A 90388-nucleotide genomic window follows, 5' to 3' on the forward strand; every position below is an offset into this window, starting at 1 on the left:
GGCAATATCGCGGCTGGACTGGAACGGTATTAACCCGGTTACAAGAACGACACCAACCCGTGAAGCGAAGCTTCGCAAACAATTTCATAAACATAAAGGAAAATGGAATCCAAGCCGCTATAGCGAGGATTCCATTTTTATTGATTTTATAGCATTTATAAGTGCCATCGATAAATTCTATAAAACTTCAACGGAAGAAACTTGCCTCGCGCCAAGGTCGGCGTCAGCCGTATCTTCTTGGTTACACGCCTGAATGCTCCGTCACCTGACCGGCAGCCTGCTGCTGTCTTGCCACCAGCATGCGCCCCAGCAAATAAGCGGCGAGGAACAGCACCATCACTCCTGCAGAATACAGATACATCGTAGCATAGGAGGTCGCCGAAGAGATTGCCCCTAAAATAATCGCTCCCGCAGCTACGCCAAGATCGGTCGAATTGTAATACATACCGTTCGCAGTCCCATGCTGCTCAGTCGAGCATGAGCGCAGCATCCACGCTTGCAGAGTCGGCTGTATAGCGCCAAAGCCAAGTCCATACAGCAGCGCGGACAAAATAAGCGTCGGCATCGTTGTCGTAAACGACAGAATCGTCATACTCGCGACAATACTGATAGCTGCCGGAATCAAAACCGCGCCATGTCCCCTGCTATCAAATATCCGGCCGGATATTGGCCGAATAATGACAATCGTAATCACATTAAACAGGAAAAACAGACCAACCTGCTCGAGATGCACACTTTTGCCAAACAGCACGATAAAACTGAGCAAGCCGCTGTAAGTGATCGCCACGATCATATTAAGCAACGCCGGCAAAATAAGTTGTGAATAGATAACAGCGCGCTTTGCCGCTGGCTCGGCTGGAGCGGCTGGAGTCCCTGTATGCTGTACCTTCGCCGGCGGCTTTTTCTCCGGAGGAATCGACTTGGTGGCAAATAAAAGCGGCACGGCCAACAGCACAACGATCGCTCCTGTTATCGTCAAGGGGCCAAATCCGAATTCATTCATAATATTCATCCCGATTACCGGGCCGATTGACATCGCCAGACTGGTAGAAAGTCCAAAATAGCCGATTCCTTCTCCCATGCGGTTGCCGGGAATAATTTGCGAGACGAGCGTCGGAATGATCGTACTGGCCATGCCGAAGCCGATGCCATAAAGGACACGCATAACGAGCAGTGAGCCCATCGAGTCTGCCAGCAAATAAACGGAAGTCACAGCGCCGGCAATGATTAGACCGGCATACAGCAGCGTCCCTCTGCTCATTCTCCGCATTAAGGCTGCCGTCAGAAATCTTGTCACTATAGCAGATAATGCAAATAAGCTCGTCACAAGACTGACCATTAAGTCGCCAGCCTGAAATTCCTCCTTCACATATGCAGGGAAAGATGAGAGCAGCATTTGCAAATTCAAAAATAACAATAAGGAACATAAAGTCAACGAAATAAAGGAAGTCGTCCAAAGCTTGGCCGACTGGTTCTGCTCAAACATATTCACATTTCTCCCCTACAAACTGTCGATATGCCGGTCAATCCGGCTGAGCAATGCTAACAATAGCTCGTATTCCTCCTCCGTCATGCAGCGGGTCAGCTCCCGCACCATCTGCTGCTCCACCGGCACCGTCAACGCTATCAGCTCCTTGCCCTTCTCGGTCGCATATACAAAAAAAGAACGCCGGTCATGCTCCCCTGTACGCTTGTAAATCAGTTCTTTCGCTTCCAAATGGTCCAAAATACGGGTCGTCGTCGGCCGGTCCTTGCCGGTACGCTCGGCAATCGTCTTCTGCATCAGCCCGTCGCCCCGTTCCACCTGATAGAGCGCCGACCACTGCTCGGGCGTAATGCCAAATTCCTTCAACCGCTGCTGAAACAAGGAAGTAAGCTTACGATAAGTGACTCCCATATTAAATCCTATAGATCTTTCAAGCTCGGCAAGCTTGCTGCCGCCCGCTTGATTCACATCATCACTCACTATGTCCACCGCCGCTCAAATAGTTGTCTATGCAATTATATTCCGGACAACTAGTTCTGTCAAACTTCTTTTCAACTACTCTTATGAATTGCCGCCCGTAAGGCCATACTATCCTTAATAAGCCAATCTCTTCCTTGGAAAGGAGTTCCACGATGGCAAATATTACCAATGACCGAATACAGGAAGATGGATCTTCTTCCATTATAAAAAGAAAATTGAGCGGCAGTGTCGAGCTGCACATCGATCGCACCTGGCATCATGAGCTGCAGCAGCGGCTTGACCGCAATGGCCCCTGGGACGACTGGACGATGTATCAGCTCGCGATTGAAGCAGAGCAGTCGAAGCTGATCGCCAGCTTCGATGATTTGCAATGCATGCGCAGCCTGCCGGAGCTAGAGCCGATGCCCCATCAGCTCAGCACAGCCCGCAAGGTGCTGCATGAAATGAGCGGTCGGGCCATTTTAGCTGACGAGGTCGGCCTTGGCAAAACGATCGAAGCAGGGCTCGTTTTGAAAGAATATTTGGTACGCGGTTTAGTAAAGCGGGCGCTTATTCTCGTTCCGGCTTCACTTGTGCTGCAATGGGTACGCGAATTGAATCAAAAGTTCGGCATTGCCGCCGTGGCGCAAAAAAAAGAGCATACATGGCAGTACGATATCGTCGTCGCTTCCATCGATACAGCCAAGCGCGATCCGCACCGCGATATTTTGCTGGCGCAGGATTACGACATGCTGATCATTGACGAAGCCCATAAGCTAAAAAATAAAAAAACGACCAATTATCAATTTGTCGGCCAGCTCCGTAAAAAATATTGCTTGCTGCTTACTGCGACGCCTGTGCAAAATGATCTGGACGAGCTGTATAACTTGATTACTTTGCTCAAGCCCGGGCAGCTTGGCGGACAGAGCGAATTTGCCGCCAATTTCGTCGTCGACAAACGATTGCCGAAAAACGAGGATCAGCTGCAGGAGGCGCTGTCCGGCGTCATGATTCGCAATCGCCGCGGCGACGGCGGCATCCACTTTACGAAGCGCATCGTCAAAAATATACCGCTCGAGCTGTCTGAGCAGGAACAGGCGCTCTATCATGCAGTGACAGCCTTTGTCCGCCAGCGCTACAATGAAAGCGAGCAGGGCGGCGCCGACCTGGCCAGTATGCTGTCGCTGGTAACGCTGCAGCGGGAAGTTTGCTCGAGCCGCGATGCCGTATTTCTGACACTCGTTAATTTATTCAAAAAAACAGCGGAGGATTCGCCAAAACGCGCCAAAATATGGGAGCTTGTCGAATTTATCCGCAACATTCAAGCAAACACAAAAGCGAAAAAAACGATCGAGCTTATTCGAGAAATGAATGACAAAGTCATTGTCTTCACCGAGTATCGGGCAACCCAAGAATATTTGCTGCAATATTTACGCACGAACAATATTGTCGCCGTCCCTTACCGCGGCGGCATGAACCGCGGCAAAAAAGACTGGATGATGGATCTGTTCCGCGGGCGGGCGCAGGTGCTGATAGCAACAGAGGCCGGCGGTGAAGGTATCAATCTGCAGTTTTGCCATAACATCATTAACTTTGACCTTCCGTGGAATCCAATGCGCGTCGAGCAGCGAATCGGCCGCATTCACCGGCTTGGACAAAAAAATGATGTGAAAATTTTCAATTTATGTACACTCGGCACCATCGAAGAACATATCGTTCATTTGCTGCACGAAAAAATCAACTTGTTCGAACTTGTCATTGGCGAGCTGGATCATATTCTCGAGCGGTTCGAGAAAAATGAGCAATCGCTGGAGCAGCGACTGGCCAAAGCAATGCTGGAATCGGGCAATTCCTCTGATCTGCGAAAAAAAATGGATGAACTGGGCAACTCATTAACGAAAATTCGCGATGAAGTAGAGGCTGAGGCGGGAAGCGGAAACAGCTTTGCTGCTCTTATGGATGCCACAGGACAGACTGTGGAGGTGCGGCCATGAATGAACGGCAGGTGCATAAATTCGTACAGCGTTATTTAGAGACGACCAATTGTCAAATTTTAGAAAAGTCACCGTGTCACTTTCATGTTAAGCTGTCTCCTCAGGCGGATCGGGATTTAACGAACCGGCCATTTTACTGGAGCTTTGTCGACCGTACTGGCGCTGACCCGGAAACAATGTCAATGCTGCTTGTAACCGATAAGCGAAAATATGAGGAAACAGCGGCCAAAACGCAGCCTGTTCCAGATCAGGCCAGCCAAATGAATGCCGCGGCCAATGCCGCTCTCGGCCGCTCGCTGGGATATGTTCATGGGGCATTGAACCATTCGGTGCGCATTCCGCGCGAAGATGTCTATTACGGTTCCAAAAAGCTTGAGCAGCTTTTCCAATCCGCCAAAGCGGCTGGCAGCTATGTTTGCCTCTTTCAGGAGCCTGACCAAAAAAAGGCGCATCCGCTGCACTCTACTGCATATACGGCCTGGCTAGGCATTACCTTTAAGGTGGAGTTTGCATGTGACATGAAGCGTGAGGAAATACATTCCATCGGGGTCTCGCTTGCCACGGGACAATGTTTAGAGCGGTTCAACGATACTTTATTGGCATTAAAAATGACGCCTCGCCTGCCGCCCAATGTGCATACCGCCAAAAACGGGCTGTCCTTTACGAAAGCTACATCCATTGCGGAGCAAGCAATTGAACGGAAGCTGAAAACTTATGATTACGGCTGGGCGGATGAAGCTGCCGCCCGGCTGCAGCAGGAGCTGCAAACGATCGCTCATTATTATGAGCCGATGATCCAGGCAGCCGAACCGGAGCGCGTCCAAGAAATAACCGATCAATTTGGCCGCCGACAAGAAGAAATTCGCTGGCAATACGAGCCGCGGGTGACGTTATCCGCCATTAATTGCGGCATTTTCTATTTGCAGGGCATCGGATAACGACAGACAGACCGTTTATTAGCGGTCTTTCGCAGCATTACGGCAAAATTAGAAGGGAGCTTGTCCGCATGCGCGCGACAGGTTCCAACACCCTTCTTACCTTCAAAGCGATACAATGACGTTACGCCAAAATTCGTTAGAAAGCACAGGTGAATCGAGATGCGCAAACGAATACCGCTCAGCATTGCATTATTGCTTTTCGCTGTTATTTTCGCTGCTGTCCTGCAGCCTGCCGCACATTTTACCGTTACAGCCGCAGCGCCTTCTCCTCCTGCCCCCGCCACCGCATTGGAAGCGCAAGTTGACAAGTGGATCAAAGCCATTTCCAATCAGCCTGATTTTCACAGCTGGCAGGAGGCGGAGGCCGTCATTACGCCGCTTGGCCCGGGCCAGCATGGATGGCTTGTGAGTCTGCGCCACAACAAGCAGGATGTCGGCTATATGATCGTCCATGCGAAAGAAGACGGCGGTTTTTCGCTGGGCGAATACGGAACGGGCAGCCAACCGATCTTTAATGCGAATACGCTGTACCAGTCCTTGGTACAGCAGGATCTTATTCCTTCCTATGAATATGCAATAAAAAAGCCGCTTCAGCTTGAACGCTTATACGTTCATCCGCTGTTGGCCGCTTGGAAATGGCTTGCCCCTGACGGGCAAATCTATTATATGGATGCCTGGACAGGCGATGTGCTTCCTGTCAGCGACGAGGACTGGCAGGCTGCAGTAAAGCAGCAAAGCGCGACTTCGACACTCAGCATCAAGGCCGGGCAAATTGTAAAAGCCAAATTAAACGATTCGTTTGATTTATTTGCCAGCCTTCCTTGGCTAACCAAAACACCGCTGGCAGCCCAAGCGCAACTGGAAAACCAGCTTGATCGGAAACAGCAAATCCGTTTTGCCGCCGAAATGTTCGACAGCCGCATCTTATTCATCTGGCTTGTCATCGGATATCACCGTTGGGATACATCAGATTTATTTATCGCTTTCTCTCAGGATGACAGTACGTATGGCATTCGTTATATTCCGTTGCATGCTTTAACCAAGCAAGGAAAATTTTTTAATTAGAACTGCTGCTTCCGCTTTACTTTTTTCTTCTCCTTCCTTCCCCGCCACCAAATCGCGATGCCAAGCGGCGCGATTCCGAACCAATGTGTCAGCCAAGGCTGCCTTGCCGCTTTGGCTGCTTGCCGTTGCCGCTTCCGTTCCTGACGTGGCGTCTCCATGTACACAACAAGCTGCTTTGTTACATACTTGATCAATTCGTCGCGACTAGCCATATTCAACATCCCTTCCGTTTATTTATACTCTATTGTCCCCTCCCCAGCGCTTGTTCAAACCTTGATGGCATCATATTATTGACAGCATTGGGATGAATGAGTTGCTCAGCGATGAGTCACGATAAAGATGAAAGGATGTGATATCATGAAACGACTACAACAGATTATAATGCTTGGCTTAGTAAGCATTCTCAGCTTTATGTCATGCGCTCCGGATGCCGCTGCATTCGAAGATGACCCGCGGTACGAACGGGCTTTGCCAAGTGCGGACATCATTATTGATGCCGGTCATGGCGGGATTGACGGCGGAAGCTTTGAAGGCAATGTGCTCGAAAAGGATATTAATTTGGCGGTTGCCAAAAAACTGTATGTCTTGCTTAACAAAAGCGGATTTCGGGCTGTACTTAACCGCAGCGGCGATTACGCCTTAAGTGACGATAATCGCTGGCTGCCCACCCGCTCCAGGCATCATCGCGATCTTTCCCAGCGGTCCCAATTAACAAAAGAAATCGAGACGGCGCTCGTGATTAGCCTGCATGTCAATTCGGGAAAAAATAAGGCTACGCGCGGTCCGCTTGTACTTCACCAAAAAAATGGCCAAAGCGCGTTGCTCGCCAATTGCATACAAGATACATTAAACAAGCAGCAAAATGCCAACCGCCGCCCTAAACTTGGCAAACCCTTTTACTTATTGAATGTTGTAAAGGCACCTGCCGTTATCGTGGAGATGGGATTCATCAGCAATCCCGAAGAACGCAGATTATTAACTGACCCTGACTACCAAATGCAAACAGCAGATGCCATTGCCTCAGGAGTGCGGAACTATCTCCTTCTCCAGTGATGCAGTTTTCAGCATTTGCGATAAACGGACAAAATCTGCTTTTTCTTTGATTCGCGGGATGGCGCTGCTTAATGCTGCTGCCGTCTTTTTCCCTGGCGGTCCAACATGGCCAATAACGACGCAGGTTGTATTGGCTTCCAAATGTTTGTTCATTTTGCCGACCTGCTTAACAATATGCTGCATCGTATACTGATCGTCGAGAAACACATCGTTGCGCAGCACCGGAACATCCAATTCACGTGCTATTTTCGGCACGACGGATTTGGGTGTTGTTCGGCTGTCCAAAAAGAACATGCCGCGTTCCCTAATGACCGTCAGCAAAATTCTCATAATCCGCTCATCGGCTGTAATTTTCGAGCCCATATGGTTGTTCATGCCGATGGCATGAGGTACATTATCGATCGCCGCCTCCACCCGCTGCCGAACCTCTGCATCACTCATCGTGCTTAGCAGCGCGCCTGGCCCCAGCCATTCTTTTTTGCCGCGGACGGGCTCCATCGGCATATGGACGATGACATCATGCCCTTTTTGGTGGGCAAGCTCGGCATCCTGCTTCGTTGACGGCAGAAATGGCATTACAGCCGCCGTTATTTTAATGGGTAAATTAAACATTTCCTCCGTGCCGTTCATATTGTTGCCAAAATCGTCGATTACGACAGCAACCCGCCTGCTTTCTTCACTGCCATTGGCGGCCGTCCATGCTGACGGGCTGCTGGCCCCGGCAATAATGGCAATGACTGCAAGCAGCATAAGCTTTTTCATTTTCTGTCACTCCCCAGGTTTAAATTTAACAAGCTACCTTCAGTGTTTGTGACTGGAAAATAAAATATGCGCCCCATAAGGAGCGCATCAGCATTCATTTATTGAGCTGCGAGCAAAATTACGATCGAAAACAGCCCGAAGCATACATTGAGCAAATATAAAAAGGATACAACCTGCACAGGCTTGAGGCCGGTAGCCAGCAATCGGTAATGCATTTGCGAAGCATCCGCGCGATAGACAGGCACTCCCTTGAGCATCCGGCTAATAACGACGCGAATATTGTCAAAAATCGGCACGCCGAGTGCCAGAATCGGGATAAACAAGGACAGGATTGTCGCTTGCTTGAAGGCGCCGTCCAGTGCAACAACCCCCAAAATGAATCCGAGGAAGGTTGCACCTGCATCTCCCATAAATACTTTGGCAGGCGGACGATTAAAGAATAAGTATCCAATCGATACCCCAACGGCAATAACAGCCATCATAGCCGACCCTTGCTGGCCGACTACAAGCGCGACAACAAGCAGCGTTATGCCTGAGATCGCCGATAAGCCGCCCGCGAGGCCATCCATGCCATCCGAAAAATTGATGACCGTCGTTACTCCGAAAATCCACATCACAGTAAAAAAGAAAGACAACCAGGCCGGCAAGACAATGTATATGCCATTAAACGGATTCTCAAAGCCCGCAAAAACAATGCCCGAAGCATACACAAGTATCGCTGCCGTTATTTGAACAAGAAACTTCGGCAGGGCCGGAAATTCCTTGCCGTGTGTTTTGAACCAGTCATCGATGATGCCGATAGATAAGATTAAAAATCCGCCGCCCAATATAGCGGCCATCTGATACCATTCATCCTTTACAAACAGAAGATAAGCGATAGCAAAAGCAACAAATATGGCGATACCCGCTGTCAGCGGTATTGGTTCTCTATGTATTTTGCGCGCACTGTCTGCTCGCGGCTTGTCCACAAAGTCAATGCGGAGCGCTAATTTGCGAAGTGGAGGAATGAGTGCAATTACGATAACAAATGACAATAAAAATGCAATTAAATAACTCATGCCGTCTCCTTTCCAAATTTTATAGTTCATCTTAATTCCGATTGTAGTCATAACCGCTATCTCATGTCAACGGTTTAACGCAATAAACGACAAAAAAGGATAAGCCTTTAACCCTGCTTATCCCCAATTTCGGCCGACTATGAGCCGTTTCTGTAAAGCCGCGGCACTCGCTTGCCGATCAAGCAGACGACTTCATAATTGATCGTATTCATGGCGATTGCCAGCTCATCCACCGAAATAAACCGCTCTCCATCGGCGCCGAATATCGTTGCTTCATCGCCGGTCTTCACATCTGCGATCCCCGTTACGTCCAGCATCGTCTGATCCATGCATACATTGCCGGCAACCGGTGCCCGCTGCCCATGGACAAGCACGCTTCCCCGGTTGGATAATGACCGGGAAAGCCCATCGGCGTAGCCTGCAGCAATCGTTGCAATCATTCGTCCGCCTTCGCCCGCTGCAGTATAATTGCGGCCATAGCCGACCGTTACTCCTGCTTCTACAGCCTTGACCATCGTAATACATGATTTAAAATGCATCGCCTGGCGCAAAAAAGGAACCGACATCGCCCGTGAAGGCAATAAACCGTAAAGTGAGATCCCTACCCTAACCATATCGAGATGCATGTCCGGGAAATGAATCGCCGCCGCACTGTTGCAGCAATGCTTGAGCGGAATCTCAATGCCATGCGCGCGCAATGTTTCGACTGCGGCCATGAAACGTCTGAATTGCTCTGTTGTGAACGGTGAATCCCCCGCATCCGCCTCAGCAAAATGTGTAAATATCCCTTCCAGCTGTATACGGGGACAGTCGCCAATACGCTCGGCAAGCGCAAGCAGCTGCTTGATGTTTGTCGTGCCGATCCGGCTCATCCCCGTATCTACCTTCAGATGAACTTTCGCTTCCCGCTGCTGTGCCGCACTACAACGGATAAGCTCGTCCAGCACATCTTCCGAATAAACTGTGAGCGTAATTTGGTGCTCAACAGCAATCGCTGCCGCTCGCGGGGGTGTGTAGCCGAGCGCGAGAATCGGCGCCGCGATGCCGGCCCGTCTAAGCTCCAGCGCTTCGTCGATCAGCGCAACGCCCAAATAATCGGCGCCTGCGTCCAAAGCCGCCTTCGCCGCCTCAACAGCTCCGTGCCCGTAGCCATCCGCTTTGACTACAGCCATGAAACGGCAGCTAGCCGCCATTCTGCAGCGAAATTCATGTACATTATGACGAATAGCCGCCAGATCGATTTCCGCCCATGTATCGCGATATCCTTTATGCACTGATCGTTTCCATCCAATTGTCAACGGATACATACTTGTAGCCGAGATCGCGGGCAACCGGCTCGCATGTTATATGGCCGCCTGCCGTGTTTACCCCTGCCCGCAGAGCCGGATTGTCAGCGAGCGCTCTTGCAATGCCCAGCCTGCTGATTTGCAGCGCATAAGGGAGCGTCACATTCGTCAGTGCAATCGTCGAGGTGCGCGGAACAATGCCAGGCATATTCGAAACCGCATAATGGATAATGCCGAATTTTTCGTAGGTCGGCTCATCGTGCGTCGTGACGCGGTCTACCGTCTCGAAAATACCACCCTGGTCTACAGCGACGTCGATGATGACCGAACCCGGCGACATTGCCCGCACCATTTGCTCTGTAACGAGCTTCGGCGCCCGCGAGCCTGGAATAAGCACCGCGCCGATGATTAGATCGGCTTCTGCCACAGCCTCGGCAATATTATATGGGTTGGACATTAGCGTATTAATCCCTTTGCCGAAAATATCGTCCAGCTCGCGCAGTCTGGCCGCGCTTACATCCAGCACAGTGACGTCAGCCCCCAAACCGACCGCAATTTTGGCCGCATTGGTGCCGACAACTCCGCCGCCAATAATCGTCACCTTGCTGCGGCGCACGCCCGGTACCCCGGACAGCAGCACACCTTTGCCATGATGGAGCTTCTCAAGGCATTGCGCCCCAATCTGCACAGCCATCCGCCCTGCAACCTCGCTCATCGGAGTCAGGAGCGGCAACTGGCCGCCGCTTTGCACCGTTTCATATGCGATCGCAATGACACCATGCTCCTTCAGCTGACGCGCCAATTCAGGAACGGCCGATAAATGCAGATAAGTAAATAAAATAAGTCCTTGCCGAAAATAACGATATTCCTCCGGCAGCGGCTCCTTCACCTTCATAATCATGTCTGCCCGCGCCCACAGCTGTGCAGCATTGCTTTCCATGAAGGCGCCGGAGGCGAGGTACTGCTCATCCGTAAACCCGCTGCCTTCGCCGGCTCCGGTCTCCACAACAACCTGATTGCCTGCTCTCGTCAAGGCATCTACACCGGCAGGTGAAATAGCCACGCGATTTTCATTATTTTTCAATTCCTTCGGGATGCCGATCAACACTATAATCTCCTCCTGTTTGTGCTGTTTAATCAGCTTTTCTCGGTTGTGTCATTGCCCAAATTGAGATCGACGGCTCCGCTCCTTCATTGATAAAGCGATGCGGCACAGAGGATTGGAACGAAATGCTGTCGCCCTCCTTAAGCACATAGCGCTTCTCCCCCAGCAACACTGTGAGCTCTCCGGACTGAACAAAGCCGCATTCCTCGCCTGCATGCGACACCTGCTGCTCCTTTCCATGCTCCTCGCCAGGCTGAATTTCAATAAGCAGAAAATCCAGCTCACCTTTGTTATGGGGCGTCAGCGAATGATAGACGACATTAGAATTCGGAAAAAAGATTTGTTTGCGCTGGTCTTTTCGCACGACGATCTGCTCATCCACTTGAACATCATCACCTTCAAAAAATACATGCAGCGGAACATCCAATACTTTGCATAATTTCCAAAACAAAACCAATGTTGGAATCACTTGACCACGCTCAATTTGGCTTATCTGTCCTGTGCTCACATTAGCTGTCTCTGCCAATTGCTGCATCGTTAATCCGCGCTGCTTGCGAATCGTACGCAGCTTTTGTCCGTTAAACGCCTCTGACATGATGAATCCACTCCCCCCATTTGGAAACATTGCCCACTTCTTATGTCTAGTCTACTATTATTACTTCATGCGAAGCAATGAGATCCAAGGGGTAGATCGGGCGCTTAATATGCTCATATGGAAAAATCGAAAAATCGAACGTAGAAATCCCTGGACTGTCTACAGTAATAATTTCCGGTACCCGATCTTGAAAGAAGCCGCGAAAATGCTGACTTGATTTGATCCCGACAACTCGGCAGCTCCGATAGTCGATCTGATGGAGTTTTAGCAGCTCGTCATCCAGCAATTGCGATTTGATCGTCGTCACAATGACATCTACATTGCCGATCAACAACCGTGCCGAGCGCCCCAAGTCCACGCGCTTGCCGCTCCACATCGGTGAGGTTTGCACAAATACACCGTCTGTTAGTGCAGCTACCTGCGCCCTTATTTGCAGCGGAGTACCGTGCAGCTGATCGGTTTTGCCGCCGAGCTCCGTATCGATCCAGCCGTTTACCCCCGCCTGGAATGCCTGCTCGACAACCTCGGGATCGCAAATATGGCAAAAGCATGTGCCCGGCTCGTTCGCAGCCAGCATTACCCGCAGCAAATAAGTTCCGTCACCCGGCGCCCCCGCTCCCGGATTATCCGATGTCTCATTGATGATGACCGGATGCTCTGCAGCGGCAAGCGCTGCCCGCATCCCCTCTGCCGGCGACAAATAGCGAATGTCAAATGCTGCGCGCTTGTCCCATATCGCTTGGGCAGCGCTTGTCGCCGCCTCCTGCGCTAATGCCGGATTGTTATTGGCAATTGCCACGACTGTGACAGCTGTATTCGCCCGGTCGGAATAAGGAAAGCCGTGAAAAAAGGTGCAGTCAAGCATATGCGGGCGGGATTCCCACTCCCAGCACACTTCATTCACCTGCGCAGCCGGCCCGAACAAGGTCGTGCAAGTAGGCATAATCATCGGCAGACGCTCCAGATGCATGCATGGTTTGATTTTGCCCAAAAACATATGATGCAGCATTGCAATGGCTTCGCGCCCGCGATCGTATTCATCAGAATGAGGATAATAATTGACCCCCAGCAGCACGTCGGCATTGTTTACCATTAGCGCTGTCACATTTGCATGCAGATCCAGCGTGGCAACGATCGGCATGCTTGGACCGAACATCGCTCTTATGTCATGCAGCAGCTCGCCCTCGATATCGTCGCAGTTTTCGGCTATGCCCGCACCGTGCAAAGCCAGACAAATGCCGTCAATGCCATCGATTTTGCTTAAGCTGGCAAGTAGCGCTTCCTTGATACGGCGCCACGCTGCCGCTGTAATGATCCCGGATGGCTCGGCCGACACAGCCAGTGTCGGCACGAGCGTAATTCCGCCAATGGCGCGCGCTTCATCGATCATACCGCCAACGTAATCGCGCACGCCGTCATGCTCTGGGACGATCTCTGCTTCTTCGCACCATTCCTGACGGCGAAATGCCGCTTCATCAGTCCGCTCACTGGAGAAGGTATTCGTCTCATGCAATACTTGCCCTATGGCGATACGCAATGCTCATTCACTCCGAAGCGCAGCGGCCCGGCCGCTTTTACTTTAATACGTACGACATTGCCCGGCAGATAGGTGAGCGGCACCAGTTCCATGTCTACGATTTCTGTTGATTCAGGATCAGCCCCCATCTCAATCGCTTTTTGGATCGCTTGCTCTCTCGCCTGCTTCATCGCTTCCTCGCGCGTCATGCTCTCCAGGCCCCACAAGGCGTCTATTTCGCCACTGGCGTCCGCTGTTGCCGAGCCGATCGCATTGGCACAGCCAAAATTGTTCGGGCGGATAATTTCTCCGAGACCTTCTACCCGCTGCGGCATCAAAATGCTGCCGCCGCCAACCAGCACAACCGGCAGTGGATCTGTCGACGTTTTGATCCGGTCGCAGGCGCCCGCAACCATTTGCACAATTTCGTCCATTGCCCTCCGGACAAATTCCGGATCCAGATGCGACAGGCGCGCTGCATCGCAATGCGGCGAATCAATTGTCGCTATTCCTGCCGCGATTGCAATATCTGTAGCTGTCAGCGTATCTCCGCCAAAGCTGAGCGCCCGCTTCGTAATTTCATAGCCGACACTGTCCGGCCCGATTTGAATGGTACCGTCCTCGCGGGCGGTAACGATACTGCCGCCGCCAAGACCAATCGAGATTAAATCCGGCATGCGGAAGTTGGTCAGCACACCGCCAACTTCAACCGCAACCGCCGATTGCCTCGGGAAACCGTTGACCATAATGCCGACATCTGTCGATGTACCGCCAATATCGGCTACAATACAATCCTTCAAGCCCGACAAATAAGCGGCACCGCGCAAGCTGTTGGTCGGCCCTGAGCCGATCGTCAGAATCGGATAGCGGATCGCGTAGTCCAGCGCCATCAGTGTTCCGTCATTTTGCGCAAAGAACACCTTGCAATGAATGCCGAACCGGGCAAGCGCTTCGGTCAAACCGTTGGCTGCCCGCAGCGCCACACCGACGACCGAGGCATTCAATATCGTTGAGTTTTCTCGCTCAATGAGACTAAGGCTGCCAATCTCGGCCGATACAGTAACGGCAATTTGCTCGCCGAACACTTCACGCGCATATTCTGCAAATTGCTGCTCATGTTTGCCGTTGACCGGTGAAAAAATCGAGCATACTGCAATCGATTCAATGCCGGACGCTTTCATCTTTTCTAGTACAGCCATGCACTCATCGCGGTCAAGCTCTTTGCCGGCAAGCGGACGCCCGTCATATTCGAAACCGCCGTGAATCATGTACGGCTCGGCGCCCATCGCTTCGACCAAGTCCGCCTGCCAGTTCATAAGCGGCGGCACCCCTTTGCCTGCCGGCAAGCAAATGCGGACGACAGCTACCTTAGACAACAATTTGCGGCGGATAATCGCATTCGTAGCATGCGTCGTGCCAAGCGATACATAAGCGATTTGCGACCGGTCAACCCTTGATTGCTCCAGCACTGTCTGAATCCCGTTAAAGATGCCTTCCTGCACATCAGAGGTCGTCGCCGATTTCGTCGAAGCCAGCACTTTATTATTTTCATCCAAAATGACAACATCTGTATTTGTTCCGCCAACGTCAATGCCGATTTTATATTGTTTTGCCGTCATCGATTCCTCACCCTTTCTGCACTTTCGCTGCAAGCTGTTCCACTGGAATAAACGGAAGGTCAAAGCCAAAATATCGCGGCCCCCAAATTTCCAGCGCCTCTGCCGTCCGCATGATCGGCGGTGTCGGTATGCCAATACAGACAACCCGGTAGCCGAAACGCAGCGTCTCTGTCGTAATCGGTTTATAGGTCTCCATATCAAGGAATGTGATGAGATCCGGAACCGTTGCGACGACTTCATTGTTGCGGTATGCGATCAGGTTTTCATTTTGAAATTCAACCTGGAAACTGCTGCCGAGGTCATTGCCGACCCCATCCAGCTTCACAGTTCCGCGCGTAAAGCCTTCCGCCGTCATGCGATCGACGTCCACAATTTTACCTTCAAATAATACGACCGGTGCACCATAAATCGATTCGGTTAACGCCCGAGACATCGCTGTCAACGGATTTTCATGATTCTCGCGGGCATGAATAATGGCTTTGCCAATTTCGATAAGAAGTGTCGTCGTACCGTGAATCGAGGAAGCTTTCATTTGCTCGCCGGTCATTGGGTATTCGGCAATATGGCCGACGCCGCCCATTCTGACCGTAATTCCGCGGGCTATATGCTCCATCATCGCATTATCTACCGTGTTGACCAGGCACCAGTTGCCCCGCTCATCCGTAATGACCATTGGCGTTCCAGACACGCCGTAGACGTTGAACGTCTCCATCTGCAGCTCCGGGAAGGCCCGCCCCATTCCGTCGGCATCGACCAGCGGCAGTCCGGCGCGTGCTGCGACGACAAAAGGAACCGTCGAGTTCAAGCCGCCACACTCCATCGGCATCACTGCAAAAGCCTTCTTCCCCAGATGATCCTCAAGACGTCTCAATGAATGCAGCGCCTCATCACCATTTGGGATCTTCTCAAAAAAGACTGTCGGCGCTCCCATCATCGCTACCGGAACGACCAGCGCATCCTCCGGCACCTCATCCGGTGAGAGCAGCGTTACCGGGCCGCATTCCTCGATGGCCTTTTGAGCCATCAGCTTGCCGATGAAAGGATCCCCGCCTCCGCCTGTACCAAGAACTGCAGCGCCTAGCGCCAAATATTCCATCTCTTCGACTCCGATTGTACGTGCCATAATCAGTCTCCTTAAAAGTTTTGTGAAGGATATACTTCTTTGAATTTACTTCGTAACAAAACTTGCTTCGGAAGCAAACGCTTAAAGTTTTGTGGAGCTGCGCTCCTTGATTAACTTCGCAACAAAACTTACTTCGAATGCATACGCTTAAGTTTTGTAATAGCCTCGCTCATCTGTAAGCGGTTACCGAGCGCCGTTTAAAATCCGTCTGCTTTTTCTTCGACGCTGCCGCTTGTCACCGGAATGTTGAAGCGTTTGCCAATCGCATAAAGCCCCCAGTGAACCAGCAGCGCAACGATTAGCGAATTTAATGAAGCAATTCCCCAGTCGATAAACACGCCAGCGACAATGCCAATCGCCCAGGCGACAAAGGCCGGCCATACAACAGAAGCATATTTCGTCCCTTTGCCAAATTGATAACGCTGCTTATGCACTAAAAAGTAATCAGCAATCAGAACGCCAGCAACTGGCGGAACTGCAATCCCAATAGCGAGCAAAAAGTTTACAAAATGATCAGCCATCCCCGCTGCGCCGATAATCGTTGCAATAATGCCGACAACGAGGACCAGCTTGCTTTTGGCAATCCGGAAAATATTCGATAAAGCCAGCGATGCCGAGTATAGATTGCTGTCATTGCTCGTCCATTGTGCGGCAATTAGAATAAGTAGCGCCGGAATGCCAAGCCCCAGCTGCAGCATGACCGCCGGCAGATCGCCAGTGCCCATCGCTATGGCCGTGATTGCGCCGGCAAACACAATAAAGCCGTTGGCAATAACCATTCCTACTATAATAGCAGTCCACGATTGCTTGGGCGATTTGGCATAGCGGGCTATATCCGGCTGAATAACGGCACCTACCGCAAAAGTTCCGATAACAAGTACGATGCCTTCCATAAGCGAGATCGGCTTGGTAATCGTCGCTTGCAGATTGCTAAAACCTCCAACCTGATTCAAGCTCATTACTACACCAACAATACAAAGCAAAATAAGCAACGGAATCGCTATACTGCTCAGTAAGCGTATTCCTTTAAAACCGATGTAAGCGGTAAAAATCATCAAGACGCCGCCCCAGGCAGCCGCTACTGGAACATCTGTAATTCCTCCGGCATTCGGGTACATCGAATGGACGGTTTGCCCGAAAAAGCCCGCCTGCACCGAAAACCAGCCAATTAACGTAATGGCCCAGACAATACTGATGACCAGCGAGCCGTGCCGTCCGAAAGCATGCCTGGACAGCATCGTCGTCGATACGCCCGTCTTCGCCCCGATCGCTCCGGTAAATCCGCCATACAATGCCAGAACAAGGTTGCCGACAAGGATAGCAATCATAATATTTTGTAAAGAAAGCCCTGCCGTTAATGCTGCTCCGGCAAACATCCCCGACACCGCCATGCAAAAACCGGAAGTAACAAAAGTGATTTCCCACCATGAACGCCGATTTTGCTGCGGCACCGGCTCCATCGCAAAGTCATTGACCTGCTGATTTGCAGCCTGCTGTGGTGCACGATCAATCTCATGAAGCTCTCTTTGACGTTGTAAGGCTTGTCCTTCATTTGTTTCTCTTTTCAATTGACTCACGGTTAGTTCCTCCTCAGGAAGCATGGGCTGAAAAGCAGAATGCGAAAGGAAAGCGGTTTCATTCAACATGTTAAAAAAATCGAACCCGTTGCGGAATTCGTTTTACATGACTCCTCTCTAGTACTGACCTCCCCTTATACGACCAACTCCTTCTAAAATGCCAATTAGAAATTTAATATATTGAATTATTCTTGGTGTAATTATAATAAACTAAAATTATCACTGTCAATCATTTTTTTAATATCTTGAAAAAAAGTCGCATCCCCGCCATTTTGGCACGTTTGTTTACAGAGTAACGGAACCGCGATCCGCTTAGGGCCGCTGTGTCCACACTGCAAAAAACAAACCCCGCCGGCTCTGCAGGGCAACCGCCCTCTCCCGAGCCTGCAGGGTCTGCAGGAAATTTATTCCGTTTTGGGGACTCTTGCCGTTGATTCGCGTATGGTCAACTTAAAATCGACCGTACAATCAGGCAATTCATGCTCCGCATCGATATGCTGCACCAGCAGATCGATCGCCGTAAAACCCGCCTCCCGCCGCGGAAAGTGCAATGTTGTCAACGTTGGTGTCGTATGCGAGGCCATCAAGATGTCTTCGCAGGCAGCGACAGACAACTGCCGCGGAACAGCAAGGCCGCCATCTTTGCAGGCTGATAAGACGCCGATTCCCATCAAATCGTTCGCACAGACGATCGCCGTAAACGGCAGCTGTCCCGCACATTCGCGAAGCTGCTTGGACATGGCTATATAGGCGACTTCAAGCTTGCCGTCCCCTTCAAGCAGCATCGATGCCGGGTCAAAGCCCAGCCCAAGCTTATGGAGCGCTTGTAAAAATTGCTCGTAGCGGATACGGTGATGGTGATCGGGCATGGAATGTCCCATAAAACCGATCCGGACATGCCCCAGATCATGCAAATGCCCTACAAGCCGCAGCATCGCATCCAGCCAGTCGATATCGATCGCCTTCACTGTCGGTGCGGCGTGCGCCGGGGTCGTTACGGAATAGACGGGAACACCCATTTTGGCAAAGTGCGTTAATGTCTCCGGCTGCAGGCTTTGTCCCATCAGGAGCAGACCGTCGGCACGTCCCATGAACACAGTTTTCAGCTTTTCCTCTTCGGAACGGATATAAGTCTGAAAAATAAGCGATCGTCCCAGCTGACGCGCCCGCTCCTCCAATCCTAAAGAAACCCCGGTCTCGAACGGGTTGCCCAAATTGTGAAAAAGAACGCCGAACTGTCCGGTCTTCTTCGTCTTCAGGCTTCTGGCTGTAAGGTTAGGGTTATAGCCCAGCTCAGCGATCGCTTGCAGCACCTTCTGCCTGGTCGCTTCCTTGACATTGCTCTTATTGTTGACCACATAGGAGACTACCGCTACGGATACTCCGGCATGCTTTGCCACATCGTCTCTTGTAACCATCTCTTTATCTCCTTGCTCCATCTGCTATTTTTCACCATAACGCCCGCGGGCGGCAATGTCAACTTTGTCCATCTTCAGCGCCAGCAGCCGAATCGGCCGGGGCCACAGATCGCGTCTTAAGCTAGCGGCGCTTCCTTGCCATTCACCGCTTCCCCGAATGTCTATATGGTTGCCGTCTCCCATAAAGCAAAAAAAGAAATGGCCAGCTGCAGCAGTAGAGCAGCCGAACCGTTTCTTTTTTCCCGCATTTTATGATTCAGTCGCTGGAAGCTCTGACCATTTGTTCACTTTTTGCGGCCGGACGAACGACTCCATGCGAACAATCAGCTCGGCTGGCTGTTGGTCCAGCAGCAGCAAACCGGCATGCGCTTCATGAATAAAGCCTGCTTTGACCGCTTGTTCGACAAAAGCAACGAGCGGCGCATAGAATCCTTCTACATCTAGCAGCCCAATCGGCTTCTCATGAATGCCAAGCTGCGACCAGCTTACTGCCTCAAATAGTTCCTCGAATGTGCCAAAGCCGCCAGGAAGGGCGATAAAGCCATCGGATAACTCCATCATTTTCGCTTTCCGCGCATGCATAGACTCCACTTCATACAGCTCAGTCAGCCCTTGATGCACCATTTCGCCTTTAAACAGCCCGCGCGGCATTACACCGATCACTTGACCACCATGCTCCAGCACCGTATTGGCCAATCGTCCCATCAGTCCGATACGCGATCCGCCATATACAAGCGTACGTCCTTGCTCTGCAATCGTCTTTGCCAGATGAATCGCTTCTTGCTCATAAGCTGGATGAACGCCTGCGTTCGAACCTGCATAGACACATATTGATTTCATTGTTTTCATTTCTGCTCCACCTCTCATCCACCTTATAAAACACTAAATATAGTATAACATTTCCAAAATAAACGCAACATATTGACCGAATTAAGATGTTACGTGAAATGGCAAAAAAAGAGCGCCCCCCCTGAAAAGGAAAGGGACGCCCTCATAAACGTTACTTCTTCACTTTAACCGTTAACTTATTACTCGCAGTACCCCCGCCTCATTCTCCAATTCCGCCCGTATTCATATGTGCCGGCTGCAAATAATGAGTAATATCAGCTTGAAATGGCGTATGCCCGCCTTCATGAACGGCTGCAAGCTGCCCATTCACCCAAACTTTGGCCAAATAATCGACTGCGCCGAAATGAAGGATGACGCGTTGACCCTCCCAGGCTTGCGGAACCTCAAAGGTACGGCGATACCAGATGACATCATGGAAGCCTGATTCTCCGATGCCGCTTAGTTTGCTTTGAAAGGCAAAAGGAACTTTAATCCTTCGCGGATAAGCCTTGTCAGACTTTTGCCATTGTTCCCTCTCGCCTTCCCTGCTGTCATCAAACGCAAACTCCCACTCCCCATTCAGGCAAAGCCAATCCTTGCGCACGAATTGGGGTCTCGGATATTCCGCGCGCGGCAGCGTCCCTTGCTCCTCCAGTTCTCGCACTTCCGTTTGTTTCACAACCTCTCGCTCCTTTTGATCACTTCAAGTAAAAAGTGGCGTCTTGCCGATCCAATGTTGTTGAGACTGGAGAAATTTCCAGCAAGCCGTCTCTGTGTCTCATGTAGGCGCCCGCTATATTGTACGATTCGAAGGATGCCGCCCATGAGGTGGCCCAGCCGGTACGGATATGCCAGGTGGCGTCATTTTTGAATAAAGCTGAATTATTGTTTGCTTCCAGCCAGATTTTCCCGTCACGGTGGCGGAGATAGTAGCCTGGCATCGTGGCGGATTCGATCGAAACGGCAGACGGATTCGCCAACCCGCTGACAATCTTCCATTGGGATTCCGGACTGTATTGACCGCCATCGATCTTCCCGCGACCGTTGTGATAGCGAATAAAGCTGTTCCCGATATTGAAACTCTCCAGCTGGTTGACTGGAATCTCGGAATCGACTCTCACCGGCTTCCAGTTCTGCGTATCGAGACCGTTGGCGGTCCCTTGAATCACCTTGGTGCCGGCAGGAGAGCCGCCTCCCGCGTTATCCAGCAGCAATCCGCTATGCTGATTCAAGACCGTATAGTAGCCGTTCCCCTTATAAGCAAATTTCCAGCGCTGCGTATCCAGCTCATTGTTCGTCCATAGAATCACGTTCGTGCCTGGCGTCATCATACCGTCAGGATCATCCAGCACAAGGCCGTTGTTTAGATTCGTGCCGCGGAAAAAGCCGCCAGCCCTGTAATCCAGCCGCCACCACTGCGTATCGAGACCAAGATCATTCCATTGGATCACTTTCGTACCGGGAGGAGAACCGCCGCCCGCATTGTCCAGCAGCAAATTGTTATTTTCATTGATCAGCTTGTAGATCCCGCCGGAAACAAGTGAAGAATTCCCATCAATCTGAGCAACATTGGCGCGGATTTCATTGCGGCTGCCAACCTTTACGGTGTTCACCTCCAGCAATAGCGAATCGTCAAGCGGCAGCAGCGTTCCACTCCAGGCAGCAGGTGTATTCTGATTCGTCCCCTTGACAGTGAGCGGTGCATCCACCTGCGTCCAGGTAACGCCGTAATCGCCGCTCGTAAACATTTTATTGGCGGAAGATACGACATCCGTCATGCCGCGCACATAAAATCTGCCGTTTGCGGTTCCGTCATCAACGTAGGCGACCTCCGGGGTCTGAGAAGCGCGATATATTCCTGTACCGACCACAGTCCCCAAATCGGTAGGACTGCCCCAATTGATACCGTCTGGAGACGTTTTAAAGCGCACAGCAAAATTAGGAGCGGCGCCCAGCATCTCGAAAAACATGAAATACGTTCCGTTCTTCGCTTTCTGCACCCTCGGCATGCCTGGACGCCAGTTCCAGTCTGCTGCATTGCCGATAATAATGCTGTAGTTCCCCCACGTGATTCCTCCATCGTCCGATATTTCCTGAGCAATGGCCTGATTGTAGCCCGGCTGCCGCTCATCGGAATAGTAGCAAATCAGCTTACCGTCGCTCGTGACCGCAAATTCCGGTTCCCATGTACGTTTGGTTCCGGCTGTTCCCCGCGCGGCTACATTGCTGTGAAACTGCCAGGTAGCGCCATTATCCGTACTCCTCCAGATATGAATCGTGTACGGAGCGGAATTATCCCAATCTGTCGACGCAAACAGCAGCGTCCCAGCCGGTAAAGCACCCGCCTGCTGCGGCAGTACATACAGCGTCGTCATACCTTGCTGATCCCGATTCAACCCAAAGTCGCCGGGATCAATCTCGCTAAGCAGCGACCAGGTTGCACCGTTGTCCGTACTCCGGTAGAACGGAAAAGGCTTCATGCCGACCCAGCCGGTATTCCCGGGAAATTTTCTTGTAAAGGTAGAGAGAATATCGCCATTATCCAGTTTGACAGCACGTGCATAATAAGGTTCCGGTTCCGCCGCGCTGCTGTAAATGACTGAACCCGTCGTTGCTGCCCGCATGGGCGAAGCATCGATTATCGTTGCAAGCAATACTGTCGTCAAGACGATCAGAAAAAAATGTTTCCATCGTTTTCTCATCCTTATTCCTCCCCTAATTTCTTATTCCCCGGACGGTACAGGAATAGCTTCATTGTCACTCAAAGGAATCCCGAAATCCGGTGTTCCATCCAGCCTCCAAGTAAATTTCTGAATGCGGGTCGATCTGAGGTCCGTATCGGCAGCCGGCGCAGGCAGCGCATGAAAGACGATCCAATCCTCTTTCCCATCCGGGGAGCGAGTAAAGCTGTTATGCCCCGTCGCATATACGCCGTTCTGTACGCTTTTGCGGAACACAGGTTCAACCGATTTTTTCCACGAGGCAGGATCGAGCGGGTCGGCTGTCTCATTCATCGTCAGCATGCCAAGCGCGTAGTCTTCCGACCAGGTCGTGCTGGCAGAATAAACGAGAAATACATAACCGTTGCGCTGCAGCATCACCGGCCCCTCATTGATCGCCATGCCGCCTTGTTTCTCCCATTCCATAGTCGGTGCTGTCAGCAAAATATGCTCGCCTTCCAATGTCCAGGGATTCACCATACGCGAAATATAAATGGCTGATCCATAATCGGGGAAATAGCCGTAGCCTGCATAGAGAAAGTACAACTCGTCCCGCAGCATAAATACCGTTCCGTCCAGTCCGGGAACAGGGGTTGGAAGCGCGCCTTTCCATGTCCACTCGCCCTCAAGCGGATCCGTCTCCGCATTCTCCAGCACGCAGATGCGCCGGGACTCGTCGCCGCCGCCGTCGTTGGCGGTATAGTAGACATACCACTTTCCAGCCAGCCGATGAATTTCCGGCGCCCATAGGTTATGGCTGTAGCGGCCGCCCGGCGGAGGGGCCCATATCGTTTTTTTGCGTCCTGCGGCAAGTCCGCTCAAGCTTGCAGATTGTGTCAGCTCCAAACGCCCGAACTGTGTAGACATAAAGTAGTAGTTTCCATCCGTATGCTTCAGCACCCAGGGATCGGCGGCGTTTGCCACGATCGGATTGCGAAATGTCAAGTCGTTTGTCATGATTATCTCCTCTATCCCTTCATCCCGGTCAAGGTGATGCCCTCGACGAAATATTTCTGTGCAAGGAAGAATAGCAGCAAGGTGGGAATTAAAGCCAGCACAGAACCAGCCATAATATACGTCCATTGCGATGTGTAGAAACCTTGAAATGAGGCAAGCACGAGCTGCAGTGTGTATTTCTCTGGCGTGTTAATATAAATGAGCGGCGCAAGATAATCGTTATACCCCGCCAAAAATCCGAGCAGCCCTTGCGTAATGAGCGCCGGTTTGGATAGCGGCAGCAAAATGCGGATGAAAATATGAAACGGGTTCATTCCGTCAACCTTGGCGGCGTCCTCCAGTTCTTTCGGTATCGTCATGAAAAACTGCCGCAGCAAAAACACCGCTGCAGCCGCGCCAAACATGCCCGGCACAATTAACGGCAGCCAGCGGTCCACCCAGCCGATGCTTTTGAACAAAATAAAGGTCGGAATCATCGTGACGACACCTGGAATCATCATCGTAGCCAGCAGCAAGGTGAATAATATATTTTTCGCAGGAAATTCCATTCTCGCAAATGCGCTTGCTGCCAGCGCGCTGGTGAACAAGCCTACGAGACATGGTAAAGCAATGACTAGCATCGTGTTGAAAAATCCTTGTAAAATGTCGGATTCAAACAGCACAAATCGATAATTTCCCCATTCGAACCGCTCCGGTATCCACTTGGGAGGCATTTCAAATTCCAATCCCTGCTGCTTGAGCGAAGTGGACAGCATCCACAGAAAAGGGGTGACCATCACCAGCCCGCCAGCCGTAAGAAACAGATAGGCCAGTCCTTTGCGAATCCTTTCTCCCGCTCTCTTTTTTCGCTGCCACCCGCTGCTGTTCACGGTCTTTGTCATATGCATTCCCCCCTTTACTCGTAGTGCACCCATCGCCGGGATAAATAAAAATTCAAAAGCGTAATAATAAGAATAATCATGCCGAGTATCCATGCCATCGCCGAAGCGTAGCTCATGTTCATATACCGGAAAGCATTCTGGAAAAGATAATAAACGATCGTCGTCGTCGAGTAATTCGGCCCGCCTTCCGTCATAATCTGAAAACGCGGATAGTCCTGCAGCGCGGCAATGGTAGCCGTAATGAGAATGTAGAGCGTCGTCGGTGAAATACATGGAACCGTAATATGGCGAAACTGCTGCCAGCGATTGGCGCCGTCTATTTCCGACGCTTCATAAAAGCTCTTGGGCACGCCTTGCAGCGCAGCCAGGTAAAGGACGATATTGATGCCAAGTCCGACCCACACCCCTTGAATGATCATGGCCGGCATAGCCCACTGTTCACTGCTCAGCCAGGCAGGACCGATAATTCCGACTTGCTCCAGCAAATTGTTGAGCAGTCCGTACGTATCATTAAAAATCCACTTCCACAGCAGCGTTAGCGCGATGACTGAGCTGATCGCCGGCAGAAAAAACAAAGTCCGAAAAAAGCCGATACCGCGAATTTTCTGGTTAAGCGCTGTCGCAATGCCCAAGGCAACCACGACCCCGATCGGAATGCTCAGCGCAGAGTAAAAGGTATTGAACAACGTCTTCCAGAACAGTTCGTCTTTTACCAGCTTGACATAATTATCTCCGCCGCTGAATACGGGCGCTTTGTACCCGCTATATTCGGTAAAGCTTACGTATACGGAATAACTGAGCGGGATAAAGGCAAACAGCATAAATCCCAAGATCGGTGCGGCGATAAACAGATAAGCCCAAAGATATTCCTTGCGTTTCATGTTCCCCCTCCATCGCTTGAGACAAAGGAAGCCGCCTATCGGCGCTCGATGACAGGCGCTTCCTTCATCCGTCTATAAGCGGCTTATTTGAACAAAGCGGGATTCCCTTCCTTGATCGCTGCGTCAATTTTCGGCTTCAGCTCATTGAGCAGTTCGGCAGCAGGTTTTTTGCCCTCCCACATCGGAGCTAGCCCTTGGGCCAGCATGTCATACCATTTGGCGTTAGGCAGATTGGTCCACGGGCCTGCAACCTGAACCTCTGCCGCCTTAATGAAAGCCCGCGCGTTCTGCGGCTTCTGGCCAGGCTGCAGAAATACGTCCGTCTCTGCCATCGACTTGAAGCTCGGGATGGAAAAGCCCATCTGGGACTGCTCCTTTTGTCCCTCCGGTCCGCCCAAGTATTCGACCAGCTTGTAAGCCGCTTCCACATGCTTCGTCTTGCTGTAGATCGAAAGACCGACAGAGCCGCTTGTTCCTCCCCACTCCTTGGTTGGCAGCGGAGCGACATCCCAATCAAAGCTAAGCTTGCGGAATTCCGGCACCATCCAGCGTCCGGTTATCATCATGGCCAGTTTGCCTGTTTTGAACATTTCACTATCGTTCAAGTCCTTAAGCGCGGCTGAGCTTGGCACGACGCCGTGTTTGTTGGTGAGATCTGCCGCAAATTGCAGCGCTTCGCTCGTTTCCTGACTGTTGCCAACAAACTCCCGTTTATCATCGCTCAGAAATTTGCCGCCATTGCCATAGACGAAGCCCTCCCACCAGATCGGCCCCATTCCGTACTGCGTTGTCTTGCCATTGCTTTTCACCGTCAGCTTCTGCGCGGTATCGAGCAGCTTTTCTAGCCCCATCGGCGTCTCCGCGTCCGGAAAAGGCACATTCATTTTGGTAAAAATATCTTTATTATAGTAGAGTACAGTAGGCCCGATATCTTTCGGAAGCGCATATAGTTTTCCTACTCCATTCGCCGCTCCGTCATAGCGGTAGCGAGCCAGCCCCGATTCCCACATATCTGCGAGATCGATATCGCTGTTTTTTACGTATTCCTCGATCGGCAATAACAAATCCTGGCTAACCCATCTGCCGAAATCGCCGTCCGGCACATAGAATACGTCAGGGGCATTTCCTCCTGCAAGAATCGTATTCATTTTACCTACATAATCGCCTGACGGAATGTGCAAGTAATCCACCTTAATCCCGGGATTTCGATCTTCGAATGCTTTCACCAGCTTCGTAAATACTTCTTTCTCAGACGGATCTCCCCATCCCGCAAACTGAATTGTAACGCTTTCATTTGTTTGCGGCTTGCCGCCGCCAGCAGGCTTCTCATTATCCTTGCCGCATCCGGCCAATGCGCCTGCAACCAGGATCAACGAGATGATCGCCAACAAACCTTTACCCGATTTGTTTTTCCAAAGCCTCATCCTTTTACACCCCTTTATGTTATTCTTCCCTGCACTTCTTATTATTGCGGAGAAGGATGACAGGAACAATTGTGAATTCGCTTCTTCTAATCTGCAAAAAAAATCAATTCCGGATCGTTTTCGACCGACGAAAAAACCCCGCTGCCGGGGGCTGCCGGGGTACCCTTCACTCCTCTTATTGATTTTGCTTGCGCCATTCAAGCGGCGTAACGCCCACCGACTTGACAAAGTAATCATAAAACCGGCTCGAAGAAGTAAAACCTACCTCAGAAGAGATCCATTCAATCGCTTTGTTTGTTTGCTGGAGCAACCGCTTCGCTTCCTGCACGCGAAGGTTGATCATGTACTGCTTCGGAGAAACGCCCGTCAGCTCGGAAAATTTCTTGCGCAAGTTGCTCGCGGAAAGAAAATGCCGCGCCGCCAGTTCGCTAACTGTTATTTGCGTGTAATAGCTCGCATGAATTTCCTTCAGCACCTCTTCGACTACCGCTTGATCCGCCGTTCTCTCCACTGCAGGAAGAATTGTCCGATTCCGCTGAAATAGCAGCAATGCCGTTTCAAAAGCCACACGCATGAAGCTGCTGGAATCTACGCTGCTTCTGCCCTGCTTCCACTCCTTCTCCAATTGAAAAAAGCTGATCTCGGCCCAGCGCAAATCATCTTCGGCGAGACGAGCGCTGCGAATCCGGTCAGACTCCCGCTCAGTATTGTGAAAGATATGTTGACAATAGGCAGGGAGCATGTCGTGATAAAAATGAACGGATATTCCTTGCCAAGGCTCCGTGCAGACAAAGCCGTGATGGAGGTGTGGCGGAATTAAAATCAGATCTCCCGCGATCACTTTCATATTTTGCTGCTGCGAGCTGTAGTAGCCCTCCCCATCCAAAATAAGCGTCATCTCATCATATTCATGAGAATGCGACATAAAGAGGCCTTCGCCCTGCTCCGCCTGAAAAGTATGAGGCTTAAAACGTTCCAAACTGATCACAAACTTTTTATTAGTCTTCATAGAGCCCCTCTTCCTATTAACACGCTATTGAATTAGCCTAATTTTTACATCTATTTTATCATGTACGAATTAAAAACAAAGAGGGCTTCCCGCAGGTTCTATTAGAACCATTTGGTCGCCCATAATATTCATATAATACTTGCTTCTTGAGCAACATGCGTGTAAAATTCAGCATGCGCCTTCACAACTTTTGCTTAGCACAATATTTAGGAGAAAAAAGAATATGGTTTCTAAAACAAAAGTAACTACCCGCCTTCGGCTTGTTTTATTATTGGGTGCTTTTTCAGCACTGGGTCCTCTTACAATCGATATGTACTTGCCATCCTTCCCCCAAATTGCAGCTGATTTCGGCTCTAAAGCTTCTATGGTTCAACTGAGTTTGACCGCCTGCCTGATCGGATTAGGACTGGGGCAAATTATTATCGGGCCTTTGAGTGATGTTCATGGAAGGCGTAAGCCGCTCATTTACTCGATGCTTCTTTATCTGGTCGCCTCGTTTCTTTGTGCGGTCGCGCCTAATATTATCTTGTTCATCATCGCCCGTTTTGTACAAGGCTTCGCGGCTTCTGCCGGAATTGTTATCTCGCGCGCGATCGTTCGCGATTTATACAGCGGCTCGGAATTAACGAAGTTCTTTTCGCTGTTGATGCTAGTAAACAACCTATTCCCCTTAATCGCGCCAATGGCGGGAAGCGGTGTTATTTCCTTTACTACATGGATCGGGATATTTATCGCCTTAAGCCTTGTCGGGCTGGTGCTGGTCATCCTTGCTACCTTGAATTTAAAGGAAACCTTGCCTGTCCAGAATCGAATCCAGGGCAACTTCGGCGAGTTGTTCCGAGGCATTCAAACCTTACTCAAGGACCGCCAATTTGTCGGCTACGCACTTGCACAAGGAATTATGGTTGGCGGCGTATTCGCTTATGTATCGGGCACTCCCTTTATCTATCAAAATATTTATGGAGCGTCCCCGCAGCTCTTCGCGCTCTTGTTCGCATCCAATGGCATAAGCTTGATTATCGGCTCGCAGGTTGTCGGGCGATTCAACCATCTTATCTCCGAACGCCGGTTTCTTGTTATCGGACTGCTGCTTTCCGGGCTGTCCAGTCTGATAGCCTTAATTGTTATTTTGACGCGCGGCCCACTGTTCGGGCTAGTAACGCCCCTGTTCTTTTTCGTGATGTCTATCGGTATGACTTCAACCGCTTCATTCTCGTTGGCGATGCAATCGCAAAGTAAAATGGCGGGGAGCGCATCAGCCTTTCTAGGGCTTCTGCCGTTTGTGCTGGGCTCGCTCACCTCGCCTCTTGTCGGTATTGCAGGCGAGTATTCAGCAGTTCCTATGGGGGTTACCATCCTCATGACCAGCATACTTGCACTGCTCGCTTACTTGGGCCTTGTGCAAAGAGAACGACCGGATCTTGGAAAAGAGTCATCCGTCACGTAACTGCTTTTATTGCAATTCATTTGAAATCAAAAGGATGGCAAGCTAGCCATCCTTTCGTCTTCTTTATTTGTGTTCTACTTCTCGCCTGCAGCTCCACCCGCCACAAACGAAACAGGCTCAGATTCAAATTTTTGCGTGCTCCATTTTCCATTTCGTCCCACCTGCAGCTCAGCTGTTCCTACAACCATGTAGCTTCCTGCCTTTTGCAGCGTACGTTTGTTCAGCGGCGGCGAAACATGATCCCCTTCATTAAAACTGTAGCTCTTCCGCGGGAGCAGAGAGACATGATACCCGATGTCAGCAACTGCGCGCATGCCCGGTTCCTCCGTAACCGGCTCGCCGTCTTCATCATAAATCGTATACGTAATCATCGCCGCGCCATGGTTAAGCTCCAGCGTATCGTCGCTGTCATTCCACAGCTGGCCAGAGAGCTTAAACACCTGACCTGCCTGAACCCGATCAGGCACGCTCACCACAACTCGCAGCGGCAGCGCTGCCTCTTCAGAAACAGAGTTCTCGGGCGCAGGCAGCGTACGGTCAGTTCCTTTTCCGGAAAAGGAACAGCCTGTCAGCAGCAGTATTGCCGACGCAACAAGAATCATGATCTGCCAAGAATGCCACTTTCGTCTCCTCACGCATCATCACCTGCAATCCATTTTTGTCCGTCGCTCTTTCTTATTCGACGTACAAAAATACCAAAATGTTGCAGGCAGAGAACCATTGCGCATCAGCTCCAAAAATAACAAGAGAAGCAGTACGTATTAAACGCGCTGCTTCTCTCCATTTACTTCTGAATAATATTGATATACGTAACAGCACCATTTTTGCTCGGACCCATGAAGAAAATGTAGATGTCATCGTACTGGTAGTGGTACAAATAACCGCCGTCCACATCATCGTCTCCCGCAAAATCCGGCGTGCCCAGCATCGCCTTAACGGACGCAAAGGTCATCTTCGGCAGATGGTTCTTATTGATCGTCACAGCGAACAGCGGTTCATCCAGCTCCCCGTCCACGCCGAAGCAAAAGCCTACACCAGGCGTCTTGGCAAAATTCCAATACTTCCCGCCGCTTTCATAGAAAGAGGTTGTCCGTTCGCCCAATACTTGACTGACCTGCTTATAGGACATCCCCAGCTTCACGTTGAATCCTGGGATTTTGCCCTTCTTCAAGTTAGCTTTCGTATTTTTATCGAGCACAAATTTCAGTGTTTTTCCGGCTGCCGCGGACGTCGCTGTATCCGTAACGCCGAATGTAGGCTCTTTGCTGAATCTGGCAATCAGCTTCTGGCCCTCTTCGTAGCTTCCTTTTTTCACGCCTTTATATGGCTGTTCATAACCGTAGAACAGGATGCTGCTGCCGGTCATCGTATAGTTTTCCATGCTGAACTTGTAGGTGTCAAAATACCAGCCTGCCGCCTCGCTATTATCATATCTGGCCAGCTGAAAATAATTCGAGCTGAAATTTTTGAATTTGCTGCTGGCATACATTTCATATTCGATTTTTTTGGAACCGTATGGCTTAAAGCCAATTTTTTGGGCTGTGCCGCTTGGCGTAACCGCAAAAGCTTCGAAGGAATAATAGTTCGATGATTCCCGCTGGCCAACGATAATGAGGTCCGGCGTCCCCTTCGCCACGCTGGTCAGCTTGTAAATATCATTTTGGTTCGTGTTGATGCGCAGTACTTCATTGTTGCGGACCTTCACAGACTGTTTCTTGCCATCGACTGTCAAGTAGTACGCGCCATTATAGATGATATCTCCTTCTTGTCCAAACGCCGAAGGAAGCGTCTCGACAAACCGTTTTTCCTTGTCCGATGCCAATGTGACCGTATGCGCTTTGCCATTCACATCCTTGATTGAGAATTTGTACCTGGCACTTGCCTTTGCCGCGGCTGCATCCCCTTGATGGACAGCCAGCCCGGCCAGCAAAATAGCGGCCACTGCGATTACTGCTATACTTTTTTTGAAAAACGCCATCGCCATCGTCCCCATCCTATTCTCCTATTTTAGCTTTAACCCCAACGATTACTTCAAAATATGTTTGGAGATTTTACTCTCTTTCCAATAAACGAACACGCTATTGTTGCGATAATCGAGCACATATCCGCTTGTTTTTAAATCGAACTCGTGAATGGCAGTAAGTGTTTTAGGATCGAAAACATATTGCCGGCTGACAAGATCGACAAACAGTTTGCCATCCGCAGTTGTATGGGCCCGCGGCAGCACATCCCCCTCAGGAATTGTAAAATTGGATAAGACGCGCGCCTTGACCAAGCCTTTTTGATTATAGTAGCTTAACTTTTTGGCTGAGTAGTCCAATAGCAGGTAGCCTGACCCTGACGGAAAAGCCAGTTCCTGCTGTCCAGTTTTCCTTTCCCAGACTGTTTTGCCGTTCGGGGATATGGCTAAAAGCATATTTGTTTTTTGTTTGGAGCTAACCGGGAAGACAATCGTCCCATCCGCCAAAGCGAATGTAGTATGAAAATTAACATACACGTCTTTTGGGAATGCATGTTGAAAAACGCGCTGCAACGAGGCATTATAGACATCTGCTTGCATGTTGGCTTTTGCAGGCGCTTCAACAATAAGCTGGCCATTCGTCACCGTAACGAGCTTGCCCGCGACAACTTTATTGAACTTCTGTTTCCCGTTTTTATCAAAGCCGATGAATTGCACTGCTTCTTTACCGCTTACTGCAGATTTCTCGGCCGCTATAATTAAAGTGCCATCTGCCATTCGGTACAGCTTCCCATTCAAGGGAATATCAGTCGATAATTGTTTACTCCAATTCTCTTTCCCTGAAGGACTTACCGAATATAGCAATTTTTCAAAAGAAAAGTATGCATACACTGTCCCATCCGGCGCATACACAAAAGGATCCTTTGTGCTCGGCCAGCCGTAGCCTGCTTTGGCAAAAGAAAATGCCCATTTTACTTTTCCCGTCTCAGGATCAATTGCGCGCAGCGAATCGGGCGACCACGCCTTGGTCGCTGAAAACTTCTCTTCTTGCAGATGTATGTACAGCGTATTTTTTTCCGGTACATAAAAAATGTCTTCATTTACCGCCAAATAATCGGCATTCGGCTTTTGTGACCATACAGCTTGCGGCAGCGTGGTGTAGCTTTTGGCCTCAACCAGCCCGTAAGACACACTGCCGAATAGAATCATGCTCATAATCAGAACCGCTGCAGCTTTTCTCATCATTTTCCCCATCTCCATTTTCCCTCAATCTGCCAACAGAAACATCGTTCATTATATCATAATATCTGATAGTTTTGTCACAAAAAATAGGCCTAGAGATGATTCTCGAGACCTACAACATGCATTTGAGCGTATTTTTTAGCGATGATCAAACAAAAAGTTTATGTTTTAGACATAAGCCTCTCTGTTAACGTATTTTGCATACACATCAGGATCGTGTGAAGGAAGCAAGAGCAATTCGCTGTTTGCCTGCTCAAGGGCGCGCAAAAAAGGAAAATGACTTTCATACTGCTTGCTGTCATAATGAGCAATTTTGCTTAACCAGGCGCCGCACTTATTTTCTCGATAGTTTCCTTGCACATAAACGGCATCCGCAATTAAAAAGTACCTTTCTGCTGCCGAGCAATTCAAGATAAGCCCCATCTGGCCAATGGCATGTCCAGGAAGGGGAACGAGGATCATCGTGCCATCCTGGAACAGATCAAACGCTTTTGCAAAAGGGCCGTAACGCTCAGCGCGGTCAAAATCTACAAGCTGTACGAGATTGGGATTGATTTTGTCAAACAGAGACTTCAGGTACGAATTACGCAGCAACTTAAAAGCAGAATGGCGTGTAAATGCCCACTCCACTTTGCTGACAATAATGCGCGAGTTCGGAAAATCATGAATCCCGCCAACATGATCCACATGCATATGGGACAAAATTACAGTTACGTCATCAGGAGCTATACCCATGGCCTGCAATTGATTGACCGCATTCTCTTCCTCAGAGATCCGAACCGGCAGAGTTAAGCGCATCAAACTGTATGGAAATGAGCGCGCAGCGTCAAAAAAGCGCGTCGAGTATCCGGTATCAAACAAAATATAGCCATGCTTGGGGTGTTTAATTAAATAAAACAAAGCAGGGCCCCATATTTTTTGCTTCTCGTTTCCCTTTTTCATCAAATGCAATGAAGCATAATAGTGACCGGCGTTTAGAACAGTCAATTCACATTGCGGCAGGTCTGCCGGCAGCTTTGGCAGCTTCATAAGAAAAATCTCCTCCTCCTTTCTCTATCATATTACATGTTGCATATCCATGAAAATACTCGCTTGCATTAAAAAAGACGCAGCTGCAGCCGCGCTCCATACGGAGCGGACCAAGCATGCGTCTCGATTGTCGGCGGCTATCTGAACCGGTAATTGCCCGACATCGCAAAGGATAACGTCAGCACACCGCCATTTTCCAGCAAATCCGCACCCTGCTCTTTCGCATTGCAAATCACATTATAGATGGAACTTACTCCGATATATTGGTTATACACTTCGTTATCAAACTGCTCCTCGCGGAAGCCCGCAAACAAGGCGTCATAAATCAAATAATAGCTGGCCAATTGAGTCCGGTATATACTGAAGGATTCCTCGCCCTTATAGATCGACATTTCCTCAGTATAGGTAAGCTCCTCAAAGGCATTCTCTGCACAAATTTCCGGCAAAAAAGAATAAAGCTCCTGCGCCAGACTGTTATCCTGCAAACGTTCCGCCAATCGCACCGGAAAATCATCATACAGCTCCTGTGTTTCGCATGCCTTAAACAGTTCAACAGCCGTCCGCGTGGCCGCCGCAATTTGCTCCGGTTGATAAGGGTACGGCGTATATGTCCCTTCCGATTGCTGCAGGAAAATAAACTGCTTTTGCGAAGCGAAGCCATCGACCTGCCAGCTGCTGGCCAGCTCTGCTACGATGCTGCCAAGCTCCGGGCTAGGAATATCATTTATGCGGCACTCACCGGTAATATCGTCGCCGTTTTTGGCAGCATAAATTTTAATATAACAGAGCTTCTGATTGCCCACCCGCTTGGCGATTTCATCCTTCAGCGCTTCCCAAAACTGGATTTCGCTCTTTTCGGCTATGGATTCCCCCAGACCAACGATGTTGCTTCTATACACCTTCCAATGATGGACAGTGTCTCCGTATTTCGTCTCCAACAACTCAGGCTCCCGTTCATTCTCCATCGAGGCAATACCTTGCATTAGCGAAAGCGTAAAGCCGCCTACGGCCATGCCGAGCGCATTTTTCGCGCTGCTGCCTATGCCTGCAGAAGTTTCAACGATTGCCCGATCCCATTTCGGCGAGCTCAGATGGAATTTTAAAAGTACAGACTGCTCCGACCATCTTGCAACATACGGGCGAATGGCGAGCTGCCATTCAGGAATGTAGATATGGTCCTCCCGCACAATTTCCTCCGCCTCGAACAGCCCTCTCATTGCATGGTGCAGCACGTAATGCGCAGGATCTTCAATTGTTTCCTCTTCCCAATCCATCCGTTCTTCTCTCTCTTTACTCATCATTTACAGCTCCTGTCATTCTAGTGTCTATGTTTCAACCGCGGAGCTATATTCAGCATCCCTTACACTATACGTTTAACACGGTTTTCCCGTTTCATCGAGCAATTTGTGAAGTCCGGTAATCATATCGCTTTCGACGGACGGCCGAAACGGAGACGGCAAGCCGAAATGGTAAGCCGATTCAACCGATTCGTAGCCGCCCTCGGCAAGCTGCTCCGTTGTCGGGACATAGCCGACCATGCCATTGCTGTATGCGAGCGGCAGCACGTTGCCGCCGTAGCGCTTCTTAATGTATGTTCCGTAAGCGACGACTATTTCCCCGCTCATGGCGGCAAGGGTCAGGCCAGCGGCGATGTGCAGCGCGGTCATATCGAGTGGGGCAGCGGCTTTCCGCCGCTCGGGAGCAGCCAGCAAATAGCGGCTCCATTCGCCCATTACCCCTGCGTCCTCCTGGCGCTCCTTCAGCTCGGAAATGTCCGGCATCCGCTCAAAATATAGCGGTACGACATGCCTTTCGCCACGCAGCTCGCATAGGGAAATCGGCTCGAGCGGAGAAGCGAGCACGCGCAGCACCTCGTCGCGCAATGCGCATCCCAACCGGACGACATCATCGTCGCTGCCGGCACGAAACTCGCCTCCATCAACGATGTTCGGCCGTATATCGCCGCAGCATCCCTGAAGGAAAGAAGCGATCGACCCGCCGCCAAGCGCCTCTTCCACCGCCTCCATGGCAACGCCTGGAAACTCTGATGTCACCTGGTTGTCTCCGGTCGTTGTTGGATGGCACGTGTAATGAAACCATACGCCTTTCGTCCCCCCGGATTTCGTTGCAAACCGGATAACGGTCACCTCCGGATCAACGGGGCCGTCCGGATTCGGCGCCCACTCAATCCCGGCGCCCGAACGCTTGCGCCGGTTTATCCCGATCCGGCATAACCCGTGTCCCCGCTCCACGCGAACCGGCTCGCCCGCCATGCACGCCTCCTCCGCCGCCTGCTCCAGCTTCTCCGCCAACGCCGCAACGTACCGTTCATCGGCCTCGCCTAATCCGCGCGGAAACATTCCGCTCGTTTGCGGCCCGCCATGCGTATGGCTTGCATGCAAAATAATAGCTTCTTCCGGGAGCCCGAACCGTTCAGCTAGCCTTCTCCTTACCCGAGCCGCCAAATCGGTGCCCCACCAGATTAAATCGGCCTGAGCCAGCAGCGCCTGCCGCTCGCGTCCGTCGCGATCCGTCTGGCGAAAAAACCAAATCCGCACATGCAGCGGACGGGACACGCCCTCATAAAAGCCTTGCCGGCTGCTAAAGCCGGCAAGCGGGACGGGGCGATCCGGCGTAATATCCCGTTTGGATGTACCTAGAATCAAGTCCATTCGCTTCGTCCCCTATCGTCTCCGTTTACAATAACACCGTCTCTCCCGTCAGCCTGCTTTCGTTGGCCGCCTCGAGAAAACGGACGATTTCGATCATTTCATCGGCGTCGATCGGCTGCCGGCCCGTGCGGAACATCTGCATCGCTGCCTCAAGCAGCCCCGCTGAAGAAGGCTTTGGACTTGCATACGTATCGACGAAATGCGTTGCCTTCTCGCGATGGATCATTCCGCCGAACGCCCTGCTGCCCTTACGGTTGCCGCGCGCCGTACCGATCCGGCCGTCACGCCAGACGCCAACGATCACTTCATGGTCTTCGTTCATGCGCACAGTGACGCTAACGCAGCCTTTGCCCATAATGACATAAAGCGTTTCTACCGTATGGATGCCATACCAAAACAAAGGCGGCTGCGTCGGCACGACAGGCATCGGGCCGTAGCAGTCCGCGCCGATAATGGCGCCGCTCTCCGTCTCCCGCAAAATGTTGACCAGCGGCTCCGCATAACGCAGCGACGAACAGCTGAACATCGGCACTTGCCACTCGGCGGCGATGTCCACGATGGCTCTTGCCTCCTTTGTGCTGACAGCAAACGGCTTATCGACGAATACCGGCTTGCGGTAAGGCGCGATGCGCGCGAATTGTTCCAGATGGACCCGGCCGTCGACAGAGGTAAGGAGGAGGGCATCGGCCTCCTCCGCCACCCTCTCCATGCTGTCAACAATCTGTACGGCAAATTCGTCGCGCAATTGGTTCGTATACATGCCGACGCGGGAATAACTTAATTCAAAATCATCCGAGCCGCCCGGGTAAGCAATCGTAACGCGCCCGCCGGGCACATGAAACGGATGGTCCGGTTTGTTCAGCAGCTCGGCGAACAGCTCGCAATGCGAAGTGTCGAGGCCGATCATGCCGATTTTCAGCAACTGTGACATGCTTTCGTCACCCTCCTTGTACTTTCAATTGCAATATTGCAATATTATTTGCGCTCCATATTATCGATGCGGAACGTATGGCCGCCCGACCAGGAAGTAAACGGGAAAAATTTCATGCCGCTCGACCCGTCGGCGGAGATCGTAAAGCCGGGGTCCATCTCGCCGGTTAACAGCTCACTTTTGCCGCCGCTTTGAACTACTCCGGTTATCGGGTAGCCATGGGTGCTGCCGTCGGGGTGGGTGACGACCGCGTATTGTCCGATTGCCGTTTGCGGCACTGCCGCAGCAGTGACAAGCGCATTGTACGCGGCTCCTTCGGCAACGCGGCGAACTGCATCGACGGCGCCCGTTACCGGACCGCTTCCGTTCACTTGTTCATCCCCCTTCTGCAGCCGGGTTCCGCCGATCAGCGTCATTTGCGTCACCTTGCCGTCGACGAGCCGGATAAAGCCCATCTCGCCGTCAAGCACAATGTCCCCGACGACAAGCGGCTGTCCGTCCTCATTGGACGAACTGAGCACAATGTCCGTCGTATTGCCGTAGGCAACCGATACGGCAACGTCGCCCGGAGACGAGAGGTCCGGCTTGAGCTGCTCGACTTTGGCGATGCGCGGTGCGGATCCTGCCGCATACGGCTCAAGCGCCGTGACGAACGTGCTGCGCAAATTTGCGCCTTCCCGGCGCAGCACCATTTTCGGCATCGTATATTTGTCGGCCTGCTCGTTGGTATCGATGTCATTGACACGCGTCGCCCGCAGCGAAGGAGAACGGCCGAGGAACATTTCGCTTGAACCGCCTTCTGCAACGAAACCGCTTATTTTCATCCCCGCCGCTTCGGCCCCGCCCGCCTGCGTTGTCAATGTTGCTTCATAACTGCCGTCTGTCAGTTCGGCCTTCTTCACGTCGCGTACATAGAGATAACCCGGGTATTCGCCGCCTGCGCTGCCCTGATCCAATTCCGTCTGCGGCTCGACCACCGGCGTGCCTTCCGGCAGCAAATAAGGGCCGTATTCCTCCACTGGCAAATTCGTACGCATCTCGGCGTCGCGGTTCGCGTCCCCTCCTAGCGTGTATTCGTGCCTGCTGCCGCCAGAAACGCGGAACAGATCAAGCATGTAAACCGCGTTATCGGGAGCGCCTTCAAATTGTATCACCCACGGTTCCCTGCGGTACTCGCTTACACCCGGGTATGCGTTGTCCTGCCGCGCCCGCATCACCTGGAACGGATTGCCTTGCGGCTCAAACAGCTCAATGCTGCCGCCGTGCTTCGACTTGTTGTCGACGGTCATATCTTTCCCGTCCACTACCACCGTGTTGTGCGCCAGCGTCATCGTTGTCCAGGCACGGTACTTCGTATGCGTGTATCCGAGATCCGGCAGCAGCTCCTGGCTGTTCGCATACAGTGCGATGTTCAACGGATCGTAATGCGCATGCCCGTATTTCGGCTCAAACATCATGTACAGCTGTGCCTGGCCAGTGCTTTCTCCCGCCGACAGACGGGCGATGCCGGAAGCCGGCATGAGCAGCGAGCCTGCGGTCAAATTCGGCGATTTGTCCGAGGTAGACGCCCATGTATCCTGAATCGGCAAATATTTTCCGTCCGGATAAGTAAGCATGGAAGGCAGTTTTTGCGACTTGTCGAGTGCCGGAAACCATTTGGCCATGTCCAGATTGTCCGCACGTTTACCGAACCGCGATGAGATGTACCCGGCCGGATCAGTGTATCCGTTTAGCAGCTTAATATTTGCGAGCGTCCCGTTCGTGCTTTGGTTATGGTAGGACAGCGTAACTTCGTTCCAAAAACCGTCGAACAGGAAAAATGACTGCGTATATTTCTCCATCCGTTCGATCGCATCGTGCACGTAGTCAGGGTAGCCGATCGCCTTGCCGAGACGGATAAGCCCTTCGCGCGCCGTGTAATCCATATTTGTATGCCAGATCGGAAACGACAGCAGATATTCCGCGGAAGGCTTGAACACATCGTCAATCAGCTTGCGCTCGACATCTTCGTGCAGCTCGGCGGACAGCACCGCCAACGCATCGGTTTGCTTCACTTTCTCATACGCTTCGATCAGCGGTCCCATCCCGCGTCCTGACAATTCTAAGTAAAACCAGAATGACCATGTGCCTCCATAGTACGGGTACGGCGGTCCGGCTTCGCTGTCCGCCGGGAAGCTTAACCAGGGATAATCGTAGACGGGCACGTAGCCTTGATAGACATCAGCGAATTTGTTCAGCAGACGGGCTGCACCGAGCGGATCCGAATTTGCCAGCTTAAGCGTCTCTTTCATGACGTATTCCCGCTGCTTATACCATAAATGTGCAGTAATATAATAACGCCGGCCTCTGTCGTCTTCATAATAAGGAAACTCGACTGTTTCTCTCTTGGCGTTGATCGATTTGTACGTCTTGTTTTCCGGATATTGCGCATTCGGATAGATAAGCTGGCCGTTTTTGCTTGTAAGCTGATTCGGCTTTTCCGGGTCCCAGTCCCACAAATTATAAGGATCGAGCTCCGGCTTTTCCGGCAAAGCGGCGTAATAGACGCCCGGCTGCTGCGGAATCATGTCGAGCAGCCGCTTCACCTTATCCGATACCGGAGCCGGCTCGATCTTCGTTCTGGCCCCTTGTCCGGGATCGGGATGCCACGCCGACTCTCCAGCGGCAATGACCTGCTCGCGGTCAAAGGCGATAAACGCAACGTCGGCGTTCGGGTTATTTTTCTTGGCAAGCGTCAGTTTCAACTGGTAAGCGCCGTATTCGTCCAATGGAGGGTGCGTGAATGTCACTGTATGGCTCTTTTTGTCGCCTGCCAGCACCGCATCGTCGATTGGCGTCCACTTTCCGGACGGCGATTTGAGCAGCAAATTGACGGTCATTTGCTCCGGCTTAAACGAATTGCCGCTTTCAAACGCCAGCTCTTTTTGCGAAAAGCCTTTGTACGACAGCTTCACAGCGGGCGGCACCCACCCCGTGAAATGGCGCGGCTTCTTCTCGCCATTCTCGCTGGGCAGCGATTGAAAAAATACCGATCCCAGCCGCCCTTCCGTGATTCCTGTCGCCGCCAGCGTATAATCGCCGTTCCCCTCATACCAGTAGGCGGAATGACGCAGCGGAAACCAGGAGCTGACGGGATCTGCGCCGGGACGAACGCGAACAACGTTCATCCGCCATTCATCCCCGGCCTTGACACCCTGGACGCCAAGCGAAGCGAACGGGACGGCAAGCTCAGCCGTCCATTTGCCGGCATCGCCCGCCAGCACGGTCGTAACGCCCGGCACCTCTTTGACAGCAATCTCGGGAGGGGTATCGAAATTCATATTTCCTTGCTTCACACCGTCCTGGGCGATGACGACAGGAATATGATAATAATCGTCGCCTGCACCCGCAGGGCTAAGCACAATTTCTACCCATTCGGCTTTCAATGCCTCATTCGCCGCGGCACGCTGCCCGGATATGCCGATATACAGATGGGTTGCATCGTAGGCAAGCTTCACACCGGTTGCAGGTTTGGCTGGCTGATTGAAATACATCGTGACAAATGGGCTTAAACTGGCGGCTTTATTCCATGCCTGTTCTTCCAGCTTGCCGTCCATAACCGGCTTTTTATGGGCCTCATTGACGACCGCCCAGCGATCGGCAAATTGCGGGATTGCAGGGGCGGCGGCAAATGCCGCAGCCCCTGCCTCTATCTCTGCCGGGGATAACAGTGCGGTTTCAGCAACGGCCGGCCATGCGGCCAAAGCGGACAGCATCATTGCGCAGGCCATTGCGGCCGCAAACGTCCGTATCGCTTTACGTTTCATGCTGTTCATGTTTCCTCTTCCTTTCGCTATGAATTGGGATTGAGGTTGAACGAGCAACGAACAGGAGGACTCACCCGAGTCCGATCTGTAAACCCCGATAGACTTTCACGATGCCGGCGACGATTTGCTCCACGTCGATATCGGCAAGGACCGGACTGATCGGGATAAATACGACCCGCGGGATTAAATCCTCCGCTTTGGGACACATTCCCGCCGTATAGCGGACCGGCCGTTTGAACGGATAATTGAACGGAAATCCGTCCCGGTCAGCTGTACGCTGATGAATGATCTGCGGAAAATTGTACACAGGATTTCCGCCATACAAGATATAATTCGATATGTTCTCAGCCTCAAGCGCATCGCTGAACTGTTTCGCTTCATCCGCAGAAGACAGGACGATGCCCAAGTTCGACCCGAGTTCGCCGTCTTCGTCCGGACTTGGTCGAAAGCGGATTCCGGGCAATTCCGCCAGCAGGGCGCTGCGAGCTGCATTCCAGCAACGCTTCATATGCGCAATGATGCCTTCCAGCTTGTTCCATTGCTCCAGCACCACAGCGCCGGATAGCTCGCTCATCCGGTAATTTTGCCCGGCGAACGCATACAGGTCGTCAGGCGAATCGATGCCGTACAGGTCTTTCTCGCGAATATTGCCCTGATCGTGGTAGCGAAGCGCCCGCTCGAAATAAGACCGTTCTCTCGTCATGACGGCGCCGCCTTCGCCGGCCGTCAAAATTTTGTTAATTTGAAAGCTGAAGGCGCCAATATCGCCGATTGTCCCCTGATACTTCCCTTTGTATTTCACCCCGCATGATTGGGCTACATCTTCGATCACGGCAATATTATGCTTGCGCGCAAATTCCATTATCGGATCCATATCGCATGGCGTACCTATGATCGGTACGGCGATAATTGCCTTCACCTCATCATCCATCACCCGTTCCAGATCGTTCGGATCGATATTCATCGTATCGTCGATGTCGGCAAAGACGGGTACCGCGTTGCAGCATATGACGGAACCCGGCGTGGCGACGAACGTATTCGCCGGCACGATTACTTTGTCACCGTATCCTACGCCGACAGCCCGCAAAGCGACAATTAGCGCGGCCGTGCCGGACGTGACGCCAAGCGAGTACGGAACGCCAAAATCGGAGCACATCCGCTCCTCCAGCCGGCGCACCGCATGCTGCATGTCGGGCCCATAGTAGCGAAACGGGGAGCGGGCTTTGATCACATCGGCTGACGCGATCGCTTCCGCTTCGCCCATCAGCATCGCGCCGGGGTAATTGGGAGGCAGCGGCCCCTTGCGCAGCGGCTCTCCTCCATGTATGGCCAATTTTTCCATCCGACTCTTCCTTCCTCTCATTAAATTCATCCCTTCACCGCGCCCAGCGTCGTTCCTTCCATGATCATTCTCTGAAACAGGACGAATATGAGCACCGACGGTACCATCACGACGGTTACACCGGCGAACAGCATCACCCAATCAGCCTTGTATTTCATCATATTGTAGGCTTGGTACATATTAACGCCGATCGTATATTTGTTCTGATCGCTCAAATAAATGAACGGACTTAGGAAATTGTTGTACAGACCTAGAAATTTAAAAATAGCGACGGTTACAATGCCCGGCAGCGATAAAGGCGCCATGATTTTGAAAAAAGTTTGAAACAGTGTTGCACCGTCCATATGTGCGCTTTCTTCCAATTCCTTCGGCAGCGACATCATGAAACCGCCAAGAAGCATAAGGTAAAAAACGCTTTCTCCCAAACACTCCAGAAGGATCAGACCCGTCAGGCTGTTCGTCAGGTGCAGATCGCGCATTAAGATGTACTGCGGAACAAGGGCGTTAATACCAGGCAAAAACAACGACAGCATAATGATGCCCCATAGCAGCTTCCTGCCTTTGAATTCGATTCGGGTAAGCGCATAAGCGTTGAGAGCGGTTAAAAAAGTGCCTACGATCAGGCTGACGCCGACATAATAAAGCGTATTCAATAGCGCTCCGCCAATGTTATACTTTGTCCACGACGTTCCATAGTTGCCCCACTGCCAAATGTCGGGCAGCTTCCATATATTCTGAAAAAATTCGCGGTTCGTTTTGAAGGATTGATAGACGATCCAGATCAGCGGAAACAAGATCGCCAGTGCCCACAAGAGCAGTAAGACGCGCCACAGCCAATCGACCGGCGAGCGTTTCTCTTCCAAGGCCCTCCTCCTTTCCAGGCGGCCTTACGCGCCTTTAATATTCATAAGATTTATTTCCCATCCATTTGTCCATCATCAGTTTGACGACGACCAGAATCAGGAACAAAAACATGCCTATCGCCGCTGCATAGCCGTAGTTGTGATATTTATCGCCAAAAGCAATATTGAACATGTACAATCCAATCACATTGGTTGACCCGGCCGGCCCCCCGTTCGTAAGGACAAGGATACTTTCAAGACTTTGGAATGCGCCAAGAACTAGAAACAAAGCGCTGACGCGGATGACCGGCATAACGAGCGGAATCGTAATTTTGTACAGCCGCGTCATGTGAGATGCCCCTTCCAATACGGCCGCCTCATAGAGCGGCTTGGGAATGGAGATGATCGCATTCATCAGAATGATGTTGTAAAAACCGACCGTCGCCCATAAATAAGGCGGAAGAAGCGACCAGATCGCCGTCTTCGTGTCGCCCAACCAGTAAAAATTGCCGACCGGAATCCCGAACAGCCGGAGCATCGCATTCAGCAAGCCGTAATCCCCGTTGTAAACAAATGCCCACAGCAGCGAAACGACAACGGTAGAAAGCACGTTCGGAAAAAAGTACAGCACTTTATAGAAGCCCGATTCCTTATATTTCTTGACGGCCAACAGGTAAGCGAGCAAGAGCGATATCGCAAGCGTCAGCGGCGGTACGGTAACGACAAAAAACAGGTTGTGGGATAATGCCCGCCATACGTTTTCATCTTTCAGCAAAGCGGTGTAATTTTTCAGTCCCACGAACTCCGCTGGTGACAATCCATCCCAATAAAGGAGAGAATAATACGCCGACATCAGGTTAGGGTACAAATTAAACAGCAGATAACCACCGAATGTGGGAGCGAGCGCGAGCAGCAAAAATATTAGCTTCTGCGTTCCCGCCTTTCGCATCCTTCTTTCGTTGCGCCGGGTAACTTTCGCGTATGCGGTCGATTCCGGAAAGTTCAATGATGATCATTCCTCTCGCCGTTTATTGGCCGCCTTGAGCCGCAACAGCCTTCTTCATCAGCTCCTCGGCTTCCTGCAGCTTAGGAATCGGATCGAGCTTCCCGCTCGTAACCTCGGTAATCATGTTGTAATAAATGTCCACCGCGTTGGAATAAGCCGGATCCGTCAGTGTGACGTTACGGAAGGAGCTTTCTCCCATCACCTTGTTATTTTTCATATACTCGAGCATCGCCTTCGAAACATCCTGCAGTTTTTCGGCCCGAACCGGATCGTCCGCAAAATCTTTGCGCAGCGGAAGTTGTCCGCCCTTTTCGGCGATCAGCTGCTGAATGTCCATATTCCACATCCATAAACTGAATTGCTTCGCCCATTTCTTGTTCAGCTCCGGTTTTGCCGCCCAGATGTAGCTGCCGCTTCTGGACGAACTGCGCGTCCAGATTGTGCTGCCTGCCGTGTCGCCCATGGGCACCGCCATAAATCCCCACTTGAAGCCCTCCGGCGTCGAATCCTTCATCTCGTTCTCCACCCAGCTTCCGGTAGACACCATTGCAGCTTGGTGCTGCAATACTTGCATCTGCGACTGCGTATGGTCGAGCGCCGCCACGCCTTCAGGGAAATAGCCTTTTTGGCCCAACTCATAGATCCTCTTCCACAATTCCTGCATCTCCGGCGACATATATTCCGGCAGCTTGAAATTGCGGTAATTGTCTTCGAATTGCTGCAAGTTCCCGTTGTTTTCCGCCAGTTCGAACAGCTTCCACGGTCCGAAAGCATTTTCCAGATAGTTAGGGTAAACGCCCGGATACGTGATCGGAATCAAACCTTTCGTTTTAATATCCTCAAGCAGCTGGACGAACTCGTTCCACGTTTTCGGATTTTGGTTCCAGCCGTTTTGCTCGAACAAGGTTTTGTCGAAAAATAATCCCGCACCGGTGCCGGCAATCGGAAAATCATACGTTTTGCCCAGTATGCGGGGGGCCGATTTCTCTATGCCGTCAGCCGAGAGTTCCCTCACCGTTTTGCCGTTCGCGTCATATACTTTGCTGTCCCACAAATCTTCGGTCGGCTCCAGCTTGTTTGCCTTCACAAGTGGCGCCATCGCCTTGGTACCGCCCGGAATCGTGCTGTTGAACATATCGAACATGTCCTCATCGTCGCCGGCGGCGATTTTCGTCTGTATAATTTGATCGATGGTCGGCGAATACGTAATGGCGAAGTCCACATTCGGAAACTTCTGCTTAAACGTATCGACAGCGTAATCGAACCATTCTCGCCCCATTCCGGCATCAAAGAAGCCGAATTTCAGCGTCACCTTCTCGTTTTTGGGCAGGCCATTTTCCGGATATACGTCCTCTTCCGCCTCTTTGACCGGCTCCTTCTTCTGCCCCGCTCCGCCATCTGTTACTTGTCCGCCGCCCTCCTCCGATTTCGAACACCCCTGGATCGACAGCCCTGCCAATACGCATACAAGCATAATTGAAATCGCTCTCATTTGTATTTTCATGCAAGCTCTCCCTTCGTAATTATTTGTTCCTCACTATCCCCATCTTCGCTACCCATGCAACCGTTTGCATCACTCCTTGTTTTTTATCCGAATGTGCCGAAGCCCGCATCGGAGGATGAAGCTTCTTTACATTTTCAAGCTACCATTCCCGCTGGCGTGGCGTAAATCTCTCGTTTTTTACCGATCTCCAAAAACGCCAAAACCGGCAGCGGCGGTCTTTTTTCAGCATAAAGCTTATTTTTTTACTCATCTCTATTTTATAAAATGCCTAAACTGAAAGCGGGCTGCCCCGTCTTTGGCCGCCCGCTTCATTCCAGCGATTTTCGGTATGAGCCCGGAGTAGTGCCGGTTATTTTCTTGAAGACGTGAATAAACGTCATCGTACGCACATAACCGACGGACTCGGCGATTTCCTGCACCGTTTTTTGCGTTTCCTTAAGCATCGTAATCGCTTGTTCGACCCGCACCTGCGTAACATAATCGATAAATTTTACCCCGAACTCCTCTTTAAACAACCGGCTCATATAACTTCCGCCAAGACCGAATTCCTTGCTCAGACGGGCAAGAGACAGGTCGGGGTCGACGTAATGGTCATGAATATATTGCTTCACACGGCGTATAAGCTGCTTGTTCGACTTGCTTTCGCGCTTTTCGCGCATTCGTTCAAACGCAGAAGCCAGTGCGCTGCGGAAACTTTCGAACATATCATCGGCCAGTTCCTGATGGGCAACGATCCGGTACAGTTCCACCTGCGTTCCATCCCACAAAGCTTGCATCTTCTCAGGCAGCTCTGTCATCTCCTTATGCAGATGATCAATCAAATGATGAAACAGGCTGCTTATTTCATTGCGGGAGAACAACCGCAATTGCGCCAGGCGGCGCATCTCGGCGAATTCTTCCTCCCATGCCGCATCGTTCGAACGGTATGCCTGACAGATGGCGCGAATACGCGGCAATTGGCGGAACGGCTCGCCGCGCGGGCGGGAAGCAAGGTCGGTGCGGGCCAGGATGCGATTGCAGCCGAGTGAAGCTTTGTAAGTCAACAATTCCGCCGCATTACGATAGGAGTCGGCGGCTTTGCCGAAATCGGCGGCGTACGTGCCGATACCCGCTGTAATCGTAAAAGGCAGCTGCTGTTCTACCCATACTCGCAGCTTCTCCGCTTTGGCTCGGGCAACCTCTTCGTCCTGGGCCGGCTCCTTCAGCAAATATAACGAAACCAGCTGGCGTTCATTCATCCATTCCGACCAAACGCGGTATGACTCGTTTTCGTTCATTTCGCTGTTGACCGATAGCAGCACGTGCTTGTACAAATACTGGTCCCGGCGATTGAATGCACTGCAAAAATCGCTATATTTGTCAATTTCCACAATTACGGCGATCAGGCCGCTACAGCGGGGGTCGATGCCGATCCGTTCCAGTTCCTTTTTCCAAGTCTCCGCGTCGTGCGCGAAGCTGTGCCCTTCGTCCAACAGTCGGAGAAACACATGACTGCGCCGGAAAACGAGGTTTTCCTTATTCTGCTCCTGCAGCAGGCTGGACCTGTTCAACAACCCTTCCACCGCAGTTTCAATAAATTGCAGCTCGTCCACCTTGTTTCCTTCCGTCAAATCGTCCTGGCTGCCGCCATTGGAAGAAATTCGCTGGACGATGGCTTGAATCGGCTTATAGTTCCGCCTCGTCACATAAAACAGCCAGACGATTCCGGCGGCAATAACCGCAAAGCCGAACAATATCCAAACGTAAAACAGCGAAGATACCCATGCAAGCGCATTCGAATCGTAGATACCGCTGCGAATCGACCACCCCGTGTAGGCGGAATGTACTGAGGAAAGCTGCTTGCCTTCGTTGGGCTTGCTCAACCTTTCGTTTCCGGCACCGGCCGCCGGGTTGTCCGCGTCCTTGGAAGCGATGACCTGCCCTGTCTCATCCAGCAACTCCACGTATTGCAAACCTGACCCTGACATGGCGCGGATAAGTTTAGACACAATCTCTACGTTCACATTAACGACCATCAGACTGCCGCTCGCCAAGTTCCCGTACTTCACCAGGGAAAACACGTGGGACGCTTGCATGTCCTGTTCCGGATAAGGGCGGTAAGGCCGGCTCGTTTCCCAACGGAAAGGCAAGGAGCTGTTGACATGGGACCCGATAAACTTTTTGTCGCCGAAATTTTCAATGCGTGTATAGGAGGTCGGTGTGAGGACCATATAGTCGCTTGTCCGGTATAAATAAACAGAGGAAATCAGTTTGTTGGAACGCGTCAATTCGGTTAGCGCCTCGGCGGCTTCAAAATCCGCTTTCATTCGTTCGGCTGGCGCCGTCGGACTAAAAAACTTGCGTATTTTTTCGTTGTGCAAAAGCTGCTGCAGCATCAGCTCGTCGATGATTTTCAATTGATTGTCGATGCGCTGCATAATATTTTGCGACAGCATTTCGTTCGCTTGCACCGCCGATTTTTTTGACATCTCGCTCAGCGTTAAATAGGTAATCAGCAGAAGACTTAAACTGATGGCAAAAAAAACGGGCAAGTAAGAAAACAACAGCCTGCTAAACCAGGTTTTCCGCATATGCCCTAAGCCCCTTCCTTCACGACAACATTTAGGAGATGACATTCATTTTAAACTGCTTTAGATGAAATTGTAAACGCACCCATTTTCTTTTCCCCGATTTCGTGCTATAAATGCTAGTAAAGATAGTGAAATGACAACAGTGTGAAAGGTTGGTACCTGTTTATGAAACGTGCGTATCATTTCGCCCTCGCGTCGGCCGCCGCCGTCCTCATTGCCCTCGCCTGGCTGTTTCAGGGCGGGTGGCTTAACACTTACCTCAGTACGGCTGCCCCGGATCCATCATTATCAGAGGATAAGGACAAGCTGGCCCTCCATCTGTTTGTCAGCCTGCCGGCCGGCGCAAATTTGCCCGGAGAAGCCGACGATTTTGTCAGACGCGCGATCGAAGCGAAGTTTAATGTCCAGCTTACCCTTTCCGCTGTTAAAGCCGGGGACGAATATGATACGCAGCTCGCGTCGCTGCTGGCCGCCAACGATCCGCCCGATATGTGGCTGGGTCTCGGCACTGATGGCGGGGCGTCCTATGCGCTCGACAATGCGCTGGCCGACATGACCTTGTTCGTTTCCCCCGCGACAATGCCGAATTATTTCAAATATTGGATCAGCGGGCAGGAGCTTAGGCAGTACCAGTTCCACAACAAGTTTATGCGTGCGCCTGTCCCGTATGATAAAAAGACGTACCGCGCCTATTATATTCGCAAAGACTGGCTCGACCGACTCGGGCTTGATGTTCCGACGACATATGAACAATATTACCGGGTACTGCATGCCTTTACATACGGCGATCCGGATGGCAACGGGCTTAACGATACATATGGCTTCACCACCGCCGGGAATGGCACGGGGCTTTCGACAGACTGGCCGGAATATGTTAACAACGGGCTTCTGTATCCCGCCTATTACAAGGACAACAAGCTGATCGACATGCAGATGGATTTGCGGATCAAAGATGTCGTAACCGACATATTGCGCGTCATCGACGACGGGCTGGTCGATCCGGACTGGTTTTTGAACAAAAGCGACGATGCCTTTAACAAAGCCGTCTGGGGCAAAGCAGGCATCGTGCTCGGCGACACGAAAAATTTCGCCTACGATTCCAATCCGGACAGCTTGCAGGCCAGAAGCAAGCAAATCAACCCGATGGCCGAGTGGATTTCGTTTAACCCGTTCGGCAATAAGCCGCTGCGAACAGCCGTATCGCCCGGGCATCCATTCGTATTTTCCAACAAAACCGCAGGCCTCAAGCCGGAAAAACTGAAAAAAACCGCTACCATTCTCGACTGGCTTGCCGGCGAGGAAGGGTTCCTGCTTACCCACTATGGCATCTCAGGCAAGCATTACGACAGGCAGGGCAGCGTCATCACCCTGAAGCCTGAGGCGATCGAAGCAGATATCGCCAGCAAAGGGCGGTTCCTCGATATTTGGAGCTTCTTTACGCCCGATACGCCCGAAGTACTTGGGCTCACGGTCGTTGATCCGCGCGAGACGGAACGGGATAAAGCGATTCACGAAATGATCACGCACATTCCGGTTCACGAAGGGGTGGGTACAACGCTGACGCCGCCGCTCGGTATCCGCGTCGATACGATGCGCGCGCGGCAAGACGAGCTGCAGGTGAAAATGCTCTTCACCGACAAATCGGGCGAGCACTGGCCGGAATACCGTGAGGAAATTATTTCTCGCTACAAAGGGGAGCAAATTTTCAAGCAATACGAGTATAAAATCCGTGCGGCGCGCAAGGAAAAATGAGTGCCGCACCATTCGCGGGCATCACGCTGCTCCCTCCCGTTTCTAACTTTCATCGCATCAATTCCAATCTACATGCGGATGGCTGTGCCGTAAATATCTCTTTTTTTCCCGATCTCGGTTTATTTCAATTGGTTCAGCCACGAAGCAAATTGCTCCTTTTCTTCAAATTGCGGATAATGAGCGGACTGCTCGAACAAAACAAATTCCTTTTTGGGTGCTTTTAATTGCTCAAAATAGGCTGCCGCGGCTTGCGTGGAGGTCATATAATCATACTTTCCCATCACGAAATAGACTGGCAACTTGATTTCCCTCACAATGCTCGTCAGCGGTTTTGCCGCTTCCTCCCTCAGCAGCTGCTCCTGCGTGGCCGCGATTCCGCGCAAGTAACGAATGACATCAAGCCCATTATATTCTGATCCAAATAAGAACCCCATTACATAATCCCCATTATCATCAATCAGGCGGGCGGCTCCACCGTACTTGCGGATCAGTCCTCGTGGGGTGCGGCCTTCACCCTGCTCAATAGATGTACGCAGCTCCTCTAAACGATCAATGTCTGCCTGATTTCCAGCAAGACGCGCCTGCTCTAATACAAAATGCAGACTGTCCAGCTCGCTTTGCGTATGATCCGCCACCTGTCCGATTCCGATATAAGCCCGATACTTCTCCGGCGCCCTCGCAGCCGCTTGCAATCCGATATATGTGCCGTATGAATGCGCGGCCAGCAATATATGATCCTGCTCCAGCAGCTCTGATACATAATCCGTTAGCGCGAGCAGATCTTCAATGAGAAGCTCAGCCGTCACATGCGAATAATCCTCGCCAAAATGATACGACTTGCCGCTTCCCCGTTGATCGTAATGAACAATCGTAAAGCTTTGCTCAAGCTGATCCTGATATTTGCGCACATATGGAATTTCCGAGCAGCCAGGCCCTCCATGTACAAACAACAGAACCGGATTTCGACGGTCCTTGCCTCTAATCATGACTTCATGGCCGGCACCATTAATGTTGACCTGCTTCAATAGATGAATGCTGCGCTCCCCTTCGATGGAAGGCGTCCATGTCGGGAAGAATAGCGCAGCCGCGGCTGCGATCAGCAGCACAAGCACGCTGCTGTAAATCAGCTTTTTCCACTTTCTTTTCACAGCTATATCTTTCTCCAATCCAATTCACTAGGCACATGAAGAGTTAACATTATTTTTTAAATACCTTTTTTAAAATGTACAGCATAACAACAGTCATCACAATCGGCACAAAAAACAATAGGAAAATAAACAAACCTATATGATCCATTATGAGTTGATTCGGATCGATGACTACCTCCCCTTTCGTCACAAATTCTCATAAAATGTAATTTATTTTTTCGATATCTGTCACTATTTGAAGGCAGAGAGCGGAATTGAAAATTCAGGTATTCCTGCTGCATAAGGGAGGTACTCATACAACGAAAAATAAACTACGATCGCATTGCCGCGCAAAAAATAACGTTGATCCGCTTTAATGGTTTCAAATGGATGCATCAGTATAATTTCGGATTGCTTCAACTGTTTTTTAATCTCACGATTAATAATGTTGATATAGTCCGGATGATTACCCGTCGCCTGCTTCAGCGACAGCTCTTCGCCGGTTGTAAGATCGAAGGTGTACCCCACATAATCATACATACCATGAACCCCGCCAGAGTAGAGATAAATGTCAAAATATAGACTTAACTTATTTTGCTCGTTGTAGGTCACGGTGTAGTCCAGGCTGTATGTAACCCTCGACAGGTCCTCCTCATAACCCCACTCGTAAGCATCATCGATAAGCGACTTCCCGCTTTTTTCATACTCTTTCACTTTTGAGGTCAGGAAGCTGTTGATCTTGTCCTGTACAGCTGCATCTTTCCAGCCAGACAGTTGCGGATATTGAAGTGTCAGCGAAAGCTTGCGATAAGGAGTATCAATCATTTTATTCGTCATTATGACATCATTTTCTTGAATGTTTTGAATGGTTACTGTCTTTTTCGTACCATCATAGCCAATACGGAATCCCATCTGTTCCAATAAAAAACGCAGCGGCAAATAAGTTGTCCCTTTTAGCGCAATCGGCGCTGAACCATAAATACGGTGCTCATTGACTGTAAACTCATTACTGCCCGCTTTCATGGTCATCGCCTTGTTTTTCTTGCTAACCGATACTGTATTTGTCTTCGGATCCCATTTCGCGGCCATTCCCAACTGCTCGCTCAAAAACCGCAGCCCGATATATGTCTCGCTCTCCACCATACCTGCCGGAACTTGAAGGGCTTGTCCGTTTACGATCATCGGTATCGTCTTCAACTGAATAGCAGGCTGAGCACTTTTACTCGCAGCATAACCTTTGCCGATCGCAGCAGGCATGACTGCAGTCCCCGCCAACATGGCTAGTGCTATTGGAACAGCCATCCACCGTTGCTGCGGCTTGTGTTGACGATGTTTCGGATTCTGTTTTAAACGCATCTATCTCTCTCCTTTCTCTAATTTCCTTCTTTTACTATATACCACCCTTTTCGCAAAAAAGATACCGATTAATGTAACGGCTGCCATCATTGCTGCGATTCTAATCTAAAAAGCGCCTCCCGGCGGAGGCGCCCCAATCAAACACTATTCTTCTCTGCCTTCCATGCGCAAAAAGAACTTGAGCGTATTTTTTCTAATCTCGAGATGAGCATTCACTTTTTGCTCCGAATGAGCCAATAAATCCGATAACTGCAGCTCCAGCAACGGCAGCATGAGATTTTTTCCGATTTTTTGAATCATATCGTTCATGCTGTCCTGCGTCGGCGCTAATTCATAGTCGTGATATTTTACCAGCAGGCTAACCTCCCGGCGCACCCTCTCCTCAAAACTGAGCCGCTGTAAAATTAAATCGCCCAGCACAACGCTTACTTCCTCATGCCCCTTGAAACTATCGAGACCATGTTTTGTCACTTTGGTGTAAGGTTTGCCGATATCGTGAAACAAAGCGGCCAGCTTTAATACAATATCATTTCTTACACCGTCAACGACCTCGTACGTATGGGACAGCACAGGCAGACGATGCGCCGGCATGCGCTGCTCGCAATTTTTACAGACGATAAGCTCCGGCACGATAGCAAGCAGCTCGTCCTCCAAGGACCCGATTTTCTCATCGCCCAACAATATGCTTTCCAGCAGTCTCTTTTCCATCCTGAATAACTCCTTTCCCATTAATTCCGGGTAAACCGAACAATCTCCTGTTTGTTTTCATTTACGATCAATTGAAAAATATCCGGACGGCTATAATGCCCGACCACATCAAAATCGAACCTGCTTTGCACAATCTTTGCGGGATCCAATGTCGCAAGCAGTATGCCTTCCTCATTATATAGCGGTTCAACGACATAATCGCCCAGCGGCCCTACGACTGCACTGCCCCCTCTGCTGAGAATGTCGGGGTCGTCATTTATGTCCGCATAATAGGCCAGATCTGCAGGATAGGAGGATTTGGCGGCAAATTGATTGCATGAAATGACATAACAGCGGCCTTCGCAGGCAATATGCCGGATCGTAGACTGCCACGAATCGCGGGCATCGGCCGTAGGAGCCAAATAAATGTCAATCCCTTGCGCATACATCGCCGTGCGGGCGAGCGGCATATAGTTTTCCCAGCATATTAAACCGCCGATCCGGCCAAACGGAGTGTCGATTACGGTGAGCGTGCTGCCGTCCCCCTGCCCCCACAATAAACGCTCGGAGCCTGTCGGAACAAGCTTGCGGTGCTTGCCCAGCAATTCGCCTTCTGGCCCGATATATACCATCGAATTAAATAAAGTACCTGAACTGAATTGCTGATCGCGCTCCACAACCCCAATTACTAGGTATACCTCCAGCTCTTTGGCCAACTCGCCTAACAGCTGCGTTTCTGCCCCCGGGATCTCAATCGCATTTTCCCAGTAGCGCTGCCAATCCTTCCTTCCGTTCTCGGTACGGCTTCCGACACGCGCGCCGAAACTTAGCCCCCGCGGATATCCAGGCAAAACACTTCAGGGAAGACAACTAATTTGGCTCCCTGTTCAGCCGCCTCCTTCGCCATACTTGCAATCTTGTCCATTGCAGATTGCCGATCAAACAAAGTTGGCGCAGCTTGAACGACCGCCACTGTCACTTGTTGAGCTTTCACTCTACCATCCCCCGCTATAGATTCGGTACATTTCTGTAATAACGCGCTATTTCGATCACCATAGCGCCCATCCGCTCATTGCCGGGCGCCAATACCCGCCGCACTCCCTCCTCCTGCAGAGCCTCGGCGGTCACTCTGCCCACCGCAACCGCGAGCACCCGCTCGCGGAACCGCTCTGCGATTGCCGGATAATGCCCATGGGCGTTGGCATACCGAAAAAAATACCGGACCTGCACAGCCGTTGTAAAACAGACCGCATCGACAGAAGCTTCTATGATTTCCCGGCATAACGCCTGCGATACATCCGGGTCAGGAGGCACATGCTTGTACGGTAAAATCGTCCGGACGGCAGCGCCCTTTTCTTCTAAAAAAGCCGCAAATGCCGGCATCGTCTCTCCATGAAGCTGGACCGTCACCCCCAGCCCTGAAAAATCGTAAGCAGCAAGCGAGCGAATCAGTCCTTCAACCGTCCCGTCGTCGTCCATTGCGAGCGGCTGAATACCCAGATGCTTTAACAATGCAAAGGTTTTATACCCTCTCGCTCCGACCTTGGAGCGCTTGATCAAGTCCAGCAGCCGCTCCCGTAGGCCCAGACGTTCTGCTTGCTGCAGCATGGCATCGAGGCCAGTACCCGTTGTAAAAATCGCCCAATCCGTCCCGCTTTCGATCAGCTGCAGCAGCGCATGCTCCAACCCGCTTTCTTGCAATAACGCAATTCCTTGCTGTGAACGGACAATGGGCACCCCGCCCTGCCGCTCAATAATTTCGCTCAGTTCCTGCAGCTTGCGCGACCCGGCCAGCGCAATCCGTTTATCTTCAAGCCCCTTAGCTTTAGGCATCAGCTTGCCCTCCGCAATGCCGCTCCATTCCGGCGCGGCGCCAGTATACACCGAATTCCTCTCCAACTTCGCGTTCTCGGGTAAAAGATTCCAGCAGCGCTTCTTTCGATTTTTGACACGTTCTCTTCACGATTAGACGACACCGCATTCACTCCTGATCATTCCGACTTGTTTACTATGATAAAAGAATGCCGAACAAAACAAACCATCCAATCGAAAATGAATTATGGCCATCCAATAATCGAGAGATGGGAAGCCAGCAGTCAGGCAGTCTAAAAAAAAGAGCCGTCTCCCAGCAGCTGCAGCCGCCGCTGTGAGACAACTCCTTTTTTTCTAGTTTCCTTTGGCCCGCCTAGACTCGCGCACGCGTTTTGTCGCCTCCAGATCGAGCGTCCGGCCGCTGTCCTCCACGACTACGCCATAATCGCGCAGCGCCCCGGCCGCGCTCACATAGCCATTGCGCACATCCGACAGAACCGCTTCCGGGTCGCGGTCGAGGGGGTCTCCCCAGCCGCCGCCGCCGGCGCGGTAAAACTGAATCATGCAGCCATTTTTCATCGGTATGCCAAAATCCGTCTCCGGTACATCGATCTCATCCCGATCGCCGCAGTTGACAATTACTCTGTTTCCCGGCCCTGGCGGTGCTCCGCAGTAGCCTTGCGACGTGTTGCGCACCCCGGCCATCATGACGCTTGTCTTGCATTCATCCAAATACTGGATTTGCACATCCAGCCCCGGCGTCCCGCGGTAGCGTCCCGCTCCTGTATAGTCGGCGATATACTCGTGCTTCAGCACGCGGCTCGGATACTGCACCTCATTCATCTCGATCGATGGCAAAATAACCCCTGTCATAACCGGCGGATACAGCCCCCAGCCGTCGGTTTCGTAAGCGGCGCCGGCGCCGCCGGTATAGCCGTAGAAATTCAAATTTACCCAAGGCCGGCCATCGGCGTACTTGCCATGCGTATAGGCAAGCGGCAGCTTATGGACGTTGCAGCCGACCCGCTTCGGCGCGCATTGCGACAGCGCCAGCAGCACAGCCTCGGCAATTTCGCCTCCGACGCAGGCTGTAGCATGACCGCACGGCGCCGGCATTCGCGGATTGACAACGGTTCCCAGTGGCGCTGTAACCTTAACCGGATTCATGTAGCCTTCATTGATCGGAATATCTTCCTCACAGCAGGTGGAGACAGCGACGAACGAGAAGGAGGTTGTATTGGAAAGCGGGCTGTTGATGAAACCTGCCGTTTGCGGCGAAGAGCCGGTAAAATCAATATGAAGGTCGCTGCCCGCTACAGTAACCGAGGCCTTTACTCTAATATTCCGGTTCCCCTGATAGTCATGATCCGCATACGTTTCAGCCGTATACGTGCCGTCTGGCCAGGAGGCAATCTCCTCGCGCACTCTGCGCTCCGTATATTCGATTCTCTGCTGAATGGCACGGGTGACGCCGTCTGCGCCATAACGCTCCAGCATCCGCTCAATCCGCTCCGCGGCGACCTTGCAGGCGCCGATCATCGCGTCAAGATCGCCCTCCAGCCAGTGCGCCAGCCGATTGTTGGCCACAATCATATCGAACACGTCGCGGCGCTTCTCGCCCCGTTCATAAATTTTGATTGGCGGAAGCCGCAATCCGTCCTGCCAGATGTCCCGCGATTTCGGGTTGTAGCCGCCGGCGACCGGACCGCCATTGTCGCCCATATGGCTGCGTACAGCCGGCAGCAGCACCGGCTTGCGCTCATGGAATACAGGCATGACGATCGTCCAGTCAAGACTGTGCGAGCCGCCGTGATACGGGTCATTCACAAGCAAAATATCGCCGGGATGAAGATTGTAGCGGAACTCCTGCAGCAAATGATCGACCGCGCCAACGATCGCATACAGGTGCAGCGTGCAGCCGGGTGCCTGCGCGACAAGGCGTGACTTCTGGCCGGCAAAATCGAAGATTCCCGTCGTAAAATCATGCGCTTCATTAAAAATCGGCGACCGCGCCGTCCGTGTCACTGTTGCGCTCATCTCCCGGGCGATCGCATCGAGCGATCCGCCAATTACCTGAGATAAAATCGTATCAGCATGTGCCATGCGATTCACCTTCCTTTCCCGGATAGCGGAATGTCAGCCGTTCCTCTGTCTTCAATTCGACCCCATTGGCGGATTGCACATAAACTTTACTGCCCGTCTCAATGGAACCGGCTGATCCACCCGTCTCCTTGGGCACAATAACGTTCATATGCAGCAGCCCTTTACGGTTAATCATTTCCACTGTCATCCCTGATCCCGCTTCCCCTTCACGCTTCAGCAGCTGGAAACCGTAGTGCATTTCCAATTCCTCGGCGGAAACGAGCAAACTTTCGCCATTCAAACCCGGCGGCCCCCAGCCTCCCGCTGCCGCGGCGAAGCCCGGTGTCAAAAATAGCGGTTCAATCTCCGCCTTCGTTCCGACCGGCTCATAAAGAATCGCTTGCGGGCCAGGACCGTGAATTTGGTAAGCAAACTCAGCTTCGCCCGCACACTCGCCTTTCAATGCATCCGCTACCGCCTTGGCAATGTAATGTCCGGTCACTGCCCGCGATAAGGCTGTTGCAGCCGGAAATGTCGGATTGACGAGGCTGCCCTTCTCCGCACACAGCCGAAAGGCCCGCAGTGTCCCCTCATTAATGGACAGCTCTTCGTAGACCGGTGCCAGCACAGGCCAGGCAGCATAAGCGGCGGCAGCAGCCGTCGTCACATTATACGGACCTTCAACCTGAGCTCCCGTGCCCGCAAAATCAAACGTAATGCCGCCATCCGCTGGATCGCGGCGGAGGGTGACAGCAATTTCCACCTGGCCGGATGAGCCGGCTACGAACTCCGCCCTGCCAGTATTGGATACAGCCGGGAATCGTTCGAATTGCCGGGCAACCCGATTGGCATTATAATCGAACATTTCATGCAAGTGCTGCTTCAAACGCTCCGGGCCATGCTGCTCGATCAGCTCGCCTAAACGATTCTGGGCAGCAAGGCAGCAGGCCTGCATCGCGCGCAAGTCCGCGGCAAACAAAGTCGGCACACGGCTATTGGCCAGCAGGAAACGCAGCACATCGCGCTGCAACACGCCGCCTTTGTAAAGCTTGACTGGACTCAGCCGCATGCTCTCCTGCCACAACTCAAACGCCTCCGCATGATAGCCTCCGGGATATTCGCCCGCCAGATCCGTCATTTGCGCACGGATAACCGGATACAGCACAATCTCGCCGTCGTGAAAATATGGCGCAGCCATCGTAAGCGTCTGGCCTTGCGTTCCGCCGCGGTAAGGATCTGCCGTCAGCAGCACATCCCCTTCAGAAATATCGTAGGAGAAATATTCGAACAAGCTGCGCGTGCTTTCTCTAAGAGCAAATAAGTGGTCCGGATCGTACTGCACTTGCGCAGCCAGCTCCTGCTCTCCGGTCATAACGCCAACAGCGAACGATCGGTCGCGGGCAAGCAGGGCGGAACGCGAATTGCGGTACAAATTGTTGCCGGTTTCCCGGCATACCGCCTGCAGCTTCCCATAAAAAATTTGCGCCTCGATCATGCCCGCCACCCCTTCCCGGCGTCATGCTTCACCTCGATGACACAATTGCGGTAAGCGTCGATCAGCGCCTCATGCCCCGGGTAAACGACGATTGTCGTACCCCATTGCTCAATGACAGCAGGGCCGACAACTAGATTGCCGGGCTTAAGGACGCCTCCATCATACACCGGCGTATTTACAGGCTTGCCGTCAAAAATGACCGGGCGCGTGCTGCGCAGAGCCGCAGCCGGATCTTCGCGGTCGAACGGCTCCTCTTCGATCTGCATCCGATCGCGCACCCCGACCAAATCAAGCCGCAAATTGAGGATTTCCACTGGCTGCGAGCTGTCCTTATGAGCGTAAAGCCGCTCGTGCAAAGTATGGAAATCGGCAAGCGTCGCTTCCAGATTAAGCGCGGTTACTTTGCGCGTCCGCGAGCGGACCGGCACCGTCACCTCATGCACTTCCCCTGCGTAGCGCATATCGAGGTAGCGCCGCGTCTCATAATGGCGGGCAATGGATTGTCCGCCCAGCTTGGCGCGCGCCGTCTCCTCCATCGCTTCAAAATCGGCGTTCATCCCGTCCAGATCAACCTGATCCACCGTTTCGAAGCGGGTATGCAGCTCCGTTACCTTCAGATTGGCCGCTACATCGCCAAGCGCGCAAAATACTGGCGCAAGCGCCGGCACAATTACCGTATTAATGCCAAGATCCTCGGCTTGCTTTCCGGCATGAACCGCTCCCGCGCCGCCGACTGCCATCAGGGCGAATTGGCGGGGGTCGAAGCCGCGCTGCGTCGTAACGAAATGAATCGCGTTCGACATATTACTATTGACGATTTGGGAAATGGCGCTAGCCGCTTCGATGACGCTAATGCCTAACGGCTCGGCGATGTGACGGGCAATCGCCTGCTCCGCGAGCTGGCGGTCCAGCTTCATCTCGCCGCCGAGAAAATGATCCGGATTCAAATAGCCGAGCACAAGATTGACGTCCGTTACCGTCGGCTCCGTGCCGCCTCTTCCATAGCAAGCCGGTCCCGGCGTCGCCCCTGCGCTGCGCGGTCCGACCTGCAGCGCGCCGCCGCTGTCAATCCAGGCAATGCTTCCGCCGCCGGCCCCTACTGTATGAATGTCCAGCATCGGCAGAGCAACGCGGTAACGGCTGATCCAGTTTTCTGTCGTCACAGTAGGATGCAAATTTTCGATAACGGCCACATCATAGCTTGTACCGCCCATATCGACCGTGATCAGATTCGGATAGCCGGCCTTCTCCCCTATAAACGATGCCGCGGTCACGCCCCCTGCCGGACCGGACAGCAGGCAGCCTGAGGCGAAGCGCCCGCTCTGGATTACACTTTGCACGCCGCCGTTGGACTGCATGACAAAGAGCTCGCCATTAAAGCCTTGCACCCGCAGCCGTCCCTCGAGCTTGCTCAAATACAGCTCCATCGCCGGACGGGTGTAGGCGTTGACAATCGTCGTGCTCACCCGCTCGAACTCGCGGATTTGCGGCAGCACCTCACAAGAAAGAGACACGGCAAGCTCAGGGAATTCCTCATGGATCAGCTCACGGACACGCAGCTCGTGCGCAGGATTAATAAAGCTGAACAAAAAGCATACCGCGAGCGATTCCACACCTTCAGCTACAAGCTGACGGACTGACTTGCGGACAGCCTCTTCGTCGATCGCTACAAGTACAGCGCCGGATGCATCCAGCCGCTCCGGAATACCATGGCGCAAATATCGCGGCACAATCGGATGCGGAGCCGGCAATCTTGGCGAAAATACACTTTCCTTGTAAGCCCGGCGGAATTCAATCTCGTCCCGGAAGCCTTGCGTCGTCAACAATCCTACCTTCGCCCCTCTATACTCGAGCAGCGTATTCGTCGCGACCGTCGTCCCATGTACAATGAGCGGGCACTGCGCGAGAAAAGACGATGGAGCAATGCCGATCCGCTCCGCCACCTTCTCAATCCCCTTCATCATTCCTTCCGACTGCTCGGGGGTCGAAGGTGTTTTAACTGAATACAAGGCTCCGCTTTCGTTCATTGCCACCAGATCGGTGAATGTTCCGCCTACATCGACACCCAGCACCCATCGTACTTGCTCGCGCTTATTTTCCATTTTATTTACCTCCTGTTAATCTTCGATCGCCAAAGTTAAAAGCCGGACTGTTTCTCGGTCGATTGGCCGAGCTCATAGGGGGCGCGAATTGCTTTCAATAGATAGGCCACAATAATATAGCCGATAAATGCAATTAAAGTAGAATTGATTGGTGCGATGCCGAAACTTAGTCTTGAACCGATGAAACCTGCAGCAACCGTAACCACTATAGCGGCAATATTCCAGTTGGAATAAGACGTACCTGCTCCGAATTGATAACCGCCTTGACGCTTGCCTTTTACAAACCAGTGATCGGCGATCATAACCCCGGCAATCGGCGGAACGTAGTTGCCAAGCACAGTCAGAAACGGCACAAAGCTGTTTTCCAATCCGCTCAAAGCAATAATCAATCCGAGAATGCCCATTGTTACAACAAGAACATTTTTCGGTATTTTTACAGCATTGCGCAGCCCGAGGGCTCCGGAATACAGATTGTTGTCATTCGTTGTCCACTGTGCAAACACTAGAATGAGGAAAGCGAAAAACCCGAGGCCAATCTTCGCCATTGCCGCCGGAATGTTCGGAGTTGACCCGAACTGCGGGACATTGGCCGCAATTGTCATTGCCGCGCCGGAGACGATGCAGAACAGGCCGCCCAGAAAATAGCCCGATGACGCCCCTAATCCTCCGCGGAGCGGAGTTTTGCCGAATCGCGTAATATCCGGAAACACCACCGCGCCAAGCGCCGCATTGCCGACGACGACCGTAATACCTGCAAACAGCGTCATCGGATCGCCGGCCGGCTGGGCCTCCATCAGGGCGCTCCAGCTTCCGGAATGATTGACGGCGGCAATAATGCCCCAGATGCTCAAAATTCCAACAAGCGGAACGGCTACAAAACTAATTGCCGCAAGCCCCCGATAACCGATAAAAGCGGTGAGCATCATCAAAATGCCGCCCCAAACCATTGCAACCTTCGGTTCGGCGAACCATTGACCCGGGAACATCTCCGACAATGTTATGCCGAAGAAGGCGACCTGCCACGCGAACCAGCCGACGCCAAGAACGACAGCCAGCACAAGCCCGAACAAGCCCGCTCCATGGCGGCCAAAAGCCTGTCGGGCGATCACTGTAGTCGAAAGACCATATTTCGCGCCCACATAGCCTTGAAAAAATCCGTACACTGCCAAGATCAACATACCGACAACTCCGGCGACAATAACTTCGCTGAACGGCAAACCTGCCGCTAGCGCGCCGCCCGTAAATAACGTTGACAACGAAATGACCCATGCACAGCTTGTAATGCTAATATTCAGTGTACTTCGACGCTTAGCCTGCGGAACGGGCTGTAAAGCAAAATCATCCGATTGCGCTTCAAATTTGTTCGCTGACATTTTTTTCTCCCCTTATTTTAGGCTGCTTGCACCAATTTCAATTGCCGCGCCAAGCTGCAGCGTGTTGCCAATCGTACACATCTGCTCGGCTTTTTGAATAAGTACGTTCCGATAGGACGAATCAATCGTCTTCGGAAATTGGACATAGACCACAAAGCGTTCCACCCGCGACGGGCGATCAGCGGCCTTCTCGGCAGCAACACTAACCGAAAGCTGTCCCGGATCGACCTTGTCCATCTCCATAATTTTTACCAGAGACATCGAGACGCAGAGCGCGAGCGAGCCTGACAGCAGCTCGATCGGAGTCAAGCCCTCTGCATCGGAGGCAGCTTTGCCGTGCAGCATAAAGCCGCTCTTGTTCCTGATGTTATAATCCATTCCCGACTGCCAATCTACCTTGATCATGTTCTGCTCCCTCTTTCTAAGTTGTTCTTATGATCCCAGCAAACCGAAAAATTCAAATCGGGCCAGCTCCGCGGCTACAACGTCGGCGGGCAGTGCCGGCTTATGGCTCATATCATGCCCTGCCCCGAACAGCCATCGGGAAATCGTCCCTTCGACAAGACTGGTCAAAATGGAGGATCGCAGCGCGAAATCGATATGATCCGGAAGCATCTTCAATTCCACAGCTCGTTCGATATTGCGACGAAATGCTTGCTCAATTGCAATGCGCGTCTCCGATATCGCACTGCGGATCGCCTCGTCTCCGCCGCTGCCTTCAATAAACATCAGCGCCATCAAGTGGCGGTTGGACTCGGCGAATTCAAGCAAGTCTTTCATTAGCTTGGTGGAGGACTTTACCATATCATCCACTGTCCCGCTTTGCTTCCGGTAACCTTGACCAATCACCTGCAGCAGTCGGGCATGGCCGTCGGCGACAAGCTGTATGACAATTTCTTGCTTGCTCTTGAAATACCAGTAGAAAGTGCCTTGGGCCACACCGGCGGCTGCCACGATATCCGAAATTTTGGTGTTTGGATACCCTTTCTGCGCAAATAACTGCACGGCAATATCCATTAGTTGCTTTCGTCTGCCTGCATCCTGCTCTTTTGAAGATTTTAAAGTCACATGCTCGCTCCCGTCTTAACTGATTGACTAGTCAGTCAGTTTTGGTGAAAAAAGAAGAATTTGCCGGCATCACAATGGCTGCAAATTACAACTTTTGAAATTATTAAATCCCATTGACTTAGTTGGTTATTTATCTGTAAAATACCATGATTTTCGCATACTGTCAATTCTAAAGTGCATTTAGGTAGACGTTCACACTTTTATTCGGACACTGCAACTGGCTGATCGCGATTAACTGTGTTTACAAACTCATCCAACGCACTGCGCAGCCTTTCCTGCAGCCCGGCGTCAATGGCAGCTGTCCCATCCCATTCCGCACAATTTGCGAATCAACTGCATATACGCCTTGCGCGAGCAAGCGAATGCCCAGCGCCGACAATACCGGTTTCAAAGCATAGTCTATTGCAAGCAAATGGGCAGTCGTTCCACCAATAAAAAGCGGAAATGCCGCTAGATGCTCCAGTCCTTTTTGCGGAAGCAAATCCAGAAATGTTTTTAAAACTCCTGTATATGACGCTTTATATACCGGGCTGGCAACAACGAGGGCATCGGCTTCAACGGCCTTTTGCACAGCTTCTTGTATGGAGGGACTGGAGAAGTTCGCATGTATAAGATCTTCGGCAGGCAAATCGCTGATGTAAATAACCTCCGTGTCCGTTCCTCTCTTTTTCAACACCTCGCGGCTGAATTCAACCAGATGCAAGAGCCTTGATTGTCTGGATGGGCTTCCGAATAGAAACGCAACTTTCGCCATACTGCTTTCCCCTCCCAAGTGTAGTAATGGAAACAAAAAAAAGGAGACCTTGAAAACAATCGACCTGATAAGGCCGAAAGCTTCGCGGGTCTCCGGTTGACCGGTTGACGGCTACAGCTCTACTTTAGCTTTTATTTCATAGTATGTCAATCGGAATTTAGTTATTTCGATTGGGGAATGGTTATGCTAAAGACATATCGTCCTTGTTGATGGGTGCATTGAAGCGTTCCCCCATGCAATAATCGGGACGCTTGAAAGCTCCCGAATTTTCATGCAAGCATGGATGCCGTCTAGATTCGGCATCATAATATCCAGGATAATCAGATGAATGTTTTCCTGCTGCAAAGAGCTGAAGCGCCTCCATGCCATCACTGGCTTCCATCACCTGAAATCCTTCATTACGCAAGTAGACGTGTACAATGTCCCGAATTTCCGTATCATCATCGACGATAAGAATTGTCTTATCCATCCATTGTCTCCTCGTATGTTTTTTTTGTTAAAACGGATAATCAGCATAATACAGTATAAAACAAATACAAGCCAGACAAGCTTGGACAGTTCCAAGAGAGCAAAACTCCAAACCCCCATCGCTACACATTCCCCTTTCTTTTGTAAAATATAGATAAAGGCAGGCGACATACTGAGGGGAACAGTTTTTTCAATGACCGAAAATGCATAACAAGCATAGCGAAGAAACATGAGGAAAATCTGAGGGAATTTCTGAATTTATTCTGAATTTGTTTAGACAAGCGTCCCTTGCGCCCATGTGACGATTTCCGCAGTATTTTTACAATAGCATATCCGCTAGAAAACGTCCGGTATGGGAGGTTTCGACGGCTGCAACTGCTTCAGGTGTGCCTGCGGCAACCACTTTTCCGCCTGCGATCCCTCCTTCGGGACCGATATCGATAACCCAGTCGCACTCGCGGATAATATCGAGATTATGCTCCACAACAATAACTGTATTGCCAGCGTCAACCAGCCTGTTCAGCAGCACCAGCAGTTGTTTCGTATCGCGCGGATGCAGCCCGGTTGACGGCTCGTCCAGCAAATAGAGCGTATGCCGTTTCGTCTTCCCATTCAACTCTTTGGCAAGCCGGAGCCGCTGACCTTCTCCGCCCGACAGCGTACGGACCGATTGGCCCCACTGAAGATATCCGAGTCCTACGTCAACCAGCAAGGCGATCTGTCCGTCCATTCGGGTTTGGCCTTGAAGCAGCGGCAAACTCTCCTCAATGGTCAAGTTGAGCAGGTCGGAAATCGAGAGCCCGTTGTAAGTGACGCGCAGCACCTCTTCCTTGAAACGTTTTCCTCTGCAGACCGGGCAACGCACCTCCAATCCCGGCAGGAAGAACATATCCATCGGCACAACACCTAGCCCTTGGCAATGTTCGCATCTCCCGCCTGGTGTGTTGAATGAAAAATGCTTCGGAGTCAGCCCCGCGCGCTTCGCCTCCGGCAAACCAGCATACAAATTCCGCATGGCTGTGAAGACGTCGGAATAGGTCGCAACGTTGGACCGGCTCATCCGCCCAATCGGCGATTGGTCTGCCGTCACAATATTGTCGATGGCGTCGAAGCCGGTAATGCTCCTGCATCCATTGCGCTTCTGCTCATCGCGTCCGCCGGCCGCCACGAGATCAAACAACAACGTGGACTTGCCGGAGCCGGAAACGCCGGTGACGGCGATAAGACAGCCAAGCGGAAAGGAGGCATCGATATGCTTCAGATTCCTTGCATACGCATCGCTGACGTTAAGAAATTTGCCGTTACCCAGCCGTCTTGCCCCCCGTTCGGCAGAGACTCCCGCTTCCCGCAGAAAAGCACCCGTGACCGATTTCGGATTGTCCATCAACTCTTGAAGCGTTCCGGCGCCTACGACGTTTCCGCCAAAGCTGCCCGCACCTGGCCCCATATCGATCACATGATCCGCCGCCCGCATCATCTCGACGTCATGCTCGATCACCAGAACGGTATTTCCCAAATCCCGCAATTGTTTCAACACACGAATTAGTCCCTCCGTATCGCGCGGGTGCAAGCCCGCCGTCGGTTCGTCCAGAATATACAGCACGCCGGTAAGACCTGAGCCGAGAATTGAAGCGAGCCGCAGCCGCTGTGCTTCGCCGCCGGACAGCGATACCGACTGGCGGCTTAACGACAGGTAGCCGAGTCCGACATCGACGATCCGTTTCGTACGAACCGTCAAATCGTGCAGTAGCGTCTCTATCTGTTCCTTCTCCTCTATGCGCAGCTCCCCCATCAATTGCTCCAGCCAAGGTAGCGCCTCCTGCAGCGCCCATCCGGAAATGTCAGCGATCGAAGCGCCGTCAACCGTCACCTGGCGAATTTCCTCCTTTAGCCGGGCGCCGTTGCATGACGCACATGTCTCTTCGCGGAATAACGCCGACTCGCCCGATTCACTGCCCTTCTCCTTATACCTCCTCCAGATACCGGTCACAACCCCTTCGAACTTGCCTGCACTTACCGATTTAGGCGGCTTTACGCCAGGGAAATGGGCGGTGAACGCCTCGCTCTCGACCCCGTAATACAGCAGGTCGCGCTGCACGGCGTCAAAATGCTTGAGCGGCAAATCGGCATCGAAGACGAAACCGTAATGTTTCGCCGCCGCTTTTAAGGTTGACGCGCTGTATTTACTGATCACGTCGTACCAGATTGCAACGCAGCCGCCGAGCAAACTCTTTTCTTCGTCGAAAACGGCATCTAGGTTCAACATGACGGTATGGCCGAGCCCGCCGCAGGTTTCACAAGCGCCTTCCGGGGTGTTGTAGGAGAAGTGCCTGCGAGTCAAGCGCATCATCTCCTTCCCGCAATGAGGGCATTGGACGGCTTCGTGGCATCCCTCCTCCTCCCGGGTACCTGCGCCGGCCGGACCGTTGCCCGGTCCGGGCACGAAGCGGCCTCCGCAGTGGGAACAGGCCCTTTCCCCCAGCTTCTCGTAGACGACGCGAAGGTACGTATGGATATCCGTGATTGTTCCGACCGTGGACCGCGGATTTCGGTTCGTTACATGCTGCCCCACGCTGATCGAAGGAGATAAGCCGACGATTGCATCGACCTGCGGTTTGGCGATAGCGTCCGAGGTCATCCCCATCGATTCCATGTACTGCCGCTGGCATTCCCGCTGCAGCGTGTCCATGGCCAGCGTCGATTTGCCCGACCCGGAAGGTCCAGTCAAGACGACCAGCTTGTGCTTAGGAATGTGAAGCGTCACATTTTTCAAATTGTTTTCCCGGGCGCCCCGGATTTCAATGACGTTGTTCATGCCGATCTCCTCCTGAATCCATTTCTTTATTTTACACCAACTATTCTATAACACTAATGCAAGTGAGAAGGTATAATGGAAACATCCTTGAAAATGTAGAATGAAATGCATAAAAAAGTTTAGCGAGGGACTTTAAAGTTTTTTTATAAAGTTTAATGTATTGAAGCCCCATTTTTAGCAAGGAGGAACGTAAGTTGCGCTACTACAAACCGATCGAAATTGCCAGAGAGCTTCACATTAGCACGAGCGCTTTGCGGCATTATGAGTCTTGGGGAGTCATTCCGGCCCCCGCCCGCGCTGCGAATGGTTATCGCCTTTATACCCAAGTGCATCTCGCCTTTTTTCGCTGCCTGCGCGCCATGTTTTCCGGATTCGGCTATACGGTCGCCGGTAAAGTGCTTCGTCACATTCAAAATGCCGATTTGGACGCTGCCTTCTGGCTCGTCAACCATGAGCAGGCCGTTCTGCATCATGAAAAGACCGTTGCTGACCAGACGCTTTCATTGCTGCAAAACCCGGAGCTGCCGTTTACACCAAATAAAAAGCTGAAAAACCGCATGACTATTGGCGAAGCTGCTGCGTTAACAGATGTGCAAGCTTCAGCCATCCGACATTGGGAGAAAGAAGGACTGATCCGACCGGAGCGGGATCCCGAGAACGGTTACCGGATATTTACACCAGTGCATATACGGCAAATTCTGCTCATCCGTACATTGAGGAGGACTGTCTATTTTCTGGAGAATATGAAGGAAATTGTTCAAGCTGTGGAACAGCATAGCATGGAAAAAGCGAAAAAAGTGACCGTAGAGGCACTGTCAAGCATCCATGAACGCAATCGCAAACAATTTTACGGTGTTCATCAATTGGTGGAGTTATGTAAAGAGGTGGGGCTGATAGAATCATAGGGCGAATACTCCCATTCCCCTTTCATTTTGCTTTAAAGTTCCATATACTTAACGAGAAAATTTGAAAAGCGAGAGTGAAAATATGAAGATTAGAACAGCAAATGAAGCAGATTTTCCTGTTTTAAGAATGATTTACCTTGAATCCCGCCGTAAAAGCTTTCATTGGGCAGATATAGAAGAAATGACTTTGCAAGATTTTGATCGGCATACTGAAGGAGAACATATCATTTTAGCTGAGGCGGACAGTCATATTCTCGGCTTTGCTTCACTGTACTTGCCAGATAGCTTTATTCACAATTTATTTGTTCACCCCGATTTCTTTGGTCGGGGCGCTGGTGGCCTTTTGCTTAATGCCTCCATCGAAATTATGAATAAGCCGTTAAGATTAAAGTGTGTATCTGCAAATCAAAGAGCGATGAAGTTTTATGAGAATAAAGGTTGGAGGAGAGTTGTTGAAGAGGGTAACCCGGGACAGAAATATTGGGTAATGGAATATAAATAACATCGAAATAACCACGCAAGGCAATTGGCTCCTGAACCAGGCTCCTGTCAAGCTGCCGCGCTCGCTGTGCGTATGGCTTTTGACGAAACTGCCCCCCTCGTGCCGGGTGTCACGACCGAAAATCGCGCCCAAAATTTTCTCGACAGCGAGGCCACTTCATCCCTTGGGAAATACCGGACATGTGGGTTGAGGACTTGCGCCGAACCTTCCGGGGACGCCGATGAGACTGGCGGCAAGTTAAAAAAAAGCGAACGGTCAAATGAAGGCCACTGAAGAATGAACAATGAAGTTGAAATATCGTTCAAAAAAAGATAAGCGGCCAGACGTTGTGAAATTCCGACTTTTTGTATAGGATTATATCAAAGACATTCATCCCAATCAGAAAAGGGGTTATCATCCTTTATGGCGAAACGGAGATCGATTGATCAATATATACGAAACGGCAAAGAGGAGAAGCTCGCTGCCAGGGCCGAACAACTGGCCGGTATTTTTGCCGGCAGAGCGGCGCGATACGATGCGGAAGGCTCCTTCCCGTTTGAAAATTTCGCCGATTTGCGCGAAGCAGGCTTTTATAAACTGACCGTTCCGAAACGGTACGGCGGCGACGAAATCTCGTTGTACGAGCTCGTGATCGTACAGGAACGGCTTGCTGCCGGCGACGGTTCGACGACGCTCGGCTTTGGCTGGCATCTGGGCCAGACGCTGCATTACCGCTCGACCGGATCGTGGCCCGAGCCCTTGTTCCGGCGGTTTTGCCAAGACGTTGTGGAACGCGGTGCCATGATCAACTCGTTCGCCTCCGAGCGGGCGACAGGTAGTCCAAGCCGCGGCGGCAAGCCGGAAACGACCGCCATCAAAACGGACGCCGGCTGGCTGATTAGCGGGCGCAAAATTTTCAGTACGCTAAGTCCAATTTTAACGCAATTTATCGTTTCGGCTTGGGTGCAGGACGAACAGCGGCTCGGGCATTTTCTCGTCGGCAAATCGGACCGCGTACGGATCGAGGAAACGTGGAACACGCTTGGCATGCGTGCGACGGGCAGCCATGATTTGATCTTGGACCAAGCCTTCGTCCCGGAGGATTCACGGATCGATCAGCTTGACGCTCTAGGCCATCCGCTTCCGCATGCCGACGACGCCAGCGGATGGCTGCTGCACATTCCGGCCTGCTATATCGGCATCGCCCACGCTGCCCGCGACTTCGCCGTCGAATTTGCGCGGACGTACCGTCCGAACAGCTTGCCCGGCCCAATCGCCGAGTTGCCGCACATTCAGCTGCAAATCGGGCAAATGGAAGCGGAGCTAAGGACGGCAAGGAACATGCTATATACGGCAGCCGATCGCTGGGACAAGGAAACGGGCAATTGGGCCGATCTGAAACCGGAGCTTGGCTTGGCCAAATATGTGGCGACCAACAACGCGATTCAAATCGTCGACAAGGCGATGCGAATCGTCGGCGGAACGAGCTTGTCGCGGACGCTGCCGCTCGAACGGATGTACCGCGACGTCCGGGCCGGGCTGCACAATCCGCCGATGGACGACACCGTTCTGCGCAGTCTGGCGCAAGAGGCGCTGCAGGAGCCGCATAGCAAGAGCGAGAGTTAATGCGATGGAAAAACGGAAATGGCTTGGCAGCAGTTTTGGCTTAGAAAAATAACTTCCGGTTCGCATTCCGGCCGGAATACACTTACTCGAAGAAATATAGATAAATATCCTCCAGATTTTGTCGAACCGGCTCTGCAGGGTATCCCTCCGGAGGTTCGTCCCCTACAACCCTGACTGTAACTCCTGAAGCGTCACCGGAGATATTGCTTACCTTATATTTCTTTTGCAAGGTTGCCAAGTCTTCCGCATTCGCGCGCACTTCGAATACCTTGCCTTTCATTTCGTCCAGCACCTGAGCCGGCTTCCCTTGCAGGACCAGTTTGCCTTTCTTCAGCAGCAAAACTTCCTTCGCCACATATTCAATATCGGTGACCACGTGTGTCGCCAGAAGGACGATTTTGTTCTGAGCGATTTCCGAGATAAAATTGCGGATGCGAATCCGTTCCTTCGGGTCCAATCCCGCCGTCGGTTCGTCCAGGATGAGAATGTCGGGGTCGTTCAGCAAAGCTTGGGCAATCAGGATGCGCTGCTTCATGCCTCCGGAATAGGAACCCAGCTTTTTGTTTCCGCTATCAGTCAGATTCACAACCGCCAGCAGTTGTTCGATTCGCTGCTTCGCCTCATGCTTCGACAGCCCCTTCAGGGCCGCCATGTACCAAAGAAACCGATGCCCAGTAAAGTCATCGTAGATCCCCTGCTGCTGCGGCATATACCCAAGCCGGGCCCGGTATTGCTTGCCCATCTCCAACACTCGGATTCCATTGAACAAGATTTCTCCGGAATCCGGCTTCAGATTGTCCACAATAATATTCATAAGCGTCGACTTCCCGGCACCGTTGGGCCCGAGCAGTCCGTAAATCCCCGGAGTCAGCTCCGCGGTAAAGCGGTCTAAAGCTTTGTTTTTCCCTTTATTATAGCTTTTGCTGATGGCATCGATCGAAAGTAGCATTTCAGCCTAACCCCCAAACTCTCTGGATTCGTATACAACAGCCAGGCTTTGAAACAAGCGATAGCTGACAAACCGATCAGCAGCCCGGTATAACCCCCTATTGACAGCAAGGAATCCATTTGCGCAAAAGCGCCAAACAGCGTAAAAAACCCGGTAAACGTATAGCTGCGAATCTCCTCAAAGCCTGCCAATTGAATGAGAAATGGGATCACAAACACTGTCGAAGCCAAGAGCAGACCAGGCGCTCGCTTCTGCATCAGAATCGACAAGTACAAAGTACAGACGCTGACAAGCATCGCCCCCAAAATCTGGAGCCCGAACACGCCGCAGGCAAATTCACCAACCGTAAGCGCGTCCTTCAGGTGACCGTATACGCGAATACTTTGGACTGGAGCTTCCCAGTCGATGGAAGGGTAACTGGCAATGGAATTATAGACGGCTGGCGAATACAGAATAAGCATCAGCGTCAAGGCTGCAATTCCGGCGATAGCATGTTTGACGGCAAACAAAGGAAGACGGCCTCTTCGGGTGCTCCGCAGAATCGCTGCCATGCCATTCCGGTAATCAGCGGGAAAAACAACGCTTAAGGAAAGCATCAGCAAAATGGTATAAGTCAAGCCATTTACGAGATCCCGGTAATGGTTCCGAAACAGATAATTGGTCGATAACTCATTGAGAAAGCTTCCGTTGATACCCCTCGTTTCCTTTTGCTCCACCAAGTGCAGGTATTGCGTGTATACCCTACTGAACGCTTTCTCTTTTAATGAAAAGAGGTCCAATTCTCCCTTCTGTTTCAGATATTGCGCCGGAGAGAGCTTCCCTTCCTGGTATTGCTTGAGCATCCGATCATATTGCAAGGGCAGCTCGGCAAAGCGGCGCTGCTCCTTCACAATATAGTTGATTTTGCTCTGATCCAGGCTTCCCGTGAGCACCCGCATATAACCGTTATAGATAGCGTCCTCTTCATTGAATCTCAGCTCCTGCATGTTCAGGTCCTGATAGCCGATCCATAGCGCCGCGGCCAGCACCAGATAGACTTTGCCGGCAAACATAAACTTGTACCATTCATGACGAAACAGGCGAACTGACGCGGGCGGCTTCCGCAGCTTGAGGAGTTGCTGAGCAATCCAACTGAAGATTCGGGAAGGAGTGGCCGTAGGATATCGGTACGTATAACACATGATACCGGCAGCTGATAGCAGCAAAAGCAGAACAACGGCACTGACACCCGCAATCTGCGGATACCAGACGGGATACCCTCCTAAATTCAAATTTCGGTAAATTGCAAGCAGCCCGTAGGCATCATAGAAAGAAAACAGATTGATATATTTAAAAAATTGAAGCGGGGATAGCGGGTGGAGGTAGCGAAAACTCAAATACTCCACAGCAAGAAATGCAAATAGACCCGCATAAACGGAGAATATATTTCCAAGCAGTATGAACAGAAACGAGATGGCCAGCGCCGCCAAGATCGTGACAATCACTTTGCAGATCAGGTACAGGACCAGATACTGTCCGACTGTCAACGGCAAGTTGCAGTAGCGAAAGGCCTCCATCGACTGTACGTACCGGGACAGGTCGCCAAAATCATACAAATTATACGCAAGGAGCAGCAATGACCCATAAAAAAAGACGGATAAGATCACCGACATGGAAATCAATGCGGCGACTTTCGATGTCACTAAAGGAAACCTTCCCCTGGCCGTCGAACGGGTAAGCTTCACAAGACTGGAATCCTTTTCATATTGAAACAAATAAATACACAATAAGAAAATAAGCGAAATCATAAGCGCATCGGTTATCGAGAAAGTCGTGGCGGACACGACGCCCCATTCGCGGCCCAATTGCAGGGGCAGGTCCTCTAAGGAAGCGAAATCTTGCGGCGTTTTCACGATATTGCGGTAGGAGAAGGAATGCTCGTCCTGAAAGATCGATACGGTGAGTAATTCGTCGGCCCGCTTTCGAATCCCGTTCGAATATTCCTTGTAGCCGCGCATCGCTTCGTATTGCTTCAATAGAAGCTCCGAAATATAAGTATCTTGTCTCAATTTATCCAAATTTTCGCTATACCCGCTGCTCTTGAAGGCCTCCATGATGTTCGGCGACTGTTGCTTGATGCGTGCCAAATCCTCAGCCGATGAGGGGGTGTCGGGGTTCTGAGCAGCCATGACGATCATTTGATATCTCTGAAGCTCCATATTCATCCGTTTGATTCGCTCGTACCCTTGGTCTATGCGCATTCTCGCGTACTCTTTTTCCGCGCTGTTGTAAGCATCGATATTGTCGATGAGATACCCGTTTTTGTTGTACTGATCTTTTACATAGAGGTAGCCGTTGCCAATCAGCAGGAGCGGGATGAGAACAACCAAAAGGCGCTTCCGGAACCATTTCAGGTATTCATAGCCAATGAGCTTCATTTGCATCCCCCAAAATCCAGGCGTTTACAGATCAGGACTTTCCAGCAACGGCTTGAAGGCCGCTTTTCCCGTACCAAACTCGCTTTTGTCCAGGTATTGCATCATGATCTTGCCATCTTTAAAGATCTGGACGAACGCATAGCGGTCGTCGCCGACCATAAACGAGTGATCGATTGGGAGAAACGACATATCAATTTTGTCTACGATATTATATTGTTGATCATAGACCGTCAACTCATGGCGGATGTCCTTTAATTTCTCCTTAAATTGTTCATTGAATAAAAACGGAAAAACAGGCCGGGCATAAAAATAGTTGCCGCTGACATAATAGAACGAAAAGAATGTTCTTTTGATTGGGAGTTCCTTTCCATTTCTTCCTTCAAGATCCGAGGAAAAGACCTTTAAATGCTCTTCGTCTCTTAACGACGATTCATCTTTAATGGGGGAACTCACAACGTACATCAAGCGGTTATTGTAGATCCCCTCCATTTTAGCGATTCTCCCATCCTCATCCGTAAACAATCTCGTGGCTGTGCGATTCTCCAGATCATATCTCATAAACCTGATCGATTGTCCACCAATTTCGTAAAAATAGATGTTCTTTCCATAAGGAGTAATATCTGAAATCTCGCTTCCGGAAGCGTTGCCTGTATAGATAGGTACGGGCTTGCCGGATCCTTTCAAATTTACTTGCATCAATTGAGAGGTTGCATTCGATTCTTTATCAAAACTTCTCAGGGTGTAGTAAAGCATTCCCCGATGAATAGCCATAGATCTGGGTACAGAGTCAAATTCCATTTTGACCTTTCGGGTTGAGCCATCCTCGGACAACTCGATTAACATAGTCTTGAATCGGTTTTCATTATCTTTCCCCAATCCTTCGCCGCTCTCCAAAGTATACAGCTTGCCGTCGTGATAACCAAGAAATTTGTGCCTAAACTGAGGGTCATGCTTCACATAAGCATAACAATTTCGAATGGCCCCCTGGTCGGATGCTTGCATACAATCGTTTTCCGGCCGATTATCCAACAGTACCGGCTTCATATTGATTTTGTCCGCGTAATAGAGAAAGGAACCGTTCAGGAAATAGTACCCCTTGTCGGTTGGCGCAACCAGGATGCCATCCCCTTGCATTTGAAACATATACGGAAAATCTGTTGACGCATCGTATTCGTTTCGGTAATCGACTGTGTCCTTTTGGCAGGCCGTTAAAACCATCGCAAGTAACATACTGATCATGATAGATGTATAAATTTTTCCCATCACGTCTACACCTCTGTCACCAATTTGTCAACAACGACCGAAAGAAGCTTGAATAAGCTTCTTTCGGTTCGTCCCTACCCTATTCCCTTTATTGGGTCGATGTTCCAGCGGACCAGTACTGAGTTTGATAAGTGACAGAATGAGATCCTGTTGCATAACGCGATTGAACTGAAACCCATTTAGCCGATGCGGTTGTTGACACACTTGTGCTTCCTAAAGAAGTGTTGTTGGTGACGGTTTCTGTTTGAAAATTGTTATAGTAGTAAGTATAAGCAACGTAAGCAGATACACCGGCTACAGTACTGCAGGTTGTTGAAGCCGTGGCACTTGAACTCCCCATCGATAGATACCCGCTCGTAGAATACCCGGCAACCTGGCCATAAACAGAAGTAGCGGCGGAAGCAGCGCTTGTAAAGCTAAGTGAAGCGCAAAGTAATGCAGCCATGCCTAACATCAGCTTTTTCTTGGTTTTCTTCATACTCATTCTTTTTGGGTAATTTTGGGACAGTGCCATTTATACCACATATTGTAATTATTTGCAAGTATTTTGATAGATTCCAATTGTGCACTCTTCTGTCAACCACTACTTAAGTCCTTTTACCCAAAAATCCACTTCTATTCTATATGATAGTTCTTTTTGGGAGATAATTCTTGCAAAATCGTACATTTTATTTGAGTTATTTTTTAATAAATCCGTGGTCTATCCTTCTGAAATGCGGCTCAGCGCGATGGCGGACTCGTTACGTGAGCAGTTGCAATCCCCTGCATATACGAACTTATCATTTGAAGAACGAGTCGGATTAGTAGTCGATGCGGAATGGACAAGGCGCAAGTCGAATCAACTGAGCAGGCTCATCAAGAAAGCGACACTCCGTTATCCAAATGCTTGCGTAGAGGACATTGAATATCATGCCGACCGACGCTTAGAGCAATCCCTCATTCTGCGGCTCGCTACCGGCAAGTACATCCATGAAAAACTGAATGTGATTCTTATGGGGGCGTCTGGTGCGGGTACCGAAATATTCAAGTGACCCCCTGCCGCTTTTTTATAGATTAATTTATCCATGGCGACTCACCTCTTGCCTATTTTCACACTAGCCCTAATACTTCTATTGCCGAATAAACTACATAAAGGTGGCCGTTTGTTTGGAAACATCCCCTGATATCTTCATTATATACACTTAGTAAGCAAGATAAAGCATATATAAGCAGCCGATGAACTGCATAAAGCCCAAAATGATGCGCGATCGACAAGATCGCAACATTCGTTGGCCCAGGCGTAAATGTAACAATCACACAATATATGAGAAAAGCTGCAATGTTCATTAGATCCCCTCCTGTAATCTAATGAATCATACAGCTTATTCTTTACAAGTGTATAGTACAATATTGCAAGATTTATAACAACGGGAGGGTATCCTGTCCAGCTTTGGAGAAGATCATCCCGCTTCTACCTAAAAAGTTCAACATGCTCCCGAAGAAACGCATCAAGCGTTCGCGGATCTCTACCGAGCAATCGTTTGACTGTATCAGTAGGTCTTTCCGGCACCACAGTGGCCATCGTCTGGATTTCTACAACGTGATCCGCTAGCCACGGCGGCATCTGTGCATGCTCGATCAGATTGCTGCGTTGAACGTCAGGCTCCAAATTGATATAGCGAATAGATCTGTCCAGTAAGATAGACAACTTTTCTGCGATCTGTGGATAACTGAACGTTGCAGGGCCCGTCAAAGTGTAAGTCTGTCCAGCTTTCTCGCGGTTAGTCAATACCTCAGCGGCAACATCGGCTATATCTCGGCAGTCTATAAAATTACAAGGGGAATTGCCCATCGAGCCGAAAAACATACTTTGTGTCGTAACCGTCGGTATAAGACGCAGCAGATTTTGCATGAAAGCATAAGGCCGCAATATCGTATAAGTTAAACCTGATTTGGCTAACACCTTCTCAATTTCCCCGTGCCAGCCGGCTACAGCGACAGGAGCTCTCTCTTCAAAAGCGGGGCTTGAAATCTTGACAATATGCTTTATACCGGCCTGGACAGCTGTATTAATAATCGATGTTTCCATTTCAACTTGTTGAGGGCTATTGGACATAGCAAGAAAAAGCTGATCTGTTCCAGAAAAAGCATGATACAGCGATGAAGGGTCGGATGCATCCGCCATAACAGCCTCAATCTTTGAGCCGCCTAATTCTTGGATCCTGGCATGCAGCCGCTCAGGTTTTCTGCTCAGCGCCCGAGCGGGTACATCTAACTTGACCAAACGTTCCACAAGTGCATTGCCAATCGTTCCTGTCGCTCCAATAATCGCAATCATTACAGCATTCCTCCAATTGATTTATTTTTTAAGTGATGTACGCCACCGCCAGCTTGCGATCGTACTTGCAATCGTTGCTGACAGTGGAAAATCAGTCCAGATATGACTTGACCAAGCTAAGAAATCACCCGGTTTGGCTATTTCAAGTATACTTGTCGTTACACACGCAGATAGTAAGCCTAGCATGCTTCCACCGAGTGCGAATAGCGCTACCGCTACCCATTGCGGAGTAGAAACAAGCCAGCGTTTTTGCTTCCCTTTAGCTCGTAGCCACAGGCCAATCAGTAAAGCAAACAAAGCAGACGCTCCGCCAATTGTGGTTAATGCTCTTAATAGAAGAATCTTATCTGCAGTAACCAATCCGCCAATGCCTGCCGTAACCGCTGGGGAGACATAAGCCATTAACACTTCCCGCCATAGCCCAAATGCTTTGGTACCGGAACGAGCAGGTCTTGTACTATAGGCACCTTCTGTCGTGTCCGAATATTTTGTCTTATTCATCAGACTGCTCCTCCTTTCATATAATTAGGAACCTAACTATATATGTGAAAAAAAAGGCCAGCTTCTTGACCCTGTACCACACATATCAAGCTTATTCCCGCCATTCACACGATCTATCCGATAGCATGTTGATATTGGAGACCGTGAATATAGTATGGTACCTAACTACCTTGATGTCAACAACTTTTTTGGGGCCTGCCACTTTACTTGACAAAAAACTAGTTAGGCGCCATACTTTACCTATGACTACCAACCCTAACCAAGTCAATAAAAATAGTGCAGTTCCGTCACTGTTACAATCAAAGCAGCAAATTGAGCGCTATAACCTAAATGTAGACGCACAAGCTATACTTGTCGCAGCAAGACTCATGGAAGCAGGCTCCAAGCTCGGTCATGCTGCTGAGATTCACTTCTCCCGTTTCGGTTTGTCAACAGGCCGCTACCGATTGTTGGCTGACCTTGAAGATCAAGAAGGCGAAGCATTACCTTCACAATTAGCTGAGCATCTAGGTGTTACGCGGGCTACTGTTACGGGACTTATCGATATTCTGGAGCGTGATGGTCTCGTATCACGGCGAGCCAGCTTGAAAGATGGCCGGCAAAAAGCAGTCGTCCTAACTGAGCTCGGGGCAAAAAAAATGCGTGACATGGCCCCAGAGCACTTTTCGAGATTAGAAGCCATGGTCTCCTCATTAAGTATCGAAGAACGCAGCACATTCCTCGATTTACTTGATCGCGTGACAAATGGCATTTCAGCGCTGACAGACGAATCAGGTGAAGCAACGTAATCAATTCAATCGGATGAACCATCTTTTTTAAAAAGAAAGGAGTTCTCATGCATCCAAAAAAAGTCCCCCGTTAATCCCGTGGTCCTCCATTCATTTGTTTGTGTCAACTCAACCCAAATATATATATAGATCCCAAGGGAGATGCACACAAATGAACATGAACGGACCTGTAAAAGTTTCCAAAAGCGAAAGACTTCAAACCTGTCAAGAAATTGCTGCGCGACTACATGAAGTATACAAAGGAAATATTTTGGCCATAGGGGTTTATGGATCTGTTTCCCGCGGAACAGACGGCCCTTTTTCGGACATTGAGATGTTTTGTGTACTTGAGGAATCAAATAAAAACGTAGATTTTAGTTATGAATGGTCTGCGGGACCATGGAAAGCTGAAGTGAATGTACTTAGCGCAAACGTCATTCTGGAAACAGCCGCTACTGTTGAAGACGATTGGTCGCTGACACATGGTCCATTCTTTGCGCCGCTGAGTCTTTATGATCCCAAGAACTTCTTTTCAACGCTAAAAGAAGCGGCAGAATCACCAACGAGGGAAGAGTTCACGCAGGCCATCAACGGGATTCTTGTGGGTGAAATGTACGAATTTATTGGGAAACTAAGAAATATAAGTGTAAACGGCCCGCAAACCTATTTGCCTTACTTGGCCATGCAATTCGTCCAATACGGCGCCATGTTGGTCGGGTTACACAATCAAAAACTTTACTCGACCGGTGCCATGGTCATACCTGAATCTTTGGAACTGCCGAATCGTCCGGCAGGGTACGATAATATTGCCAGACTAGTCATGTCTGGAGATTTGACAGAACGAGCGAGAATCATTTCCGCTTGCGAAGATTTCTGGAATGGCCTCGTAGCTTGGGCAGATGAACATAAATACACCATTCATTCAGAAAGAATTCCTTTTTGATGATGAAGAAGAAACGGCTGACGCCGTCCTATGGCATGTGTTACCGGCAATCGAAGGTCAAGGGGGGGAGCCACGTTTCATCTAACGGAGGCCACAGACGTTATATCGCCAATAACCCCGCATTTTTAAATCTAACGGATGTGAGCGATCTTAATGGGGCGTTTTTGGGCGAAATCGGCCTCCTCCTCAGCAAATAGCGGCGCACAGTTCCGTTACAATTTCAGATCGGTGGAATTTGCGAAAATAGCGGCCTTGACTTCCGTTAGCATTCGTTCATCATGGACGGAAGCGGACCGGAGCGGACCAGTGGATCCGTTATCTGTGAACAAACCTGCCAAAACGGCTTCCTCCGGACCTTAGATCCGTTATTGGTCTCAAAACGCTACGAAAACCCGGCAAAACCAGCAAATAACGGATCCTATTGTCCGCGAAACCTTTGAATTGGTCGGTATTCGACAAAATAGCGGATCGTGTGTCCACTTGGCTAAGAAAACACTTTAGTGGCCCCTGGCAAACCCGCTAACGAACCTGACAAACCTTATTCGGCTCAAAATGGGGCCTTGTGGACTGTAATGAATCTACCGATCGTTATTCACCGAAAATTGGCCGCTTTCCCGCCTTTTTTCCTCCATTAACGTGTGTCTGGTTCGTTACACGCTGAGCAAGCCGATTTATTGGCCAATAGAGTGTCTCAGGTTCGTTAGCCCCACCGTCAGCGTAGTGATGATGCCGCGCAGTAGTATGGGCTAGCGACTAACTTCATTTTATGTAGTTATTAGCGTAGGGAAACAAGCTCTCAGACGGACATCTTCTGCAATTGCGCTTCGAGCCGGTCAAGATTTTGCTCGTTGGCTGGTAATGCGATTTTCTTGATGGCGTTGAATACGGCAGCGTTTTCGAAAAGCTGGCGCCAAGTCAGTCTGGTTTTGCCGCCAAAATCCTCGAAGGTTGCCGTGAGCTGAAAATGGGGTGTGCAAAGATGCCGCAGCACGATCCGTTCAGGCCCAATTTCGACAAATTCGCTTTTGTTGGGATAATCGACTCCGTTTGGTCCGTGCATTACAAACTCCCATATCCCTCCCGGCCGTAAATCAAATTCGTGAAAAGTGTTCGTAAACCCGTTCGGACCCCACCACTGTGCCAAAAGCTCGGGTTTTGTCCAGGCTTCGTAAACGAGAGCAAGGGATGCATTTATCACCCGCGTTGTTACCAATTCGTATTCTTCCTCTGCGTTTATTTCGTTGTTTGCCGCACGTTTTTCCGTCATGCCCATTCCTCCTTGTATGCTGCGCATCTGTTTACCGGTAACTATATGATAAAACATGACGTTACGTCACGTGCAAGTGTTAAAATGAAGTTGTCCTTGCCAAAAGTACTTAATATTCCTCCCGGTACTTACGATCCAGATTGGCTCCGCACATACTTCGCGCCCCATTCGTCCAACATGACGAGCACCGGCAGCAGTTCCCGGGCGATCGGCGTAAGTGTATATTCCACCTTGGGCGGAACTTGCCTGTACACTTCGCGATGAATGAGACCACCCTTCTCCAGATCCCGGAGCTGCTGCGTAAGCATCGATTGCGTCACGCCCGGGATCGCCCGCTGCAGCTCGCTGAATCTGCGGGCATCGTCCCGCAATTGCCATAAAATTATTATTTTCCATTTTCCCGATATTAAGTTTTGGGCCAACGTAATCGGACATGCTATACATGTATCGTCAATAGATGCCATAAATGATAATTACCCCTTTCTATATTCGAATTCCTTTAGTACTAAAAAACATACTACCTATCAAAAAACGTAGTACTTGTAATAATCGAAGTGTTGAACTAATCTTATATCATTCCGATTGAAAAGGAAATATCAAAGCAAAGCAAATCACATCATTATCCGATAAAAATTGGAGGCGAAAGTGTTGAAAGTTGAAATATGGTCCGATTTTGTATGCCCCTTCTGTTATATCGGCAAACGCCGGTTCGAAGCCGCGCTGCAGCAGTTTTCGAACAAAGGAGCGGTTGAAGTTGTATTTAAAAGTTTTGAACTCGATCCTAATGCAAAGCGAGACGGCAATCCGAGCGTATATGACATGCTTGCTGCCAAATATGGCATGAGCCGCGAGCAAGCGATCGCCAACACAAACAATCTTGCACAGCAGGCAAAAGCGCTCGGGCTCGACTATTATTTTGATCGCACGATCCTGACCAACACATTTGACGCTCACCGTCTGACGCATTTTGCCGCAACGAAAGGAAAGCTCGCCGAGATGACGGAACGATTGTTGAAAGCTCATTTTACCGATACGCTTCATATTGGCCATCAAGACACTTTAGCCGATTTGGCCGCGGAGATCGGCCTTGATCGCGACGAAGCTCTCCGCGTTCTGACTAGCAGCGACTACGCGAATGAAGTACGTGCTGATGAAGAGGAAGCCAGACGGATCGGCGTCAAGGGCGTTCCGTCCTTCGTCATTAACAGAAAATATGCCATATCCGGCGCACAGCCGAGTGAAGTATTTTTGGAGGGCTTGCAAAAAGCGTGGGAAGAAGACCACCCGCTAACCGTACTCGGCGGTTCTGCCGAAGGTGCGGTATGTACGGACGAAGGTTGTGCGATTCCCGGAAAAGAGAGTCAATCATGATGATCAAGTTAGGTGTTCTGGATCAAGTATTTGTCAGTGAGGGCGGGACTGCCGCAGACGGATTGCGACAGTCGACCCGTCTTGTTCAGGCAGCAGAATCACTTGGTTACTACCGCTTCTGGATATCAGAACATCATGCTACGCCTGCGCTCGCTTTCTCCAGCCCGGAAGTGCTGATCCCACATCTGGCTGCCGCAACGTCACGCATTCGCGTCGGATCGGGCGGCATTATGCTCCCGCATTACAGCGCGTATAAAGTTGCGGAAAACTTCCGGCTGCTGGAGGCGCTCCATCCCGGACGCATCGATCTTGGCTTGGGACGCGCCCCGGGCGGCATGCCGCTTGCAACGAAAGCGTTGCAGCAGGATAAATTTGTTGATGTGAACAAATATCCTCAACAGGTACTGGATATTATCGGTTACTTCCATAACGCGATGCCTGTGGGCCACCCATTCGAGAAGTTGTTGGCCTCCCCTGACATTCCGACGGCGCCGGAAATTTGGCTGCTCGGTTCAAGTGGTGAAAGTGCGAGGATTGCCGCAAAACTGGGAACTTCATATGCATTCGCAGAATTTTTCGGTACGCCGGGAGGCGAAGAGGCGACCCAGTATTACAATGGGCATTTCGAGCCGAACCCGGTACTGGAAGATCAACCGCGCTCGATGATCGCCACAATTGCCATTTGCGCCGATACGGAAGAAGAAGCGGACCGATTGGCAAAAAGCAGCGATTTATTGTTCCTTGGCATTGCTACTGGCAGGGAGATGCCATTTCTGCCTTCCGTGCAAACAGCCGCGGCTTATCCGTATACGGAAATGGATTTAATGCACATCCGGCAAACTCGAAAGCGACGAGTAGTCGGCACTCCTGCCCAAGTGAAAGAACAGTTGCTTCGAATGGCGGCGGACTACAACGTTGGTGAAATTCTCATCAATAGCCCGATCCATGACGAGAAGGCGCGAATTCGCTCATACGAGCTGATTGCGGATACGTTCGGGATGACCGGGAAAAATAGTAACCTCTAGTAGTCGTCGAATACATCAAAAGAAAAGGACCTGCTCATGCGGGTCCCTCTTATCCTATTATAATTTGGAATCAATCCCCAGAAACAAACCCTTCAGCTTGGCAGCCGCGAGTGTTATATCGTCCTCGGAAATGACAGCGGAAACCACCGCAATTCCATCTATCCCTGTATTCGAAAATAAGGGGATGGTGTTTTTGTTTATGCCGCCAATCACCACGACTGGCAATTGAATCGCCTTTCTTATTTCTCTTAATTCTTCCATAGCTACCAGTTCAGCGTCTGTTTTTGTGCCTGTCGCAAACATAGCGCCAACGCCGAGATAATCGGCACCGTCTTTCTCGGCTTGAAGAGCTTCCGCAAGACTGGATGCGGATACGCCGAGGATTTTGTCCTCTCCAATGATTTTTCGCACAATTTTAGCGGGCAAATCACTTTGTCCGATATGTACGCCGTCAGCTCCTACCGCCAAAGCGATGTCCACACGGTCATTGATGATGAGTGGAATATTGAAATGATTAGTAATCGCTAATACTTTCACTGCAGTATGATAAAAATCCAATGAGGATAATTTCTTCTCACGTAATTGAACCAGCGTACACCCGCCTAAAATCGCTTGTTCTACTGCCTGTTCCAACGCATCCGTACTCATCAGGCTGCTGTCCGTAACCAAATAAAGGCTGTAATCCAGCTCAGGCTTCATATACTTTAGCCCCTTTGTGTATCGTTTGGGCGCTTATTTTGCTTATTTCATCTATGAGAGCTGTACGGTAGCTGCCGTTTCCTTTTTGACCAGCATTTTCATAAGCATGTTCCCCTGCAATCCCCGTACACAAAAGACCGGCGACTGCCGCCATACGGTAATCCCCTGTGCTGCCGCAGAAAGAAGCGATAAGGGACGTGCACATACATCCTGTGCCGGTTATGGAGCCGAGCATTGGATGCCCATTCTCAATACAAATGACTGTTTTGCCATCGGATACGATATCAGTTTCTCCGGTAATGGCGACCGTACAGTTATATTGAGCCGCCAAGCCGCTTGCAATATCTATGCCGCTTTGCAGACTGTTCTCCAAGTCCGCTTCGGAAGCGTCCACTCCTTTCGTTGTTGCTTGGAGTCCGGCGATATAACGAATTTCAGACATATTGCCGCGAATGACGCTGAATTGCAGCCGTTCGAGCATCATCCTAACCGTCTGATTGCGGAAATTCGACGCGCCCGCGCCCACCGGGTCCAAAACGACGGGTATGCTCATTTCATTTGCTTTTTCCCCCGCGGCAAGCATAGATTCTATTGTTCTTTTATTTAAAGTCCCTATATTCAACACAAGCGCGGAGGATATTGCAGTAATTTCAGCCGCTTCCTCGATATCATCAGCCATGATGGGAGAAGCGCCGATTGCAAGCGTAACATTTGCGCAGTCGTTTACTGTCACATAATTGGTAAGATGGTGAACCAAAGGCTTGGTTTGCCGGACGTTGCTCAATAAACCGCTGATGTTTAAGGTTAAGTTATTGTCCATTGATCTCAGGCCCTTTCTTTAATCCATTGTTGTAAAGCTCATAAAAATGATGAGTCGGGCCGTTGCCCTTTCCGATGGACAAGGAATGCTGAATAGCGATTGTGATATATTCCTTCGCCCTATGTACCGCTTCCTGTAATCCATACCCCAATGCGAGGTTGGATGCAATAGCGGATGAATAGGTGCAGCCTGTGCCATGCGTATTTTTTGTCTCTATACGCTGTGCGTCGAACGAATAAAATTGTTCCCCGTCGAACAAGATATCCAGCGCGTTTCCTGCAGCATGACCGCCTTTTACAAGGACATTTTTACAGCCCATTTTATAAATCGCTGCGGCCGATTTTTTCATATCTTCGACATTGTTAATTTGTATGCCGGCGATTTTCTCTGCTTCTGGAATATTAGGAGTAAGAAGGTCAGCTAACGGAATAACCGTTTGGATCATTGTGTCTATTGCGTCGGGGTTCATAAGCGGACAGCCGTTTTTCGCATACATAACAGGATCAATTACAACATTGGCGGGAGCGTATTGTTTGAGCCTTCCTGCAACTGCATTCATGCAATCCGGCTGTGAGAGCATACCAATTTTCACTGCATCTACATCAATATCCTCGAAAACAGCATCGATTTGTTTTTCAATCATATCGGGCCTGACATCCTGAATGTCAATGACGCGGCTCGTATTTTCGGCTACTACTGAAGCAATGACACTCATGCCAAAAACGCCATGAGCCGAGAAAGTTTTTAAGTCGGCTTGAATGCCAGCGCCTCCGCTGCAATCCGAACCGGCAATCGTTAATACTTTTTTCATGCTTGCCACTCCCATTCTGTTAAATGTATAAAATAAAAAAACCTTGTCCTATTTCTGACAAGGGTAAAATAACACGGTCAATTGTTATTTGCTTCCCTACGTCAGTCTTAACTAACAGGTTCAAAGGGTCAGGTTTTAACCTTCTCAACCGCGAACAGTCCCCCCGCAAACGATAAGCCATATTCAGTTTTAGCAGCACACTGCAGTTAATATAAAAATAGAGCGCTCTCTCGATTCGTAGAAAGCGCTCTAACCATATACATAGAAAGATGTAATGATTCGCTTCCCTACGTTGGTCTTAACCAACAGGTTCAAAGGGTCAGGTTTTAACCTTCTCAACTACAAAGTAGTCCCCCCGCAAATTAGTATCATTAAAACATAAGCTTTTCAAAAAGTCAAATTTAGCGTTTGTTGCCAAGCTTGATCCCACGAGTAGCCTCCTTTTATAAAACTGTTATGATTCCATACGCGCCCTTTAAGTTTCGGTAGTCGTTGGTCATCATCGAGATACATGCAGCCATCCCCTTGTAATAATTGTTTAAACTCATGTTCAAAAGTATTGAATTTTTTCGGTCATCTACAAACCAATACGGCTAGACTTGACTGGTCGAACCATCACAAAAGATATGTTTTTAGCAAATCTCGATTATTCAACACAGCCTTGCAAAGCTTGTTCACGTTCACTTCTTGCGCTTTAATTGAAAGGATGGCAAGAACGACATTCGACAATCTTGAGTGATCAAAATGCTGTATAATATCATCCCATGCTTTTTTATGAATATAAAAATATCGATTTCGTGCAGCAAGCAACCGGATTTTCTCATTTGTTTTCATTTCTTGAAAACGGGCAAACTGTTGCTGGTCACTTTCCAATTCCGTTTTCACATAATCCTTCAATTTCGTAAGAGCTTCCAGCAGCAGTGGATGAATCGCGTCACCCTTTTCCCACAATAGCAAATCATCAAAATCTGTGATCACGTTCGTGGGGGCAGATACCACATGCTCCACCGACTCTTCTTTGTTCCACGATTGAAACTCGCGCCATAGCTCAGCCTTTTCTTCCCGGATGCCGCGCTCTTTCTCCAACAACGCCTCTATATCGCATGTATGACCAAGTTTATATCGTAACATAGCAACCATATCTGAAAAAGACAAACCCGATTTCACACGTTCCTGAACCCCTGCGATTTGCAACAAAATCTTTCCAAACAAAGAAGGGATCGTCTCCGGTTTCTCACTATGTGGATGATTGATCGACGTCCGCACGAATTCATCCAGGCTATCCTCCTCTGTTCCCCATTCCATTGACAGTACCGTTTCTATGAAATCGGCCGGATCAAATCTGCAACCATGTGGTTCAAGCACACAGATATCGCATGCCTCTTCCAGGCTGTAACCCTGGTTCAAATAAGCGGCAAGCGAGCTTCGAAATCCGACCATATTGACATCGAATTGCTTAAACCGTTCCGTAAAGTAAGCCGAAATCACTTCCGCTCTGAATTGTTTTCTTGCAAAGTCCCCCAGCGCCGAGTTCTTTTCTTGCAAGGTCAATTCCATCAAAGCTTTCAATGCAGCAATCTCATCGTGCAACACTCTTTTTATTCTGTTCAGCAGCTTCGCGTTATCGGCCCGATCCATCAGCTCGATTGGTTTTTTTAGTTTCGAATTTGCCCATTCCACCGCTTTATATATTTGACTAAAGGACACATCGCCAAAGACAATCGCATGCCCCGGAAATCGGCTTTCAATCAGACAGGCGATCGCCAGCACAGGGATGTGATACGGAAGGCCTTGTGTTTTGGATTCAAACACCTCGACATCATCCACTTCACTATCGTCCAAATCTTCGCTGATTAACGAAATAAGGATATCATCACATTGACCTCTCCCGCTGCTTTGTTTCCTGTAATACTGCAAATCCCTGATCAGCTTAAACGATTCGGCAGTCTGCATGGAATCGGCATCCCCGAACACATGCCATCCAACCGGACAACCCTCGGACTCCAACACCCGTTCTTTCGCGCGATCGACATACATCCAGTCACATCCATACGTCTTCCGGTCAACAATCCTGTCCAGAAACGGGTATGCCTTGATGAGCTCGAGCGATTCCTTGTAAACGCTTTCCCATTCTGCGCTTTCTATCTTGTTTGGCATAATACGAAGATGAATGGAAATCCCCATGTGACTCCCCCCTCTTAATCTACATGCAAGAAGAAACGGCTGACGACGTCCTTGAAGCGAGGCAAGTTTCTTCCCGTTATATTTTATAGCATTTATCAAGTGAAACTTATAAATTCTATAAAATCAAGAAAAGCTCTTAAGATCCAGATTTCGCATCTTAAGAGCTAATTATTATGAAGTGACCATTCCCCTACACCAGCATATTAAATTAATCATACTACACTCAAATGAAATAGGCAAGAGATGGTAGTGTTATCACGGGGCAATCGCATATGGACCTATAAATTCTTCCATCGTTTTTCCTTGTCAGCACATTTCCAGCTTGCTTTGCCAATCTTGCCCCCATCAACTCCTCATGTAGAAGCTGGTGCTTGAATTAGACACATTTGAAGACACATTTTAAAACGGATAGGACTTGACTAACGGATTCAAAAATTGAAACTGAACTAGACTGATACCAAAAGCGAAGCTAGCGGAGAAAAAGCAAAATACGCGGCGCGTCATTATGTAACTGACAATGGAAATCGTGGTATAGTATGAATGAGGACTGGAGATGATGGCGATGGAATTGCTTGACCCCCGATGATTGCAAGATACGGTTCCTTTATCAAGCAACTCTACAGTTGCTTATACTTGACAAGCAACCGTAGAGTTGCTTATACTCGATATATGAATTGGGACAAAGACGCTATATTCAAAGCACTTGGCGACTCGACTCGGCGGCTTATATTAGACGAACTATCCGAACGCAACGAGCTGACGTTGTATGAGCTTACAGTACGTCTCATTATGAAGCACGACCTTTCCATTTCGCGACAAGCGATAGCTAAACATCTTTCTGTATTGGAAGATGCAGGACTCGTAATATCAAGACGAAAGGGAAAATATCGAGTAGTTATATTCAACAACGAACCACTTAAAAATTTGCTGAAAGGATGGATTGAGTAATTTTATAAAATCGGAACAGTACTACTGACGAATGTATGAGTTGTTTTGCTTGCAGCCAGATTGTTCGTACAGCACCATGCGTTACAAATATCAAAGGAGGCAAAAACAGTATGAAAATTATTGTTACCAGTCTATTCGTACAAGATCAAGACAAGGCACTGGAGTTTTATTCAGAAAAGCTGGGGTTTATAAAAAAGGCGGACGTTCCTGTCGGAGAATTTAGGTGGATAACGCTTGTTTCTCCCGATGATCAAGACGGTACCGAGCTTTTGCTCGAACCGAATGACCATCCTGCCGCAAAGGAGTATCAAAAGAAGATATTTGCCGATGGCATCCCGGCAACAATGTTTGGCGTTGCAGATATTCGCAAAGAGTACAACCGATTAATGGAAAAAGGCGTGAAGTTTACTATGGAACCGACAGAAATGGGCGGAGTCACAATAGCTGTCTTCGACGATACATGCGGCAACCTTATTCAGATCGTGCAGAAGTAACTTCATGACGAAGTTTGAAGCGCTGATTTTTTGCGCTTCATGGATGGCTAACGGGGGCGTTAGTTTGAGATTCCAGCACTAGGAAATTGAAAAATCTGAAAACAAGAAAGCAATATAAAACCCTGATTCTTCTGCTTAGTGTAGAAAAATCAGGGTTTAACTTCCCAAAAAAAGTGAACTTTAGATTCTTCCTTTATCGTCGGCCTTCGGCTGCTGTTGAAGCCTTATCTCATTAACCCGTTGTTCGTACCGCTCGCGAATCTTCGGTAGTGCCTCCTCGCGTGCCTGTTTAATCCTTTCCTCCGCTAGACGATCGAACCTCTCTTTCATCTCCGGACTGACCTTATAGACATTCGTCGCTATGACCTCGCTTGTTTCAAACACGATTTTCCCTTTTTCCAGAACCTTCTTCTCTTTGTCCAAGTGCGACATGTTCTCACGCCTCCTTCGTTTTGGTTAACTCTACATGGGCTTCCTAAAACTACTTTCCGGTCGACTTCTTATTTGAGTTTCATTTTAGCATGTCGATAAATTCCTTCAACGAATGAGATATCCATTTCTTCGGGTGAATCACCATTTGTAGATCCAACCGAATGTCAGGATGGGTAAATGGAAGAACTGCCAGCTCCCCTCTGCGTACCTCCTCCTCAACTACGATTTGGGGCAGAAGAGAAATACCCGAACTTGCCATCACACATCTTTTTATGGCTTCCGGGTTGCCTAATTCCAAGCCAATTCGATATATTACCCTTTTTGCGCGCAGCACTTTTTCTAGCATAATGCGATAATTGCAGCTATCCTCAGTCATAATCCATTCGAAACCATTTAAATGGCTCAATTCTACTTTGCGAAGTGATGATAATGGATGGTCAGGACTGGCGACGAGAACCAAGGGCTCCTCTCTGATTGTTTGCCATTTAAGTGTTGAATCGGACGGGCTGCTTTCGAGTATCAATCCAATATCCACAGCGCCTTCCTTGATTTTATTCACAATAATGTCTTCTCGGTCTGGATACAGCCGAATATAGTGCTACAAGATGTCAAGACAGTTTTTTTAGATTTTTAAGATGTGAAATCATTCACAATGTTTGGTTCCTTGCCCCGAAGGGGCGGGCAGTTGGTTATTCAGAATTGGGAATTCTGGTCGAAACTGCTGTGAATTAGATTGTCCACAGGTGGAGGACGTAGCCCAAGCGAAGGCGCGGGAGCTATGTTTTTTTCTTTGTTCGTTCACATGTGGACAACAGAATAATGTTTCGGTTGTATACAGTGGCCGGCGTATGGTTTTGCAGAGACTGATGCGGCAAATAGTGATTGTGCAAATGGATGTATCGTTCTACACCCTGTCTCAACTCTCGAGGACTGTTGTAGTCGTTGATATAGACCTCGTTGTATTTCAGACTGCGCCAGAAGCGCTCAATGACGATGTTGTCCTTGGCACGCCCTTTGCCATCCATGCTAATCCGAACCTCGTTCCCTTTCAACAGATCGATATACTTTGGACTCGTAAAATGGCTACCTTGGTCACTGTTGATGATTCCCGGTTTACGCCGCCCCAGCGCCCGTTTCGTGGTCTTGAGTACGAACTCGATTTCAAGGCTCTG

77 protein-coding genes, 3 pseudogenes and 2 riboswitches (1 of these 82 cut by a window edge) are annotated in these 90388 nt (G+C 50.4%); of the genes and pseudogenes, 17 read left to right on the forward strand and 63 right to left on the reverse strand.

The genetic code is table 11. The annotated features are described in order from the left end of the window. Positions 1–253, forward strand: the 3' portion of a protein-coding gene (locus ACFQ0N_RS17685; protein WP_379328468.1) for a hypothetical protein. The gene continues 62 nt to the left of window position 1, outside the view; 253 of the gene's 315 nt are visible here — the last part of the coding sequence; the start codon falls outside the window, past its left edge; it ends in the stop codon at positions 251–253. On the opposite strand, the gene ACFQ0N_RS17690 is transcribed toward ACFQ0N_RS17685, so the two are convergent. Further along, positions 242–1486, reverse strand: a complete 1245-nt coding sequence (locus ACFQ0N_RS17690) for an MFS transporter (RefSeq protein WP_379328470.1) — start codon at positions 1484–1486, stop codon at positions 242–244. The two genes, ACFQ0N_RS17685 and ACFQ0N_RS17690, sit on opposite strands and share 12 nt — an antisense overlap. Before the next feature lie 15 nt (positions 1487–1501). After that, positions 1502–1966, reverse strand: coding sequence for a MarR family winged helix-turn-helix transcriptional regulator (locus ACFQ0N_RS17695; RefSeq protein ID WP_379328472.1), 465 nt, complete (start codon positions 1964–1966; stop codon positions 1502–1504). Between the two features lie 152 nt (positions 1967–2118). On the opposite strand from ACFQ0N_RS17695, the gene ACFQ0N_RS17700 reads away from it, so the two are divergent. From ACFQ0N_RS17700 to ACFQ0N_RS17710, 3 genes are all read left to right on the forward strand, one after another. Beyond that, positions 2119–3939 carry a DEAD/DEAH box helicase gene (locus ACFQ0N_RS17700; protein ID WP_379328474.1) on the forward strand — a complete coding sequence of 607 codons (1821 nt, stop codon included), beginning with the start codon at positions 2119–2121 and terminating at the stop codon, positions 3937–3939. Beyond that, the gene (locus ACFQ0N_RS17705; RefSeq protein WP_379328476.1) at positions 3936–4877 is read left to right on the forward strand and encodes a YqhG family protein; all 942 of its coding nucleotides are present in this window, start codon (positions 3936–3938) and stop codon (positions 4875–4877) included. Before ACFQ0N_RS17700 ends, ACFQ0N_RS17705 begins: the two co-directional genes overlap by 4 nt. A gap of 159 nt (positions 4878–5036) precedes the next feature. Further along, a complete protein-coding gene (locus tag ACFQ0N_RS17710) occupies positions 5037–5942 on the forward strand; it encodes a hypothetical protein (protein WP_379328478.1) in 906 nt (301 codons plus the stop codon). On the opposite strand, the gene ACFQ0N_RS17715 is transcribed toward ACFQ0N_RS17710, so the two are convergent. Then, the gene (locus tag ACFQ0N_RS17715; RefSeq protein ID WP_379328480.1) at positions 5939–6154 is read right to left on the reverse strand and encodes a YqzE family protein; all 216 of its coding nucleotides are present in this window, start codon (positions 6152–6154) and stop codon (positions 5939–5941) included. The genes ACFQ0N_RS17710 and ACFQ0N_RS17715 overlap by 4 nt on opposite strands. A 145-nt stretch (positions 6155–6299) precedes the next feature. Between ACFQ0N_RS17715 and ACFQ0N_RS17720 the strand changes: the two genes are divergently transcribed. After that, positions 6300–6995: an N-acetylmuramoyl-L-alanine amidase family protein gene (locus ACFQ0N_RS17720; RefSeq protein ID WP_379328482.1), complete on the forward strand. Its 696-nt coding sequence runs from the start codon at positions 6300–6302 to the stop codon at positions 6993–6995. Here the strand turns inward: ACFQ0N_RS17720 and ACFQ0N_RS17725 are convergent. From ACFQ0N_RS17725 to ACFQ0N_RS17810, 18 genes and pseudogenes are all read right to left on the reverse strand, one after another. Then, entirely contained in the window at positions 6963–7757 is a 795-nt protein-coding gene (locus tag ACFQ0N_RS17725; protein ID WP_379328484.1) for a divergent polysaccharide deacetylase family protein, read from the reverse strand. The two genes, ACFQ0N_RS17720 and ACFQ0N_RS17725, sit on opposite strands and share 33 nt — an antisense overlap. Positions 7758–7855: 98 nt before the next feature. Next, entirely contained in the window at positions 7856–8815 is a 960-nt protein-coding gene (locus ACFQ0N_RS17730; RefSeq protein ID WP_379328637.1) for an MraY family glycosyltransferase, read from the reverse strand. Between the two features lie 137 nt (positions 8816–8952). Next, the gene (gene alr / locus ACFQ0N_RS17735; protein ID WP_379328486.1) at positions 8953–10089 is read right to left on the reverse strand and encodes an alanine racemase; all 1137 of its coding nucleotides are present in this window, start codon (positions 10087–10089) and stop codon (positions 8953–8955) included. Further along, positions 10082–11209, reverse strand: a complete 1128-nt coding sequence (ald, locus tag ACFQ0N_RS17740; RefSeq protein ID WP_379328488.1) for an alanine dehydrogenase — start codon at positions 11207–11209, stop codon at positions 10082–10084. Before ald ends, alr begins: the two co-directional genes overlap by 8 nt. Positions 11210–11234: 25 nt before the next feature. Next, positions 11235–11801 (reverse strand): helix-turn-helix domain-containing protein, encoded by a 567-nt coding sequence (locus ACFQ0N_RS17745; RefSeq protein WP_379328490.1) that lies wholly within the window; start codon positions 11799–11801, stop codon positions 11235–11237. Positions 11802–11847: 46 nt separating this feature from the next. Further along, complete coding sequence (locus ACFQ0N_RS17750) at positions 11848–13338, reverse strand: M81 family metallopeptidase (protein WP_379328492.1); 1491 nt, start codon at positions 13336–13338, stop codon at positions 11848–11850. Then, positions 13323–14936, reverse strand: coding sequence for an ROK family protein (locus ACFQ0N_RS17755; protein WP_379328494.1), 1614 nt, complete (start codon positions 14934–14936; stop codon positions 13323–13325). The genes ACFQ0N_RS17750 and ACFQ0N_RS17755 overlap by 16 nt, the downstream gene beginning before the upstream one ends. Positions 14937–14943: 7 nt before the next feature. Beyond that, the gene (locus ACFQ0N_RS17760) at positions 14944–16059 is read right to left on the reverse strand and encodes an S-methyl thiohydantoin desulfurase family protein (RefSeq protein ID WP_379328496.1); all 1116 of its coding nucleotides are present in this window, start codon (positions 16057–16059) and stop codon (positions 14944–14946) included. Between the two features lie 197 nt (positions 16060–16256). After that, entirely contained in the window at positions 16257–17636 is a 1380-nt protein-coding gene (locus tag ACFQ0N_RS17765; protein ID WP_379328498.1) for a cytosine permease, read from the reverse strand. A gap of 404 nt (positions 17637–18040) precedes the next feature. Continuing rightward, entirely contained in the window at positions 18041–19054 is a 1014-nt protein-coding gene (locus tag ACFQ0N_RS17770) for a LacI family DNA-binding transcriptional regulator (RefSeq protein WP_379328500.1), read from the reverse strand. Between the two features lie 249 nt (positions 19055–19303). After that, a complete protein-coding gene (locus tag ACFQ0N_RS17775; RefSeq protein WP_379328639.1) occupies positions 19304–19894 on the reverse strand; it encodes an LOG family protein in 591 nt (196 codons plus the stop codon). 247 nt (positions 19895–20141) lie between these two features. Further along, positions 20142–20546, reverse strand: a pseudogene (locus ACFQ0N_RS17780) (sugar-binding domain-containing protein); the annotation flags it as partial. Between the two features lie 34 nt (positions 20547–20580). Further along, positions 20581–22584 carry an AbfB domain-containing protein gene (locus ACFQ0N_RS17785; protein ID WP_379328502.1) on the reverse strand — a complete coding sequence of 668 codons (2004 nt, stop codon included), beginning with the start codon at positions 22582–22584 and terminating at the stop codon, positions 20581–20583. A 21-nt stretch (positions 22585–22605) separates the two neighbouring features. Further along, positions 22606–23559: a glycoside hydrolase family 43 protein gene (locus ACFQ0N_RS17790; protein WP_379328504.1), complete on the reverse strand. Its 954-nt coding sequence runs from the start codon at positions 23557–23559 to the stop codon at positions 22606–22608. Positions 23560–23570: 11 nt separating this feature from the next. Then, on the reverse strand, positions 23571–24440 hold the full coding sequence (locus tag ACFQ0N_RS17795; RefSeq protein ID WP_379328505.1) for a carbohydrate ABC transporter permease: 870 nt from the start codon (positions 24438–24440) through the stop codon (positions 23571–23573). 14 nt (positions 24441–24454) lie between these two features. Beyond that, the gene (locus ACFQ0N_RS17800; protein WP_379328507.1) at positions 24455–25321 is read right to left on the reverse strand and encodes a carbohydrate ABC transporter permease; all 867 of its coding nucleotides are present in this window, start codon (positions 25319–25321) and stop codon (positions 24455–24457) included. 83 nt (positions 25322–25404) lie between these two features. Beyond that, the gene (locus ACFQ0N_RS17805) at positions 25405–26745 is read right to left on the reverse strand and encodes an ABC transporter substrate-binding protein (RefSeq protein WP_379328509.1); all 1341 of its coding nucleotides are present in this window, start codon (positions 26743–26745) and stop codon (positions 25405–25407) included. A gap of 175 nt (positions 26746–26920) precedes the next feature. Beyond that, a complete protein-coding gene (locus ACFQ0N_RS17810; RefSeq protein ID WP_379328511.1) occupies positions 26921–27754 on the reverse strand; it encodes a helix-turn-helix domain-containing protein in 834 nt (277 codons plus the stop codon). 223 nt (positions 27755–27977) lie between these two features. Between ACFQ0N_RS17810 and ACFQ0N_RS17815 the strand changes: the two genes are divergently transcribed. Continuing rightward, positions 27978–29201, forward strand: a complete 1224-nt coding sequence (locus tag ACFQ0N_RS17815; protein WP_379328513.1) for a multidrug effflux MFS transporter — start codon at positions 27978–27980, stop codon at positions 29199–29201. Between the two features lie 74 nt (positions 29202–29275). Here ACFQ0N_RS17815 and ACFQ0N_RS17820 read toward each other — a convergent pair whose 3' ends face one another. The 13 genes from ACFQ0N_RS17820 to ACFQ0N_RS17880 all read right to left on the reverse strand — a co-directional run bounded on the left by ACFQ0N_RS17820 (position 29276) and on the right by ACFQ0N_RS17880 (position 48105). After that, entirely contained in the window at positions 29276–29836 is a 561-nt protein-coding gene (locus ACFQ0N_RS17820; RefSeq protein ID WP_379328515.1) for a putative periplasmic lipoprotein, read from the reverse strand. A gap of 149 nt (positions 29837–29985) precedes the next feature. Beyond that, on the reverse strand, positions 29986–31194 hold the full coding sequence (locus tag ACFQ0N_RS17825; RefSeq protein WP_379328517.1) for a hypothetical protein: 1209 nt from the start codon (positions 31192–31194) through the stop codon (positions 29986–29988). Positions 31195–31227: 33 nt separating this feature from the next. Continuing rightward, positions 31228–32406: an outer membrane protein assembly factor BamB family protein gene (locus ACFQ0N_RS17830; RefSeq protein ID WP_379328519.1), complete on the reverse strand. Its 1179-nt coding sequence runs from the start codon at positions 32404–32406 to the stop codon at positions 31228–31230. 165 nt (positions 32407–32571) lie between these two features. Continuing rightward, positions 32572–33432 carry an MBL fold metallo-hydrolase gene (locus ACFQ0N_RS17835; protein ID WP_379328521.1) on the reverse strand — a complete coding sequence of 287 codons (861 nt, stop codon included), beginning with the start codon at positions 33430–33432 and terminating at the stop codon, positions 32572–32574. A 137-nt stretch (positions 33433–33569) separates the two neighbouring features. After that, the gene (locus ACFQ0N_RS17840; protein WP_379328523.1) at positions 33570–34730 is read right to left on the reverse strand and encodes a DUF6348 family protein; all 1161 of its coding nucleotides are present in this window, start codon (positions 34728–34730) and stop codon (positions 33570–33572) included. A 75-nt stretch (positions 34731–34805) separates the two neighbouring features. Next, positions 34806–36104 (reverse strand): neutral/alkaline non-lysosomal ceramidase N-terminal domain-containing protein, encoded by a 1299-nt coding sequence (locus tag ACFQ0N_RS17845; protein WP_379328525.1) that lies wholly within the window; start codon positions 36102–36104, stop codon positions 34806–34808. A gap of 25 nt (positions 36105–36129) precedes the next feature. Further along, positions 36130–37035, reverse strand: coding sequence for a Gfo/Idh/MocA family protein (locus ACFQ0N_RS17850; RefSeq protein WP_379328527.1), 906 nt, complete (start codon positions 37033–37035; stop codon positions 36130–36132). 44 nt (positions 37036–37079) lie between these two features. Continuing rightward, positions 37080–40850 (reverse strand): heparinase II/III domain-containing protein, encoded by a 3771-nt coding sequence (locus ACFQ0N_RS17855; RefSeq protein ID WP_379328529.1) that lies wholly within the window; start codon positions 40848–40850, stop codon positions 37080–37082. Positions 40851–40911: 61 nt separating this feature from the next. Further along, entirely contained in the window at positions 40912–42183 is a 1272-nt protein-coding gene (locus ACFQ0N_RS17860; protein WP_379328531.1) for a DegT/DnrJ/EryC1/StrS family aminotransferase, read from the reverse strand. Positions 42184–42209: 26 nt separating this feature from the next. Next, complete coding sequence (locus ACFQ0N_RS17865; RefSeq protein ID WP_379328533.1) at positions 42210–43046, reverse strand: carbohydrate ABC transporter permease; 837 nt, start codon at positions 43044–43046, stop codon at positions 42210–42212. A 34-nt stretch (positions 43047–43080) separates the two neighbouring features. After that, complete coding sequence (locus tag ACFQ0N_RS17870) at positions 43081–44031, reverse strand: carbohydrate ABC transporter permease (protein WP_379328535.1); 951 nt, start codon at positions 44029–44031, stop codon at positions 43081–43083. A 22-nt stretch (positions 44032–44053) separates the two neighbouring features. After that, positions 44054–45535 (reverse strand): type 2 periplasmic-binding domain-containing protein, encoded by a 1482-nt coding sequence (locus ACFQ0N_RS17875; protein ID WP_379328537.1) that lies wholly within the window; start codon positions 45533–45535, stop codon positions 44054–44056. Between the two features lie 308 nt (positions 45536–45843). Then, complete coding sequence (locus ACFQ0N_RS17880; protein WP_379328539.1) at positions 45844–48105, reverse strand: helix-turn-helix domain-containing protein; 2262 nt, start codon at positions 48103–48105, stop codon at positions 45844–45846. 165 nt (positions 48106–48270) lie between these two features. Between ACFQ0N_RS17880 and ACFQ0N_RS17885 the strand changes: the two genes are divergently transcribed. Continuing rightward, the gene (locus tag ACFQ0N_RS17885; protein ID WP_379328541.1) at positions 48271–49857 is read left to right on the forward strand and encodes a type 2 periplasmic-binding domain-containing protein; all 1587 of its coding nucleotides are present in this window, start codon (positions 48271–48273) and stop codon (positions 49855–49857) included. 119 nt (positions 49858–49976) lie between these two features. Here ACFQ0N_RS17885 and ACFQ0N_RS17890 read toward each other — a convergent pair whose 3' ends face one another. The 14 genes and pseudogenes from ACFQ0N_RS17890 to uvrA form a co-directional block, all read right to left on the reverse strand. After that, positions 49977–51005, reverse strand: a complete 1029-nt coding sequence (locus tag ACFQ0N_RS17890; RefSeq protein WP_379328543.1) for an alpha/beta fold hydrolase — start codon at positions 51003–51005, stop codon at positions 49977–49979. A gap of 231 nt (positions 51006–51236) precedes the next feature. Beyond that, complete coding sequence (locus tag ACFQ0N_RS17895; RefSeq protein ID WP_379328545.1) at positions 51237–52340, reverse strand: stalk domain-containing protein; 1104 nt, start codon at positions 52338–52340, stop codon at positions 51237–51239. 144 nt (positions 52341–52484) lie between these two features. Further along, positions 52485–53048, reverse strand: a complete 564-nt coding sequence (locus ACFQ0N_RS17900) for an HDIG domain-containing metalloprotein (protein ID WP_379328547.1) — start codon at positions 53046–53048, stop codon at positions 52485–52487. A gap of 20 nt (positions 53049–53068) precedes the next feature. Then, a pseudogene (locus ACFQ0N_RS17905) lies at positions 53069–54021 on the reverse strand (carbon-nitrogen hydrolase family protein). Between the two features lie 14 nt (positions 54022–54035). Next, complete coding sequence (locus ACFQ0N_RS17910; RefSeq protein WP_379328641.1) at positions 54036–54860, reverse strand: uroporphyrinogen-III synthase; 825 nt, start codon at positions 54858–54860, stop codon at positions 54036–54038. A 333-nt stretch (positions 54861–55193) separates the two neighbouring features. Then, positions 55194–56942, reverse strand: a complete 1749-nt coding sequence (locus tag ACFQ0N_RS17915) for a hydantoinase B/oxoprolinase family protein (protein WP_379328549.1) — start codon at positions 56940–56942, stop codon at positions 55194–55196. Beyond that, the gene (locus ACFQ0N_RS17920; RefSeq protein WP_379328551.1) at positions 56929–58416 is read right to left on the reverse strand and encodes a hydantoinase B/oxoprolinase family protein; all 1488 of its coding nucleotides are present in this window, start codon (positions 58414–58416) and stop codon (positions 56929–56931) included. The genes ACFQ0N_RS17915 and ACFQ0N_RS17920 overlap by 14 nt, the downstream gene beginning before the upstream one ends. Then, the gene (locus ACFQ0N_RS17925; RefSeq protein WP_379328553.1) at positions 58413–60518 is read right to left on the reverse strand and encodes a hydantoinase/oxoprolinase family protein; all 2106 of its coding nucleotides are present in this window, start codon (positions 60516–60518) and stop codon (positions 58413–58415) included. The genes ACFQ0N_RS17920 and ACFQ0N_RS17925 overlap by 4 nt, the downstream gene beginning before the upstream one ends. 35 nt (positions 60519–60553) lie before the next feature. Continuing rightward, a complete protein-coding gene (locus ACFQ0N_RS17930) occupies positions 60554–61891 on the reverse strand; it encodes a cytosine permease (RefSeq protein ID WP_379328555.1) in 1338 nt (445 codons plus the stop codon). Positions 61892–61903: 12 nt separating this feature from the next. After that, a complete protein-coding gene (locus tag ACFQ0N_RS17935; protein ID WP_379328557.1) occupies positions 61904–62296 on the reverse strand; it encodes an OsmC family protein in 393 nt (130 codons plus the stop codon). A 27-nt stretch (positions 62297–62323) separates the two neighbouring features. Next, positions 62324–62959 carry a TetR/AcrR family transcriptional regulator gene (locus ACFQ0N_RS17940; RefSeq protein WP_379328560.1) on the reverse strand — a complete coding sequence of 212 codons (636 nt, stop codon included), beginning with the start codon at positions 62957–62959 and terminating at the stop codon, positions 62324–62326. Between the two features lie 241 nt (positions 62960–63200). Continuing rightward, positions 63201–63713 (reverse strand): NADPH-dependent FMN reductase, encoded by a 513-nt coding sequence (gene ssuE, locus ACFQ0N_RS17945; RefSeq protein WP_379328562.1) that lies wholly within the window; start codon positions 63711–63713, stop codon positions 63201–63203. Between the two features lie 237 nt (positions 63714–63950). After that, positions 63951–64182: pseudogene (locus ACFQ0N_RS17950) on the reverse strand (response regulator); the annotation flags it as partial. A gap of 318 nt (positions 64183–64500) precedes the next feature. Then, positions 64501–66996, reverse strand: coding sequence for an excinuclease ABC subunit UvrA (gene uvrA / locus ACFQ0N_RS17955; protein ID WP_379328564.1), 2496 nt, complete (start codon positions 66994–66996; stop codon positions 64501–64503). A gap of 194 nt (positions 66997–67190) precedes the next feature. Here uvrA and ACFQ0N_RS17960 point away from each other — a divergent pair, with 194 nt between their 5' ends. From ACFQ0N_RS17960 to ACFQ0N_RS17970, 3 genes are all read left to right on the forward strand, one after another. After that, positions 67191–67901 (forward strand): TioE family transcriptional regulator, encoded by a 711-nt coding sequence (locus tag ACFQ0N_RS17960; protein ID WP_379328566.1) that lies wholly within the window; start codon positions 67191–67193, stop codon positions 67899–67901. A gap of 82 nt (positions 67902–67983) precedes the next feature. Further along, complete coding sequence (locus ACFQ0N_RS17965) at positions 67984–68403, forward strand: GNAT family N-acetyltransferase (RefSeq protein WP_379328568.1); 420 nt, start codon at positions 67984–67986, stop codon at positions 68401–68403. A 402-nt stretch (positions 68404–68805) separates the two neighbouring features. After that, positions 68806–70008: an acyl-CoA dehydrogenase family protein gene (locus ACFQ0N_RS17970; RefSeq protein ID WP_379328570.1), complete on the forward strand. Its 1203-nt coding sequence runs from the start codon at positions 68806–68808 to the stop codon at positions 70006–70008. Positions 70009–70090: 82 nt separating this feature from the next. Here ACFQ0N_RS17970 and ACFQ0N_RS17975 read toward each other — a convergent pair whose 3' ends face one another. From ACFQ0N_RS17975 to ACFQ0N_RS17990, 4 genes are all read right to left on the reverse strand, one after another. Continuing rightward, positions 70091–70957, reverse strand: a complete 867-nt coding sequence (locus ACFQ0N_RS17975; RefSeq protein WP_379328572.1) for an ATP-binding cassette domain-containing protein — start codon at positions 70955–70957, stop codon at positions 70091–70093. Beyond that, entirely contained in the window at positions 70897–73374 is a 2478-nt protein-coding gene (locus ACFQ0N_RS17980) for a hypothetical protein (RefSeq protein ID WP_379328574.1), read from the reverse strand. Before ACFQ0N_RS17980 ends, ACFQ0N_RS17975 begins: the two co-directional genes overlap by 61 nt. 24 nt (positions 73375–73398) lie before the next feature. Then, the gene (locus tag ACFQ0N_RS17985) at positions 73399–74637 is read right to left on the reverse strand and encodes a hypothetical protein (protein ID WP_379328576.1); all 1239 of its coding nucleotides are present in this window, start codon (positions 74635–74637) and stop codon (positions 73399–73401) included. An 88-nt stretch (positions 74638–74725) separates the two neighbouring features. Then, positions 74726–75115: a hypothetical protein gene (locus ACFQ0N_RS17990; RefSeq protein ID WP_379328578.1), complete on the reverse strand. Its 390-nt coding sequence runs from the start codon at positions 75113–75115 to the stop codon at positions 74726–74728. Between the two features lie 235 nt (positions 75116–75350). Between ACFQ0N_RS17990 and ACFQ0N_RS17995 the strand changes: the two genes are divergently transcribed. Further along, positions 75351–75668 carry an ATP-binding protein gene (locus ACFQ0N_RS17995; RefSeq protein ID WP_379328643.1) on the forward strand — a complete coding sequence of 106 codons (318 nt, stop codon included), beginning with the start codon at positions 75351–75353 and terminating at the stop codon, positions 75666–75668. 419 nt (positions 75669–76087) lie between these two features. On the opposite strand, the gene ACFQ0N_RS18000 is transcribed toward ACFQ0N_RS17995, so the two are convergent. After that, positions 76088–76954: an SDR family oxidoreductase gene (locus ACFQ0N_RS18000; protein ID WP_379328580.1), complete on the reverse strand. Its 867-nt coding sequence runs from the start codon at positions 76952–76954 to the stop codon at positions 76088–76090. Between the two features lie 21 nt (positions 76955–76975). Further along, positions 76976–77455, reverse strand: coding sequence for a hypothetical protein (locus tag ACFQ0N_RS18005; RefSeq protein ID WP_379328583.1), 480 nt, complete (start codon positions 77453–77455; stop codon positions 76976–76978). Between the two features lie 242 nt (positions 77456–77697). Between ACFQ0N_RS18005 and ACFQ0N_RS18010 the strand changes: the two genes are divergently transcribed. Both ACFQ0N_RS18010 and ACFQ0N_RS18015 read left to right on the forward strand, forming a co-directional pair. Next, positions 77698–78243 carry a MarR family winged helix-turn-helix transcriptional regulator gene (locus ACFQ0N_RS18010; protein ID WP_379328585.1) on the forward strand — a complete coding sequence of 182 codons (546 nt, stop codon included), beginning with the start codon at positions 77698–77700 and terminating at the stop codon, positions 78241–78243. Between the two features lie 151 nt (positions 78244–78394). Then, positions 78395–79165 (forward strand): ANT(4')-I family aminoglycoside nucleotidyltransferase, encoded by a 771-nt coding sequence (locus ACFQ0N_RS18015; RefSeq protein ID WP_379328587.1) that lies wholly within the window; start codon positions 78395–78397, stop codon positions 79163–79165. A gap of 796 nt (positions 79166–79961) precedes the next feature. Here the strand turns inward: ACFQ0N_RS18015 and ACFQ0N_RS18020 are convergent. Beyond that, positions 79962–80432, reverse strand: a complete 471-nt coding sequence (locus ACFQ0N_RS18020; RefSeq protein ID WP_379328645.1) for an SRPBCC family protein — start codon at positions 80430–80432, stop codon at positions 79962–79964. A 128-nt stretch (positions 80433–80560) separates the two neighbouring features. Beyond that, a complete protein-coding gene (locus tag ACFQ0N_RS18025) occupies positions 80561–80896 on the reverse strand; it encodes a winged helix-turn-helix transcriptional regulator (RefSeq protein WP_379328589.1) in 336 nt (111 codons plus the stop codon). Between the two features lie 184 nt (positions 80897–81080). On the opposite strand from ACFQ0N_RS18025, the gene ACFQ0N_RS18030 reads away from it, so the two are divergent. Both ACFQ0N_RS18030 and ACFQ0N_RS18035 read left to right on the forward strand, forming a co-directional pair. Further along, entirely contained in the window at positions 81081–81803 is a 723-nt protein-coding gene (locus ACFQ0N_RS18030) for a DsbA family oxidoreductase (RefSeq protein WP_379328594.1), read from the forward strand. After that, on the forward strand, positions 81803–82828 hold the full coding sequence (locus tag ACFQ0N_RS18035) for an LLM class flavin-dependent oxidoreductase (RefSeq protein WP_379328647.1): 1026 nt from the start codon (positions 81803–81805) through the stop codon (positions 82826–82828). Before ACFQ0N_RS18030 ends, ACFQ0N_RS18035 begins: the two co-directional genes overlap by 1 nt. A gap of 57 nt (positions 82829–82885) precedes the next feature. Here ACFQ0N_RS18035 and thiE read toward each other — a convergent pair whose 3' ends face one another. The 4 genes from thiE to ACFQ0N_RS18055 all read right to left on the reverse strand — a co-directional run bounded on the left by thiE (position 82886) and on the right by ACFQ0N_RS18055 (position 87342). Then, positions 82886–83527, reverse strand: coding sequence for a thiamine phosphate synthase (gene thiE / locus ACFQ0N_RS18040; protein ID WP_379328597.1), 642 nt, complete (start codon positions 83525–83527; stop codon positions 82886–82888). Further along, positions 83517–84347, reverse strand: a complete 831-nt coding sequence (gene thiM, locus ACFQ0N_RS18045) for a hydroxyethylthiazole kinase (protein WP_379328599.1) — start codon at positions 84345–84347, stop codon at positions 83517–83519. The genes thiE and thiM overlap by 11 nt, the downstream gene beginning before the upstream one ends. After that, positions 84337–85158: a bifunctional hydroxymethylpyrimidine kinase/phosphomethylpyrimidine kinase gene (gene thiD / locus ACFQ0N_RS18050; protein WP_379328601.1), complete on the reverse strand. Its 822-nt coding sequence runs from the start codon at positions 85156–85158 to the stop codon at positions 84337–84339. The genes thiM and thiD overlap by 11 nt, the downstream gene beginning before the upstream one ends. 75 nt (positions 85159–85233) lie before the next feature. Then, positions 85234–85333, reverse strand: a riboswitch (TPP riboswitch). Between the two features lie 91 nt (positions 85334–85424). Further along, positions 85425–85525: riboswitch (TPP riboswitch) on the reverse strand. Positions 85526–85773: 248 nt separating this feature from the next. Beyond that, complete coding sequence (locus ACFQ0N_RS18055) at positions 85774–87342, reverse strand: hypothetical protein (RefSeq protein ID WP_379328603.1); 1569 nt, start codon at positions 87340–87342, stop codon at positions 85774–85776. A gap of 669 nt (positions 87343–88011) precedes the next feature. Between ACFQ0N_RS18055 and ACFQ0N_RS18060 the strand changes: the two genes are divergently transcribed. Both ACFQ0N_RS18060 and ACFQ0N_RS18065 read left to right on the forward strand, forming a co-directional pair. Beyond that, positions 88012–88290, forward strand: a complete 279-nt coding sequence (locus ACFQ0N_RS18060) for an ArsR/SmtB family transcription factor (RefSeq protein WP_379328649.1) — start codon at positions 88012–88014, stop codon at positions 88288–88290. Positions 88291–88400: 110 nt separating this feature from the next. Then, positions 88401–88784 (forward strand): VOC family protein, encoded by a 384-nt coding sequence (locus ACFQ0N_RS18065; protein ID WP_379328605.1) that lies wholly within the window; start codon positions 88401–88403, stop codon positions 88782–88784. A 180-nt stretch (positions 88785–88964) separates the two neighbouring features. Here the strand turns inward: ACFQ0N_RS18065 and ACFQ0N_RS18070 are convergent, their stop codons facing one another. The 3 genes from ACFQ0N_RS18070 to ACFQ0N_RS18080 all read right to left on the reverse strand — a co-directional run. Then, positions 88965–89216, reverse strand: coding sequence for a hypothetical protein (locus ACFQ0N_RS18070; protein WP_379328607.1), 252 nt, complete (start codon positions 89214–89216; stop codon positions 88965–88967). A gap of 79 nt (positions 89217–89295) precedes the next feature. Beyond that, on the reverse strand, positions 89296–89775 hold the full coding sequence (locus ACFQ0N_RS18075) for a LysR family transcriptional regulator substrate-binding protein (protein WP_379328609.1): 480 nt from the start codon (positions 89773–89775) through the stop codon (positions 89296–89298). Positions 89776–89992: 217 nt separating this feature from the next. Beyond that, positions 89993–90388: integrase core domain-containing protein (locus tag ACFQ0N_RS18080; RefSeq protein WP_379328611.1), on the reverse strand; the 396-nt coding region annotated here is incomplete at its 5' end.

It is taken from the genome of Paenibacillus sp. GCM10027626 (assembly GCF_042676285.1).
Taxonomy (GTDB): Bacteria; Bacillota; Bacilli; order Paenibacillales; family Paenibacillaceae; genus Paenibacillus_Z.

What these genes read in the sequence shown, in the direction of transcription:
- ACFQ0N_RS17935 (WP_379328557.1), bottom strand. Translation starts at nt 62,296, where the DNA reads ATGATCAAGGTAGATTGGCAGTCGGGAATGGATTATAACATCAGGAAC.
- ACFQ0N_RS17970 (WP_379328570.1), top strand. Translation starts at nt 68,806, where the DNA reads ATGGCGAAACGGAGATCGATTGATCAATATATACGAAACGGCAAAGAG.
- ACFQ0N_RS17860 (WP_379328531.1), bottom strand. Translation starts at nt 42,183, where the DNA reads ATGGAAAAATTGGCCATACATGGAGGAGAGCCGCTGCGCAAGGGGCCG.
- ACFQ0N_RS17885 (WP_379328541.1), top strand. Translation starts at nt 48,271, where the DNA reads ATGAAACGTGCGTATCATTTCGCCCTCGCGTCGGCCGCCGCCGTCCTC.
- ACFQ0N_RS17825 (WP_379328517.1), bottom strand. Translation starts at nt 31,194, where the DNA reads ATGGGGACGATGGCGATGGCGTTTTTCAAAAAAAGTATAGCAGTAATC.
- ACFQ0N_RS17995 (WP_379328643.1), top strand. Translation starts at nt 75,351, where the DNA reads ATGCGGCTCAGCGCGATGGCGGACTCGTTACGTGAGCAGTTGCAATCC.
- ACFQ0N_RS18015 (WP_379328587.1), top strand. Translation starts at nt 78,395, where the DNA reads ATGAACATGAACGGACCTGTAAAAGTTTCCAAAAGCGAAAGACTTCAA.
- ACFQ0N_RS18025 (WP_379328589.1), bottom strand. Translation starts at nt 80,896, where the DNA reads ATGGCATCTATTGACGATACATGTATAGCATGTCCGATTACGTTGGCC.
- ACFQ0N_RS18005 (WP_379328583.1), bottom strand. Translation starts at nt 77,455, where the DNA reads ATGAATAAGACAAAATATTCGGACACGACAGAAGGTGCCTATAGTACA.
- ACFQ0N_RS17760 (WP_379328496.1), bottom strand. Translation starts at nt 16,059, where the DNA reads ATGGCACGTACAATCGGAGTCGAAGAGATGGAATATTTGGCGCTAGGC.
- ACFQ0N_RS18055 (WP_379328603.1), bottom strand. Translation starts at nt 87,342, where the DNA reads ATGGGGATTTCCATTCATCTTCGTATTATGCCAAACAAGATAGAAAGC.
- ACFQ0N_RS17840 (WP_379328523.1), bottom strand. Translation starts at nt 34,730, where the DNA reads ATGAGTAAAGAGAGAGAAGAACGGATGGATTGGGAAGAGGAAACAATT.
- ACFQ0N_RS17985 (WP_379328576.1), bottom strand. Translation starts at nt 74,637, where the DNA reads ATGGGAAAAATTTATACATCTATCATGATCAGTATGTTACTTGCGATG.
- ACFQ0N_RS17930 (WP_379328555.1), bottom strand. Translation starts at nt 61,891, where the DNA reads ATGTCAGCGAACAAATTTGAAGCGCAATCGGATGATTTTGCTTTACAG.
- ACFQ0N_RS17700 (WP_379328474.1), top strand. Translation starts at nt 2,119, where the DNA reads ATGGCAAATATTACCAATGACCGAATACAGGAAGATGGATCTTCTTCC.
- ACFQ0N_RS17850 (WP_379328527.1), bottom strand. Translation starts at nt 37,035, where the DNA reads ATGTCACAGTTGCTGAAAATCGGCATGATCGGCCTCGACACTTCGCAT.
- ACFQ0N_RS17880 (WP_379328539.1), bottom strand. Translation starts at nt 48,105, where the DNA reads ATGCGGAAAACCTGGTTTAGCAGGCTGTTGTTTTCTTACTTGCCCGTT.
- ACFQ0N_RS17755 (WP_379328494.1), bottom strand. Translation starts at nt 14,936, where the DNA reads ATGACGGCAAAACAATATAAAATCGGCATTGACGTTGGCGGAACAAAT.
- ACFQ0N_RS18000 (WP_379328580.1), bottom strand. Translation starts at nt 76,954, where the DNA reads ATGATTGCGATTATTGGAGCGACAGGAACGATTGGCAATGCACTTGTG.
- ACFQ0N_RS17920 (WP_379328551.1), bottom strand. Translation starts at nt 58,416, where the DNA reads ATGATCGAGGCGCAAATTTTTTATGGGAAGCTGCAGGCGGTATGCCGG.
- thiD (WP_379328601.1), bottom strand. Translation starts at nt 85,158, where the DNA reads ATGAAAAAAGTATTAACGATTGCCGGTTCGGATTGCAGCGGAGGCGCT.
- ACFQ0N_RS17965 (WP_379328568.1), top strand. Translation starts at nt 67,984, where the DNA reads ATGAAGATTAGAACAGCAAATGAAGCAGATTTTCCTGTTTTAAGAATG.
- ssuE (WP_379328562.1), bottom strand. Translation starts at nt 63,713, where the DNA reads ATGGCGAAAGTTGCGTTTCTATTCGGAAGCCCATCCAGACAATCAAGG.
- ACFQ0N_RS18035 (WP_379328647.1), top strand. Translation starts at nt 81,803, where the DNA reads ATGATCAAGTTAGGTGTTCTGGATCAAGTATTTGTCAGTGAGGGCGGG.
- ACFQ0N_RS17730 (WP_379328637.1), bottom strand. Translation starts at nt 8,815, where the DNA reads ATGAGTTATTTAATTGCATTTTTATTGTCATTTGTTATCGTAATTGCA.
- ACFQ0N_RS17830 (WP_379328519.1), bottom strand. Translation starts at nt 32,406, where the DNA reads ATGATGAGAAAAGCTGCAGCGGTTCTGATTATGAGCATGATTCTATTC.
- thiM (WP_379328599.1), bottom strand. Translation starts at nt 84,347, where the DNA reads ATGGACAATAACTTAACCTTAAACATCAGCGGTTTATTGAGCAACGTC.
- ACFQ0N_RS17835 (WP_379328521.1), bottom strand. Translation starts at nt 33,432, where the DNA reads ATGAAGCTGCCAAAGCTGCCGGCAGACCTGCCGCAATGTGAATTGACT.
- uvrA (WP_379328564.1), bottom strand. Translation starts at nt 66,996, where the DNA reads ATGAACAACGTCATTGAAATCCGGGGCGCCCGGGAAAACAATTTGAAA.
- ACFQ0N_RS17975 (WP_379328572.1), bottom strand. Translation starts at nt 70,957, where the DNA reads ATGCTACTTTCGATCGATGCCATCAGCAAAAGCTATAATAAAGGGAAA.
- ACFQ0N_RS18070 (WP_379328607.1), bottom strand. Translation starts at nt 89,216, where the DNA reads ATGTCGCACTTGGACAAAGAGAAGAAGGTTCTGGAAAAAGGGAAAATC.
- ACFQ0N_RS18060 (WP_379328649.1), top strand. Translation starts at nt 88,012, where the DNA reads ATGAATTGGGACAAAGACGCTATATTCAAAGCACTTGGCGACTCGACT.
- ACFQ0N_RS17855 (WP_379328529.1), bottom strand. Translation starts at nt 40,850, where the DNA reads ATGAACAGCATGAAACGTAAAGCGATACGGACGTTTGCGGCCGCAATG.
- ACFQ0N_RS17845 (WP_379328525.1), bottom strand. Translation starts at nt 36,104, where the DNA reads ATGGACTTGATTCTAGGTACATCCAAACGGGATATTACGCCGGATCGC.
- ACFQ0N_RS18010 (WP_379328585.1), top strand. Translation starts at nt 77,698, where the DNA reads ATGACTACCAACCCTAACCAAGTCAATAAAAATAGTGCAGTTCCGTCA.
- ACFQ0N_RS17705 (WP_379328476.1), top strand. Translation starts at nt 3,936, where the DNA reads ATGAATGAACGGCAGGTGCATAAATTCGTACAGCGTTATTTAGAGACG.
- ACFQ0N_RS18065 (WP_379328605.1), top strand. Translation starts at nt 88,401, where the DNA reads ATGAAAATTATTGTTACCAGTCTATTCGTACAAGATCAAGACAAGGCA.
- ACFQ0N_RS17775 (WP_379328639.1), bottom strand. Translation starts at nt 19,894, where the DNA reads ATGAAATCAATATGTGTCTATGCAGGTTCGAACGCAGGCGTTCATCCA.
- ACFQ0N_RS17910 (WP_379328641.1), bottom strand. Translation starts at nt 54,860, where the DNA reads ATGCCTAAAGCTAAGGGGCTTGAAGATAAACGGATTGCGCTGGCCGGG.
- ACFQ0N_RS17795 (WP_379328505.1), bottom strand. Translation starts at nt 24,440, where the DNA reads ATGACAAAGACCGTGAACAGCAGCGGGTGGCAGCGAAAAAAGAGAGCG.
- ACFQ0N_RS17785 (WP_379328502.1), bottom strand. Translation starts at nt 22,584, where the DNA reads ATGAGAAAACGATGGAAACATTTTTTTCTGATCGTCTTGACGACAGTA.
- ACFQ0N_RS17710 (WP_379328478.1), top strand. Translation starts at nt 5,037, where the DNA reads ATGCGCAAACGAATACCGCTCAGCATTGCATTATTGCTTTTCGCTGTT.
- ACFQ0N_RS17875 (WP_379328537.1), bottom strand. Translation starts at nt 45,535, where the DNA reads ATGAAAATACAAATGAGAGCGATTTCAATTATGCTTGTATGCGTATTG.
- thiE (WP_379328597.1), bottom strand. Translation starts at nt 83,527, where the DNA reads ATGAAGCCTGAGCTGGATTACAGCCTTTATTTGGTTACGGACAGCAGC.
- ACFQ0N_RS17990 (WP_379328578.1), bottom strand. Translation starts at nt 75,115, where the DNA reads ATGAAGAAAACCAAGAAAAAGCTGATGTTAGGCATGGCTGCATTACTT.
- ACFQ0N_RS17725 (WP_379328484.1), bottom strand. Translation starts at nt 7,757, where the DNA reads ATGAAAAAGCTTATGCTGCTTGCAGTCATTGCCATTATTGCCGGGGCC.
- ACFQ0N_RS17810 (WP_379328511.1), bottom strand. Translation starts at nt 27,754, where the DNA reads ATGAAGACTAATAAAAAGTTTGTGATCAGTTTGGAACGTTTTAAGCCT.
- ACFQ0N_RS17900 (WP_379328547.1), bottom strand. Translation starts at nt 53,048, where the DNA reads ATGGAAAAGAGACTGCTGGAAAGCATATTGTTGGGCGATGAGAAAATC.
- ACFQ0N_RS17690 (WP_379328470.1), bottom strand. Translation starts at nt 1,486, where the DNA reads ATGTTTGAGCAGAACCAGTCGGCCAAGCTTTGGACGACTTCCTTTATT.
- ACFQ0N_RS17925 (WP_379328553.1), bottom strand. Translation starts at nt 60,518, where the DNA reads ATGGAAAATAAGCGCGAGCAAGTACGATGGGTGCTGGGTGTCGATGTA.
- ACFQ0N_RS18020 (WP_379328645.1), bottom strand. Translation starts at nt 80,432, where the DNA reads ATGACGGAAAAACGTGCGGCAAACAACGAAATAAACGCAGAGGAAGAA.
- ACFQ0N_RS17715 (WP_379328480.1), bottom strand. Translation starts at nt 6,154, where the DNA reads ATGGCTAGTCGCGACGAATTGATCAAGTATGTAACAAAGCAGCTTGTT.
- ACFQ0N_RS17790 (WP_379328504.1), bottom strand. Translation starts at nt 23,559, where the DNA reads ATGACAAACGACTTGACATTTCGCAATCCGATCGTGGCAAACGCCGCC.
- ACFQ0N_RS17805 (WP_379328509.1), bottom strand. Translation starts at nt 26,745, where the DNA reads ATGAGGCTTTGGAAAAACAAATCGGGTAAAGGTTTGTTGGCGATCATC.
- ACFQ0N_RS17770 (WP_379328500.1), bottom strand. Translation starts at nt 19,054, where the DNA reads ATGGTTACAAGAGACGATGTGGCAAAGCATGCCGGAGTATCCGTAGCG.
- ACFQ0N_RS17895 (WP_379328545.1), bottom strand. Translation starts at nt 52,340, where the DNA reads ATGCGTTTAAAACAGAATCCGAAACATCGTCAACACAAGCCGCAGCAA.
- ACFQ0N_RS17720 (WP_379328482.1), top strand. Translation starts at nt 6,300, where the DNA reads ATGAAACGACTACAACAGATTATAATGCTTGGCTTAGTAAGCATTCTC.
- ACFQ0N_RS17980 (WP_379328574.1), bottom strand. Translation starts at nt 73,374, where the DNA reads ATGAAGCTCATTGGCTATGAATACCTGAAATGGTTCCGGAAGCGCCTT.
- ACFQ0N_RS17815 (WP_379328513.1), top strand. Translation starts at nt 27,978, where the DNA reads ATGGTTTCTAAAACAAAAGTAACTACCCGCCTTCGGCTTGTTTTATTA.
- ACFQ0N_RS17800 (WP_379328507.1), bottom strand. Translation starts at nt 25,321, where the DNA reads ATGAAACGCAAGGAATATCTTTGGGCTTATCTGTTTATCGCCGCACCG.
- ACFQ0N_RS17915 (WP_379328549.1), bottom strand. Translation starts at nt 56,942, where the DNA reads ATGGCACATGCTGATACGATTTTATCTCAGGTAATTGGCGGATCGCTC.
- ACFQ0N_RS17745 (WP_379328490.1), bottom strand. Translation starts at nt 11,801, where the DNA reads ATGTCAGAGGCGTTTAACGGACAAAAGCTGCGTACGATTCGCAAGCAG.